This is a genomic window from Cohnella sp. CFH 77786, assembly GCF_019400745.1.
Taxonomy (GTDB): domain Bacteria; phylum Bacillota; class Bacilli; order Paenibacillales; family Paenibacillaceae; genus Cohnella.
In genome coordinates, this window is the sequence record NZ_WJIB01000015.1 from 1 (window position 1) to 115343 (window position 115343).

Genomic DNA, 115343 nt, shown 5'->3' on the forward strand with positions numbered 1-115343 from the left:
GAGGAAGTTCTCGCCAGCATGGAGCAAGCGTCTTCCTCGGCTCGGGAGATTTCAGGCAAGGCGCAGAACGTCGCGTCCGCCACGGAACAGCAGCTCGCCCTTACGGAGAACATCGCCAAAGCCTCCGAACAGCTCGCGGAAATCGTAACGGAGTTGAACGAATCGATGAATTCTTTTAAAGTATAGCCGCGCTAACTCAGCTTACGTCCTTGCCCCGACAACAAGAACCGCACTCCTGCGAGGGAGTGCGGTTCTTGTTCATGCCGCGCGGCGCTATCCTTCCGAGACGGCTTTATTGACGGCTTCCAGCACGCGGCTGCTCTGGAACGGCTTCACGATAAAATCTTTCGCTCCGTTCTGGATGGCTTCCAGGATCATTTGTCTCTGACCGACGGCCGAACACATGATCACCTTCGCCGCGGCATCGAACCCGCGAATCCTTTTCAGTGCCTCCACTCCTTCCATGACCGGCATCGTAATGTCCATCGTGACCAAGTCCGGCCGGTACGTTTTGTATTTCTCGACGGCATCTTCTCCGTCGGATGCTTCGGTAACGACTTCATGTCCTCCCTGCGTCAGGATCTCCCTTAGCATTGCCCTCAGAAACGCTGCATCGTCCACGATCATGATTCTCGCCATTCCCCGAAGTCCTCCCGTCAACACGCCACGTTCGCTCGTCCGAATTCCCTTACATTACCATACCATTGTAAGGGCTTCGACTGAACAAATGCTGAACGGACGGCACGGCCTCGGACAAGACGCTGAAGCTTCAGACGGATGCCCTCATAGCCGACCATCGGTCATACCACTCGGCGATTCCGCGTTCCGGCTGCATCCCCAGCTCTTCCTCCAGCGTCCGCTTCAATTTGGCGTATTGATTTTTGACCTCCATGGTGTTCCCGATTTTGTCGTAGGATCTCATCAGGGCCAGATAACAGGCCTCCCACACGGGAAACCGTTCCTGGATGGACTGGTACAGGCGGATTGCGTCCCCCGTCAATCCGACCCGCTCAAGCCGGGCCGCTTGATCGGAAGCGAGCTGCAGCCATTTGATCCTCAGCCGCTCCCTCTCGTTCTCCGACCACAGATACCCTTCGGCCTGCAGGTAGTCGCCCCGGTAGCCGTCCAAGAGCAGCCGATACAGTTGGCCTTCGTCCCCGAAGGCGGACGCCCGGTCTATCTCCGCCTCCCACAACTCGATATCCAGACCGATTTCCGACAGCTCCACGCGGTAACGCCCGCCTGCATACACGATTTGGACGGGAAGCTCGGCTGCCTTCAAAGATTGCCGGATTTGATAGACGGTCGTGTGCAGATTGGCCATCGCCTTATCGATATCCAAATCCGACCAAAGCAGATCCTGGAGATGCTCCTTGGATACCGCCAGGTCTCTCGTATGAACCAAGTAAGCAAACAATTCCTTCGCTTTCGAAGTCCTCCACGGGATATCGGCGAATTTCCCCTTCCCGTCCGCGGTCCCCAAGTCGTGCATCAGGCAAAGTACCGGCATCGGCTCCGTCTTGACGGCTTGCGGCACGGGGCGGTGTTGGCGCAATCTCTCGAGCGTGATCTCGAGCCGCCCTGCCCGCACCGGTTTGACCAAGTAATCGGCGGCCGCGATATCGAATGCCTTGACGGCGTATTGGTCGTAGGCCGTCACGAATACGACCGCTAGCCCCGGATCGCGGGTTTGCAGCCGGGCAGCCAATTCCAGGCCGTTCATGCCCGGCATGTCGATGTCGACGAAAGCCGCGTCCACTCCCTGCCCGAGCTCCGGAACCAAGGCATCGAGCGGGTTCTGGCAGGCTGCGGCGATCTCCGCACCCAGACGTTTCAACATACGGACCATGCTCTCCAGCGCGAGCGGCTCGTCATCGACGACGATCACCTTCATGCGGTTTCCTCCTTGCCTTGCGTGATCGGGATCCGGAAGCTGACTTCCGTCCCTTCTCCTTCCGCGCTGTCGATCGACAAGCCGGAGCCGTAAACGCTGGTAAGCCTCCGGTTGACGTTCACCAAGCCGATGCCCGAGCGGTAGGTGCCGTCGAGAATGGCGGCTTTCTTGAGCGGCGGAATTCCCACCCCGTTGTCGCGAACGGAGATCCGGACGACCCCTGCCGTCTCCACCACCTCGATATGGATCCGTCCCCCTTCGAGCCTCCCCAGCACCCCGTGGCGAAGGGCGTTCTCTACGATCGGCTGGATCGTGAGCGGCGGAAGGGAGAAGGAAACCGATTCGGCCAAGGAGGTCGTGATGTGAATCCGGGAGCCGAACCGGGCTTTCTCGATGTTCAGGTACGATTGCACCAAACTCCACTCCTTATCGAACGGGATTTGGCGATCCAGGTTGAGCAGATCGAAGGATCCCTGCAAGTAGCTGCCGAAATCGGCGAGCAGATCGCGGGTGCGATCCGGATCGACTTCGCTCAGGCTCGCGATCGTGTTGAGCGTATTATAGAGAAAATGGGGTTTGATTTGGGCCTGGATGAGCGCCATCTCGATGTCGAGCCGCTCCCGGATCGATTGCTTCATGCGCAGCAGGATCCGCGTCCGCGCCAGAAATTCGGATGCCTTGAACGGCTTGGTCACGTAATCGTTGGCGCCGGCGTCGAAACCGACGAGCAGGAACGCCGGCTGGCTGCGCGCCGTCAGGAACAGGACCGGAAGATCGTAGAACGAATGGCGCTCGCGGATTTTGCGGCACAGGTCGTAGCCCGACAGGTACGGCAGCATCGTCTCGAGGATGATCAAATCCCAACCGGCTTCCGTCTCGATGAGTCTCAGCGCCTCGTTCCCGTCCGTAAGCGCCGTGACATCGAGCTTCTCCTGCGCGAGGAGGTCGAACATGACGCGCAGGCAGACGGGATCGTCATCTACCACAAGCACGCGCCCAGCTTCCGGAACGGAGTGGCGCCAGATCTCTTCCTTCTCCGGGAACTCTCGGCCTGCAGCCGTTTCCGGCAGCGGCGTCCACGGGCCGGCAGCCGCCTTCTCTTCTTGGCCGGCAGGCAGCCGGAACGCCATGCGGAGCTCCGAATCCGCCTCCGTTACGCTTAATTGGCTGCCGTGCAGCCTCAGCAGCTTGCGGCTGATGTCCAGGCTGAAATCGGCCGCCTCGGCCTGCGCCCGTTCATGCGCACACCTGTCTCCGTTTCCTTGGGCAAAGACGCTGAGCTCCGCGAAGCCAGGCTGCTCGGCTTTCTCCGCCGTGACGACGACCGCCCCGCGGGCCCCCCATTTGACCGCGTAATGGAACAAATGGAACAGAACCTGCATGAGCCGGTGCTCGTCCGCCATGACCGGGGGAAAAGCCGGGTCCACCCGGTTGTCGAACCGGACCGCGCGGCCGTCGTTCAAATACCGCATGACGTCCGACACCCCGCCGACCAGCATGCGGATGTCGACCTGCCGGGGCTCCAGCGCCAGAACCCCTTCGTTCAGCTTGGACAAGTCCAGCATGTCGCCCACCAAATGCAATAATCGCCGGCCGGTGGCGAGCAGGAGGGATAGGCGTTCCGTATGCCGTTCCCCGAGGTTATCATCGTTCAGCATCGTTTGCGCGATGTTGATCATTCCGTGCAACGGAAGGCGAAGCTCGTGGGAGGCCGTGGCGAGAAAGTCGTTTTTCAGCCGGTCGGCGACGATCAGCCGTTTGGATAACGACTCCACCTCCCGTACTTCGCTGAAAAACCGTTTGGCAATAACGAACGCCATGTTGACCACGAAGACGATTTTCTCGACCGGAGGGAATCCGCGCATGGAGACGAACCCCAGATAATAAAGCCCTTGAAAGAGGCCTACGTATACGATGCAGCAAACCGCGATCAGCGAGTAAAGCGAATCCGTGGTTCTCGCGAGGAACTCTTTGACCAGAATGTAGACGATCACGCCGACGAGAAGCATGTCGAACCCATAGAGGTACAACTCGAATTCGGAGAAGAAGGAAACCTCGGTGAACGAATCGATCGCGAGGAAAACGACCGAACCGGCAGCGGCTGTCTTCATCATCCAAGGCCGGGCGTGCTGGGGATACATCCACCGGATGAACCCGAGCAGACAAGTGAACAGAACGGACGAGGGGAGCAGCTGCAGCTTGGTTTGCGTCTGGTATCCCAAATCCGGAAACATCCAAAATAGCAGCCTTTCGTTATGAGTCAGCCAGAACAGGAGAGACATCCAGAAAAACAGACTGAAATACAGGAGCTCGCGTCGCTTTCTTTGGAAGAAATAGAGCATGAGGAAAAACAGTCCGCTGATGAGGAACAAGCCCATCAAGACGGCATTCTGACCGACCTGAAGCAGGTTTCTTCGCTCCACGGCCTCATGCGTTCCGAAAACGATCTGTTGGAAAAGGCCTCCCTTGCGGGCATACTCGAAGTTGGCCGCCTGCAGCACCAATTCGACTCGGTCGCCTTTCGCCGTAAACGCGGCCGAGTAAGGCATGACCTCCGGAGTTGTCTCCGCGCGCGAGGTACCGGGGCGGCCGCTGCCGCCGACTCTCTGCCCGTTCGCGAACAAAGCGTTTGCCGTGCGGATAATCGAGGTTTGGACGGCGTAATTCCGTTCGTCCCCTTTTCCGTTTTCCGGCAGCCGGATTTCAAGCCGGTAGGTCCCGTAGCCGAACGGGGAGCCGAAGATGCCGTCCCAAGACCCGGGAACCCGGATCATTCGCTTCTCCCGTTCCGGAAACGTTTCCCCCGGCCGGATCAGCTTGCCCGGATAGAACGCCCATTCGCCTGTGAGCGAGATGACTCCATTCGACTCGGGATCCCAGCCTCTCAAATCCAGAATTCCGTCCACGGCTTTCGGATCGGATGCATGCGCCGTCATTCCCCAAGCGACCCGCAGCGCGATCAGCCCGAGGAACGCCGCGGCTACCGCTATCAGCTTCCACTTCATTTCCGTCCATCGCATGGCCGTATCCGCTCTCCGTCTCCGACATCTTTCCCAGAATGGCTCCCGCGATCGCAGGGCCATTCCTTTATTTTACCTTTTCCATTCGACATTTTTCGAGGTAACCCTTTTATTGCCGAAACAAAAAAAGGACTTTGCCGAGGTTCCCCCTGGCAAAGTCCTTGGAGCGGGAGGCGCGGATCGCGCCGCCTGCGGGTCTTACATCATGTCCATGCCGCCCATGCCGCCCGGCATGCCGCCCGGAGCCGCTTTTTCCTTCTCCGGCTTGTCGGCGATGACCGCTTCGGTCGTCAGGAACATGGCCGCAACGGAAGCCGCGTTCTGCAGCGCATAGCGGGTTACTTTCACCGGATCGATGATGCCGGCCTCGAACATGTTCACCCATTCGCCGGTAGCGGCGTTGTAACCCGTGCCGATCGATTCCTTCTTCAGGCGCTCAACGATGACGGAGCCTTCTTGTCCGGCGTTGGCCGCGATCGTGCGGATCGGCTCTTCCAACGCGCGAAGCACGATGTTGACGCCCGTTTTCTCGTCGCCTTCCGCTTGAACGGCCGAAACGGCGCCGTATACGTTCACGAGGGCGGTACCGCCGCCGGAAACGATGCCTTCTTCAACGGCAGCGCGGGTTGCGTTCAGAGCGTCTTCGATGCGCAGCTTGCGCTCTTTGAGCTCGGTCTCGGTAGCGGCGCCGACCTTGATGACGGCTACGCCGCCGGCCAGCTTGGCGAGGCGCTCTTGCAGCTTCTCGCGGTCGAAGTCGGAAGTCGTTTCCTCGATTTGCGCTTTGATTTGCGTAACGCGAGCATCGATGTCGGCTTTGTTGCCTGCGCCGTCGACGATGATCGTGTTTTCTTTGTTGACGCGGATTTGGCGGGCGGAACCGAGCTGCTGCACCGTGGTGGCTTTCAGTTCCAGACCGAGCTCTTCCGTGATGACCGTGCCGCCCGTAAGAGCCGCGATATCTTGCAGCATCGCTTTGCGGCGGTCTCCGAAGCCCGGCGCTTTAACGCCTACGCAAGTGAACGTGCCGCGCAGACGGTTGACGAGAAGGGTAGCCAGAGCTTCGCCTTCGATGTCTTCCGCGATGATGAGGAGCTGTTTGCCCGTTTGGACGACTTTCTCGAGCACCGGCAGAATCTCTTGGATGTTGGAGATTTTCTTGTCGGTGATCAGGATGTACGGGTTGTCGAGCACGGCTTCCATTTTGTCGGTGTCCGTGATCATGTAAGGCGAGAGGTAACCGCGGTCGAACTGCATGCCTTCCACGACTTCCAGCTCGGTTTGGAATCCCTTGGATTCTTCGACGGTGATGACGCCGTCCTTGCCGACTTTCTCCATCGCGTCGGCGATCAGTTGGCCGACTTCGTCGTCCGCAGCGGAGATCGCGGCGACTTGCGCGATGTTGTTGCGGCCTTCGACTTGCTTGGAGATCGTTTTCAGCTGCTCGACGGCCGCCTTAACGGCTTTGTCGATGCCTTTGCGCACGACCATCGGGTTGGCGCCGGCGGTTACGTTTTTGAGGCCTTCGCGGATCATCGCTTGGGCGAGAACGGTAGCCGTCGTCGTACCGTCGCCGGCTACGTCGTTCGTTTTGGTCGCGACTTCTTTGACCAGCTGCGCGCCCATGTTTTCGAAAGCGTCCTCGAGCTCGATTTCTTTCGCGATCGTAACGCCGTCGTTCGTGATCAGCGGAGAGCCGAATTTCTTCTCCAGCACGACGTTGCGGCCTTTCGGTCCAAGCGTCACCTTAACGGCATTCGCCAGGGCGTCGACCCCGCGGAGCATCGCGCGGCGCGCGTCTTCGCTAAACTTGATTTCTTTCGCCATCGTAAGTAACCTCCTTGATTTCAAGAACTGATAGCCGCCGCTGCGGCAAAGTGTTCCTTATGTGCTCGGCCGAATCGATCAGCCGACGATTGCGTGGATGTCGCTTTCTTTCATAATCAAGTACTCTTTGCCTTCGTACTTGATTTCCGTTCCCGCATACTTGGAGAACAGAACGCGGTCGCCTTCTTTGACTTCAAGCGCGATGCGCTGTCCGTCTTTGTTCACCGTTCCGCTTCCTACCGCCACGACTTTGCCTTCTTGCGGCTTCTCTTTTGCCGTGTCCGGCAGAACGATGCCGCTAGCCGTCTTCTCTTCCTTGGCGATCGCTTCGACCAGTACGCGGTCTCCCAAAGGTCTGATCATGAAAATAGCCTCCTTCTGAATCAAGTAAAGGGATTGTTTTTGGATTGTTAGCACTCGATCGATTCAAGTGCTAATAACCATTTCTTATGATACTGATTTTGTTTCCGGTTTTCAAGCCCCCGAAGGCAAAAAAAAGAAAAGGACCCGCATCTGCTGCGGGTCCTGCTCCGAGCGGCATATGTAGAAGGTTTGCCCAATCGGGAGGCATCCATTCACGTCTTGAAGTTTCCGACCAGGCCTTTGAGACGGGTGGCCATGCTGTACAGATTATCGGCGGTTTTCGCCATCTCTTCGGTCGAAGACAACTGCTGCTCCGTCATGGCCGACACTTGCTCCGTGAAGGAAGCCGTTTCCTCGGTAATGCGGGCGATATCCTGAATCGATTGGACGACGGAGGCGCTGCCCGCTGTCATCTGCTCGACGGAAGCGGCAACCTCGAGGAAGCTCCCGCTCAAGCGCGACACGCTGCCGACGATTTCCCGGAACGTCTCTTCCGCGTTCTTCATGCCCGCGACGGTCGTGAACACTTGGCCGGCGCTTTGCTCGAACATCGTCGCTGCCTTCTCGATATCGCCGGACATCGCTTCCAGCGTATCCCCGATCTGAACGGCGGATTGCTGCGTCTGGTCGGCGAGCTTCCGGATTTCCCCGGCGACGACGGCGAAGCCCCGTCCGTGTTCGCCGGCGCGGGCGGCCTCGATCGCCGCGTTGAGAGCGAGCAGGTTCGTCTGGTTGGATACCTCCGAGATGTATCCGATGACTTCGCGCACTTGCTCGGACTTGTGGCTCAAACCGCGTACCGTCTCTTGCAACGACCGGAACGCGATTTCGACCTGCGCGATTTCCTCCGAATTGGCCCGGAGCAGTTCGGAGCCTTCTTCCGCGCGGACGCGCGTCGTCTGCGCGGCGTCGGAGACGCCGGTCGTCGTGGCGGCGATCTGATTCAAGCCGTCCTGCGTTTCCTGCATCACGGCGGTGATTTCCTGGGATTGCGCCACCTGCGTCTCGGAGCCGGAAGCCACTTTTTCGACCGCTTTGGCGACTTCGCTGCTCACCCGCGCGTTCTCGTCGGCACCTTGCTTCAATTGTATGGAAGCCGCGGCAAGCTCCGCCGTACTCTCGCGCAGCTCTTTCATCATTTTCTGCAAGCCGTCCAGCAGGCTGTTGGCCGCATTCGCCAATTCGCCGACCTCGTCGGACGAACGGACGTGGATCCTGCGCGTCAAGTCGCCGCCGGAAGAAGCGATATTCTTCAAAGCCGAGGTCACATGGCCTACCGAGTCCGTGATGTTGCGGCCGATGGATAGGAAAATGAAAGCGGACATGCCGATCAAGATGGCGAAAATGACGGCTGTTTCGATGAAAACGGTCGTTTCGTCCTTCAGATGCGGAAACAGCAGGATCATCGCCAAGATCAATAAAACGACGTTGACTCCGAATCCGATCAAAAATTTCTGACGCAGTGACAGATTGCGCATCTTTCGTCTCCTCCCGGAATAAGGACCCTATGTAAGCCTTTTCGAAACCAAGTGTACCATAATTTCTCCCGCCCGAATATCGAAAAATGACGGATGCTGGACGGAGGCCGCGAATATCGGCGCATATCAAGTCCCCCAAAAGTGACGCAAAGCTCTGAAGCTTATTCCGACAGTTCCGGGGTCCCCGAGTCAGGAATCGGAATGTGCTTCAAAAGCTGCCTTCACTTTTTGGGGCAACATCAGGCCTCCGGTGACCCAATCGGCCAGCTTTGCCGCTGTCAATCGTCCTCCAGGTCCAATGCCGCTTCCCTTGCCATTCGGGCGGCGATCCTCTTGCGGTAGGCCGCCATGGACAGCATGACGCTGAATTCGTACAGCACGATCAGCGGAACGGCGACGAGCATGTCCGAGATGACGTCGGGAGGCGTGATCGTCACCCCGATGACGCACATGACGAACCACGCCAGACGCCGCATTTTCCGCAGGATTTGCGGATTGAGAATGCCGATCCGCGTGAGGAACATGATGACGAGCGGCAGCTCGAACAGGAGCGAGATCGGAATCAGCAGATTGAACAGGAACGAGAAATATTGGGACAGCCCGTACGTCTGCTTCAGGCCCATATTCACCGTCACTCTTTCGGTAAAATAATAGGCCATCGGAAACACGACGAAGTAGGCAAACGATAAGCCGATCAGGAACATCGCGAGCGCGCCGGGGATGTATCGGAGCGTCGCCCGCTGCTCCCTTTTTCCAAGGGCGGGCTTGACGAAGGCCCATAATTGGTAGAAGGCGAAAGGAATCGCGACGACCAAGGAGATCAAAAACGCGAACTTCATGTAGAGGCTGATCGCGTCCCACGGGGAAAACGCGTTAAGCTCCAGGTTGTCTGCGGGAGCGGCGGCAACCAGGTAGTCGAACAGCGGCTCCGCGCCGAACAAACCGCCGACCATGCCGGCTGCGAACACGATAAGCGAGTACACGACTCGCCTGCGCAGCTCGCCGATATGCTCCCATACCGACATGCCGTCGTCTTCGGGGACGGAATCGGGTCGTTGCACCATGGGGACCTCCTGAAAATGTTCATTTTACGTGAGGCATTGGCGGATCTCATCTGGAGTAGCGAGAGGGGCGGAACCGGCCTCCCGGCGTAAACCACCGCAACGTCGCTCAGCGCGCACGTTAAGCCGGTCTCGCAGGCTTAAACTCCGCCATCCGTCGCTCAGCGCGCATGTTAAGCCGGTCTCGCCGCCTTAAACTCCGCTATCCGTCGCTTATCGCGCACGTTAAGCCGGTCTCGCAGGCTTAAACCACCGCAACCGTCGCTCAGCGCGCACGTTAAGCCGGTCTCGCAGGCTTAAACCACCGCAACCGTCGCTCAGCGCGCACGCTAAGCCGGTCTCGCAGGCTTAAACCACCGCAACCGTCGCTCAGCGCGCACGTTAAGCCGGTCTCGCAGGCTTAAACCACCGCAACCGTCGCTCATCGCGCACGTTCAGCCGGTCTCGCAGGCTTAAACTACCGCAACCATCGCTCAGCGCGCACGTTAAGCCGGTCTCGCAGGCTTAAACTCCGCCATCCGTCGCTCAGCGCGCACGTTAAGCCGGTCTCGCAGGCTTAAACCACCGCAACCGTCGCTCATCGCGCACGTTAAGCCGGTCTCGCTTGCGTCAACCCCGCCTGCGGATGCAGGGTAGGTAGACGGGGTCATTAACGAAGATGGGATAGGACGAGCAGCGGAATACCGTCCGTTCTCGCCTGCCTCCTCCAACGAGCGTTCAACCAAGTTGAACAGTAAACCGTCCATTTCGAACAGATTAACGTTTTTGGAGATCATTCAGATAAACGATTTCATATCCAATCTGAATCACGAAGAAAACGCCTGGCGGTGTCTTGACCGGCATCCGCCATGTAAAGGGTACCGAATTAAGTTCTGCAAAGTCATGAATTCCTAGAAATGTCTTAACGATAGGGTACCGTTGTTGGGATACCATCCGGTTATCGCAGTTTCTCGAAATCGCATGCCGGATTCGCCCGGCCGGTCAACTTTAGAGGGAAAACCTCCCTCTAATTCCGATCATTTCGCGGATTCGGGATATTTAGAGGGAAAACCTCCCACTAATATCGTTGAAAAACTTCAACTGAGGGGATATAGCCGGAATTAGAGGGAGGTTTTCCTTCTAATTCATGCGCGTGTGGCCATTAGGCAGAAATAGAGGGCAGTTTTCCCTTTAATCCCCTTGAATGCGCGACAGCCGACCCATCTGAGGAGGCACCACCCAGGTCGAGGCGTGTGGCCATTAGGCAGAAATAGAGGGCAGTTTTCCCTTTAATCCCCTTGAATGCGCGACAGCCGACCCATCTGAGGAGGCACCACCCAGATCGAGACCTGCCGAAATCAGATGCCGGGACTGAGTGGGGATGCAAAAATAATTTCACGCCGATCTTGTCCATCTTCTCATCCAAAGGACAGATAGTAGTCAGAAATAAAGACTCCGGAAGTACTACAGTGTTCATAACACGGAAGACACAACCTATAAATCACGAAATCCGCTCCGCAAGATGAAAAGAACATCAACGGGAGCGCGAGTCCCGTAAACGGCTACCTTCTTGCTTCCCCAATACCACTCGTTGGAAACTTATAATACCTATCATGCGAACAAAGGCGGCTGCGCATGCAGCCGCCCTTGCGCATTTCCGGATTACTCCGGAAGACGCCGTTCCGTGGCCGGTTGTTGTTCCTTCTCCTGCGGAGAAACGTCCACCCGGCGGGCGCTCCGGTCCTCATTGTCGTCCATCAGGTCGTTCGCACCCTTCTTGAATTCCCGCAGCGTTCGGCCGAAAGCCCTGCCCAGCTCTGGCAGCTTGTTCGGACCGAACAGCAGCAAGGCAATCAGGACCAGCAAAATAATCCCCGATACGCCAATACCGCCCATGCTACTCACTCCCATTCCGATGGATAGAAATCCGTAACGATTCACCGCTCAGCGGTGCAATCCGCCATATCCCATGCCTACGATGTCGTCGCGCGTGATCGTGTCTCCAGCCAGCACGCGGGGCAGCAGCACGTCGAACGAAGTGTAAGGATCGTGCATCACGCAGCCCGGCAGGCCGAAGATCGGCACGCCTTCCAAGTAGCCGAACAGCAGCATGGACCCCGGAAGCATCGGCGTCCCGTAGCTGACGATGTCCGTGCCGGCCGCGGCGATCGCGCCGGGCGTCCGGTCGTCTGGGTCGACGGACATGCCGCCTGACACCAATATCATATCATACCCTTGGTCCAGGAAATAGCGAATTTCCTTGACAATTGTTTGTCGGTCGTCCGGCGCGAACCGCTGCTCCGACAGCTCCGAGCCGAGCGCCTCCAGCTTGCTTGCCACGGCAGGCCCGAACTTGTCGGCGATCCGTCCGGAGAACACCTCGCTGCCGGTCGTTAGCAGTCCCGCGCGCAGCCGCCGGAGCGGCCTTACGGCAAGCGGTGACCGTCCGCGGTTCTCCGCCCGGTAACGCTCCGCGATCCGCTCCACCTCGCGGACCTTCGCTTCCGGGACGATCAGCGGAATGGCACGTGTCGCCGCCAAAGCTTCGCCAGGCCGGACGACGCGATGGTTCGTCACGGTCGCCAGCGCGATTTCGCCGACAGCGTTGACCGCGTCGACCACTTCCCGCGCGATCACGGCCAGTCCGGCGATTTCCGACTTGACAGCAACTTTTCCCTCATGGGGCTCTCCGCAGACCGCGTGTTCCCCGGCGAGCGCCGCGGCCATCCGGAGCGCCGCGTCGTCCTCGTGCAGGTCGCCTTCCCCCAGCTCGATGGCGTACAGATGTTCCTTGCCGATATCCTTCAACTTAGGGATATCCTCCTCGGCGACGCGGTGCCCCTTGCGAAACAAACGTCCCTTGAACGTGCCCGGCAGGATCTGCGTCAAGTCGTGGGCAAGCACCATGCCGACCGCGTCCTCCACCTTCACTTCGCGCAGAACCGAGGAACCGATAACGGTCGTACCGGTCGGCAGGCCGGATTCCGGTTTCGTCATACCCTCGTCTCCTTCTTCGGGCCGGATACCTGCGCGAGCGCCTCCGGCAGCAAATCCATGACCGGCATGAGATGGTCGTTCACGCCCTTCGGCTCGCCCGGCAAATTGACGATCAAAGTCCGGCCCCGGATAGCGCACAATCCCCGGAAAAGCACGTTGGTCCGCGACTTGGCGACCGCCGCCGCGCGCATCGCTTCCGCCAGTCCCGGCACGACCCGGTCCGCCACCATCAGCGTCGCTTCCGGAGTGACATCCCGGAAACCGAGCCCGATGCCTCCCGTCGTCAGGATCAGATCGGCCTGGTAATAGTCCGCCATCTCGATGAGCGCGGCCCGGATTTCATCCTGCTCGTCGGGAACGACGCGGTAATCGATAATATCGCCGCCAAGCTCCTCCTCCACCAGCTCCCGGATGACTTGCGCGCTCGTATCCTCGCGTTCTCCCCTGGCCCCTTTGTCGCTGGCCGACAACAGCGCGACTTTCCAACGCATCTTCAATCCCTCCGCTCCCATGAGTTCACGTCCAAGCAGCATGCCGACTCCCAACGCTGCCTCTGTCCCCGTTCTCCCTGCAATTCCTGCAATTCCTGCAATTCCCCTGCAGTCCTGCAGTCCTGCATCCCTGCAATTCCTGCAATTCCTGCAATTCCTGCAATTCCCCTGCAGTCCTGCAGTCCTGCATCCCTGCAATTCCTGCATTCCCTGCATACCCTATAGCCCCTGCAATCCCTGCATTCCCTATAGCCCCTGCAATCCCTGCATTCCGTGTCTACCTTTGGTCCGGCCTATCTGCCGAATCCGATCACCCGGCGCTGTAATCCCCGTTTTTGCCGCCGGTTTTCGCAAGGAGCCTCACCTGGCCGATGATCATGTCCTTCTGAATCGCCTTGCACATGTCGTAAACGGTGAGCGCCGCGGCGGTCACCGCCGTGAGCGCCTCCATCTCCACGCCGGTGCGGCCCGTCGTTTTCACCTCGGCCGTGATCGTCAGCTCGTCCGCGCCGTTGTCCTCGAACCGCACGTTCACCCCGGTGAGCGGCAGCGGGTGGCACATCGGAATCCAATCGGACGTTTTCTTCGCCGCCTGAATGCCCGCCACCTGGGCGACGGCGAGCACGTCCCCCTTCGCCACGGTCCCTTCGCGGATGCGCTGCAGCGTCTCCGGCGCCATCTTCACCTTCGCCTCGGCCGCGGCCGTTCTGGCCGTGACCGGTTTGTCGCTGACGTCCACCATGACCGCCCGGCCTTGTTCATTAAAATGCGTGAGTCGATCCGGCGTTCTTTCCATTATCGTCCCTCCCTCTTGAGCCAAATGATGCCTTCGTCGGTCGCCACCGCGTCCAGGGCCAAATCGTGGGGCTCCATGGGCAGCGGTTCCGTCACCAACTGCGGGGACAAGGCGAAACCGATCCACAAAATGCGCGCGTTTCCCCGCTCCGATTCGGCGGCAAACAACCGATCGTAGTATCCGCCGCCGTAACCGAGCCTGCCCCCGTCGCGATGGAACGCCAGCCCCGGCACCAGAACCGCGTCCGGCGCACGATCCGCGGGCAGCGCCGCGGTCCGGGAAGGATCCGGCTCCGGAACGCTCCACTTGCCGGTCCGCCAATCGTCCGGTTCGCGCACGATGCGCCATTCCAACGCGCTGTCCCGGATCAGGGGGGCCGCCACGGTGTCCCCGGCTTCCCAGCATGTCCGGACAAGCGCATACGGGTCGGCTTCCGACCGGAAGGCAGCATACGCGCCGACCGTCAAGGTGCGGCCGAGCCGGCTCCGCAGCGGCGCCAGCACTTCCCGTTCCACGTTGGCGCACAGCCGTTCCGACATGCGGACCCGGTCATCTGACGGCAACGCGTCCCTGACGGCCGCCATCGCGCGGCGCCGTTCCGTTTTCGACCTGTTGCTCCACTCCGTACCCACCGCGTACCTCCGCTTTCGAAGTCAGGCCCCGTTTTGAAAACCCGTGAAAATATAGTTCAAGTGTATCATTACACCAGCGTTTCCGCCAAGATTCCGATCTCCGGAACCTGACGCCTCCCGCGATCTCCCTTTGGACGGTCGCCGGGATTTACGGTAAACTGGGTGTTGCGGTCTTCTTCTATGATCTTTCGATCTGCTCAGAGATTTTCCTTGATTCGGAGGGAGTTTCCTTGCTTCTTCAAGCATCCGGCATTCATAAATATTACGGAACGACCCCCGTGCTTACGGGGGTATCCATCCAAGTAGGCGAGCGGGACCGCATCGGACTCGTCGGGGCGAACGGCGCGGGCAAATCCACGTTTCTGCGCATTCTCGCGGGCGAGCTCCAGGCGGACACCGGATCGGTCTCCAAAGCCAAAGACCTGCGCATCGGTTATTTGGCGCAGAACGGCGGACTGCAGGGTCACCGCACGATCATGGAAGAGATGACATCGGCATTCGGCCCCCTGCTGGAGCAAGAGAAAGCGCTCCAAGCGATGGAAACCCGCATTGCCGATCCCGCGGAGCAGGAAGACGCGGTCCGCTACGCTTCCCTTCTCGCCCAGTATTCCGATCTGGCCGAACGGTTCCGCGAGGCCGGAGGCTACGAAATGAACAACCGGATCCGCAGCGTGCTGCACGGCATGGGCTTCGGCGATTTCGATCCGGCGACTGAGGTCTCCTCCCTCAGCGGCGGACAGCGAACGCGCCTGGCGCTCGCCCGCCTTCTGCTCGTGCAGCCTGACCTGCTCCTCTTAGACGAGCCGACGAACCACCTGGACATCGATACGCTGGGCTGGCTGGAGCAGTATTTGCGGACGTATTCCGGCGCGATGGTCATCGTCTCCCACGACCGTTATTTCCTTGACGCCACCGTGACCGCGATCGTGGAAATCGAGCGGCACACGGCCACCCGGTACACCGGCAACTACACTAGGTTCATGGACCTGAAAGCCGCGGATTTCGCGCAGAAGGTCAAGCTCTTCGAACAGCAGCGCAAAGAAATCGCTCGAATGGAGGAGTTCGTGCAGCGGAACATTGCCCGCGCTTCGACGACCCGCCGCGCCCAGAGCCGGCGGAACGCGCTGGAGCGAATCGAGCGGCTGGAGAAGCCCGGCGCCTTGAGGGGCGCCAGCTTCTCCTTCACCACGGAACGGCGCAGCGGCAAGGATGTGCTTCAGGTGTACGACGCTTCCGCGGCCCCTTCGCCGAATATGCCGCCTTTGTTTCGGGAAGTCTCGCTCGAGGTCAAAAGAGGGGAGCGCCTGGCTCTTCTCGGGCCGAACGGCGTCGGCAAAACGACGCTTCTCCGCGCTCTGGTCGGCAGCCTCGAGCTTCGGTCCGGCTCGATCCGCTGGGGAGCGGGCGTCTCCCTCGGTTACTATGACCAGGAGCAGCGCGAATTGAACCCGGGCAACACGGTGCTGGAAGAGGTGTGGAGCTCTTATCCGCATAAAGCGGAAGCGGAAATCCGCACCGTGCTCGGCAATTTCTTGTTCAGCGGCGACGACGTCAAGAAAACGGTCGGATCCCTGAGCGGCGGCGAAAAAGCGCGAGTCGCGCTCTCCAAGCTGATGCTGAAGCAAGCCAACGTGCTCGTGCTCGACGAACCCACGAACCATCTGGACCTCATGAGCCGCGAAGTGCTGGAGGCCGCGCTGGAGGAATACGACGGGACGCTGCTGTTCGTCTCCCATGACCGTTATTTCCTGAACCGGATCGCGGATCGCATCGTGGAGCTCCATCCGGGCGGTACCGTGAACTATTTGGGCAACTATGACGACTTGCTGCAGAAAAAAAGAGAGCTTGCGGAGTGGGACGCGGGATCCGGCTCGATTGGCGGCCCGTCTGCCCGTCCATCCAGCGGCGCTCCCGACGCTTCAACCGGTTCCTCCGCCCCGGTGACGGATTACGCCGCGGAGAAGCAGGCCAAACGCGAAGAGCGGGCGCGCACCCGCAAGCGGGAGCAGGCCGAGGAGGAGATCGCCCGGCTGGAAGCGGAAATCGCGGCGCTGGAAGAACAAATGGCCTCGCCCGAGGTGAGCACCGATTACGTGCTCCTCCGGGAGAAGCAGACGCAAGCGGACGCGCTCCGCCCGAAGCTGGAAGAGGCTTATGCCGCCTGGGAAGCCCTTATGGACCAAGCATAAACGGCGATAACCGGCTTAGCCGTCCTTCCGCGAAAGGTGAAACGTTATCCACTCCGATATCCACAGCTTGCCCCGAACGGAAATTGTCCCGGCTCGACCGCCTCGGACGAAAAAACCGTAAAGGGGCAAGCTTTTTTACACCCCGTGAACATTTCCCTTCACTTTTCCACCATTTCGTCCCCATTATCCACAAAATCCACAGCCGGCCTGTGAAAAACTCATTCGATTTTCACGAAACAACTTCCCCTACGCTCCCAACGGATTCACAGAGTTCTCCACACTATGCACATGGGGTGTGGATAAGTTTGTCCACATGATGCTCCGGACTTCCCAACATTTCCGAATCGCCCTATCGCGCGAATGCAGGACAGACGGAAAACGCCTGACCCGCGAGGGTCAGGCGTTTGTGCATGGCGTCGTCTTCGGTAAGTCGTTTCGCATTAATTGATGAAGTTCAAATGCTGGAGCATTCGTCTCAGTATAGATGCAGCTTGCGCGCGGGTCGCGTATTGTTTCGGCGCAAACGTCGTATCCGTCATGCCCTGGATCAGGTTGTTCGAAACGGCCTGCGCTGCGGCGCCTTCAGCCCAGCCCGAGATGTCGGAGCGGTCGGAGAAACCGTTCAGCGCATCCCCGTCCGCTTGCGCTTCTTCGCCGGCCAACTTCAGCGCCTTCGCGATCATGACGGCCATCTGCTCGCGGGTGATGCTTGCATTCGGCCGGAAGGTCCCATCCTCGTACCCGCTGATCAAGCCTGCCTTCTGCGCCGCTCCCGCCGCGCCGGCAAACCAGTCCGTCTCCTTTACATCCGTATATGGACGTTCCGGCAGCGTTCCCGGCAGCCCGAGCGAACGGACGAGCAGCGCCGTGAACTCGGCACGGGTAATCGTTCTATCCGGCGCGTACGATCCATCCGTCATTCCTTCCACGATCCGCTTGTTCGCCAGCAGCTCCACATCGTCTTTCGCCCAATGTCCCTTCAAGTCATCGAACGTTTGGTCGGATTCAATTACGGTATACGCGCTGTTGTGCGGCGAACGGATCACGGCTTGCGCGGTCCTGCCGCCGTTCGGGAAGACGGACGGCACGAAGTGCAGGCGATGCTCCGAATCGACCCATACGGCCGTCGCCTTGCCGGGATCCGCGGGAGTTGTCAGGCTTACGCTGCGGTCCACGTACCATTCATCAAAATCCGTCATTTCTTTGCCATTGATCGAAAGGGCGAATTCGATCGGGCGGTCCAGCAGCGGTTTCGCCCCCTCCTTGCCTGTTTCGGCATCCACCGCGTCGCCCAGCGCATCGGACACGGTCCCGATTCTGACGCTGATGACCGCCGCCTTCGGGGCTTTCCGGATGACTTTGACCGGAAGGTTGTAGGTAGCTCCGTTAACCCTGATCTCCAATTCGGCTTCGGGCTGCTTGTCCATCGCCTCCAACAGCGCGCTTGCCGGCATGTTCACGTTGACCACGGGGTTGACGCTTTCGATGTCCAGCGGTACGCTCGGCGATGTCGACGCAGCAAAGGCTTCCACGAACGGTTCGGCATCGATCGTCACGTGAGTGGTTTTCCGACCGTCGGGCGCGGTTTCTTCCGTCACTTTGCCGACGATCTCGAGGCCGCCCAGCCTGATCTTAGTCCCTCCGGCCGGCGTTTCGCCGACCGTGCCGCCCGTGCGCGGGGATTCGCTGCCGGTTCGCGGCGATTCGCCCGTCGAAGGTTGACTCGCCTCGGCTTCTCTCGTCAACGTCACCGTGTACTTTTTCTGCGTGCCTTCCAGTGCGGTTACGACGACTTCGATCTTGTTGACGCCTACCTTCAGCGGAATCCCCGGAGACTCCGTTCCGCTCGTCAGAGCGAGCGGTCCCGCCGTCCGCGATCCGGCGCTGTCGAAGGCGCTTGCCGTAACGGCCGAACGGTCGTCGATCGCGCTGGCGGTCACCTTGACGGCCGTTACTCCGTTCGCCACGTTCGCCTTATAGTCAAACACGGAAGCGCTGAAATCCGGGCTAAGCTTGCCGCTCGACAAGGTGAACCCGCTCAAATCGCTGCTTACCCGCACAGCCGACACCGTGTACGTCTTCTCCGTCCCGTCCTTTGCCGTTATGGACACCCGGATCGTCGAATCGCCTTTCTCGCTGAGAAGCAGCGCTGAAGACGCCGATCCGCTCGTCAACGATTCGGGTCCGTCGATCAGCGTTCCTTCATTGTCGTATACACTCGCCGTCACGCTTGCGCTGCCGGCCGACAGTGTCGGCGTGATCCGGATGCCGCCGGTGCCGTCCGCTACGTATGCCGTGTAGCTCGATACGTTCGAAGCAAACGCCGGACTGAGCTTGCCGCTCGACAAGGCGAATCCGCTCAAGCTCGCGTCGTTGTCCGCCCCCCGCAGGAACGGATAACCTCCGTTGATGTCCGGGTCGATCCCCCATCGCAAATCGAAATCCCATTCCGGGTAAGCAGAGCGGTCTCTCATCGCGGATGACGACAAGGGAATCCCTTTGCCGATATCCTGAAGCCCCGTTTCGTCCGTGTCATAGTAACTGTCTTCGATCGTCCCCCCATTTTGGACTCCTGCGAAGCCGCCGGTTTTCGTTGCATCCTGTCCTTCCACTTTTGCCGCAGCGTAGCTGTTCCGGATTTTCCCGAAAAAGTTGTTGCCCGCCAACCCGCCGACCGTAGAATTGCCCTTCACCCTTCCGGTCGCATAGGCGAAGCTGACCGTTCCATTCTCGTTGGAACCGACCAAGCCGCCCGCTGCCGCAGTGGTTGCCGTCACGGTCGACATGGCGTAACTTCCGCTGATTTTCCCGAAATCGTTCCGGCCCGCGAGACCGCCGACAACCAGGCCGCCGGATACGTTTCCCGAAGCATAGCTGTCGCTGACGGTGCCTTTGTTGGAGCCGACCAGGCCGCCAACGTAATTGCCTCCGGTCACGCTGCCCGATACATAGCTGCGGCTGATCGCTCCGCTGTTATAACCTGCCAGGCCGCCTGTATAGTCGGCGCCCGCTACCGTCACGTTTTTCAGCCCCAAATTCGTAATCGAGGCGGTTTCTCCTGCGTATCCGAACAATCCCCGGTAATTGGCGTAGCTTCCGACGTTCAGCCCCGTGATCGTATGGCCGCCGCCGTCCAGGCTGCCGCGGAAAGGATCTGCGGCCGTTCCGATCGGCGTCCAATTGCCATAGCCGCTAAGGTCGATATCCGCCGTCAGCTTGTAGTGGACGCCCGAATCCATACGATATCGAATCGCGTCCAACCCGGCAGCCGTTGCGATCAAATACGGATCGTTCGCAGTGCCCGTTCCTGCATCCATCTGATTGAAATCGCCCGGCTCCAAGGTAATCAGAGAAAATTTCACGATCGCATTGCCGCCGTCCGCCTCGTAAACTCCGATGTATTTCATGTTGACGGCATCCGCGGCGCTGATGTCGGCACCGGAGTCGTAAGCAAGCGCGGACTCGGGAACGAGATCGCCCGGCTGCGGAGTCGCGATCTTGTCCGGCGATACCAGGATGGACAGACGGTTGCCTTCGCCGACCGAAGCGATGACGGAAGTCGTCCCCTTCCGGCTGCCGGGAACCACCACGGCATGCAAGTCCTCCATCAGGGGAAACGCCAGCAAATACGGGTAACCGTCGTTCACCGACGGATCCATGCCCCAGACGATTTCAAAATCCCAATTCGAGTAAGTGGCCCGATCTTTCATCTCCGCTGGGGATTTGGCGCCGCTGCTCGCGCTTGATTGCCCCGTGGATTCGTAGTCGTAGTAACTATTCACGACGGTGCCTTCATTCCGCCCGGCCAGGCCGCCCGTATTCCCGCTGCCGGACACGTTTCCGACGGCGTAGCTGTTGCTGATGCTTCCGTTCTTCAAGTAACCGACCAAGCCGCCCTCATTCACGTCGCCGTTGCCTTTCACGTCAGCAGCGGCATAGCTGTTGAGGATTGAGCTGAACTCGGCGAGACCGGCCAGACCGCCTGCGTTCCCCGTCCCGTTTACGCTTCCTGCGGCGAAGCTGCCGGCGATCGTTCCTCCCAAGTGGTAGCCTTCCAAGCCGCCTACCCGATAAACGCCCGTCACCTGCCCCATGACGCTGCTGTCGATGATATTACCGTTATTGTTGTAGCCCGCCAATCCTCCTACATCGTTGCGGCCCGTCACTTGGATGTTTTGCAGCCTCACGTTGCGGATGACGGAATTGTAGCTGAGATAGCCGAATAGTCCGATATAATCGGTTTCCGGGCGGTCTATGGACAAGTTCGAGATCGTATACCCGCTGCCGTCGAAGTTCCCCGCAAATCGCTTCGTTTCGTTTCCGATCGGGAGCCAGTTTTCATAGCCGCTTAAATCGATATCCGCCGTCAATTGGTAATAGATGTCCGTGCCCAAATGGTTTCGGACCGCGTCAAGCTGGGAAGCGTTCGATATCAAATACGGCGAGATCGATGTCCCTTTGCCTCCCGCAAACTCGTTGATATTGGCTCCGGTCAGCGTAATGAGCGCAAACCGGACGACTTGATCCGAAGCGTTCGCTTCATATACGCCAACGTATTTGTTGGCAGAGACGTCCACTCCGACGATATCGGCACCGGACGAGTACGGGTTTGCCGTCTCGGGAACGGAGCTGCCGGTTGAAGGCGCCTTAATTGGGCTGGCGGATACCCGCACGGCCAGATGGTTCCCTTCGTCGACCGAGGCGGTCACAGCCGTCGATCCTGCCTGGCTTCCCGGGGCTGCCGAAACGATCAATTCCGGAGCCAACGGCGTAAAGGGCAAATACGGATATCCGTCGTTGACCTCCGGGTCGATCTCCCATACCGTTCCGAACTCCCACCCCGAAAACGTAGCCGCATTCTTCATGTCCGAAGTCGAAGCCGGGAGACCGGCCCCTGTATCCGGTTGTCCGGATATCCCCGCGTCAAAGTAACTGTTGCTGACGATTGCGCCGTCGATATTCCAGCCAACCAAACCGCCGGTAGTTCCGGCCGAGGTTACGCTTGCCGCCGCGTAGCTGTTGTAGATCGCTCCGTTGTTTCCGCCGTCATTTAAGCCCACCAAGCCGCCTACGCTGCTGGCACTCGAAATGCTGCCTACCGCGTAACTGTTGCGGACGGTGCCGTAATTTCCTCCGACCAAACCGCCGGTATAGAACTTGGCGCCGGAAACGGTCGCAGCGGCATAGCTTTTGCTTACGGTTCCCCCATTCGCCCCTACCATGCCGCCCACATTGCTGAAGCCCGACACGCTTCCTTTGACATAACAATTGCTGATTGTTCCTTGATAAATGTAACCCGCTAAGCCGCCCGTATAATAGTTACCTTGGACGCTCACTTCTTCCAGGCCCAAATTGGTCACGGAACCGCCGTAAAGCATTCCGAACAACCCGATGAAATCCGAAGACGGCTTTGCCAGGGTCAACTTGGAGACGACATGATTGTTGCCGTCGAGATTCCCCTGAAAAGGCGCGGTCAAATCCGCTCCGATCGGATTCCAATCCGGATAGCCGCTGAGGTCGATATCCGACGTCAGCTTGAAATAGAGGCCCGCGGCGACATAATTCCTTACAGCATCCAATTGGGCCGCGGTTGCGATCAAATAGGGATCGCCGGCCGTGCCCGATCCCCCTGCAAACGGGCTGTCCGCATACGCTTTGTTTAGCCGAAACCCGGCCGCTGTTTGAAAAATCAGCAGGAGAATCAGCACCCATGCGACGGATCTCGATTTGTTCATGTTGGTCCCTCCATCAACGGATGAATTGCTATTGTCGAATCTTGCAACCTCATTCTAGGGGAATCCCCGTACAGGAGACACCTGACTAAAGTGGGGGATTGCCATTTTTTCTTCGTCCGGGTGAGCGGATGTACGGATGGCGCCTGGGGTGTGGGTGTGGTTGGTCGGTGAGGTGGGTGGTGCATGAGACTTGAGGATCAAGGTGGCACGGGACGTGGGGTGGTGCAGGGGGCGAACATGAGCGGATTTTCTATTTACTGCTTGCAACTAAGAGCCAAAATACGGTTTTTTTCCAAATTCCCGTTAATTCGGCAACCTAAAGACCAAAATACAATTAGCTGCCGAGATTACGGCGAAAGATCGTGTTTTTTAACAAGAGTAATTGTATTTTGGTTCTTACCCCTCTCATTTCGCCATTTTTTTTAATTTTAGTTGTATTTCAGCTCTTAACATCTCCGTGCTAAAAATGAAGCCATTGGTCGAATGGTGCGCGGGTAGAGTTAAGGTGTTTAAGGTGGTGAATTCATTTAAAGTGGTTGACAGAGGGGCAGCGGCGAGAGTTACGTCGGTCTGGCCCGCTTAATGTGGTTGGAGGGTCGAAGGTGACGAGAGTTACGTCGGTCTGTCCCGCTTAATGTGATTGGAGGGTCGAAGGTGGCGAGAGTTACGTCGGTCTGGCCCGCTTAATGTGGTTGGAGGGTCGAAGGTGGCGAGAGTTACGTCGGTCTGGCCCGCTTAATGTGGTTGGAGGGTCGAAGGTGGCGAGAGTTACGTCGGTCTGGCCCGCTTAATGTGGTTGGAGGGTCGAAGGTGACGAGAGTTACGTCGGTCTGGCCCGCTTAACGTGGTTGGAGGGTCGAAGGTGACGAGAGTTACGTCGGTCTGGCCCGCTTAACGTGGTTGGAGGGTTGAAGGTGACGAGAGTTACGTCGGTCTGGCCCACTTATAGTGGTTGGCGATCGAGTACGTATGAGAGTGCGGGTGCGGAGGCGGTTTTAATTGCGGAGAGCGGCAAAAAAATAGCGTTCGGATGGGAACCCAACCGAACGCTAATCTCGAGGCGGACGACTTCGACGGCTCCGCCAGCCGCATCCTCGGCTGATTTCGTCGGCTCTGTCTTCTGCTGCGATTTCGACAACTCAACCCCACAGCGATCTATCCCTGCGGATTCTACGTCTTAGCATGCCTCTACCCTGGCAATCCCGCGCCTCAGACCGCCGCTTCCTTGGCCGGGTTCGCCCGCCCGCTCAACACGACGCTGTTGCACGCGGACACGTACGCCCGGGCGGCCGCCAGGATGATGTCCTGGTGGATCGCCGTCCCTTGGTACCGCTGGCCTCCGTACTGGACGGTCACGACAGCTTCCCCGAAGGCGCCTTCCCCCGTGGACAAGGAGTGCAGCTCCAGGTCCTCGAACTCGGCTTCCACCGGCACGGCCTGCCGGATGCAGTGGATGACCGCTTCCAGCGGTCCTTCGCCGGAGGCGGCGAAGGTCCCTTCGGTACCGTCCTCGGCTCTCCGCACGGTCACCGAAGCGATGCGGGAGCGCTGGGAGCCGGCCAGCACCTGCAGGTCGACCAGCGCATACGGCTCCGCCGCGGAATCCGTCGATTCGCCGACCAGCTGGAGCAGCACGTCGTCGGTGATGATTTTCTGCTCGTCGGCCTTCGCCTTGAATCGAGCGTACAGATCTTCCAGCTCGCCGTCCTCCAGCCGAAAGCCGTATTCGGCGATTCGGTGCTTGATCGCGTGGCGGCCGGAATGCTTCCCGAGGACGATCATGCTGCGCGGAATGCCCATCGCTTCGGGATCCATGATTTCGTAGGTATTGCGGTTCTTGAGCAGGCCGTCCTGGTGGATGCCGGACTCGTGCTGGAACGCGTTGCGTCCGACGATCGGCTTGTTGTAGGCGATCGGAAAATGCATGGTGCGGCTCACGAGGCGGGACGTTTCGTAAATCTCGCCCGGGTTAATGCCCGTCTCGACCCCGATGGAATCGCCCCTCGTTTGAATGGCCATCACCAGCTCCTCCAGCGAGCAGTTGCCCGCGCGCTCTCCGATTCCGTTCACGCACACTTCGACCTGCGTGACGCCGTGCCGGATGGCGGCCAAGCTGTTCGCGACGGCCAGCCCCAGATCGTTATGGCAGTGCGTGCTGTATGCCACCGTGTCCCCGCCCCGCACGTTCTGGCGGATCCGCGTGAACATCGGGCCGAACTCCTCCGGCAGCGCATAGCCCATCGTGTCCGGCACGTTGATAATCGAGGCGCCCTCGTCGATCGCCGATTCGATGACGCGGAACAGGAATTCCTCGCTCGCACGGGAGGCATCCATCGGCGAAAACTCGATTTCGTCGACGAACTGCTTGCCGTACGCCACCATTTCCCGCAATACGCGGATGACTTCGTCCTGCGTCTTGCGCAGCTGAAAGTCGAGATGGATCTGGGACGACGAGATGAACAGGTGCAAGCGGCGCCGGGCGGCGTCCCGCGTGGCGGCGACGGCAGCGTCGATGTCCGCTTTCACGCAGCGGGCGAAGCCGGAGATCTCCACTCCCTGCAGTTCGCGGGAGATTTGCTGGATCGCCTGGAATTCGCCCGGGCTGGAAATCGCGAAGCCGGGCTCGATGACGTCGACGCCCAGGCGGGCGAGCTGGCGGGCAATGACGATTTTCTGCTCGGGTTTGATCGAAGCTCCCGGCGCCTGTTCTCCGTCGCGGAGCGTCGTATCGAAAATGCGGATGCGGCGTTTGGAGCCGTTGCTTTCGTTATTCGTGTTCATGGTCATGGGAAAATCCCCCTTCGAATGGTGGAATGGCTCCGGAGACGGCAAAAAGCCCGCCGTCTCCATCAAACGCTAGAGACGACGGGCTTGCAGGCCGCCGCGGTACCACTCTGCTTGGAGGTTTCGTCTTCCGGTTGACGAAACGATTCTCCCTCTCTTGCCCGGTTCACGCCGTCCGGACGGCGTAAACCCGGCGTCGCCCTTTATCGGGGGCCAGCCGTAACGGGATACTCCGGCCGTCCGGACCGCCGCTCGCGCGACGCCTTCCTGCCATTCTCCCGTTCCGCTCCCGGACGAGTTCGGATGCCCTTTCGGCTGCGTCGCACCGACCCGCAGCTCTCTGTCTGGAACCCCGCAAAGTGACGATAAGCGCTGTGCTTATTCCGATCACTTTGCGGGGGCCCCATTTTCCTAGGCTCTTCCTACTGCTTCCGTTCATCGCGTTGGATATGGAAAGCGCGGCGGGCCGGACAAACAATAAAGCCCGCGCGTCTCTTATGCAAGAGACGGCGGGCGTGTCGGCCAACCGCGGTACCACTCTCATTGACGCAAAATGCGTCCACCTCGAAACCCGGTCACGGGGGTGATCCGTTCCGGCGTACGCGGGCGCTGAAGCCTTCTCCGCCGAACCGCTCACAGGCGAGCTTCGGGACCCCATCCGCTGCGTCGCACCGACCCGCAGCTCTCTGACTGGAACCACGCAAAGTGACGTTAAGCGCTGTAGCTTCTTCCGAATCCTTTGCGTGGACCCCATATTCCGGGTATTTCCCTACTGTTCCTGATCATCGCGTTTGCTTCCGTATGTTCCCGGCTTGCGGGATTGGTCTTTATTATATTCACCGAGGAATGTTCTGTCAATTCTTTAAATTCCGTAAATGTCCGAATATTTTTCTTCGAAGTACCGCACGAGGTACTCGGGATTCAGCGGTTCCCCCGTCACCCGCTCGATCAATTCGGCCGGCATGTACACGCTGCCGTGGCGGTGAATGTTTTCCCGAAGCCACTCGCGGATCGGAGCGAATTCCCCCCGGCGGACGATGTCCTCGAAGTCCGGGAACTGCTTCAAGATCGTCCGGCGGATCTGGGCGGAGTACAGATTCCCGAGCGAATACGTCGGGAAGTACCCGAACGCCCCGTACGACCAATGCACGTCCTGGAGCACGCCCTCCGTGTCCGTAGGCGGTTCGACGCCGAGGTATTCGCGCATCTTCGCGTTCCAAATCGCCGGCAAATCCTTCACTTCAACCGTTCCCTCGACGAGCCCTTTTTCGATTTCGTACCGGATCATGACATGAAGGTTATACGTGACTTCGTCCGCTTCTACCCGGATGTAGGAAGGCTTCACGATATTGACGGAACGGTAGAAATCGCGCGCGGAAACGCCGTCGAATTTTCCCGGGAAATAACGTTTATAGTCGTCGAAATACCGTTCCCAGAACGGCAGGCTGCGCCCGACCATGTTCTCGAGGAAACGGGACTGCGATTCATGGATGCCGAGCGATACCCCGCCGCTGATGACGGACCCCTCAAACTCCGGATTGATTCCCTGCTCGTAAATCGCGTGGCCCGTCTCGTGGATGGTGGCGAAAAGGGAACTGCGCGGATCATTCGCGAAATAGCGCGTCGTGATCCTCACGTCGCCCACGTTGATCGTGCAGGCGAACGGGTGGGCGGTCACGTCGAGCCTTCCCGCGTCGAGATCGTAGCCGAGCCGGGGAAGGAGGTACAGGTTGAACTTCTCTTGCTGCGCGATGTCGAAATCGCCTTCGAAAACGTCGCGCGGCTGATCGGAGGAGCCGCGGATCCGGTCGAGCAGCCGGACGGTCTGTTCACGCAACGTTCCGAAAATGCGGTCCAACTGTTGGACGGTTAAGCCGGGCTCGTATTGGTCCAGATGGGCGTCGTACGGATGTTTCTCGTAGCCGTACAGCTCCGCGTATTGGCGGACGTACTCCACCGTGCGCTCCAGCGTCGGGCGGAACTTCGCGAAGTCGTTCTGCCGGCGCGCTTCTTCCCAGACGGTACGGGCATTGGCGGTATGGATCGTGAATTCCTTGTGCAGCGATTCGGGAATTTTCTTCTTCTGGTCGAATTCCCTTTTGCGCTCTCGCACGGCGGCCCGCGTCGGTTCGTCCAGCTGAGCCCCGGCTTCGGCTCCGGTAAGAACGTCCAGCAGCGCGCCCATACGGTCGGACGTGGCCAGGCGAAACAGCTCGGTGGACAGCGTGCCGCGCGCCTTGGCGAAGTAGACTTTGCCTTTGTGGGGCGCCTTCGTTTGCTGGTCCCAGCTCGCGAGGCTCAGCATGGAGGAGTAATGGGACATCGTTTCGTCCAACTCCTTGAATTGCCGGACAGCCGTTTCCAATGCTTCGGTGGAGCGGATTGCGGACATGGTCATCATCCTTTGCCGTCTATTTGGTTAGAGCCTTGACGCCTCGGTTTCCTTCACCGACCAGGCTTCCAACGACATCTGGGGGTCGGCTTTCATGTCCAGCGGCGTGAATTCGCCGCGCCGCCATTTGAGATCGGCGGCCGCCGCGATCATCGCGGCGTTGTCGGTGCACAGCTTCAGCGGCGGAATGAGCAGGGGCAGCCCCGCCTCCTCGCACAGCCGGGTCAGCTTGTCGCGCAGGCCGCGGTTCGCGGCCACGCCGCCGCACAGCAGCATCTGGCGCACGCCGAACTCGCGTGCCGCCTTCATGGCTTTGCCGGTAACGACGTCAACGACCGACTCCTGGAACCCCCGTGCCAACGCCGGGATGTTCAGCGCCTCGCCCTTCATGCCCGCTCGGTTGATTTCGGCCAGCACCGCCGACTTCAGCCCGCTGAAGCTGAAGTCGTAGGAATCCGGCTCCAGCCAGGCGCGCGGAAGCTCGATGGCCTCCGCGGCTTCCTGCGCAAGCCGGTCCACGTGGGGACCGCCGGGATAGGGAAACTTCAGCGCCCTCGCCACCTTGTCATACGCCTCGCCTACCGCGTCGTCCCGGGTTCGGCCGACGATGCGGAAGCTGCCTTCGCGCTCGAGCAGCACAAGCTCGGTGTGCCCGCCGGACACGACAAGCGCCATGGAAGGATATACCATTTCTCCTATGAGACGGTTGGCGTAAATATGACCGGCGATGTGATGGGTGCCGATCAGCGGCACGTCCAGCGCCATCGCAAGACCCTTGGCCGCGACGACCCCGACGAGCAGGGCGCCGACGAGTCCGGGCCCTTGGGTAACCGCCACCGCGTCGATCTGATGCAGGGCGACCCCAGAGGCTCGAATCGCTTCCTCCAGGATGACGGTGATGCTCTCCACGTGTTTGCGGGAGGCGATCTCCGGCACGACGCCGCCGAACTGGCGATGCGTGTCGATCTGGCTGGACACGAGGTTCGACAGCACCTCCCGTCCGTTCCGCACGACCGCCGCCGAAGTTTCGTCGCAGCTCGTTTCGATCGCCAGCAAATGATAAGGGCGTCCCGCGACGCCCGTCTCCGTCCGATTTTCCGCGGCCGTCATGCTTGCCCCTCCCCCCCGGACGTTTCCGATGCGCCCGCCGTTTCCGAATCCGCGGCGCCTGGGTCCGGGTCCAATTCGGCCCACATAATGAGCGCATCCTCCCGATTGTCCGAATAATAGCCCGGGCGCAGACCCGATGGATAAAAACCCGCCTTCCGGTACAGCGACTGCGCCGTATCGTTCGAGACGCGCACCTCCAGCGTGATTCGCTTGGCCCCGAGCCAGGAGGCCGTCCGCATCATTTCCCGAAGCAGCCGTTCTCCCAGTCCTTGCCCGCGGAATGGCTGGCGGATGGCGATGTTCGTGATGTGAGCTTCGTCGACGATCAACCACATGCCCCCGTAGCCGATGACGGTCCCGTCCCGTTCAAGCACCATGTAGCGGGCAAAATGGTTCTGCGTCAGCTCCGTCCGGAACGCTTCTTCCGACCACGGCGCCGTAAACGATTCGCGCTCGATTTGCACGATCGTCCCGATATCGTCAAGCGTCATGCTCCGGAAAACAAGCTCGCGCTCTTGCCTCGCTTCCTTTCGGGTTTCCCGATCCTCCATGTCAATCCCTCCGCGCCGCGGCCAGCAGCTTGGCCTCCGCTTCCGCCATCTGCGTGTAGTTGGGGACGAAGGCGTGGACCTCGTCCCTCTCCCCTCGCCGGAACCGGGAGACGGCGAGCTTCCCGACCGCTCCGGCTTCCATGGCGCAAGGGATCGACTGCACCTCGGCACCGCCCGCGGGTCCGGCCAGATAGAGCGCTTCATGCGGCGCGGTTTCCCCTACGAACCGGATCGCGGACACGTTGCCGTCCTTGGCCGCTTCTTGCCGCAACGCTTCCGCCCAATCGCCGGCCATCCGGATGCCGTCCGCGTCGAGGCGGGTCCAACCCCCTTCTTCGTCCGCGGCGAATCGCGCGGTGTACACTTGGCCGCGACGGGCATCCATGACCGGAACGATCCAGACGATGCCGGCGGAACGAGCCGCACTCGCTTCCGTTCCTTCACCTGCAGGCTCGGGCGATTCCCATGCTCCGAGAGCCAGCGCTTCCAGGCTGGAGATGCCAAGCAGCGGTTTGTTCCAGGCCCAGGCAAGCGTCTTCCCGACGGACACGGCGATTCGCACCCCCGTATAGGAACCCGGTCCCCGGCCGGCCGCGATCGCATCCAGATCCTTCGGCGTCAAGCCGCACTCTGCCAGCAGGCGTTTGATCTCGGGCACGATCAGCACGGAATGGTTCCGCTCCGCGTTCGACTGCACGGAACCGAGCACGGTTCCATCCCGCACGACCGCAGCCGCAAGCGTAGCGGTGGACGTATCGAAAGCCAGCGCCGTGACCGGCCCGGACGGCTGCTGCGTCGTTCCGTTCGTCATGGCGTCTCCTCCTCCGCGGCAAGCCCCATATCCCGGCACCAGCGCTCGTATTTGTCCCCGACCGGACGGCAGAGCAGCCTTCGGGATGTGGGTCCGGTATGTTCTATGTAGAGATGCAGGCGCTCCGGAGGCAGAATCGGTTCGATCAGCGAGGCCCATTCCACCAGCGATACGCCTTCCCCCAGAAAATATTCGTCCAGCCCGAGCTCGTCCGCTTCCGCAAGCGAGAGCCGGTACACGTCCATATGGTAGAAAGGCAGTCTTCCGCCTTCGTATTCCTTGATGATCGTAAAGGTAGGGCTGTTCACGATGCCGGGCACGCCGAGCGCGGCCGCGAACGCCTGGGCGAAACGCGTTTTGCCCGCGCCGAGATCGCCGTCCAGCGCCAGCAGCGTGCCTGCGTCCGCCCGGGCGGCCAATTGGGCCGCGAACGCCGCCGTATCGGCTTCGCTCTGCGCTTCCAGCACGTAGCTCAAGTTCCGGCCGTTGTTCGATTGTTCCATGATCGGCGTTATCCCTTCGCGAAATGATTGTAGCCCCGCTTGGCGATCGGCCGCAGCTTGGCGTCCGCTTCGCGCAGGAAGACGCCGGGCTCTCCTGCCTCCGTCTCCCCGATGACGAAGAAGGGCAGGCCTTCCGAGCGAAACCTCTCCCTGACGGCCGCCTCGTGTTCCCGCTTCGCCGTACCCAGCAGCACGTAATCCTCTCCGCCGTACAGCATCCAATTCAGGGGATTCATGCCGCAATCCGAGGCGTACGCGGCCAGTTCCCCCGACAGAGGAAGACGGGATTCTTCCAGAATGAGCCTGACGCGGGAGGCTTCCGCGATCTCCCACGCTTCGCTCGCGAGGCCGTCGCTCACGTCGTTCAGCGAAGTGGCCCAGCCGTTCCCGGACAGCAGGCGGCCGGCCATAACGGAGGGCTCGGGCCTTCGGTGCGCCTTGACGAGACGCTCCGGCGGCCGAGGGATCGCGCGCTTGCCGCCTCGCGGCAGCATGCCGTGCAGCCCGCCCGCCGACAAGCCGAGGGGGCCCGTCGCGAAGACGATTTCACCCGAGCCGGCGCCGCTCCGCCGAATCGCCCGCCCGGCTTCCACGCTTCCGGTGATCGTGACCGCCACGATCAGATGCTTCGGGGAAGAGGTCGTGTCCCCGCCGACCACCGCGACTCCGTATCGTTCGGCGCAGGCATAGAACCCGTCGTATAAGGACGACGTCCGTTCCGGTCCCCAAGCCGGGGGGACGCTGACGGAAATGAGCGCATGAAGCGGCGTTCCGCCCATGGCCGCGATATCGCTGACGTTGGCGGCGAGCGCCTTGTACCCGACGTCCGAATCTTCCATCGTCTCCGGGAGGAAGTGGGTCTCTTCCACCATCGTGTCCATCGCCAGCAGGAACTCGTGCCCGGGCGGCGGAGAGACGATCGCCGCGTCGTCTCCGATGCCCGCGATGACGCCCGCGGAAGCCAGCCTTTCCGGGGACTGTCGGCCCGCGGTCCAGCCGCGGATCAGCGCAAATTCGTCCGGTGAAGGCACGGCAGGTTCCCCTTTGCGGATCAGTTTGTCCTTATTATATCGGGGTGCGTCCGAACATGCAAAACCCGCCCGGCATGCCGCCGGACGGGCATTTGTGGACCGCGGTCCCTTATTGGATCTCGCGGGAAGCGATGCCGCCGCTGATCGATTGAAGAATCGGAGCCAGCGGAGCCGGTTGCTCGCCGAACTGGGACTGGCCGATGGAGCTGGTAGCCCCGAACGAAGCCCCGGCCGAGCCGAATTGCGTTCCGAACTGCGGCGCGAAGCCTCCGAACTGGGTTCCCATTGCGCCGAAAGAGGACTGGCCGATGGAGGACGGCGTGTAGGATTGGCCGATTTGTCCGGACTGCAAGGCGTTCTGCTGCGGCGACAACAAGGATCCGGCTTGCTGCATTTGGCGGCACAGATCCACTACGTGGTTCATTTGCTGAACGGCGCGGTCATGTTCGCGAAGCGTGTTTTGGATCGATTGAACCGCTTGGCGTTCACGCTGCATGATCCGATCCAGCTCGTTCATGTTTTGTTGCTCGTTATGCAGCATTTGCTGGTACACCTGCGTCGACTGATTCGTCGAGTTGATCAGTTGGCGCGCGATTTGCTCGCATTGAGCCGCAATACCCGAGAGGTTTTGTTGGTACAAGGCTTCTCTTCCCTTCGTTTGTTTTGGGCAACCTCGGATATTGTGGCTCGCGGGACGGAACATTATGCGCGGCGATAATGACGAAGCAGGTCGGTGACGAGAATCCCGTCGATCCGCATCCCTTCCAGCCGGCAGCCGCGGATGTCCACGCCGTCCAAATCGCAATTTTCGAACTTGGCGGTGCTCAGATCGCTACGTTTTGTCCGTCAGTCTCGTTTCCTGGACGCGCTTGCGGATGGGAAAATGAAGCTCGAACACCGAGTTTTCGTTGTCCACTCCCTGGTACCGCGCGTCATGGCGCTCGAATTCGTAATCGTCGATCGCTTCGTACTCCGACTGCGTCTGCCGCCAGTAACCGTGAAAATAATCCCACACCTGCCCGAAACCGCTCGCCTTCCCCCGATAGGTGACCACGAAGCGGTCATCGCCCGGTATTGTTCGGGCCGTCATCCCTTCCGGCAAAGGCGCCGCCGAATGCGGGTCCACCTCCACGCCGGCCAAATAGCGGAAATCCTGTCCCGGCCCGAACGGAGGCTCGTACTGGTACAAACCGATGGTGGCGTACGGCGGCAGGCGGTCGGCGATTTCGCCGATGCGGGGCATGAATTGCTCCTGCCATAATCGGGGTATGACGATTTCCGGTTTCTGCCCGCGCTGGTTCACGAACGACTCGAGGCCGACGATTTTGAGGGGCACGCCTTTACGGATTACCGTGCCGATAATACCGGGATAACGGCTGCGAATCTCATCGGGAACGCCTTCCTTGATCGGCGCGTAAATATCGAATTCAAAGTAATCGATTGTATCCGCGGGGATGTCGAATGGATTGACGGGATGCAAGCGATTGATCTCGTACCCCAATGAGCCTTCGCTTACGTCTCTCTCGTATGGACCGTTGCGAAACCATTCGCCCAAAAAATGATACGTTTCGTTCATGCGAGCGCGATCGCCCTTAACGGTCACTTTGGCGAATTTCTTCGCGGGGATCGCGATTCGCTCCAGGCCGGGAGGCAGGTTGTCGAACGTGCTGACCTCGATGCCGACCCACAGCGTCGTAACCTCCGTCGCCCACTGCCATTCGGGGATGAAGACAAGCCCGTGCTCCCGGTCCGCGACGTTCGGATGGCCGTCCAGCAGCCCCGAAATCTCCTTCCAGGCCTGACGTACACGTGCACCGTCCCTCGGGATCCGCAGCGCCGCCGCTTTCATTTCCGGTCTTGCGACGATATCGACGTTCACTGCGCTCCGCCCCCGTTCGGGTGGTGGTCCTGGCAAATCATGATGACGTTGCCGTCCTCGTCCCGGATGTTGAAGAAGGACACCTGGGGCAGCCGCTGGATGCCGTACACGATTTCGAAACCGAGCGATTGAGCTTCCTCCGCCGCCCTGTCGATGTCATAGGTTCCGAGCTTGAACAGCACGGGTCCTCGCTCGGGAACCGGCGCATTCTCCATCCCGTTCGAATCCAGCATCAGATGGGCTCCGCCGTCGAGGCGGAACAAATGAAGATGCCCGAAACGGTCTTGCTGCCGGACTTCGATTCCGAGCAGCTTGGCGTAACGGTCGACCGCCCGGTCTAAATTCCGAACCCAGAGGAAAACGGAATCGATATGCGGTTGGATGCTGCAATGGGCTCTTCCGCCGTCAATGCCGCCGAATGCCAAATGATAGCCGTCCGGATCGGCGACGATAAATTCTTTCCAAGGACCTCCGTCGGCATAAACGACCGGCTCCCGGGCGATGACGGCCCCTTTGGCCGTGAATTCCCGGTACAGGCTGTCGAGCGCCGCCCAATTCTCGACGTAGGCGTAGACGTCGACGCCGAGATCCGACCCCGGCTCCGGCGCGTTGGGCCGAACGGCGGAAGGGTCCGGCGCCTGGTGAAGCTTGAGCGCGAGTCCGCTCAGTCCGTCGCGCTCCGCCCACCAATCGGTCACGTCGAAGCCTAGCACTTCCCGGTAATACCGCTGTGAACGCGCCAAATCCGATACCATGAACACCGCGAGCGAACTTCCGATTTGTTTGGGCATGAATGCGAAATCTCCTTATCGTTTATCAACGTTTCATATGAGCGATGACTATGCGGTTGCCGTCCGGATCGAGCAGCGCGAATTCGGACAGGTCGGGAAACCCGTCCGGTTCCCCCGCGAGTTCGAAGCCGTGCCGTTTCACGTAATCAAGCGCCGCTGCCAAATCTTCCGTCTCGAAATAGAAGACTTTCGAGAAGGCTTTCCCGTTCAGATGCCGGTTCTGATCCAGCAGCAACGCCGCTCCCCGTGTTACCGGTACGGAATAGATCGGGTGCGCGGCATTCTCTTCGTCCGCGGGCAAGCCGAGCAAATCCGTATACCAGCGCGCCGCGGCCCGCATGTCTTTCACGTCGACGAACGCGCCGCCGATCCGGGGCAGGATCGGGCTTCCCGCCGGCAGGTCGTCGTCCGGATCGGGAGCGGCGACCCAGCATGCCATCTGGACGTTGCCTTCCGGATCGCGGAATTCGCAGAACGCCATGTCCCCGTATCGTTCCGGCTCCAACAGAGGTTCGGCTTTCTCCCGCAGATACCGGTAAGCTTCGTCGATGTCTCGGGCCGGAAACATGACACGGGGCTTCATGTCCTCGCGCCATGCCGGGTTCTGGCGGTTCCCGGAGTTGTCGTCGAGAATGAGGTGCGCGCCCGGAAAGGCGAACCAGTAAACCGGGCTGCCGTTCAGCCGGTCTTCGCGGACGGGAACCCCCAGCAGCCGGCTGTACCATTCCGCCGATTTGCGCAGATCCGACACGTGCACGAACACGCTGCCGACCCGATTCTCCAGGGGTACGGGCTTGGCCGGTTCGATCGGAAACCAGATGTCCATCACCGATTCCGGATCGTGGTTCCCCTTGTACCGTTCGTCGTAATATTCGAACTCGACGCCGCTTCGGGACTTATAGCCGGATTGCGGCAGCCATTCCTCCCGGAAATGCCGGAACGCTTGGCCGATCTCGTCGATCACTCCTTGGCGGGTGACCACGCAGTACAAGCCGCCGGGGAACTTGGCCGCGGTCATCCCTTCCGGGACGCGTTCCGCGCGGGATACGCCGACCGCCGCCATGTAATCGAACGGGCCGCCCGGCTCGCAGTCCGGACCGAACAGGCAGAGGCCGTACGCCCCGCCGGCGACGTGTTCGATCTCTCCGGCTCTGTCGCTGAATCTGGGCCACAGCCGGGCGATTTCGTTTTGCGACGGAGGGACGTCAGCGGACGGATCGAAGTGGATTCGCTCCCCGACGACTTGAAAATCGTTTTTCCAGACGACGCGCGTTTGGATGATGCCTGTCGCGTTAACCAACGTAGACCCTCTCCTTTTCCGAAATGCGGATGATCATCCCTTCCGGCGTGCGGACATGGAACCGGCATACTCCGTCGAGCTCCCCGCAATCGCCCGTTGCCACTCCCCGGGCAGACAAACTGCGGTAAGCGTCATGAATATGCGGCGTTTGCAGCGAGTAGTAAGCACGTCTGCCGGCTTCACGGACCGCCTCTCCGAACACCTCGTCCTTCATCCGATCATCGTGACGATCGTTTCGCCCGCTCCGACCTTCAAGTCGGCTCCGTCCCCCCAATGATGATGCAGCGTAAATCCGAGCACGTCCTCGTACCACCGGATCGACGCCTCCAGGTTCGCCACCGGGACGAAAACGGCCAGCACGCGGTGGAACATCGGGGGAAGAGGGCCGGGATAAGCCGTATGGTAGAGGGACGATTCCTTCTCATGGCATATGCCCAGCACGTTGCCGTCCGGGTCGGACATTTCGCACACGTTCATCCAAGGGACTTCCATGACGTCGGTGGTGCGGACGTTCCGGCCGCGCAGCCATGCCAGGTGGAGGTCCTCCCAATGCGTGTAGAAGTTGAAGCAGGGGACGTGACCGTCCCGGTGCAAATGCGCGAGCGGCTGGAACGCCTCCGTCCCCGCGGTTTCCACAAGCGTAACCAGCGTTTCTCCCCGGTGCACTTGCAGGTCGATCTCCTTCGCTCCGCGGCGCGCGATCCGGAACTCGAATTCCCGCTCGTACCATTCGGACGCCTTGCGGACATCCGGCACCGGGACGATGACCCTGTCGATCCGTTCGAACATGGCCGGTCTCCTTTCGATCTTGTCTTCGCATCCATAACGTCCGAACGCCGCCAAACCATACACGCGCCAAAATTAAATTTCTCCGGTGACGATCAGCATATTGCCGTCGGGATCGCGGAACGTGAAGGACAGCCGGCCCGCGCAGGCACGGATGGCCTCGATGCTTGAACCGCTTTCAAACAGGCGGAGATAGGCGCCGTAAATCAATCGGGGATCGTGGCGGCGGAACACTTCCGTCACCGCTTCGAGAAGCTTGGCGGTGAGCGCGGGATCGCCTTGCGGCTTCTCCGGCTTCACGGATGCCGGAGCCTTCGGGGCCGCGGATTCCCGCCCGGCGAGCTGCCGCAGCCGGCTGCGCGCCCGGGAAAGGGCCACTTGCACGGAGCCCTCGGCCATGTCGATGCAGGATGCCGTCTGTCTGGCCGTAAGCTGGAATACGTCGCACAGCAGCAAAATGACGAAGGACTTGGGCAGGAGGCGGTGCATGAGCAGCTCCAGCATCTCGCGGGTCGCGTAAGGATCCGGTATACGGGACCCGGGATCGGCACGCTCGGGCAGCTTCTCCGGAGAGACGGGGACGCTGTGGCGGTTTTTGCGGACGCGGTCGATCCACAGATTCCGTGCCGCCCGGAACACATAGGGACGGTTCGGCGTCACCTCCGGCGCGCTGCGGCAGCGGTCTATCACTTTGATGATCGTGTCCTGGACCAAATCCTCGGCCTCCCAGTCGCTGCCGGACAGGGACCGGCAATAGCGAAGGAGCTCCGGCCTCAGATCGGACAGCCGCTCGGCAAGCTCCAAGGCGTACGGCTTATCTTCGGGGGGAAGGTTCATAGGTTGGTTTGCGCTCCGATGGAGAGAATGGCCTAGCTTCTATGAGTCTCAGAGTCACTCGTTGCGACGAAGCCTTGTTGAAGTCCAATGCGAATATATATTCGCCTTTTGGGTGGAAAATCCTTCTTCTGGCGAGTGGAATTTTAAGTGCGAGGGAAGGGAAATTTTGTCGCAAGTGAAGATTTTAGGGGGAAAGAAGGGGATTTTGTCGAAGTGTCGGGAGATTGATTTTCTTGTTTGCGCTTGACATGCCCATATCCCCTTCGCTCAGGGATGCGGGCCACGCGGATGGTTGGTGGAAGGAGGGGTGCCTTGGCAGGTTGACCGCAGCGGGCTTTCGTATTCACGCATCCCGCAATCGGAATAGCTTGGCTCCGTGCGGAGGCACGTACGCCTCAAGATGCTCCCCGCTCATTCCAAGATCTATCCGCTGCCATAAATCCCGCACCGATTTCGGTTCATGAATCCCTATATCCCGCAAACAACCCCATCCCGCGTACATATGAAACAAAGAATGAAAATATTCCTGGGCTCCGGGCTTGGCGGGATCTACACCATACATGTCGGTGTTCCATGGGCAAATGGAGTTGATATGGGGCTTTCCCTCTGACTTCCGCCTCCGTGACGGAAGCGCCATAGCAATCCCAGCTGTTCCACCCCATCGGCGGGGTCTTGGCGACCTGCTGCTTTGCGATAGCCATCGAGAATATCCCCCTCATATTTGACTGATGTCAAATCGGCAGGGCCATGATCGATCCGTTTACCAATTATAAACTTATGAAATCCTGATTTGGCATATGACGAATGGCACGCCAACCGCTTCACACTTCGAACTCCCGGACATAGACGGCGCAGCCGATGATCCGCACCTCCATGGAATCCCCTTCCGTCCGCCGGACTTGCACCTGGACCCGGCCGTCGCGGCCTATCTCCAGCCCCTGCTCCACGATCAAATCGGCGGACTCCCGGCCGGGCTGCAAATACGTCAATGCATAGGCTCCCATGACGCCGGAAGCCGTGCCGGTCACGGGGTCCTCGATCGTGCCGGAGTAGGGGGAGGAGAAATGCCGGGCGTGCATATGCGCCTGCGGATCGACGGTCGCCAGTCCGAACGGGTGAACGGAGGCACGAGGACGCTCGGCCAAGATGTCGGGGAACCGCCGATTGTCGGGCTTCATCCGCGAGAAACAGGCCAAATCCGCGACCGGCACGAGCAGCGTCCAGATTCCCGTACTGCCGTACATGATCGGAAGTTCGGGATGGAGATCCCGCTCTTCCAGCCCGATCGAACGAGCCAGCATCCCGCGATCCCCGCCGAAAGGCTCGAAACGGGGGCGGTCCTGCATCATCCGGATCGACCAATCCCCTTCAGGCTCCCGCATTAATTCCATCGGCAGGTTCCCCGCCCGCGTTTCCACCGTAATCCGGTCCCTCCCTTCGAACCACCCGTTCGTCTTGAGGTGATATAACGTCGCTACCGTTGCGTGGCCGCACAGATCCATTTCATGGCCGGGCGTAAAATACCGCAGCCGAACGTCGGCCGTCTCGCTCGTCTGGATGAAGGTCGTCTCGTTGAACCCGACCGCCGCGGCGATCCGCTGCATCTCGTTTTCCGGCATCCCGTCCGCATCCCGCACGATGCCGGCCGGATTTCCTTTGCCGGGAATCCGGGAGAACGCCTCGTAATGGAGCACAGTCGCTTTCGTTTCGTCCATTGTAATTGCCGCCCCTTTTTTCGCCTATTCCAGCTCGTCTTCTTCGTCAAACAAATTCCGAAAATAACGCTCTCTATGATTGAGAAAATCCCTCGTCAAACGATAATGCTCCGTGTCCTCGTATTCGGCCCGGCGGATGGAATCACCGTCGAACTGCAGGATATCCGCCCCCGGGTACGCCATCAGGATCGGGGAGTGGGTCGCGATGATGAATTGGGCGATCCCGCTCCGCTCCATGTCCCGCAGCACCGCCAGAAACGTCAACTGGTTCTGGGGCGACAGCGCGGACTCGGGCTCGTCCAGCAAATACAAGCCCTGCCTGCCGAACCGGCCGCCGATAAAAGACAGGAACGCTTGTCCATGCGACCTTTCGTGCAGCGACTTGCCGCCGTACGGGGCATAGGCGCCCCGACCGATATAGGGATCCTTCGCCATTTCGTCGATGTAATCCGCGAACGCGTCGAACGTCTCCGCCCGGAAGAACAGGCCCCCGTTCACCTTCGGCATCCAGGACAGCCTGAGGTATTCCGCGAGCGTGACATCGTCCTTCTCTTTGCGGAGAACGAGGTCTTTCCCGCCGACGATGCTGAAGCCGCAGCTTTCTCCGATCGCCTCTAGCAAAGTCGATTTGCCCGATCCGTTGTCCCCGACGAAGAAGGTGACGTCCGTTCGCAAATCCAAGGCTTCGAGCCCCCGGATCGCGGGAATGTCGAAGGGATACCGGTTGCGATCCTGCGGCGGCAGCCTCGTCCAATCGACGGATATGCGTTTGAGAAACGGCATCCGGCGCACTCCTTTCGCGTCAGTTCGGAACGATCGGCTTTCTCATGAACCGTTCGGCGTCCTTCACGAAACCGTATTTCTCGTACAATCCGTGCGCGTCCGCCGTGGCCAGCATGCCGGTAATTCCCTTGAGCTCCTCTGAGCCGATGATCGCTTCGACCATCGCTTTGCCGATGCCGGAGCCCCGGTGATTTTCGTCCACGAATACGTCGCAGAGATAGTACGCCGTAGCGCCATCCGTAATCACGCGCGCGAATGCGACTTGTCGCCCCTCCGCGTCATACACGCCGTAGCAGCGGGAATTCTCGATCGCCTTCTTCGTCCGCTCCGCTTCTCTGGCTTTCGCCCAGTAGCTGCGCTGAAGGAAGCCGAGTACCGTTTCGAGATCCAGCCGGCTTTTGTCATCCGAAATCAAATAGGTTCCGAACGGAATATGCACCACGCAACGCCTCCCACTCCATGGTTTCTCTATCATATCCCATCGGAGCTGCTCGGGAAATGGGATTCGCCGCTCAAGTCCCGCCAACCGCCGCACCGCACCGCTTCGCCGGTCTTCTCGCTTAAACTGCCGCCGATCGCGACCACCAAACACCTTTTCTCCGCTCCCGACGACACCCCTCAACACCTTTTTCTTCGCCCCCGCCGCCGCCGCTAAACACCTTTTTCTCCGCCCCGCCGCCACGACCTCCGCAAGCCTTTTCTTGTGTGGCCGATATGTTCGAAAAAATCGTGTAACTCGTGCGGATACGGGACTGCGGCGGGGGGAGTTGTTCGATAATATCGTGTAACTCGGGCGGATCCGGCACTGCGGGGTACGTAAGCAGGTGATTAGTGGCTGTGCGCAACAATTTTCACGGTTTCCCTCTCACACTACCCGATTAGTTTCCCTGCGCCACTATTTCCTCGGTTTCCCCCGCACACCCGCCGATTCGTGTTCCTGCGACACTATTTCCCCGATTTCCCTCGCACACCCGCCGATTAGCGTCCCTGCGCCACTATTTCCTCGGTTTCCCTCGTATACCCGCCGATTAGTGTCCGTGCGACACTATTTCCTCGGATTCCCTCGTATACCCGCCGATTCGTGTTCCTGCGCCGCTATTTCACCGTTTCCCCCGCACACCCGCCGATTCATGCCCATTGGCGCACAATGCTCTCTCCGAACAAAAAAAAGCCGTCCCTTGCAGGCCGGACCTGCTTCATGGGACAGCTTCACGCTTGGTATGACTTGGCGTTCCCGACGTATCCGTCAGCTCTTCAGCACATCATGGTCCACGTAGCGTTCGCCGTTGATTTCGCTGATGACGTTAATCGCGACTTTGGCGCCGTCTCCGGCCGTAATGATCGTGTGCATGCTGACGCCCGCGACGGTTCCGGCGGCCCAGACGCCCTCGAGGTTCGTTTGGCCGTCCGGCGTGCAGTCGATGACCGTCTTGATCCGCGGTTCCGTGCCAGGCTTCGTCCGGATGCCGCTGGCTTCCGCCAGGTCGGTGAACATGCCCGTCGCGATGATCACGTGCTTGGCTTCGTATGTGCCGCCTTCCGTCTCGACCGTAACGATCCCGTCCGAAACGCTCAGCTTCGTCACTTTGGCCGATACGATTTCCGCGCCGAATTTCTCCGCCTGCTTCTTGCCCGCCGCCACCAGGTCCGGACCGGTGATCTCCGGCGCTCCGTAGTGGTTTTCGATCCATGCCCGCTTCGTCACGCTCTGGTCGCTGTCCAGCACGATCGTTTTCTTGCCCGCCTTGGCCGTGAACAAAGCAGCGCTGGCCCCTGCCGGTCCCGCTCCGATGACCGCGATCTCATACATCTTCCCCACTCCTTCGCCATGAATGAATGATCAAATCTGCTTCAATTTTAGCACAGTTTCCAAACACTTACAAAAAGAATGGGCGGCCGCTTCCCGCGTACCGCCCCAACCTGATCTTAATGAGCTTCCTGAAGCCGCTCGACCGCCACTGTCTGCGTATTAACGGGATTCTGCCCGATCTGCACCGTGGCGACTCCGTTCTCCTTGTCCACCTTCTCGATCCAGACCGATTCTCCGCTGTCGAGATGGACCGGAATCGTATCCTTCGATTGGAAAATTTCCATCGCGCGTTCCGCGTTCATGGGTTGTCCGCCTCCATCGCATCCGTGGTCGTTTCGGTGATCAAACCGTTCTGGGACGTCACCTGGCCGCCGCCTAATCCTTCGTTGATCATGCGGTCCACGTCCATGTCGTATTCGTCCCTGCCTTCGAAAATCGCGTCTTCCAACGTCTCGTCTGCCACTTGCGCTCACCTCTTCCTCAATATTCCCGCCCCGGTTGATTCTCATACGGTTGGGCATTCTAGGAACGACCCGTCGCCCGAACGACGAACAGAAGGAGCGATTCGCATGCATACGGTCTGGAAAGGCGCCATCAGCTTCGGCCTGGTGCACGTCCCCGTGAAAATGTTTACCGCGACCGAGGACAAAGACGTTCATTTGCGCTACATCCACAAGCCTTGCGGAACCCCGATCTCCTATACCCGGTCCTGCCCGCACTGCCAGAAGGAAACGGAGTGGGAAGAGATTTCGAGAGGCTACGAATACGAAAAGGGGCGGTTCGTGCTGTTCGAGGGCGAGGAGCTGGACGCGATCAAACCGGAGAACACCCGCACGATCCAGATTCTCGACTTCGTCGATTTGACGGAGATAGACCCGCTTTATTTTCAGAAAGCCTACTACTTGTCTCCCGACCAGGCGGGAGCGGGAGCCTACAGCCTTCTTCTCGAAGCGATGCGCCAGTCCGGCAAAATCGGCATCGCCAAAATCGCCATCCGCAGCAAAAGCAGCTTGGCCGCCATCCGCGCGGTCGAGAACTGCATCTGCATGGAGACGATGCATTATCCCGACGAAATCCGCAGCCTGCAGCTCGTTCCCAATCTGCCTGCCCAGACGAACGTAAATGATCGCGAGCTGACGATGGCCAAAATGCTGATCGAGCAGCTGTCGACTCCGTTCGAGCCGGAGAAATACACGGACGACTACCGCGTCGCTCTGCTTGAGGCGATCCAGCGCAAAGTGACGGGCCAAGGCGCAGACGTCGTTACCGCTCCGGCCGCGGAGCGCACGAACGTGATCGACCTCATGGCGGCTCTGCAGGCCAGCCTCGAAGCGGTCAAGGCGGCGCCGCCCGATCCGGCCGCGGCCGCCGGCGGAACCCGCACGGCGAAGAAACCCCGCGCCCCGCGCACCCGCAAAACCGAAACGGCTCCTTGACGGGAGCCGTTTCGATTTGCTTAGGAAAACAAGTCGGAAGCCAGAAGCAAATCCATGCCGGCGGCTCCGAAAATCAGGCCTCCGAGCCGGATCATCTGGGAATAGGAGGCGGGAGGATCGCCGGAGACCCCGCTCCCGTGCAACATCCGCCAAATGAACCGGGGATGGAGGGCAACGAACCAAGCGGTGCCCGTAGCGACCACGACCAGCATCATCAGCATGAAGGAAACGAGGGGGGCGACAGGCGCCATGTCCATCAGGGTCCCACCTTCGGTTGAGCTTCTCTCCTTTCTTATGTAAATGGAGGTTCAAACGTGCAAGCGGATCTTGGCGGTCCCGGGAAAATCTGCAGCCTATGCGGCGCTTCCCCGCCGAGCGGGCAGAGCCCATTGCGTTCGTAGATCCCAGGGGCGTCTTCGGTTGCGAGCAGAAATCTCCTCGGGCCCTGCAGATCGGGATAGAGGTGAACGCTTTCCTCGACGGATGGCCGGGCCGGGAATGGGCAAAATGGGAAAAAGCCCACCTGGCGAGGAGGCCGGCCCAATGCCCGCGGCGGCGAAAACGATCCTGAAGCTCGGAGATTACGAGCTGAACGTCACGCATCCCGACAAGCTGATTTGGCCCGACATGAACATCACCAAGCTGGAGTATATCCAGCAGCTCGCGAAGCTGGGGCCATACTTGCTCCCCCATTCGCAAAACCGTTATTTGACGACGATCCGTTATCCCGAAGGAATCGCGGGCACGTCATTTTACCAGAAAAACGCCCCCAAGCCGACGCCCGACTTCGTCCGGACGGCGATGGACGGAACGATCAACTACGTCGTGCTGGATTCGATGCAGACGCTGGTGTGGCTCGGAAGCTTGTACAGCCTGGAGCTGCACGTCTCCTGCGAAATCATCGGGGACCCGCTCCCCGACCGGTGGATTCTCGACATCGATCCGACGCTCGAAGAGGAGCCGCGGATCATGGAAGCGGCGTCGTTAGTCGGAGATCTGCTTCATTCGCTCGGACTCGACGCCGTTCCGAAAACGTCCGGCGCCACCGGCGTGCAGGTCGTCATGCCGATCGAACGCGGCCCGACCTATGACGAACTCCGGGCGTTCGGGAAGTTCGTCTCGGAGTACCTGACCGCCCGGAATCCGAAGCTGTTCACGGTGGAACGGTTCAAGAAAGATCGGGGAACGCTCATCTACCTCGACTATCTGCAGTTCCACCCCGGCCGGACGCTGGCCGCCCCTTATACGCCGCGCGCCCGCCCCGGCGCACCCGTGTCGACCCCGCTCACCTGGGAGGAAGTCGCCCGCAATCCTTCCGCGACCGATTTCAACCTGCTCAATATCGAAGAAAGGCTCCGCGCCCGCGGCGATCTGATTGCCCGCATGAAGCCGCAGCCTTTAAAACGTGTAATCGCCGGCATGAAATGAGAAGCTGGCGAATCCGTCCGTTTCCCGTTACAACAACGGCGACAGCATCCGCGCCAGCGCCTGCTTCGCCTTGACGCTGCGGGGACGTTTGCGGAAAGCGGACAGCTCGATTTCCCGGCTGTCGCGCAAGTCCTGCAAGAAATCCTGCTCCAGCTCCCCGATCCGCTGCGCATCGAACAGCAGCGCATTCGTCTCGAAATTGCTGAAGAAGCTCCGCAGGTCCATATTGGCGGTCCCGACCGAAGCCATCAGCCGGTCCACGATGACGACCTTCGCGTGGATGAAACCGCGGCTGTATTGCCAGAACCGCACGCCGTAGCTCATCATCTCGTCGACATAGGACATCGTCGCGGCGTGCACGAGATACGTATCCGGCACGAGCGGCACGATCAACCGAACGTCGACGCCGCTCATCGCCGCGATTTTGAGCGCCATGGCGATGCCGGCATCCGGAATGAAATACGGCGTCGTGATCCAGATCCGCTCCTTCGCCACCGACAGAGCGGCGAACAGCGTCTCGTGGATGGCGTCGTCTCTCCGGTTCGGGCCTCCGGCCACGATCTGGACCGCTTCCCTTCCGGTGCACTGGTGAACGGGGAAATACTCCGGATCCTTGGGGTTCCTACGGGTCGCCGTCTCCCAATCTTTGAGAAACACTTCCTGCAAACCGTAAACCGCGTCGCCTTCCAGCTGCAAATGCGTATCCCGCCAAAACCCGAGCCGCGGATGTTTGCCCAAGTACTCGTCCCCGATGTTGATGCCCCCGACGAACCCTTTCGTTCCGTCGACCACGAGAATTTTGCGGTGGTTCCGGTAATTCATCCTCTTCTTCATGAAAGCCGGCCGAAGCGGAAAGAAGCTGGCGTATTCCACCCCCGCTTCCTGGAGAGGAACGAAATACGCTTTGCCCAGTTTAATGCTGCCGATTCCGTCGTACAACAGCCGCACTTGAACGCCTGCCTCGGCTTTGCGAATCAGCTCGTCGCGGAACTTCCGTCCGGTCTCGTCGTCCCGAATGATGTAGGAGGAGAAATGGATATGGTGCCGCGCGCCCCGAATCGCTTCGAGCATCGCTTCATAGGCTTTCTCCGCGTTCGTCAGCACCTTCGTTTGGTTGCAGCCCGTGATCGGAGCCGCCCCCGCCTTGCGCAGAAGCTTGAACAGCCTCTCCTGATGGGCGAACTCGGGACTCGGCATCTGATCCGGCTGGGAGATCAGATGGCTCTTGGCGATGATCTCGGCGCGGCGCTGCTCGTCGATGCCTCCGCGCCGGCGCACGCGCCTGCGCCTCTGGTATTCGCGGGCCAGGAAATAATAGAGGACGAATCCGACGATCGGGAACAGGAACAGAATGAACAGCCAAGCCATCGCATTGGCCGGCCTCTTGTATTCCAGCACCAGAATGGTCGCCGCCTGGAAGACGAAGATGACCAGTACCGCGAACAGCCATTGCATGCGCGAACCTCATTTCGGCGAAAACTTGTCAGAGGATTATTATACCATCTTTGCCCGCCAAGCGAGGCCCGTATCCGTATAAGGCTGCCGTGGGCGATTCGAAAATAAGAAACGCCCCGCAGAGACCGATCTCCGCGAGGCGATGCAGCTACGCAAGAAACTTCCTGTAATTCTCCCCGAACAGCTTCTCGTCCCGGATGAAGCGGGAGAACAGACTGGTCGTATTCGGACTCGATTCCGCCGCTTCTCCCCGTTTCAGCCGATTGAGCAATTTCCTCAGCTTATCCGTCAAATCGCTTCGGTTCTCCGCCTCGAACGTATCGCCGAGTCCGTACGTTTCGATCGTATACCCGATTTCTCCGTGGTTTGGGCCGAGCACGAATTTATGATGGGCCGCCCCTTCCGTAAGAGGGCCGCTGATACCCGAGAACATGCCGCGGTAGGGCAAAATGACGGCATCGCATAACTCCAGGTATTGGGTTTTGAGGGATTCCGGAATGTACCGGATGTCTTTATGAAGCCGATCGGCGATCCCGTACTCCATCGCCCAGCGGTCCAAATCCGCTTCCGTGAAATGATCCTCCGAACCGGCTACGATAACCGTGAAGTCCAAGTCTCGCAAGTACGACAAGGATTCCATCAGGATATCGATCCCTTTGTCGTACCGCATCCCCCCGAAGCACAACAGATAGGGCCGCTTCCGTCCGGACAAGGCATGGAGGATATCCTGCTCCTGAGCGTCTACTCCGCCGGATTCCCTTTTGAAATAGGGAATATGGATATTCGCCACCTTGCTTTCGTCGCAGCCGTCCCGAAGAATGCGGGCATGGGTGAAATTGCCGTGTACGGCGACTTTGTCGATCACCCGGAGCTTTAATAGCAGGAACATGAGCCACCGTTTCAGTCGTTTCGTCGGATACCAATGCAGTGTACCCGTCACCCGGATTCCGGCCGCCAGAGGCATCGCCAATAACAAGGAAACGATCGCGCTATCGAGATGGAACAGGTGCACCTTGTCATATCCGTATCTGCGCGCGTATAGGAACATGCCGAGCAGGCACATCGTCCTTCGCAACAGGCTAAGCCGACCGGTGGAGTCTCGAAGAGGCGGAAGGTTTCGAACTTTGATGCCGCAACCCTTCAACTCGGAGACCAGTTCCTCCCCCGCGTTCAGCGTATAATAGCCGACTTGATCGTACTGGTTCTGTTTACTCAGATGCTGCATGACCGTCAAATTATACAGGCGATGATGCCCGTCGCTTGAGAGATCGTATCCCAACAATCGGCTCATGCCGTTCGCCTCCTCAAAACCGTGCCGTCCGGATTTCCGTCATGCCTTGCCTTCGGCCGCGCGGGATCCTGCTCTTCTCCCGATCGGGAGCTTGGTTGAAAGCTTAGCCCAAACGAAGTTTACCTCTTCGACCTTCCACCACTTCACGATCAGAAAATAGAGGAGCAACGCAGTCCCGCAGAAAACCGCCATCAGGACAATTTCTCCGAACTTATTCAGCACAAGGCTCTGCATGCTGATCCGGAAGGCTCCGTACGCGATGGAAGAAGAAAGCGCGGCGGAAAAGGCGATTTTGAAAATGAACGACGCGGAAACTCCGAGGGCATGATCTCTATACTTCCTCTTATAGGCGGAGACCAAATAAAAGAAGGCTGCGGAAAGCGAAGCCACGGTGGCCACCGCAAGACCCAAATAACCGATTCGCGGTACCAGAAGCAAACTGAACGCGATGAAGCCGCCCGTATAACCCAAGGAATAGATGATGGACGATTTCAAATATCCCCGGCTGAAGAAGAGCTTGTTGAAAAAATCCCGAAGCGGCATAATGACGATGGCAGCGGATAATACGAGAAACGCGGACGCCGTCATCCGGGTGGCATCGGCATCGAACGCCCCTCTTTCGAAGAGAGCCCGAATGATGCTGGTCGAAAACAGCATGCAAATGAAGAATACCGGAGTCATCATGAGCAACAGGCTTTTGATGCCGGTCGACACGATCGTATCGTATTCGCGCTGTTTCTTCTCCGCCAGCATTTGGACGGCGGAAGGGTAAGTCGCGCTCACGAGTGCCGTTCCGAACAAGGTGACCGGAAGCATGATAATCCGGTTGGCGTAGTTAATGGCAGATGCGCTTCCGACATCCAGATATGCCGCGAAGTACCGGGAAGCGAATACCATAGATTGGTCGATCAGAACCATGGTCATAATCGGCATCGATAAAGCGAACAATTTTCGCAGGTATTCGTCCTTCACGCCCATATATCGCTTGTAACGGATTCCCTTCGCGCGCAATACGGGAATTTGCACGGCGACCTGAACCACGTTCCCGATCACGAACCCCAACGCGACGGAATAAATGCCTAATGATTGATGGAAAAGGATCATGAATAGAATGACGACGATATTGTTAATGACGGTCATGAAGGCCGGTGTCGTAAAATGGTTCACGCTATTGAGAACCGTGGATTGCGCGTAGGATAATCCGAAAAACAGCATGCCCGGCAGCAGGATCCACAGCAGTTGCTCGATCTTCTGGTGCGACGCCGGATTGTCGGCGAAAAAGGCGGACAGCCAATCGCTGAGACCGTAGCATACCCCAATCACGACCAACATGATGACCAAGAACCAATTGATCGTATTGCTGAACATCAAGGAGGCTTCTTCCGGGCTCTTGTTCACCCTTTCTTTGATAAACAAAGGGACAAAACCCGTTAAAAAAATGGAACTGACGAAAGCCAGAATAATGGAAGGGACCGTATAAGCAAACAAGTAGGCGTCCGTATCGAGATCGGCTCCGTACTGAGCGGCGATGAGCACTTCCCTGAACAATCCAAGGAAAGCGCTGAGCAGATTCCCAGAAAACAAAATGATCGCGCCGGATACGATGGCTTTTGAGTTCATGAAACATCCCCTAGCAGATTGATACAATCAGTAGCAATCATTTTCTTTTCACTTTACGATACATTATGTATCAATGTCAAGCGCACGGGGGCCTTTGTCGCCGAGCGCCTCTTAACGAGCGGCGTACTTCGCCAACATTTCCTCGTAGAGCGCGGTGGTCCGCTCCACGTAACGCTCTTTCGTGAAATCCCGCAAAAACACTTCCCGCGCTCGTTCGCCAATGGCACGGTAATCCTGGGCCAACATGCCGACCACCGCTTCCCTGAGCGCCTCCGCATTCCCAGGAGGGACGAGAACTCCGCTGCCTTCGCGAACCATTTCCGGCACCCCCCCGACATCGGTGGCGACGACCGGGAGTCCGGCGCTCATCCCTTCCAGAATGACAGTCGGAAAGATATCGTATATAGAAGGCAGAACAAGCAGATCGCTTTGCCGCAGGAGCTCAGGCACGTCTCTCCGCAAGCCGAGCATGAACACCGTATCCTGAAGCCCCGATTTTTCCACCTGAACACGCAGCTTCTCCTTATACGGCTTCTCATACTCAAACGCGACGTCCCCGACGATGACGACTTTGATATGGGGATGCGAGGTCTTCCATCGTGCGGCCGCTTCGATCAGATACTCCAAACCTTTCATCGGCGACAACCGGGCCACGGCGATCGCGATGCGGGCTTCCACAGGCAAACCAATTTGGCGCTTCAAATCAAAGGCAGTCTCCGTCATAGCGCTCGGGGGACGGGCATCGATGCCGTTATAGATTTTGACCAGCTTGGAGGATTCCCGGTTAAACCAGCGGAACATGATTTTGCTTCGCTCGCAAAGCACGATGACCTTATCGTTGAGCACGTGATCTAGCCATCCTACCGCACGGTAGGCGAAGAGCGGCTTGCGGGCGAGCTCGTGCACGGTCTGGATCGTCGGAATGCCCAGCCATTTGCCCACCGCGTTGGCTCCGATGACTTCCATTTTGTGCGAGTGGATGAGGTCGATCCTGTGCTCCTTCACGATACGGCGGATCGCCCGGAGGGAACGAAACAGAAGCGCCAGATTACGGAAGTAGTAGCCCGCATCCGTCGGTTTGCCGAATACGGCGAGCGGACCGAACAGCACCCTTGCGCCAACCGCCTCGTACTTTTCCACGTAGGGAGACGGTGCGGACAGCAGGACGAAGGAACGGTATTTGTCCCGATCCAATCCCTGGATCAGTTGAAGCAGCACCGAGTCGACCCCGCCGACCTGGCTAGCGTACGGTTGAATGAACAAGATGTTCTTCATGGGTGCCTCCTTATACGGTTTGGAACGCGATCTGATGGCGTTTGGCCAGTTCGACGAAACGGTGCGCGATCATTTTGACGTCGTCCTGCATCTTCAGGCTCTCGAAAATGTAAATGTCCATGCTGTTGTCCGATTTGCACAAATCGTACAAATTCAGAATCGCGGTGCTGCCGAAAGAGAACAGGTTGATTTTCCGAAGATTGTTTTTCAGGATCACGAGATATAGCAGTTCACTGGGCAGTTTCTTCGGCAGCGTCAGGATCTGTCCCGGAACGGCCTCGATGGACTTCTTCTCCCCGGGGTGCTGCTTGATGAACATCGGGATGTCCCGCCGGCCGATCGCCTCGTCGACTTTGCCTTTCATTTCCCATATATACGGCTCACGGTTCGGAACTTCGTCGAGAAAAGGATCGGTCAGCACGACGGAAATCGTATCCAGGCCGGCGACCTGGCGGTCGATCTCGCGGAGCTCCGGGTAAATCCGGTAGCATTCCTCCACGATCCGGGGAATCCCGAGAAATTGGTTGAAATCGAGCGGAAGCCCCCGCGTTTTCTTGCGGATCGGGTTGCGGGCATCGGAGGTGATGAGTCCCGGCCGCTGCAGCCAGACGGAGTCGATCCACTTCAAGCTGCCGAAATAGCCCCCGGGAAGCCCGAACCAGGGAGCGACCCGCTTCAGCAGGCGCATATGCCAGCTGGAGTGGGTGCTGTTGTTGATATAGTTGCCGAAGCCTTCCTCGTAGAGGTAAGCGCGTTTGTTTTCGCTGCCGAACTTGCGCATGATCGCGTATTCGACGGCGACGAAATCATGGGCGACGAACACCTCGGAGTAAGGCGAGATATCGGAAAGAACGGGCGGCAGCCTTTTCCGCCAATTGTGGTAGAAGAAATATTTTCGAAGCGGATGGAGCGACAGCTTGTATTCGTCCAGCATGCCGTCGTCGATGTACATGACCTTCTTCCATACGCCGGTCCCCTTCACCTTGCGGGCAAATTCGGCAGCTTCGAAGAAGTGGTTCAGAATGACGATGTCGCATTGGTCATACTGCATTCCTTCCTTGATCAGCCGGGCAATCAGGTATTGATACGGTTTCGTGCATACGAACAGGATTTTGTGACCCGCCCTCTTTTTCACCGGTCTCTAGCTCCTCTACGATAACTTAGGAGTTTCCTCGATTCCCGGGACTCCTTCCCCCTGTCATCGGAACCTGTACCTTCTTACGAAGGAGAGCAACGCATCGGGAAGAAGCAGCCGGGCCCACTTCTTGAACATGAGCTTAAGGCCGAATGCCGGCTTGAAATGCTTCCATTCCGTCAAGGACAAGTAGCGGTAATATTCCTTCTTGTAAGGATGGGCATTGTCGTAATGCCAAGGCTTGGAGTTGCCGGTAAAATGCACGATGGACGGGTTTTTTACCGCTTGTTTGAACATTCCGATCTTGTCGGGAGGAGCGTCTATTCGGCCGAACATGTTGCGCTGCACGTTCCATTTCGGATGTAAATGCAGCCATCTTCCGTGCAGTACCGCGTTTAAGCCGTCCTGATCATGGTAATGCATGCGGTGGGGGTTCTCCCGGACGAACCGGAACACCCGGTTCGACACGTCCTCGTCCCGCCACTTGGGCAGATTGATGAGCAGAACTCCCGAATTGAAATAGGCCGACCCTTCCGGGATACACAGATCAGCCAACCGAAACGCGCCGCCCAGGTCTTCTACCGCGCCAATGGGATGGTCGCCGATCGGCACCAGCAGCATTTGGGAAATGTCGTCCCGGACGATCAGATCGCAATCGAGGTAGATGACTTTCTCCACCGGTTCGTCCCGCAGCATCTCCGGAATGACCAGGCGGTAATAGCTTGCTTGGGTAATATGCCTGCCCTCCGCGATGAACAAATCGTTAAAGTGCTCCCTCTCGACCTTCAGAAACTTGATTTCCCCGCCGTGCCGCTGAACCGAACGCGTCAGCAGCAGCCGGTTCTCCGGCGTGATATCCCCATCTGCGACGTAGAAACGGCATTTCCATCCGGGGGCCAGGTTGACGAGGAGGGATACGAACGCGACAGCCAGATGCTGGGCATAGAGGTTGTCCGCGGCGCCAATGATACAGATCGTTTGCAATTCGCTCATCTCGGTCCGTCCTTTGCTCGCTTGTCGGATTTCAGCAGCTTGCGGTATACCAGATTCCGGACACTCCGTATGAATCCGCTCCCTCTTTTACGGGAAATGCCCACGGTGCGGGCGAGGTATTCCCGATGCACGCCGGGCCTCCCGTCCCAGAAAAGCGAGCGGGGACGAATCGCGTCCCTGTACAAATTCCGAATGCCCGTATTGGATTCGTTGGGCAAGTGCCAGACGGTCAGGAACAGATCGTCTTTCCTTGCGTTCCCGTCCGATCTCGTCCGAATCCGGCGGATGAAAGGATTCGCCGTTCGAGGATGGCTGCCGAGTTTGTGATAGACGAAACTGAGCATGTGGGATTCGTCTGCCAGTCTCGGACGGTTCGCACGGAACCGTTCCAAGGACGCGGACCAAACGCGGTCCAGCTCCGGAACGACTCTGCGGATCTCCCGTAAGGTAGCGGCGATACACTCGCTCCCGCAATACTCCGGCGGCAACGGCACCGGCTCTCCCAGCATCTCTTCGTAGATGACTCTCATCTGAAGGCGGCTTAATCCGTTCACCTGCACATCCGGATCGTCCGCATCTTCCACCGCCATCGTGAGCAATCCGTACCGCTCCAGCTGGGAATCGATGATGGAAGCGGGACGGATCCAGACGCAATCGGGACGCAAAACGACGTATTTGGCGGTTTCGTCGGTTTCCGTCTCGCAGATCCGCTTGATGACGTCGAACAGGTATACCGGATTTTTCCGCATGCCGTGAAAGCCGAACGGTGTCCGATAGGTCAGGGGAACCCGTTCGATCCGCACCTTCAGCTTGTCTCTGAGGAAGCCTTCGAGGTCGAATCCCCGGATGGACGGAACCTGGGCCGCGCTCGTGAAAAGGATGTGGCCGGCCATCGGATTCTGGCGTCGGCTCGTGGCAAAGAAGACGGCGGCGCATTGCCAATCCGTCTCCCGGAAGATCTCCTCCTCATGAATCCAGGTGCAGATATTCACGGGCGGGAACCCCTCCTTCTCCCTGCCAAGCCTCCAGGATCCGCAAGTGCCGTTCCACCATCCGTTCCATGGAATACCGGGAGGAGATCTCCTTGCTTCCGCAGGAGAACCGTTCCCGCAGCCCGCGATCCATGACGAGGCGCTTTAACCGGGCGGCCAGGTTCTCCGTATCGTCTACCCCGATGACGAAACCGTTCTCCCCCTCCCGCACGAGATCGGAAGCCGCGCCCGCCCGGTACGTCGTGACGATCGGCAAGCCGAACGCCGCCGCTTCGTTGAAGACAAGCCCCCATACGTCATAGCGGGTAGGCAGCACGAAGACGTCAGCCAGCTTCCAGTAGGACAGCAGCTCTTCCTTCTGCATGAAGCTCTTCAAGGTGACGCCCCGAATCCCCTCCTCCCGGATGATCCGCTCGTAGAGCGCTTTGTCCGGTCCCCCGCCGATCAGAAGCAGGCTCACCTCCGCGTCCGGAAGCTCCCGCTGCAGCTTGGCGAACGCCTTCAGCAGCACGTCGAAGCCTTTGCGGGGAACGAACTGGCCGACGCCGAGCAGAACGATGTCCTTCAGGTTGTCCCTTCGCTTCAGAATTGCCTTCTCTTCCGGGGATAAAGGCTCCAAATCCCGTTCGCTCAGGATCGTCGAAGACAACGGATACTCGTAGATTCGGTCGGCGGCAGCGCCATAATGGAGAAGGTAGCGCGTGCAACTGCTCCCCGAGGAGAGCCACGCGCGGGCGCTGGAGATCAGATACGTCTTCAGCTTCCGCTGCAGCCAACGGTCATTGCCCGGGAAGCCTCCATCCGAATTCAGGATGAACGGCTTACGGCGCAGCTTCAGCCAATGGATCGCGAGAATTTCCGTGGGCGAACTGTAGCATCCCATGATATAGACGTCGAACGGCTCCGCGTTCAGTTCCCGGATCACCGACCAGTTGAGATGCTTATCCAGTCCGAACGTCCTGCCCTTCAGGAACTTGTAGCGGAAATGGCGGCCCAGCCCTTCGATCTCCCATTCCCGGTTGGCCTCGTTCCTCGCTTCGAACCAGACCGTCAGCTCGCAATGCTTACCCAGTTCATTGAAGAAGTCGATCCGGTATGGAGACGGAATATTGGTCAGGAACAGCACTTTCATCCCATTCTCTCCCTTCCGTTGGCAGTCCGGATCACTCTTCCCAGCGAGCTGCCCATTCGAATCGCCAACATCGTCAGCAGAATCCCGAGGCATGCGCCCGCCGTATCGAGCAGGACGTCCTCGAAGAGCGGCCTTCTTCCGTCGACGAACGATTGGCGGTATTCGTCGGCTGCCGCGAACGCGAAGCACAGCAGGATTCCCGCAGGCGGAAGCCATTTGCGCTTGCGAAAGACGGCTCGCAGCAGAAGCATCAGCATGGAACCGAGAATCGCGTACTCCGTCACGTGGGCCGCTTTGCGAATGAAAAATTCGGCAAACGTGAGGCTCCCCATTTCGCGGATGTTGACCCGGAGCCCGGCATAAGAAAAGTCCACCCATCCGAAATCGCGTTCCAGCTTCTCGGCTGTCACGATGCGCCTCAGCCAAGGTTGGATGTTCTGCTGTTTGAACGGCTGGGAGGAGAACAGGAAGATCACGGCCGCCCAAGCAAGCATAATGGCCCCGATTACGATTTTCGCCATGCTACAGCAGATCCCAGCTGACGGGCGTTCCCGCCTTCAGAGGGCGGGAGGCGGTCCGCCCCAGGAACATGCCCAGGTATTTGGGAGACAGACCGTATCCCGGCCGGATAATCCGGATGTTGTCTTCGCTGAGCGTTTCCCCCGGCTGGACGTCTCGGCTGATATAGAGGGATCGCCTGAACTTCAAGGACTGCCGGTCCTTCTCGGTCAATCCGTATGAGATGCCTCCCAGCGCCTGCCATGCCCGTTCCGATTCCGACACGAGCTGCTTCATCTCGGCGGGCTCCAGCGAGAACGCCGCGTCCACGCCGCCGTCTGCTCGGGACAACGTGAAGTGCTTCTCGATCACCGTGGCGCCTAGCGCGACGCTGGCGATCGGGACGCCGATGCCTATCGTATGATCGGAAAGACCGACCTCGCAGCCGAACAGATGGCGCAGGTGGGGAATCGTGTTGAGATGGCTGTCGGCGGGCGATGCGGGGTAATGGCTCGTGCATTTGAGCAGAATCAGATCGCGGCATCCCGTTTCCCGAGCGGCGCCCACCGCTTCCTCCAGTTCCGCGATCGTAGCCAAGCCGGTCGAGATGATGAGGGGCTTGCCCGTCGAGGCCGCGCGCCGGATCAGCGGCAAATCGTTGTTCTCGAAAGAAGCGATTTTGTAGAACGGTACGTCAAGCTCTTCGAGGAAATCGACGGCGTCCGGGTGGAACGGGGTGCTGAACGGAATGAGGCCTCTTTCCCGGCAGCGGTCGAAGATCGGCTTATGCCATTCCCATGGCGTATAAGCCTGCTCGTACAGCCGGTAGAGGGATTGCCCTTTCCAGAGGCTGTTCGGATCCCCGATGAAGAAATCGCCGTCTTCCAGGTCGAGCGTCATCAGGTCCGCCCGGTACGTCTGCAGCTTCAACGCGTGAGCGCCCGAATCGGCAGCCGCGTCGACGATCCGCAGGGCGGTGTCAAGCGATTGGTTGTGGTTCCCGGACATCTCCGCGATGATGAACGGGGCGTGGCCCGTTCCGATCTTGCGGTGTCCCAGCTGAATGTCGCGCAATCATGTCACCTTCTTTTTCTCGACTTTCACCACGAAGGTGTCGCCGTCCAATTCGAAATAACAAGGGTACCTCTCGTTATCCGCCACGCGCAGCAGCCGGAACTGCTCCCGGATCGACAGGTCGGGATTCAGCCGGCTGTCGGTGGGCGTGCGCCGCGGGTAAAACGTCGGTTCGCCTTGCTGCGGCACCGCCTCGTCCAGAATGCCCGGGTAGCGCTGCAAGAACTCCTCGCACAGCTCGAACGTCACGCGGCCAAGCTCCCGGCGCATTTCGCCGATGAGCTCGGTGCCCCGGAACGAGAGAGTCTTCTTCAAATAGATCGGGCCGCTGTCCACCCGCTCCGCCGCCTCGAAAAGGCAGACGGGGATGTCGCTTTTCCCTTCGAGAATTTGCCACGTCAGGGGCGACCAGCCTTTGCCCTGGGGCAGGTTGCTGGCATGCACGACCAGGTTGCGGGTATGAAGGGCGAGAACGGCAGGGGAAACGATTTGCTCGCAGCCCAAGTAGAAGGCAATGTCGCCGCTCGGCATGTCCCGGATATCATGGATCCAGACAATGTCTTCCGAGAGCGGCTTCAGCTTGGGCAGCCACGCCGGAAGAAACTCGTTGATCCAGTTCCTGCGGTCGGATACGACCGTGATATTCCCGAACTTCTTCATGGTTCCAGCTCCTTTGCGATTCTATCGGCCCCTAGCCCGTCGGTCAGTTCCATCGCCCTGGCGGACATCCACAGCACCCGCTGCGAATGCTGGCGCATCGTGAGGACCGCCTCCCGGATGAGCGCCGGATCGACCTCCTCCGATCGGCCCAGCCAGCGGACGGCGCCGGCTTGGGCCGCCCGTTCGGTCAGCGTCTCCTGATTGGCGGCGGTCGTGACGATCAGCGCGGGCAAGCCAAGGCAGCAGCGCTCCCACGTCGACGATCCGCCCGCGCCGATTGCCGCGTCTGCCTTCAACATCAGCGGAGCAACCCTCTCCGCGTGGCGGTGGAAGCGGACGTTCGGCAAGGACGCGCACAGATCGGCGATTTTCCCGGCGTCCCGATTGGCTCCTCCGGCCAGCACCGTGATTTCCAACCCGGCTTCCGCCAAGGGAGCCAGCGCCGTGAGCGTTTTGCTTGTCTCCCCGGTCCGGTCGACTCCGCCGAACGAAATGAGCACCCTCCGGATGCTGCCGTCGCGGCGGACGAGGGGGCGGCTCTCCGCGAATTCTTCCCGGAGCAGCGCATAGCGGGGACCGATCAGGAGCCGGGTCCCGGGCTCTACGAGATCGCGGTAGCGGAAGCCCGTTTCCGCGTCCAGGTTCTGATCCAGAAGCACGTCGCACAGATGCGGACGATCAGCCAGATCGTCGATGACCATCAGCTTCTTGACGTACGGTCGAACTTTCTCTTCATAACGGCGGTCCAGCGCGTAATGGTCGACGACGAGCCAGTCCGCGGGCTCCGGCCGTCCCCGCCGCTTGGTCAGCGCCTCGATGGTCTGCTCCGCGTCAAACGTCCAATGCGCGCCCAGCCAATGCGCATGGGCAGGAAGCGCTTCTTCCATTGTTTCCGTACGCGCCTCCGCCTCCGGACTTGAGGCTCGGGGAAACGCATCCACCTCGTATCCTCGCCCGCGAATATACGGGATCATGCTCCCGTCATGCTCCCGGCACAGAAAAACGACGTCGGCGCCATGCCGGGCGCGGAGCCGGTCCGCCAGGGTCAGGCAGCGCATGACATGGCCCGAACCGATGTCCCGGGAGGCGTCGGCGCGGATGTACACTTTCATTTTGCGACTCTCTCTCTCACGCACTCCCCGACGACCTTGCGGAACGCGTGGATGACGTCCTCGATGTCTTCGTCCGTCATGGCGGGGAACAGAGGGAGCGTCATGACCCGCTCGTAGAACAGTTCGGCGTTCGGGCACAGCCCCGGCTCGTATCCAAGGCGCCGGTAGTAAGGATGAAGGTAAACCGGTATGTAGTGCAGGTTGACCCCGATATTCTCGGCGTGCATCCGCTCGAAAATCTCGTCGCGTCCGAGCCGCAGCCGGTCCAGCCGGAGCTGGACGACGTACAGATGCCAGCTGGATTCTCCTTCCCCATCCTGGTAGGGAAGGATGACCTCCTCCATGTCGCGGAACGCTTCGTTGTAGCGCCCCGCAATCTCCCGGCGGCGCTCGACGAACCGGTCCAGCTTGCCCAGCTGGCTGACGGCGAGCGCCGCCTGGAAATCGGTCAACCGGTAGTTGTAGCCAAGCTCCTGCATTTCGTAGTACCAGGCGCCGGGTCTCACCCGTTCCAGCTGATCGAGATCGCGGACGATGCCGTGGCTGCGGAAACGGATCAGCTTGCGCCAGTGGTCTTCGTTGTCCGTCGTGATGATTCCGCCTTCCCCGGACGTGACGTGCTTCACGGGATGGAGGCTGAACATCGTCATGTCGCTGATGGAGCCGACCTTCTCGCCGCGGTAACTCGCCCCCAGCGCATGCGCCGCGTCCTCGATGAGGACAAGCCCCCGTTCGGAAGCGATCCGCCGCAGTGCGGCTAGATTCGCCGGCTGGCCGGTGAAATCGACGGCAATGATCGCTTTCGTCCGGTCGGTCACGAGCTTCTCGACTTCGGCCGGATCCAGGTTGTACGTCCGATCGTCGATGTCCGCGAACACGGGCGTACCGTTCTGGTACAGCACGCAGTTCGCGCTGGCCGCGAACGTCATCGGCGAGGTGATGACCTCGTCGCCCTCTCCGATCCCGGCCGCGCAGCAGGCGGCATGAAGCGCCGCCGTACCATTGGCGAAAGCCACCGCGTAGCGCGCTCCGACGATTCTGGCCATCTTGCTTTCCAGCTCTGGAACGAGCGGGCCGGTCGTCAGATAGTCGCCCTTCAGGATCTTCGTAACGGCTTCGATATCCCGATCGTCGATCCATTGGCGTGCGTATGGGAGGTAGGAAGCCCTCATGCGTATTCACCCAGGTATTGGCGGATTTCCTCGTCGGTCAGCCAGCGGTCGTTCGTGTGGCTGCAATAGCTGAAACGTTCGTCCAGCGGCCTGCCGCCGTAGCCTTCCGGGTCGTCATCCATCCATCCGTGGTACTCGGGTTTGATGACGTAGTAGTCGTCGAACTCGACCGTTTTCCTGGCGTCGTCTTCCGTAATCATCGCCTCGTGCAGCTTCTCCCCCGGCCGGATCCCGACGATTTCCATTTCGCAATCGGGCGCGATGACGTGGGCCAAATCGACGATTTTGACGCTCGGGATTTTCGGGACGAAGATTTCCCCGCCCTTCATGCGTCCGAGGTTATCGAGAACGAACTGCACGCCCTGGTCGAGCGTGATCCAGAAACGGGTCATCCGCTCGTCCGTGATCGGCACTTTGCCGGTTTTCCGGACTTTGTGGAAGAAAGGAATCACGCTGCCTCGGCTGCCGGCCACGTTGCCGTAGCGAACGACGGAGAACCGGGTCGGCTTGTCCCCGACGTAAGCGTTGGCTGCGACGAACAGCTTGTCGGATGCGAGCTTCGTCGCGCCGTACAGGTTAATCGGATTCGCGGCCTTGTCCGTGCTGAGCGCGATCACCCGTTTCACGCCCCGGTTGATCGCCGCGTCGATTACGTTCTGAGCGCCAAGGATGTTGGTCCGGACGGCTTCGATCGGGTTATACTCGCAGGCGGTCACATGCTTCAGCGCCGCTGCGTGGACCACGATGTCGACCCCGTCGAACGCCCGGTTCAGCCGTTCCGCGTCCCTCACGTCACCGATGAAGAACCGCATTCTCTCATCCGTGAACTCTTGACTCATCTCGTATTGCTTGAGCTCGTCCCGGCTGAATACGATGATTTTCCGAACGTCCATCTCCAGCACTTTCTTCACGAATTTCCTGCCGAACGAACCGGTCCCCCCGGTCACCAATACCACTTTTCCATGGACATCCATCCGAATCTTCCTTCCCCGACTATGGTCCTATCAGATACGTTTTGTAGTGACGTTTGATAATAATGATACATTTAGTAGCATTTTACGTCAACCCATTTTACTACAAAATGTATCACCGCAGCATGGTCCCATTTGTTTTTCGTGTCATATAGGTTTATAGACCCATTTTCAGGACCGCACGCAAACTTGCCCTTCCAACAAAAACAAGAGGCCGATACATGATCGACCTCTTCTTCTCTATGTCCGACTCCGCGATTTATGTTCTATGAACATCGTTTCCGTTCAATGCTCCGGCCTGAAGCGGATCAACTTGTCCTTCAACATGACGAATTGGGGCTTCAATCGGAGCCGGAACAGAATGACGATCCACATCGGAAGCACGGCGAACTGGAAGGAAAGCTTCAGCAGCACGGACAAGCCCCCCCTGTTCAATTGAATCATGACGAAAGGGATAACGGCGGCGAAGATGATTTGTCCGACCATTCCGTTTCGGGCCAGCGTATTCTGGAGTTTGCCTTGCAGCGCTTTGGCCGTAAAACCCAAAAGGAACGCGAACAGGATGACCGAAACCGCTCCTCCGTTTACATACAGTTCCGTAAGCAGATGCGCCGTACCGACCGGCTTCAAATTTTCGATGGACTCGTATTGGACTACGAAGCGCTCGAAAAACTGGAAATCTTCTTTATTGGGCAAAATTAGTGAAGGGATTTGCTCGAACAACGGGTCGATAAGCGTCTTGCCGTATAAGAAAGATACGGTATGTTCTTTGAACAAGTCCAAACATTTGAGAAAACTGATATAGTTGAACGTCGTCTCGTAGAAGTAAAACTCCAGAGGGGCTTTGAAAAGAGACAATACGTTGACCGAAGAGTCTCCGCCTCCCCGGACCATCCCGATGAAACCGAACAACAGCAAGAACATTCCGCCCAACAGCAGCTCCCTCCCCTTTACGGTTCTCTGGGGGTTCGTGAATTTGTGCAATAACCACAATTCCAGAATAAACGTAAGGGTTAACTGCCGGATCCCGAGCGGGAACAGGGGCAAGTGGATCATCCCGGAGAGCGCCAAATACCGCTTGTCAAACCGGGTCATCCTGAGCAGAATTAAGATGCCGATATCGACCGCGTAAACCGCCGTAAACAGAAATACGTAACCGGAGTTATCCAGGTCGTAACCAATGGAGACCGCACTCAAGTAATCGATTTTGTACATCCCCAGAAGGTAGAGACCGAGCGAACCTAGGAGCCAGAAATGGATGAAGTGCTTCGAGTAGAAATAATCGTAGCCGATTCCTTCGGGATCCGGAGCCGGCGCGGCTTCGCGTTTCGGCTTTTTCGGGGAATCCGGAAGGAAGAGATAGTAGGCGAAATAGAACGAGGCAAGGAACAAGGCGCAGTAAAACACGGACTCGCAAACCGTGACGGCGTCATAAACTTCATTGTAGTACATTTTCGTCCCTAGAAACGCTTCAAGTCCTCCATCGGTTAACGAATACAAGGGGATCCCGGCGGAATAAGCGACAAAAGACCAGCCGACGATTTTGTCCCATGTCAGCCCTTTCGAAGTGACGAACAAATTGGAAAACCCAATCAATAGATAGCAGACATAAACGGTCGTCAAATCGATCTTCAGGTAAAACTTCTGTTGGATGCAGAGCGCCGTTAAGAGGATCAATGCGAACATGGCGATGAGATAAAATCCTTTGGCACGGTTTCCCATTCGCTCAGGACCTTTTTCGTTTCAAATTGTTCAGCACGACTCCCAGCACTCTTGCTTTGGCATGGCCGAAATATTGCATCGCTTTTTGCGCGGAGGCATGCTTCGTTTTTCCTTCATTCAGGACGAGGATCACCCCGTCGCAAAACGAAGCGACGATCAACCCGTCCGCAACGGCAAGCACCGGAGGCGTGTCGAAAAGAATGACGTCAAAATGCTGTTTGAACTCATCCAGCATGCTCCTCATTTTCCGGGAGCTTAGAACGTCAGCGGGATTGGCCGGAAGCGTGCCGGTCGTCATGACGTTCAAACCGGGCGTGCTCGTCTCTTGTACATAAGACAACGAAGGCCGCTCACCAATCAGAGCATCGCTTAACCCGGAGCGGTTCGGAATCATGAACATTTGATGCAGGGAAGGTTTCCGTAAATCCCCGTCGATTAGCAGCGTCTTCTTGCCTTCTTGCGCGAAGGAAACGGCCAAGTTCGCGGCCGTCGTCGTCCTTCCGTCCCCGGAGTGGGTCGAAGAAACGGCCAGCGTTCGGATGGGCTGATCGATCGCCGCGAATTGCACGTTGGTTCGGAGCGTCCGATAGGTTTCGGATACGGGAGAAGAAGGGTTAAACTGGGCGACCAGCTTCGGTTTAATGGTTTGCCGTGACATAGGTTTGTTCACCTGCTTTATGCGAAGGTTGGGACGGTTTGCTCGCGGCCGACTCCTTGAGCCGGAGATCGGCGGCCCGGATAAAACGGACCCGGGCAAAGACGGGGAGACCTAGAATCCGTTCCACATCCGCTTCAGACTTGTATGTATCGTCCAAATAATCGAGCAGAAACGCCAAACCTGCGGACAATACGGCCGATACCACGACGGCGATGACGATGTTGACGATCGGACTCGGAGACAGGTCATCGGGAACGTCGTTCGGATCGGCCTCGTTCAGCAAGGTCACGTTATTCACCTTCATAATGGCCGGAATTTCGTTCTTGAACGTCATGGCGATGGCGTTCGCGATTCGGACCGCGTTGCGGTAGTCGCTGTCCGTCGCGCGAATCGTCATCACCTGGGAATTCGGGACGGATTCAATCTGCACCTTGCCGGACAGATCTTTTCCGGCCAAGCCAAGGTCGGGAATCGAGGCGGCCGCTTTGTTCAGAATCGCCTTGGAAACGATGATCTCTTTATAGGAATCCATGAGCGCGATGTTCGTACTGATGGTACTCATGTCCAAAGTTGCTCCGTCCTTGCCTTCGTTCCCGTTAATCAGCAAATCCGCCTGCGCTTGGTACGACGGAGTCATCCCGTACACGCTGAAAACGCCCGCCAGAACGGATCCGATCGCCATTATCCCTAACATCATCCACATCCGTCTGCGTAAAACTTGGAAAGCACTGTACATTTCCATCCGTTGAACCTCCGTTGACATGATCCGGAATGTATCAATCCTTACGTCCACTATATGTTACAATCTGTATCATGTCAACATGTATTTACAGTCCCATACCGTGAACGGGCGTAATCGTCACGCTTGCGGATTCTACATCCGCGCGCGGGCAGTTGAAGACGATCGTCACCTTCGTATTCGTATAAGACTGAGGCTGATCGGAGCTCCCTGTAAGGCCCGTTCCCCAGTGAACGGATGTGACGTTGCAGTTATCCCTGAAATCATGCCCGCCGCCGAAGCTGTCCTTGACCGAAAATCCGAGCCGTTTGACGACGCCTGAACCCGCATTGCCGCCCACGCAGGTGACGAGCGCCATCGAAAGACACTTGAATCCCGTGCTCGGTTCGCTCCCCGGCGCAGAGGTGATCACCCACATCGCGAAGCCAAGCTGCCGGTGCTCTTGCTCGTTCTGCCCGGTCAGCTGCTGAATGTCGACCGTCACTTTGGCTTTCCCCGTTCCGGCCGCCTCGGGCTGCAGCGGCCGCCCGCTGAAGCCGAACGTTCTGCGGAACCGGCGGTCCCCGGTATCATAAAAGCGGTCCAATCGGGGATCGATGCGGTCGTAAGCCGGATTATGGATGACGGAATCGTCGAAATCGATGCTGATGTAGGGCGTATAGGGAATCGAGCCGGGATTGAACGAGCGATCGCACGACACGATGCCGTTCACCAAATCTTTAAAACCGAAGCAGTTGCGGATGCTGATCCGATTCGGCAAGTCGAACAGGACGATGTTCGAATCCCGCGCCGTTCCCGCGGAGGCGACCAGGGAGTTCTGGATGACGATCAGGTTGCCTTCATTGCGCGCCAATTCCAGGTCGGCGCCCGCGTAATTGAAGACGATCGGATAACCGCCGCCGCCCTCCCCTCCGAAGCGGGCGCCGTCGATGAAGAGGCCGTGCTGGCCGACCGTTTTTTCGTAATTGTCGATCCACCGGGGGTCCGCTCCCGCCTGCGGAGCGAGCGGCACGAACACCCCGCCTTTGATATTCAGATGTCCCTCATTGTAAATCGCCGCGCCGTTCCAACCGCTGTGGGTAATCCAGCAATTTTCCAAAGTCGCCATGTCGCAAAAGTTTCTCAAGAACACATCGGTTCTCCAACCCTTGCAATTATTGACGGATAGAACCGTGCTGCGGCTTGCGTCGAAAGAAACCGTATCCACGCCTGTCCTGCACGAATGGAAATCGAGATTTTCCAATACGATCATGGATACATCGATGTCTCCGGTACTCAGTTCCAAGGCGGTCGAGTAGCCGACGAACGTCAAGTTTCTAGCCTCGAATTGTCCCGCCTCTCCCGCCGCGGTAAAACACTTATACGACTTGTTCGGGTTAGAGGCAATGAGCAAGGCGCGCCCCTCGCCTTCGAGAACGATGCCCTTGTAGAGCGGAATCGGCGAGCTTGTCCGATAGAAGGCCGACTTGAAAAACACTGTCGTCTTGGATTCGTAGTAAAGGCTCTTTCCGACGCTATTGCTTCCCACTTTCATGTTTCGGGCATATTCGATCGCGCGGCGGATCCGTCCGGTATCGTCCGTTTCCCCGGTCAATCTCGGAAAGTCCTCTACGCTGACGCCTCCGGGCGTTTTTGCCATGGCCGGTTTGTTCAGCATGCCTCCGGACAATAGACCGACTCCTGCGGCGATGAGCCCGAACAGAAACTTCTTTCTTCCGATTTTCGGCCCTGTTTGGTGATCCATGGTACCCTCCTGACAAATGTTTACTTGAATGATACATTTAGTATCATTCTTAGTCAATGTTGTCACCCTCCGTGTGTTCTCCTGTTTTCCTAATAGACAAAAAAGGAAAGACGATCCGTGAGCGAATCGCCTTTCCTTGCGGCCTTGTTGACCTCGTTCACGTACCGCCTTCTATAACCCTAAGCCATGAACGGGCGTAATCGTCACGCTCGCGGATTGAACATCCGTACGCGGGCAGTTGAAGACAATGGTCACCTTCGTATTCGCAGAAGCCTTCGGCTGGTCGACGCTTCCCGTGTTGCCCGTTCCCCAATGAACGGATGTCACGTTGCAGTTATCCGCGAACGAGTTTCCCCCCGTAAAGGTGTCTTTGACCGAAAAGGCGAGCCGCTTCACGACGCCTGCGCCCGCATTGCCGCCGACGCAAGTGACTAGCGCCATTGAGAGGCACTTGAAACCCGTATCCGGTGAACTGCCCGGAGCCGAGGTGACCACCCACATCGCGAAGCCAAGCTGCCGATGCTCCTCCGCGTTCTGTCCGGTTAATTGCTGGATGTCGACCGTCACTTTCGCTTTCCCCGTTCCGGCTGCCACAGGCTGCATCTGTCGCCCGCTAAAGCCGAACGTTCTGCGGAACCGGCGATCCCCGGTCTCGTAAAAACGGTCCAATCGGGGATCTATTCGCCTGTAAGCCGGATTATGAAAGACTGAATCGTCGAAATCGATGCTGATGTAAGGCGAGTAGGGAATCGTATCGGGATTAAACGAGGGGTCGCAGGACACAATGCCGTTCAGCAAGTCTTTAAAACCGAAACAGTTGCGGATGCTGATCCGGTTCGGCAGGTTAAACAGGACGATAGTGGAGTCCCGCGCCGTTCCCACGGATACGAGAAGCGAGTTCTGAATCGTGATCAGGTTGCCCTCGTTTCGCGCCAGATTCAGGTCCGCGCCCGCGTAGTTAAAGACGATCGGATATCCGCCGCCGCCCTCTCCGCCGAAGCGCGCGCCGTCGATGAAGAGGCCATGCTGCCCGGCCGTATTCTCATAATTGTCGATCCATCGGGGGTCCGCTCCCGTCTGCGGCGTGAGCGGTACGAACACTCCGCCCTTGATGTTCAAATGTCCTTCATTGTAAATCGCCGCGCCATTCCATCCGCTGTGGGTGATCCAGCAATCCTCCACCGTCGCCATATCGCAAAAATTCTTCAAAAATACGTCGGTTCTCCAACTCCTGCAATTGGAAATCGATAATACCGTGCTGCGGCTGGCGGTAAACGAGACCGTATCCACCCCTGTCTTGCACATATGGAAATCGAGGTTTTCTAGATCGATCATGGAGACGTCTACGTTTCCGGTACTCAGCTCCAAGGCGGTCGAGTAACCGATAAACGTCAGGTTCCTGGCCTCGAACTGCCCTGCCTCTCCCGCGGCCGTAAAACACTTGAACGACTGGTTCGGATTGACGGCAAGCAGCAGCGCACGCCCTTCGCCTTCGAGAGCGACTCCTTTATAGAGCGGAATCGGCGCGCTTGTACGATAGAAGGCCGACTTAAAAATCACTTTCGTTTTGGATTCGTAGTAGAGACTGTTGCCGACGCTGTTGCTTCCTACTTTCAAATCCCTGGCGTATTCGATCGCGCGCCGGATGCGTCCGGTATCGTCCGCTTCGCCCTCCAATCTCGGGAAATCCTCGACGATGACGCCTACGGCTTCCTTTAAGGCCTCGAACGATCCCGGGACTGCCGAAATGGTTGCTTTTTCTTCTTTAGATCGCGACACCGCAGATCCCCTCCCCTCTAACCGAACACCCGGGTTCCGATTGGATTACGTTTTGCGCTTCGATTTTTAGAGCATTGCCGCCTGCAGCTTGTATCGGAATCGGATTGTCGGTGTCTTCCGTAATGTCGCCGCTAATGGTGACTTTCATAACGATGACACCTCCGTAAATATTTCTTATTACAAAATATTCAGAGATTCTGGAATTGCTCCCCCTAGTTGTCCCGCTAGGTGAAACCACCTGAGCACAAACAAGCCGGGGCCGCGAATCCCGCGGCTCCGGCTGTTGAACGGCGATCGTCAATTCGATTGTTCCATACTGATGTCCGGGAAATCTTACCGCACCCTAAACAACGGCTCCAGCGGCTTGCAGCGCAGGCGCTTCTCCAAATCCCCGCGGATCAGCGCGGTTTCCAGCTCCTGCAGCACTTCGTCATAGGCGAGCAAGAGCCTGGCCGCGTCCTCTTCCGTATGAGAATAGCTCATGTTATGGGAGCCGAGGATGAGAATCCCCCTGGCCAGCATCTCCTGCAAGAAGAAGGTTTTGATCTCCCATGAGCTGTACCGCCCGCTGTCCCGGATGCCCAGGAACGACCAGGCCGGGTTGCCCGAGACGGTCAGCACGGATTCGAGTCCGTAGAGTCCGATCATCGACCGGATGCCGTCCATGATCCGGCGTCCCAGGCGTTGGATCGTGCTGACGACGGGGTAGGTCTCAAGCTTGCGCAGCGTAGCGAGCGCGGCGGCCAGGGAGAGCGTCTCCCCTCCGAACGTGAACGAGAAGAAGATGTCTTCCATGACCATCATGATTTCGCGTTTCCCGACGATCGCCGAAATCGGGTAACCGTTCCCCATGCCCTTGCCGAACGTGGCCAAATCCGGCGTCACGCCGAACAGCCGCTGCGCCCCTCCGATGTCGTACCGAAAACCGGTGACCGTCTCGTCGAAAATGAGAACCGTCCCATGCTTGCGGCACAGGGCCTGGATGCCGTGGAGGAACTCCGGCGTAGGCTCGGTCGTATTCATCGGCTCCAGGATGACCGCGGCGAACTCTGCCGGGTAATCCCGGAAGAGTTGCTCGAGCGTATCGAGCCGGTTGAAGACGAACGGGTGGGTCAACTCGCGTACGGCCTGGGGAACCCCGAGATGGCGTGCCGTCGATCCGATGTACCAATCCTGCCAGCCGTGGTACCCGCACACCGCCACGCGCTCCCGCGACGTGTAAGCCCGGGCCAGCCGGACCGCGCCGGCCGTGGCGTCGGAGCCGTTCTTGCCGAACCGGACCATCTCCGCGCACGGGATCAGCTCCGTCAGCTTCTCCGCCACCTGCATTTCGAGCCGGTGCGGCAGGCTGAAGGAGACGCCGCTCTCCATCTGCCGTTTGACCGCCTCGTCGACGTCGGGATCGCGGTATCCGAGCAGAACGGCGCCCAGGCCGTTCACGAAATCGATGTACTCGTTTCCGTCCGCGTCCCACACCCGGCTGCCGAGCCCTTTTTCGATGAAATAGGGAGAGACGCCGTACGGATATTGGGTTTTGCTTTTGCTGAACGTTTGGCTGCCGAGCGGAATCGTGTGCAAGGCCCGTTCCAGCAGTCTTTCCGATTGGAGGTAACGCGCAGTCATCGGATTCACCTGATTTCTTGGGATAGGATGGGGAAGAACTTACAGCTTCCATTGAGACGGATTCAGCAGGCCGGGGTCATGGGCGGCGAAGGGCGCGAAGTCGGTTGCGCGTCCCCCGCCCCCGCCGTCCAAAGCGCGTACAAGCTGGAGAAGCTGGGCGCGGTCGTTGACCCCGCAGACGATCGTATCCACTTCCGACAACCCGTTCACGTAAGTTAAAGCCGCTTCCACCGGGTCGATTCCCCGGCGGCGGAGAAACAGCCGGTACCCTTCCAGGTGCGGGGCGTACGGGCGGAAATAGGCGGGCACTTCTTCCTCGTTCATCAGCAGCAGGCCTTGCAGGAACACCGACCTGGCGTGCACTTCCACGCCTCGCGCCTTGCATGCCGCGAGAGCGCCGCTGCGGACCAGCCGCTGGTCGAAAATATTGACGGGAGCCTGCAGCAGCTGTATCGGATAGCGCTCCGTCAGCCCCGCGACATCGTCCTCGGCATAGACGGACACGCCGACCTTCTCCACTCGTCCCCTGCGCCGGCACTCGAGCAGCCATTCCATGACCTCGCCGCTCCGCGGCGACAGCAGGTCACCCGCCCGATGCAGCAGCAAACCGTATACGGAAGGCTGGCGGAGCCGGGAGAGAGACCGTTCCAGCATGCGGTCGGCCGACGCCGGATCGAACGTTCCGTCTTCTCGCAAGAGCGACGGCACCTTCGTCACGATGTCGAAGCCGTGCGACCGAGGGAGCTGACTGCCGAGCACCTCCTCGCTCTCCCCGTAGATGACGGCCGTGTCGAGCACCCGGATCCCGCGCTCCGCAGCCGCTTCGAGAATGGCCCGGACTTCGCCCGGAGCCGTCTGCCCTTGCCGGTTGGATACGCCGTACGGCATGCCGAATTGCACGGTGCCGAGTCCCAGCTTCGTTCGATTCATGGGGGCCTCTCCTTCAATAGAAGATACGAGCTCGTGGAAACGCTTATCGAACCTTGCGGTCCGCCTGCAGCGACCGCAGCGCTCCTTCGTTGCGGACGATGCCTTCGTTCACCGCCGTCAAATCCGAATTCCGTTCGAGGAGACCGAGCCATCCGCGGAACGCGACTTGCTTGGGCTCCATGCCCTCTTCGGCCGCCAGGCGGACGAGCGAGGACAGGAACGCCCAGTCCTTCTCTTCGTCCAGCGTCCATCGGTGATGCGAATAATCAAGGTCGCTCCGGACATGGTCCTGCGGAAACAGCTCCGGATGATTCCGCATGAACGGCGTGACATGCTCCCGCTCGGACGACCATTCGGCTTGCCGCCAAGCCTGGTACAGCGCCTCGAGCGTAAACACCTCGACATCAAGCCCGTCCGGATAAGTCGGAGGCTGGATGTTGGAGACATACCGGAGCTCCGGCTGCCCGTCCAAGAACTTCCGGACCGTCTCGTCCACCAGCTCCGGATCGATCAGCGGGCAATCCCCGGTCACGCGGACGACGGCGTCGGTACGGACGGCCCTTGCGGCCCGGTAATAACGATCCAGCACGTCGTGTTCGCTGCCGCGGAAGACATGGATGCCCAGCCGGTTCAACTTATCCGCCAGCACGTCGTCGGATGGGGAATCCCCGGTCGCGACCACGATCTCGTCCAGCAGCTTGCAGCGGGACAGCCGCTCGCAGATCCACGCAATGACCGGCGTCCCGCCGAGTTCCCGCAGCACTTTGCCCGGCAACCGGGTAGAGCCCATGCGCGCCTGCACGATGGCGGCGATTCTCATTTCGTCTGCCTCCCGTAACCCGAAAAGTGGATTGACTCGCGTCAGAGATTAGTATAAAGTAAATGCAGGAATGATACAATATGTAACACATTTGATGAAAAAAGTATACTAAATGGAGCGTGACGGCGTTGGACGCGGCACAGCGCAAGGAACGAATGAAAACGCTGATCGACCGGTATTACCGGCTGAACCGGGTGTCCGTCTCGGACGAAACGAGCCGGTTCGTACGGGAACTCGCGGAGGGGCTGCAGGCAGACGTTTTGTCCCTTCCCTCAGGCACCCGCTGCCTGACGTGGACGATTCCGCGCAAATGGGCGGTTCGCGAAGCTTATATCGAAACGATGGGCGGCGAACGCATTGCCGACTATACCCGGCATCCGATGTATTTGCATTCCTATTCCGCCCCGTTCTCCGGCATCGTCTCGCGCGAAGAGCTCATGGAGCACATCACGACCCATCCGTCTTGGGAGGACCGCCTCATTTACCAGAACCGATGGCAATACCGCCGGGAGCACACCCAATGGGCGTTCAGCGTGCCGGCAACGGTCGTGAAGGAAATGAAGGACGAGGCCTACCGCGTCCATATCGATGTGACCTTCGAAGACGGGACGCTCGACGTGATCGATTGGATTCTGCCTGGGGAAACCGAAGAAACGGTGTTCTTCGCCGCCCACACCTGCCATCCGGGCCAGGTGAACGACGGCATCGCCTGCCTGGCCGTGCTGGTCGAGCTGTTCCGTTACCTCCAGACGCTCCCACGGCGCAAATATACTTACCGGCTCATTCTCGGACCGGAGTATTTCGCCGCCGCCGCCGTGCTGGCGCATGGCAAGAACGTGCGAAGCCTCCGTTACGGCTACTACCTCGACATGGCGGCGAATCTGCTGCCCATGAGCTTCTCCCGCTCCTTCGCGGGCAACACCTATGCCGACCGCGTCGCGCGCAGCGTGCTGCAGGGCTATGAAGCCGGAAGGCTCGACACGCCTTACCGCAGTCTGTACGGCAACGACGAAATGTTCTACGACGGCCCCGGTTTCGAGATCCCGACCGTCTGCCTCAGCCGGCATCCTTATCCCTACTACCACACGGATTGGGATGATCTGGAGCACTGCGATTTCGAAGGCCTGGAAGAAACGTACCGGATCCTCGTCGACATCGTCTCCACGTACGAGTCGGACTGCGTGCCGGTCCGCCTGTACGAAGGACCGCTGTATTTGAGCGGCTACGACCTGTACATCGATCCGCTTCAGGATCCCAAGGGCTACGGCGCCCTTCAGGCGATCCAAATCTACATGAACGGCGAGAGAAGCCTGCTGGACATCGCCGAGAAGGCGGACGTTTCCTTCGCGTTCGTTCACCGATTCTTCGCCGATCTGCGCAAGCACGGATTGGCCATCGAGCGGGAATCCCGCGTTCTGGAGGAGATCGAATCGTGAGAAGTTATCAGAGCCATCTGCAGCAGACTTCGGCGGCGAATGCCGCTGCCGTCGCGCGCAAGCCGACCTTCCGTTCGTCGGCGATTTTCCCGGTCTTCCATCTCAAAGGCGTCCGTACGAGGATCGCCTTCCTCGGCTATTGGATGATCAAACGGAGCATCCCGGAAATCCATTCCGTCGTGACGCTGCGCTCGATTCACGGCACGGTGCTGTGCCGGACGTCCGAGCGGATCACCGAAGCGAAGGCTTACCGCGTGGAAGCGGAAGACCTGCTCGCCGAGGCGGGCATGAACACGGAAGCCGAATTCACCGGCAGCCTGGAGATCGAATTCTATTCCTCCCGCGATCTCGTGTACCCGTACCCGGCGGTCGTCGTCCAATATTACGGACCCGAATTCGGCACCGTCGTGCATACGGCGCAGCGGGTGTTCAACGATGCCGAAGACCGCAACGCGAATTTGGAATCGGTCGTTCCGGAAGCCGGATTCAACGTATACGCGGACGAGGACCGCGAGCCGTTCTTCGCGTTCGTGAACGGCTGCGACCCCGTCCGCGGCGGCCGGATCGCGATGAAATTCTACAACAGCAAACGCGAGACGCTCGAGTGCCTCATTCCGTTGTCGCAGCTGCTGCCGTACGAGACGACGGTCGTCCATCCGGACCGGCACGTCGACCTGCAGAGCTTCCTGGACGGCAAGCCGGGGACGGCCCAAATCCAGTTCGACGTTTCCTGGGTGTTCCCGCGGATCATCGCCGGCAACGTCCAGCGGTCGCGGCAAGGGATCAGCGTGACCCACACCTATTACGACACCTCCGGCAGCTCGGGAGAAGAAGACTATTGGAAGGACACACCCGAGGGCTGGGTGCCGGCGAGCCTCTACGTGCCGCTGTCCGTCTCCGGCGACCGGTACACGAATATCAATTTCTATCCGATCTACTCTCCTTCCGAACTGGAAATCGACGTCGAGCTTTACGAAGAGGACGGAACGCTGATCGGCACCCTTCGGAACGTGCATCGGATCGCGCCGGTCTACCGGGGACTTCACACGCTGGAGCTCAAGCCCCTGGCCGCCCGCCTGGGCGCGGACCCGAACCGGACGGCCGGGGCCAACCTGGTCGCCCGCACCGTCCGCGGCAGCCGGCTCCCTGCCCGCCTGAAGATCGGCCTGGACTACGGCATGGGCGGACATGCGCTTCCCTGCAACATTTGCAAAACGATGGACGTAGCCAATCCCGCCCTGGAAAACAAGAAAAGCTCGTTCCATTGGGCGCCCGTTCTGGCCGACCAGGCGGACGCCGTCGTTTGGCTCGTGAACAGCGCCCCGATACATCCCTACGTCCGGAAGGCCGAAGTCACGCTGACGTTCTACCGGGAGCAGGACACGGCTGCGCTGACCCGCACTGTCGAACTGCAGCCGAACGGCATCCACGCCCTCCGGCTGAGCGAGTTGGCGGAGCTGCGCGAGTTTTTCGGAGGACGGATGGGCTGGTACACGTGCGTGTCCTCCAATCCCCATGTGAAAAGCTATTACTTGAGCGAAAGCCCGTCGGGGATCGTCGGCGGGGACCACGATTTCTAACGGGAGGACCCGCCATGTGGATGGAATTGTTTGACCGGCTGTTTCCGATCTGCCGGAGCATTACGGGCAATGGCGTGCGCGAGACGCTTCGGATATTGAACGAGTACGCGCCGATCCGGCAGCGGGAATTCCCGACCGGGACCGTATGCTTCGACTGGGAGGTTCCGAAGGAATGGAACGTCCGGGACGCTTACGTGAAGGACGGCCAAGGCCGGACGATGATCGATTTCAAAGCGAACAACCTCCACCTGATGGGCTATAGCAAGCCTTTCCGGGGATACGTGTCCCGGGAGGAGCTTCTGGCGCATTTGTACACGAAGCCCGATCTGCCGGACGCCATCCCGTACGTCATGTCCTACTACCGGGAGGACTGGGGGTTCTGCGTGGAGCATCGGCGGCTTCCCGAATTTACCGACGACTGGTACGAGGTGGTGATCGACGCCGACCTGGAAGACGGGTACATGACGATCGGCGAAGGGGTGATCCCCGGGGCGACGGACCGCGAGATTCTGCTGTCGACGTATGTCTGCCATCCGTCCATGGCGATCAACGAGTTATCCGGACCGCTCGTGCAGACAATGGTGTACCGCGCGCTCAAGGACCGCAAGGATTTGAAATACACCTACCGGTTCCTCTACGTGCCGGAAACGATCGGTTCCTTACTCTATCTGAGCCGGCATGGAGAAGAATTGAAGGAGAAGGTGGAGGCCGGCTACGTCGTCACCTGCGTCGGCCACGGCGAAAGCTTCACGTACAAGAAGAGCAAACGGGGAGATACGCTCGCGGACAAAGCCGCGCTCCATGTCCTGAAGCAATCGGGCAAGCCTTACAAGATCGTGGAATGGAACCCGTTCGGCAGCGACGAGCGTCAATACTGCAGCGAGGGCTTCCGGCTTCCGGTCGGCAGCCTCATGCGCACGATGTACGGGGAATACCCGGAGTATCACACCTCGCTGGACAACCGTTCGCTCATTTCCGAACAGGTGCTGCAAGAAACGGCCGACATGTACCTGGCGATCATCGAAACGCTGGAAGCGAACGAAACGTACGTCTGCACGCACGTCCACGGCGAGCCGAAGCTGGACAAGCGCGGACTCTATCCGTACACCGGGGGCACCCGCACCCCCGAGCAGAAGCTGCGGATTCTCCAGACCACCCACCTCATCGCCTTCAGCGACGGCCGCCGCGACCTGATGGACATCGCGGAAACGTTGAACCTGACGGGCAAGGACCTGCGGGAAACCGCCCTGCTGCTTGAGCAGCACGGTTTGCTTCGCAACGTGCGCTCGCCCGAGCTGCAGCTGGCGGGCGAACCGGTGTAACAGTAACCCGTAGACTGGTCAGCCTTGAACGGATCAAAAATGGCGTGAAGAAGGGATTATGGCCGCCGGGCCTGTGGAATAGCCCCGATATTCGGGGCTTTTTTCCGTTCCGGACGGGCGAAGGGCTGCGATTTGAAATGAATCGTTGAGGAGTGGGCAAAAGCGGGCCTGTGGTGCGCTATTTCGGCGGATCGTTGGGGAGTCGGGCGAAATAGAGGATGTTGTGCGCGATTTCGGCGAATCGTTGGGGATGTCGGGCGAAATTGCCGAGCAGAACAACAGAAGCTTATGCCAACACGGCGGCCTTCGCCAATTCTTCGCGCACCATCTGCTTGAGCAGCTTCCGCTGCGTAACCGCCTCGCCCGGCGGCACGTCCTCGAGGATGACGGTGTTCGCGCCGATTTTCGCACCCGCGCCGACGACGACCGGGCCCAGGATTTTGGCGCAGCCCCGATGAAGACGCCGGCTTCGATGCGGGGGTTGCCGTCCTTCTTGCGCCCGGAGAAGTTCCGGCCGATCGTGACGCCGTGGAAGATCCTCGCGCCGGACTTGATTTCCGCAGGACCGATCACGGTAGCGAATCCGTGGATAATTTCGATACCTCCTTCGATTCGGGCGTGATAATCGATTTCGATGGCATAGAGGATATGGATCATGCGGGGCAGCAGCATCGGCAGCAACGGAATCCGCAGCTTCCATAGGGCATGGCTTACCCGATAAACCACAAGCGCATGAAAGCCGCGATTCCCGAAGACGGTCACCCACTTATTGCGTCTGGCGGCCTTCCATCCGTGGCGATTTCGCGTATTATGCTTCTCTTCTTGCTACTGACCGTCTAGCGGATGGCCTGCTTCAAGTAATAAGCGAACTTGAACAGCTTGCCGTTGATTTTCGAAATCTGGAAATACGGCTTCTGCGTCGCGCCGAACGAACGGTACATGATCTCGTGCGGCTCGTGCATGCCCCCGTGGAAATCGAAACGCTTGCCGAACTTCGCCATCTCCCGTATCGCGTGCCAAACGAGCAAGGAATGGGCACCGCTCTCCTTCGCCCGGGGCGTCTCTCCTCCGAGCAGGTAGTAGGCATAACGGTCGTCCCATACGAGGTACATGGCGCAATGGGCTTCTCCGTCCGCGTCTTCCGCGAACAGGATTTTCCGCCGGTTCCGGCGTTTGCAGCGCTCGTCCAAGGCCTTCAGCACTTCGAACGAATACGGCATCGGAAACCGCGGCGGGTCGAACAGCCGGCTGTTCATCTCCTGGAACCGCGCCAAATCGTCGCTCCAGGCGATCTTCACCTGCTGCTCCGCCCGGCGAATCTCGTCGCGAACACTGTCCGTGAAGCCCGCGTATACCCGTTCCAAATCCGACAGGTCCTCCAGCACGTACGTGAACCGGGTCGTTTGCCGGAACCCTCTCCAGTAGAAGATGCTCCAGTTCGTATTGTCCCAGTGCAGCTGTTGGCTGAAATAGTCGACCTGCGGCAGCCCGTCGATCAGGGCCGAATAAATCTCGCGTTCGTAGGCGAGCTTCGCCCCAGCCCCCATCCCTTCCGGATAGCGGATCCAGACGCCCATCGTCAGCGTCAGCTGCGGCATGGAGACGATCTCGAACATCGACTTCTTCGTGACGCGGTACGGCATGGATGCCACGATGCAGCCGTCTTGCTCCACGAGGACGGCATCCCAATGGTCAGCCCCGCCGCAAGTCACGTCGAGCCACCAATCCTGATCGAACAGCGGCAAGCCGGGCTCCTTGCGGCACAGCTCCCTGTATTTCATTTTGGCTTCCGTGTTCGTTATCGTTCGTAGGGTTGAAACGGCGTTCATCTTATACCATCATCCCTTGGGCGAAATTCGAGCAGAGGACCATCGTCGCGACGACCGCGGCCAGCTGGCCGATGGCCTGTTTCAGATAATACGCGAACTTGAACAGCTTGCCGTTGATTTTGGAGATTTGAAAATAAGGCTTCTGCGTCGCGCCGAACGAGCGAAAGAACGTTTCCACGGGCTCATGCATGCCGCCGTAGAGGTCGAGGTTCTCCGTGACGGAGGACAGTCGTTTGACCGCCTCCCACAGCAGAAGAGAGGAAGCGCCGCTCTTTCGGAGCTCCGGATCCCCGCCGCCCAGCAGATAGTACGCGCATTTCTCGTCCCATGCGAGATACACGGCGCCGTGAATCCGGCCTTCCCGGTCCTTGGCGAACCAGATTTTCCGGCATCCCCGCTCCCTGCACGCCAGGTCGACGCGGCGGATGAAGTCCAACGAATGCGGCATTTTCTCACCCTGCCGCTTAAAGGTCATTTCGTTGATCCGATGGAACGTCTCGATGTCGTCGCTCTCCACGACCTCCAGCTGCTTCTCCGCCTTGCGGATCTCGTTGCGCGTCTTCTCTTTCATGTTGGCGTAAAGACGATCCAAGTCCTTCAAGTTTTCGAGCAGGTACGTATACCGCGTCGTCTGCCGGAATCCCCGCCAGTAAAACGTGCTCCAGTTTGTGATGCTCCAGTGGAAATGCTGGTAGTAATAGTCCACCTTCGGCAGCTTTTCGATCAGCTCCAGGTAGATCTCTTTCTCGTAGGACAGCCGGGTGGCGTATTTCTGGCCGGGAGGATACCGGATCCAGATGCCCATCGTCAACGTCAGATAAGGCATATCGATGACGTCGAACAACATCTTCTTCGTCCGGTGATAAGGGAGACTGGCGATGATTTCGCCGCCGCGCTCCACGAGCAGGACGTCCCAGCCGTCCTCGCCGACCGTGGCGTCAAGCCACCAATCCCGGTTGATCAAGGGGATCTCCGGGTTGCTGAGGCACAGCTCCCGGTATTTGCTTTTCGCGTCCGTCATGCAGATCCCCCCGCTTCGTTATCCCGTCATGCCGCAATGGCGTTCGATCTCTTCCCAGTCGTGATAGAGCCGGATGACGTCTTCCGCGCTGACCCGGCTGCCCATCTGGACTTCGATCCATTCCATGTCGGTTTCGGCCAGCACGCTGTGCGGCGCGCCCGCGGGAATGTGCTGCGTGTCTCCGGCGTGAACGGTGGAGATCACGTTATTCATGACGAACGTCCCCGTTCCGCAAGCCACGGTCCAATATTCGTCCCGGTTCAGGTGAAAATGGTAGCTCGTGCATTGCCCCGCGTTCACCCGCACCGCCCGCGTCAAGACTTCCCGCCCGTCTTCGAGCTTCTTGAAATCCATGACGCGCGTCGTTCCCCAACGCTTCTCTTCGTACATGGGCCGCTGCTCGATATCCTTCAGCATGTCTTTGAGCTTCGGACTGCGGGCCTTGTCGGCGACGAGAATGCCGTCCGGACTCGCCGCCACCACGACGTCGGACAACCCGATGACGGTCACGAGCATATCCAGCTCGTTCACGACGTGCGTGTTGACGGAATCCGGACTGACGATCCCGCGTCCGATCATGCCGACGTTCATTTCCTCGGTCAGCGTGTTCCAGGTGCCGAGATCCTTCCAATAGCCGTCGTAACGGGTGACGACGACCGATTGGACCTTCTCTACCACCTCGTAGTCGAAGCTGATGGAAGGCAAACGGTCGTACTGTTTGACCATTTCCTCATAGTGAATCGGCAGTCCTTTGTCGATGAGCAGCCGAATGATCGTATCCAGCTTAAACGCGAAGACGCCGCAGTTCCACAGGGCCCCCTCCGCGATCAACCCTTCCGCCGCCGCTTCCGACGGTTTCTCGACGAAGCGCCGCACGGCCCGGAAGCCGGCCGTCGCGGCAGAAGCCTCCCGCTCTTCCGCCTTCGGCACGATATAGCCGTACTTGGCGGAAGGATAAGTCGGCTGAACCCCGATAAGCGCGAGTTCGGCGTCCGACTCGCGGACGACGTCTTCCAGCTCCCGCACTTTGGCGAAGAAATCCTGCTCCACGTACGGATCGACCGGCAATACCGCCACCACTTCGTCCAGTCCGACGCCCTCGATCGAATACAAATACGCCGCGGTGAGCGCGATCGCCGGGAACGTGTCCCGCCGGGTCGGCTCCACGATCGTCACGACCGAGTCCGGAAGCTGGCTCTGGATGATCTCCTTCTGCTTCGCCCCGACCGCCACCAGCGTCTCCGAGCCGAGCTGCGCCCGCTCTAGCTGGCGCCATACCCGCTGCACCATGGACTCCATGATGCCTTCCTCGTTCCGCAGCACTTTCAGGAACTGCTTGGATCTCGTATCGTTCGACAGAGGCCACAGGCGTTTGCCCGAACCTCCGGACAGAAGCACGATTTTCATGAAACCACCGCTTTCCGTTGTTCATGTTTGGACACGGGCTCTTCCGCCGTCTTCTCCTCTTCGGGCGTGAACCTCCACTTGAGGAATTTGGCCGGCGTACCCGCATGGACTTGCTCCGCCGGGATGTCGCGCAGCACCGTGCTGCGCGCCGCCGCGACGGCCATCGTGCCGATCGTTACGCCCGGATACACGAAGACGTCGCTTGCCACCCACGCCCCGTCTTCGATCCGGATCGGCTTGACGACGAGAGAGAAGGCGGGATCCTCCATATCGTGGCTGCCCGTGCACAAATAGCTGCGCTGGGAGACGACGCAGTGCGCGCCGATCTCGATCCGGTCCAAGCTGTACAGCTCGGCCCGGTCGCCGATCCACGAATGGTCGCCGATCGAGACCTTCCACGGATACGTGATGGATGCGCTCGGTCGAACCTTCACGCCGGTGCCGAGCTTTGCCCCGAACAGGCGCAGCAGAAACCGGCGGAAACCGTACATCGGCTGCGGAGACCAGCGAAACAAGGTAGCATGGACGAACCACCACGTCAGCACCGTCGCCCCGCCTCTTCCGCGCGAGTAGCCGTCTTGCTTATACAGATTTAACCGAATGCGGTTTGTCGTTGGGTTCATAGGCCATCTTGACTCCCAGCTCCAACACGGATTGATGAAAGGTTTGCATGACGGATTCGTAGCCGAGCCGATTTTCCGCATAGCGTCTGGCGGAATTTCCCGCCGACCTGCGGAAGCTTCGCCGCTGCGCGAGGTCCCGAAGCGCGGCCGCGAGGGCGGCCGGATCTTCCGGCGGAATGAGCAGTCCCGCCCCGGATTCCTCCATGACGGAATGGACGGCCGTCTCCCGTTCTGCCGTCGCGATGACGGGTTTCCCGCTGGCCAGCATGCCGGTCAGCTTGGACGGCATGACGAGATCCGACGATTTCCGCTTCTGGATGAGCAGGTGGATATCCGCCATGTTCAGCAGCTCGTTCAAGCGGTCGATCGGCTGCAGAGGCAGGAACCGGACGTTCGCCAGCTTGCGGCGCTCCGCCTGTTCCATCAATTTCGGCTTCGCCACCCCGTCCCCGCAAAGCACGAACCGGATGCCCGGACGATCCGCCAATATTTCCGCCGCTTCAAGCACGATTTCAAGCCCCTGCTTCTCGCCCATATTGCCGGAATAGAGCGCCACGACGTCTCCCGGAGCGAAGCCCAGCTCGGCCCGCAGCGCGTTCGGCTCATCGTTGCCGAGAGGTCTCACGGAGCGAAGATCGGCCCAATTCGGGAAATAACGGATGCGCTCTTGCGGCACGCCTTTACTGCGAAGTCTGCGAAGCATCGGATGGCTGATCGACGAGACGATGCGGAAAGACCGCATCAGCCGGCTTTCGATTCCGGTCACCGTCTTCTTCAGCCACGGACGATTCGGGAGAATCCCCAGCTCGAAAGCCGCGTCGACCTCGAAATCCTGCACGTGAAGCCATGGTTTGACCCCGAACAGCTTGCTCAGCAGCAGGACCGTCGGAGAGAGAACCAGCGGAGGCTCCACCACGAAGCAGATATCCGGCCGCCAGAACATCTGAGCCAGAAGAACGGGCAAGCTGGACACCGCGAAGGAGAACAGATGAAGGAGACGCTTGAGGCCGGACGCCCGTTTCGGAACCCAGACGGGGCAGCGCCAAATCCGGGCGCCATGCCATTCTTCGCGGGAATACCAGGCCGCAGAATAGCCTTCGGGCACTTTCCATTGCGGGTAATACGGCGGCGCGGTCACGACCCGCACCTCGTAGCCGTGCTCCGTCAGCCACCGGACCATCTCTCCGTTGTATTTGCCGATCCCCGTTAACTCGGGTGCGAAATTGATGCTGTACAGCAGCACTTTGCCCTTGCCCGAACCGGTCTTCAAGGGAGAACCCCTCCGCTTTCTTCCATGGCAGTCAAATCGGGATCGCCAGCCGCGGCTTCGGCAGGACGGGTGCCCGCTGCATCTCCCATTTCACTTTCTGCAGATCGGAATCCACCATCATCCCGATCATTTGCTCGAAGCTCACTTCGGGTTTCCAGCCCAGCTTGGCTTTCGCCTTCGCGCAATCCCCGAGCAGCAGGTCCACCTCGGCGGGACGGAAAAACTTCGGATCGATGACGACGTGGTCCTCGTAGTCCAGCCCGACATGGCTGAAAGCGACTCTGAGAAGCTCGCGGACCGTCCGGGTTTCCCCGGTGGCAATGACGAAATCGTCCGGCTCCTCCTGCTGCAGCATGAGCCACATCGCCTTCACGTAATCCCCGGCGAATCCCCAGTCGCGCTGCGCGTCCAGGTTGCCCATATGCAGATTCTTCTGCAGCCCGAGCTTGATCCGGGCCACGCCGTCTGTCACTTTGCGGGTGACGAACTCGATTCCCCGGCGCGGAGACTCGTGGTTGAACAGAATGCCGGAGCAGGCGTACATGCCGAAGCTTTCCCGGTAGTTGACCGTGATCCAGTGGCCGAATACTTTAGCCGCCCCGTAAGGGCTTCGCGGATAGAACGGCGTCGTCTCCCGCTGCGGCGTCTCCATCACCTTGCCGAACATTTCGCTGCTCGATGCCTGATAGAACCGGGCCGATGGGCAGGCCATCCGCACGGCCTCCAGCATGTTCGTGACGCCAATCGCCGTGATTTGTCCCGTCAACAGCGGCTGGGGCCACGACGTCTCAACGAACGACTGCGCTCCCAGGTTGTAGACCTCGTCCGGCTGCGCATGCTGGACGGCCGCGATCAGGGACGCCAGGTCGGTCAAGTCTCCGGACAGCCATTCGATCTCGCTGCGGATCTCTTGCACGTTCTCGAAATTCGGAGTGCTGGTCCTTCGTCTGAGCCCGTAAACCTTGTAGCCTTTGTCCAACAACAGTTCAGCCAAATAAGAGCCGTCCTGTCCCGTCGTTCCCGTGATCAATGCCCTTTTCGCCATTTTCACTGTCATGTCACCCCTGCCTCCCTTGAAGCCCGATCAGCTCGGGAACTCCTGCCGACTGCTGCAAGTACCATTCGTACGTATCCTTAAGACCTTGTTCCAACGGGATGCGCGCCTTCCAGCCGAGCGCTTCCAGCTTCGAGACGTCGACCAGCTTGCGGGGCGTCCCGTCCGGCCGCTGCGGATCGTAGCGGATCTCTCCGCCGTAGCCGACGATTTCCTTGATGCGTTCGGCGAGCTCGGCGATCGAGATATCCCGGCCCCAGCCGATGTTGACGATTTCGTCGTCCTCGTAGGAATCCATCAGGAAGAGGCAAGCGTCGGCCAAATCGTCGGCGTGGAGGAATTCGCGTCTCGGCGTTCCCGTGCCCCACAAGGTCACATAGGGCAAGCTGAGCAGCTTGGCTTCATGGAATTTGCGGATCAAGGCGGGCAGAACATGCGAAGTATCGGGGTCGTAATTGTCGTTCGGTCCGTACAGATTCGTCGGCATGACCGGGATGAACCGGGTTCCGTACTGCCGATTATAGGCTTGGCACATCTTGATGCCGGCGATTTTGGCGATCGCGTACGGCTCGTTGGTCGGCTCCAGGGTCCCGGTGAGCAGGTATTCCTCCCGGAGCGGCTGCGGAGCCATCTTCGGGTAGATGCACGTGCTGCCGAGGAACAGCAACTTGCGGACTCCGGCCCGATGGGCCGCGTCGATCACGTTCGTCTGGATGAGGAGATTGTCGCGGATGAATTCGGCGGGATAATCGTTGTTGGCGACGATCCCGCCGACCTTGGCGGCCGCAAGGAAGACGTAGTCGATCTCCTCCCGCTCGAACAACTCCCGGACCGCCTGCGCATCCCGCAAATCCAGCTCCTGCGAGGTTCGCCTCACAATCCGTCCGAAGCCTTGACTCTCCAGCGCTCGGACAAGGGCCGAACCGACCAGTCCGCGATGCCCTGCCACGTATATTGAAGCGTTTTTGTCCATCAATCTCTAACCACCTGTCCGAGTTGTAGGCGATTCAGAACGCGTTGCGGGACCCGAACAGCAGGCGTACCGTTCGGGCGATTATGACCAAGTCGAACCAGAAGCTTCTCTTGCGGATATACTGCAAATCCAATTCCACCATTTCCTCGAATCCGACGCTGCTGCGTCCGCTGACTTGCCATAAACCGGTACAACCGGGAACGACGGTCAACCGCTGGAAATCGTACTCCCGGTACGCCGCAACCTCCCTCGGAAGCGGAGGACGGGGTCCGACGATGCTCATGTCGCCTTTCAGGACGTTCCAGAACTGCGGCAGCTCGTCGATGCTCGTGCGTCGGATGAATTTGCCGACTTTGGTCACCCGGGGATCGTCCTTCATCTTGAACATGGCCCCGCTCACTTCGCTCAAGCCGGCCAGCCGATGGAACTGCTGCTCGGCATCGACGACCATCGAGCGGAATTTGTGCATTTTGAACGTTCTTCCGTATTTGCCGATCCGGGTTTGGCTGAAGAACACCGGCCCCCTCGGATCCTCCAGCTTGATCGCGATCGCCGTGATCAGGAAAAAGGGAGACAAGAGCGCAAGCCCGATCAATGCGGCGACGACGTCGAACAGCCGCTTGGGCCAATCGATCCGCTCCTCCGCCGCTTCCAACCGGTAACGCTTGACGGCTAATTCCGTTTCTTGCATGCTCATCGCTGGATCACCTTACCCGACGACCTTGTGTTGTTGATGCAGCGCGAGCAGCTTTTCCATTTGATAGAGAAGCGGCGTGCGCAATTCATGATGGTCGAGCGCGAATTCGAGCGTCGTCAGAATGAAACCGAGCTTCTCGCCCACGTCGTAGCGGATGCCTTCGAACTGGTAAGCGTAAACGTCCTCGATGTGGTTCAGTTGCTGGATCGCGTCGGTCAACTGGATTTCGCCGCCGGCGCCGGTCTCCATCTTCTCCAGGAAGTCGAAGATGGCGGGCGTCAGGATGTACCGGCCCATGATCGCCATATTGGAAGGCGCCTGAAAGCGGTCCGGCTTCTCGACGAAATTGGCGACCCGGCACAGCCTGCCCTTCTGGTCGAACGGATCGACGATCCCGTACCGGCTCACGTCTTTGTCTTCGACGTGCTGGACGCCCACGACGGAGCTTTGCGTGAGCTCGAACTGCTGCATCAATTGGCCGATGCAGGGCGTTTCGGCTCTCACGATATCGTCTCCGAGCAGCACGGCGAACGGTTCGTCGCCGATGAATTTGCGGGCGCACCAGACGGCGTGCCCGAGCCCTTTGGGCTCCTTCTGCCGGATATAGTGGATGTCCACCATGCGCGAGGGATGCTGCACTTGCCGCAGCAGCTCGAGCTTGCCTTTCCCGAGCAAGTTCTGCTCCAGCTCGAAAGCGGAATCGAAGTGGTCCTCGATCGCCCGCTTCCCCTTGCCCGTCACGATCAGAATGTCTTCGATGCCGGCTGCCACCGCTTCCTCGACGATGTACTGTATCGTCGGTTTGTCCACCAGGGGCAGCATCTCCTTCGGCATGGCCTTCGTGGCCGGCAGGAACCTCGTGCCCAGTCCCGCCGCCGGGATAATGGCCTTGCGAACCTTCCTCATTCCCATCACCTATCCTTCAGAGTTTTCGGAACCTTTTTATTTGCAAAGCGGCTTTCGCCGCTTGTTCCGCCTTCCGTTCCCGACTCCCCGGTGTCATGCGCCCGATCCCCCGCTCGTATGTATGCTACATTCCGTATCAATCATACTTCATACATTAAGATACAAATTGTATCGTGTCAAGACATTTTTGATACGTTTTGTCTTTGTCGAACGCATGTCGAAAATCGCGATTTTGGCAAAAAAATAGCGCCTCATCGGCGCTTTCATTTGGGCATGCGGCTTTGGGATGCCGCTGAACGCGGAGCTGGTAAACGGCAAAACGGCCAACCGGTTAATCCGGTTGACCGTTTCTTTCGCGAGTATGCCGATCGGTGTCAAGAGGACCTTGGGAACGGCTTATGTCAAGGCAATCTTCCGCCAGGCTGCGCCGTCATATACGTATTGCTCTTTCGTATCCGTTCGAAAATAGAACTGTCCCGCCCTGTACACGGTCGAGTTCGGAACGCCGGAGCCGGCAAACAGATCCATCCGCTCGCAATCCTGGTTGTTCGACAGAAAGCTTTCCGTGGCGATCGCCTTGCCCGGATCGGCATTGTAAACGAAACAGCGATTGCCGCCAACCTTGATCCGGCGGCTTCCCGTAATCTCGATTGCCCGTTCTACGCGAGCCCTGGCCCGGTCGGTGCGATCGTCGACGGAAACGTTATCCGCGATGACGCAGTCGCTGCACTGGTAGAAATTGGCGTTGTCGATCGCCTGCACGTCCGGCGAAGGCGTTCCCGTCCCGGGTGAGTCGATGTCGAAAAAGTTATTGTTTAGCCATTGGTTGCCGGCAAAAACGCCATAAGCAATCCGAGCGGCGAATAAGCCGTATTTGACATTCGATTCCACCGTATTCCCGAAGAACAGAATCTTGTCCGTATCGGAAAGCTGAACGCCCGACCCCCGGTTTAGGAAAATTCGGTTTCCTCTGATCTCGACGCCGGATGTGCCGCCTGTAACCGCAAGCCCGATCGTTTGAGATTCTTTCACCGTATTTCCGTCCACGCGTACGCCGATCGCCCCGGAGGCGATTTCCACGCCGAAGCGATTGCCTGTAATCGGCCGCGGCGTAACGTATGTGCCTGCCTGGACAATCTGGTTGTGATGAATGATCGTGTCGTAAGATTGGTATGTGCTGTAATTCGTGTCTTCCTCCACCAGAATACCGGTAACGGCAGTAGCCTGTATGAGATTGTCCGAAATCGTGACACTGCGCCCGCCAATGTGGGCGATTCCCCTCGACCAGCTGCGGACGACATGGTTGCCCGTGATCAGGATTCTTTCGCACAGGTCCTGGTCGCTCTGATAGCTCACGACCGCGATCCCGTCATCCCCGGTATCCGTTAAAGTATTCCTCGCGATTATGCAGTCCTTGCTTCTTCCGGTCACATGGATCCCGTCGGCAAGCGTATTCCGGACGCTGCACCTTTCGATGGAACTGCCCGTGCAGCCGGATACGAGGATTCCCGCCCCGTACGTGTTCTCGACGAACAGCTCGTCCGCCGTGCAACGTTCCACCCTGAACAAGAACAGGCCGTTCAACAGAGGATTGCGTTTGGTATAGTCTCCCGCTGCCGTCGATTTGATTTTGAAACTCCTCCATACCGAACCGGCGGCGTTATTGATTTTCAGCACGCTGCGGGTCCGGTCGTCCGAGAACAGGACGGAACTTTCCCCGTCACCGACCAGGCTGAAGGAGCCGGTCACCTCGATCCCCGAAATCTTGTAGGTGCCGTGAGGCACGTATACCGTTGCACCGCCCATCCGAATCGCTTCTCCGATGGCGTTTCTCACCGCCGCCGTATCATCCGTGGACCCGTCCCCGACCGCTCCGAAATCCGTCTTGACATTGAGGTATGAATTCGGGTTTGGCGCCATACGATCCCTCTCTTTCGAATCTCCATAGGATATCGTATGTGAACAGGCCGGGATTGTGAGAAAACGGGGCTTCTGTCGATAGGCAGGGGCATTGTCGAAGTCAACGTACCGGGATTACGGCTTGCATTCGACCGCGGTCCCGAGACGCGTGCCTTGAGACTGATTGTTCTCGAAGACGGTGCTTCGGCACGAACCGGTCAACTCGAAAGCACGTTCCACCTGATTATCCGCCCTCGTCTCAACGGACACATTGCCCGTGACCCGGGAGGATTCGCTGTCCTTCAGCAGAAAATTATCGATGTGGGAGATTTTCCTCGTGTTGTTGTCGGCGATGCGGTTGCCCGATATCCGCAGCCGGTCGCTGTTTTCGGCGACGAAACCGTACATTCCGTTCTTCTCCAACAGGTTGCCCGCAATGACGACGTCATTGGCCGTGACCGTCATTCCCGAATCCTCATTGTTCGAGGATACGTTGTTCCGGATGATGGTACGATTGGCGGCCACGCTGATCCCCCGGCTCTTGGAGCCGTTGACCGTATTATCCGTAATCGTGACGTAGGCGGCTCCTTTGGAGACCTCGATGCCGAATTGGTTTCCTCCCTTGAGTCCATAGGTACCCGCTCCGGTGACGGTATTCCCTTCAATAAGCGTATTGACGGGCGAATAGGTTTGGTAGTTGTTGTCCCGGTCGACGAGAATGCCGCTGGAGGCGGTACCCTGGATCCGGTTGTCCCGGATTTCCACTTGATATCCCCCAACGTGGGCGATTCCTCGCGAACGCGAATTCCGCACCGTGTTTCCCGCGATGACGATTTGCTTCGTAAGCACCTTCTGGCTTTGGTAGCTGACGACCGCGATGGAGTCGTCTCCTGTATTCGACAATTCGTTTCCGGTTACAAGAATATAACGAGCCCCGCCCGTCAGATGGATTCCGTCGGCCAGCGTATTCTGAATCCGGTTGTCCCGGATCGTACCCGTGGCGACGTTGCCCCGCACCATGATGCCTTTGCCGTTTCCGAATATCCGTTCGATCAGAAAATGGGAGGCTCCATTCGTGACATAGATGCCGAAATCCTGGTCATGGCGCGTCACATTGGAGAGGCCGAGGGTAAGTTTCAGGTTCTTTACGGTATTGTCCCACGAGCCCTCGATGACAATGATCCTTTTGGGATGCTTGACCATCCGGAGCTCCGCGCCCCAACTTTGTCCTTCGAGCGTTACGCGGTCATGGCTCACCACGATGCTGTCGCTTACTTTATAGACGCCGTTCGGAAAAAAAACAACCCCTCCGCCGCTCTTGCCGACTTTATTGACGGCTGCCTGGATAGCCGCCGTATCGTCCGATTTTCCATCACCTTTGGCGCCGTATGATTTGACCGAAACCCGCAGGGACGGAGTTTCCCGTTCCGGCCCCCAGGCCGGGAGCGCCCGGGCTTCCCTGCCGGGATCGGGTCCCGCTTTCAACTCGGTGATCCGCGGCGGAATAGGTTCGGTTTCGGAAGAGTTATGAGGCAGTGAGGCGAAGAGCAGCGCGGCAAGCACGACGAGACCGAATTTCAGGGCTGTTCGGGCATTTACGTTGATAAGTCCGATTTTTATGGTCATTTTGCTCAACCTTCCTAGCATGTTCGATAATTTTCGACCGTTTTTTTGAGCCAGATGTACAGAGCGTGGGGAAGCAGGTCAAGAAAGACGTCCCTCGCGCTCCGTTTTTGCTTATGCGAGTATGGATCGATGCTTTGCAGCCACTCCAGGAACGGACGGTCCTCGGAACGGATCCGATCCCGGTTGGACAAGCTCCGCCGTCTGATTTCATCCCAGTACTCTACCCAAATCCGATTTTGGGCCAACCAAGAAGGCAAATTCTGCCGTGTGAATTCGATTAACCGCTCCGCTTCCGGAAAACCGCACAGACGGGGATCGATTCCCTCCGCCTGCAGCCCGGCCGCCGTGCGCGCGCATTTCTCGCACCGGCAGCAATTCCCGTATTCGTTGTTCGCCCAGCAGACCCGGATTTGGAGGCCGGTTCCGCTCTCCCGAATATAGTCGGCGATAACCGTCATTTTGTCCTGACGGCTCAGCTCCTCACCTTCCGATCTAACCGAGGTGTCCGCGAAGCGAATTTGGTTGTCGACGGTCGCATGGGATCCGTATGGGACGGTCTGCGCAAGTTTCGGGGGCAAGGAAGATGCCAGAAACAAATGGCGGAAACCGAGCAAATAGCCGAGCGGCGCGCTTAAACCGATCATGCCGATGCCGTGCTGGATGCCCGGCCACCAGCCTCTCGTGATCCGGCCGAACTCGTCGGCCATTCTGGCTTCATGGATGAAGGTTCTCAGATTGCTCTTCAAGAAGAGATTCTCCATGCCGAAAGCCTCTCCGAAGACCGAGTGGTTTTCCTTCACCTGCTCCCATACATGCGGCTGCCCGATCCCGATATCCGCTCCCCACACCGTGATCAGATAAGGACGCTCCGCCGTTTTCCGCAAACAGGCGGCCAATGAATCCACTCCTCCGCTGAAAAACAGCGCGTTTCTGCCTAGATGCTGCTGCGGAGAACGATTATGGACCAGGCGTCCGACATTCAGCCGGCCCTTGAAGTGGAGTTTCGGGTACAAGACGCTGAACGCATCCCGAACCTTTTGCAGACTATGATAAAAAGCGCGGTCCAGTTCCTCCACGTACACATCGGCGCCCGTCACCCAGGCGACGGGACACAAATTCGAAAGAAGCGGAATGAACAGCACGCTGGCCGGCACTTCTCCTACGTTCCGGTCGTATTGCACTTGAAAGGGCTCGCCGGAAAAATAAGACCCGACCCTGTTTCCGTAATCGATCTCATAAGCAACGCAGCGTCCGTCGTCCGACACGCGGACACCCTTCACATGGATCCGTTTTCCTTCCGCCGCCATTCTTGTTCCCTCCTTCGGTTCTTTACCCCGAAGATTCCCGATGGGACGCCTTCATCCGAAGACGGTTCCGAAGGCTCAGCACAAGCTCGCGCTTGAATGCGATAATCAATGCGGCGTATAGAATGAATCCCCAGGTCAATTGCCAAGCAACGGTAAACCATTCGGAGCCGGCGCCTCTCACGAGCCATCCCAGCGCGAATACCCCGGCCGCCATGACCGCGCTGTACAGAACGCCGGGCATAAAGCTGCGGGCATATTCCCCTGCGCACTTCGCCAGTACCTTGCGGACCGACTGGTAATAGTTCACGATCACGATCATGGCTTGTGCGGCCAAATACCCGAATGCAACGCCTGCGGCCCCGTGCAGCCATGCTCCGGCGAGCAAGCAGGGAGCAACGATGACCATGCACAAGACGGAATAATGGAACCTCGTATTGGCCCTGCCGACGGCCAGCAACAGGCTCTCTGTCGGGATTAGAGAGGAACGGAGCAGGAACATGACCGCAAGAATTTGTACGAGAGGGACACTGGCCGTCCATTGTTCTCCGAACGCGAATGGCACCAGATAGGGAGCCGTTACCGCAAGTCCCAGATAGATGGGACCCGTCACGTAGCTGATCATTCCCGTAATCTGAAAGTACCCCTGACGCAGCAGATCCGTTCTGTCCTGGATCTTCGCGAGCAGGGGGAACGAGACTTGCGAAACGAGCGGCCACAACTTCTGCATGGGCATGATTCCCAGTTGATAAGCAAAAGTATAGTAACCGAGCCCTTCCGCACCGATCATTCTTCCGAGAATCAAGTAATCGATGTTGGAAGTGAGCATCTGGATGAGGTTCGATCCTGTCTGATAGGCGCCGAAGCTTACATAACCTTTCAAATCCCGAATCGAAAAATGCCTTCCGGGCTTCCATTGCCGCCAACCCGCTGCCGCCAAGGATAAGGACTTGAACAAGGCGTTGGACAGATAAGCGCCGACAAGCGCATACACACCGTATCCGGCATAAGCGCCGGCCAGCGCGGCCGTAAATCCGATTGCAACGGCAGCAATATCCACTTTGGCCAAGTACTCGAACCGCAGTTCCTTCTGGAACAGCACTTGGAATTGCTGGCCGACGGCCGGAATGACGCATAGCAGAGCCATCCATCGCATCGGTTCGAGAAGCCGAGGCTCTTGGTAATAAGCACAGACGAGCGGAGCGATCAGCCATACGATGGCACCGATGGCGGCTCCGACCGCCAAATTGAGAACGTACAGGCTGGATAGCTCGCTCTTGGTTACGTTCTGACGGTGGACGATGGCGCTTGATACCCCGAAATCGCTCATCGAAACGGCGATTCCCACGACGACCATAATCATGCTGATGAGACCGTAGTCTTCGGGGGAGAGCAGGCGAGACACCGTCACCACCTGAGCCAGTTGGACGACGGTGGTGACAACGGTTGCCAAGCTCGACCATTTCACCGCGGTGACTCCTTTGACTCTTAAGGACATGAGCGTTCCCTCATTCGGATTCGATTCGCGCTTACATCGTTTTCTTCTTCAGGTACAGAAACAACGGATGGGGGATAAGATCGAGAAGCATTTTTTTGGCGCTCCGCTTTCGGTAATACGAGGACAGGTTTCGGCTCCGCAACCAAGCGAAGAAGGCCCGATCTTCCTCCCGAATCCGCGCGTCGTTCTCCATGCCCCGGGCCCTCACCTCGTTCCAGTATTCAACCCGGAGCTCGCTGGACGAAAGCCATTTCGGAAGCTGCTGCCGGATATGCTCGACGGTTTCCGGCGTAACCGGGAACCCGGCGCGCCTTGGATCGATCCCTTCGGCAAGAAGCGCGGCGATGGTCCGCGAGCACTTCTCGCAGCGTCCGCAGTTGCCGTATTCCTTGTTGGACCAGCATACCCGGACCGTGAGATCCGAATCCCGGCTGCGGATGTAATCCGCAATGAGACCCACTTTATCTTGGCGGGTCAGTTCTTCCCCTTCCAGTTGAACCTTCGTGCCCGTCCACCGGATCTGGTTGTTGATGAGCGTGTTGGAACCGTCGGGCACCGCTCTCGCGAGTTTTGGCGGCAATGCGGAGGGGACGTACAGATTCCCGATTCCCAGCATGTAAGCGAGCGGAGCGCATAAGCCGACCATGCCGATTCCATGCTGCACCCCGGGCCACCAGCCGTGCGTAAACCGCCCGTAGGTGAAAGCGATCAGCTCCTCGTTCAGGAACGTGCGCATGCTGGACTTGAGGAACAGACTCTCGATGCGATTAGACCGCCCGAATGCCTCGTTATGACGCTTCACCTCACGCCAGATGTGAGGTTGATGGAGGCCGATGTCTCCTCCCCAGATCGTAACGAAATACGGGTTTTCTTCCTTCCTTCGCAAGAAGGTTCCGAGCGAATCGACCCCCCCGCTGAAAAAAGCGGCAGACCGTACAGGATCGGCGGCAGGAGCATCATCCGTTACTTCCCGCACGTGAAGATCACCCGTAAATTTCAGCCTGGGGTACAACAGGGCGAACGATTCCTTCACCTTCCGCAGGCTTTCGTAGAATCTCCGATCCAATTGTCCGACATGGACATCGGCTCCCGCCACCCAAGCGACCGGCAGCAGATTGGAGAGCAAGGGGATCATGAGGATCCCGGCGGGCACCTCCGATACGTCGCGGTCGTATTGCACGAAGAAAGGTTCACCCGAGAAAAACTGGCTTACCTTCGATCCATAGCGTACCGAATACCGAACGGTTCCGTCCCTCTCGGCCGTCACGTCCAGAACGTCGATTTGATTGTCCGTTTTGCCCATTTCCGACCCCTCCTTTTACGCGTTAAACGCGGTCGCCTTGCTCCCGCCGCTTTTGCCCAATGCAAAAAACAAATAACGGTTTACGAAAAAGATCAAGGGAACCGCCATCGCGACCACGCCGCTTGTGTAGAGCAGCGCCCATAACGGCGTCCGGGTGTCCTGCAGCGGAATGTCGAGAAGGAAGACGACGACGGCTTTCGCGAAAGACAGCAAGATCAGGTGAACCGCCATGATCAGCAGCGTATTCTCCCCGAGGAAGCGCAGCGGCCTCAGGGAAGCGAGAGTCCGGGATACGAGGAGCCAACCGGCCAGTCCGGCGAAAGCAGCGATATAAAAATAGAAATAGTTTCCGTACTGATGGAGATTCATATCGACCCTCCCGTTGGCTCCGCCGGCAATATAACCGATGATGAGGAACGCTGCGGCAAGCGGGAGGCAGTACCGGGGCGCTTGCCATCTGCGGAAACGGAGGGCGTTCGATTTCGCTAGATAGCCGCATCCGTAGAACAGCATCGCGGTCAACGCGACGTCGAAGCCCCAGGGAAACCGGAACGGCAGGTACAAGCTGTCCAGATAGCCGATAACCGACAGCGCGACAAGAGCCAAGAACAGAACGCCCTGCCGTCGTACCCGTTTCGATAGAAGGTAAAAGCCGATTTCCACGAGAAAGAGGCAAGTGAGGAACCAGAGCGGGGTATCGAAGACCAGCCAGTGATCGACGCCGTTGGAATAAAGGATGCCCGCGAGCGGCTTCAGCAACGGAATATCAAGCTCGGCGTCGTTTCCGAACTTCCTCCCGATGACCGCCCAGTAAGCGTAGGTCGCGAAGGCGAAGACGAAGTAGGGAATCAGCAGGGATTTCGCCTTTTTGCGGACGTAGCTTCCGAATCCGTATTTGCCGGCGGTGAACAAGTATCCGGACAGGAAGAAGAAGAGCGGCATATGGAACGAGAAAATATAGTTGGTAACCGTGGACGAAGTAGAACCCGTATGCCCGGCGACGACCAGGATGATCCCGATTCCTTTGGCGGCGTCAAGCCAATCGATGCGCTTCACGGATTTCCCCCCCCTCCCATCGCGGTTGAGGCGATTTGCTCTCCTGATAGGATTGATACAAATAACGGAGGAAGACATAGAGAAGCGGATAAAACATCCGGTTGTCGAACAAATAATGGACCCGGTACACTTCCAGCAAAGAGAAGACGACGGACGGAAAAATCATCATCCAGCCGACCTGGTGCTGCCTGATTCCTTTATAGGCCATCCCGATGAACCACCCGTACAGCACCGCGTATACAACGTACAGATAGCCGGAATCGGCGAACAGCTCCCCGAAATAGCCCATATTCGTATAATCGGGTGCGGAGTAGGGGCTGCTTTTCACGTTGAGATAGGCCTGTTTCGCCGCATCCAGATGAAGGAACGCACGCAAAGTCGATTCCGGTATGAAATTGTACAACAGGTTAATCCACCCATTGAACATCAACGTCGGAAATCCGACCGATCGCTCCGCCAAATCCGGCATCGCCATGGAATGGTTGATGCTGGAGCTGATATAGTCGAGAAACCTTCCCAGCCCGTACGAGTACACGCCTTCCTTCGCAAAACCGGTTTGGGAATAGAATTGGTAACTTCGGAGCCCTTCCGCGGCGGAGAAGAACAGGACGACCGCGGCTAAGCTTGCGATCAGCTTAGGCAAAGTGACCCGAACGCTCCCGAACAGAATGGCGATGACGGCAATGGGAAGCACCACTTCCAGCAACGCGATCCGTTCCGAGAAAAACAGGCCCCTGAGGACCCCGGGGAACAGAATGAGCGCCCACATCCAAAAGCTTCCTTTCCTCTTCAGCCCGAAGACGTGGATGGCATACAGGGAGGAGGCGAGGAGACCGAGCTGCGTTAACGTGGTGACGCCGGATATGCCGGTGACGTTGACGACCTGCTGTTTAAACGCCAAGAAATCCTGCCGGACCACCAGCATTTGGATCAATGGACCGATCCCTTCCTTCAAGACGATCCGGACGATCCACAGCAATTGGGCCGCCCCCGCGATGACGGCAAGGATAAAAGCTTCCCTGCGGAGGGCGTCCCCCCCGGCGTACTTCTGCCTGAACCGCTCGAGCGGCGATCCGGCCGGCTTCGATAAGCTCGTCTTCTCGGTGAGGAAGCAGCAGGCGAGAATGATCAAATAGAAGAACAAATAATTCGCGAAGCCGTTAACGGACCAATACTTCTGGTAGGAGAACATCGGTGGGTAGAGAAACCAGATGAGCGTGCTAGAAGTAACGACCAGCAACAACAGCAGCCTCGGGTGCAGGATCGCCATGTTCATGTGAACCATCTCCGCCGTTCATGGTAAAATGCAAGATCTGTTCGTCAATGTGCCTCCGCAAGCGATCCCGGAACGCATCCGCCGAGAACAGCCCGGCTTGCGCGCTGCAGTTCCGGTGCGCAATCCGGTGCTCGTTCCGCTCGAAATCCAGCACGGCCTGAACGAGAGAGGGGACGGTCTGCTCCCGGAAGAACACCCCGGTCGGATTCGCCTGCTCCAGCCCCCGCACGGTTTCCAAAGCACCGCCTTTGCCGTAGGCGATAACGGGGGTGCCGCAAGACTGGGCTTCCACCGGAGCGATCCCGAAGTCTTCCTCCGCCGCGAAGATGAATGCCCGTGCCTCCTGCATGTACTTCCGAAGCGCATCGCCGGGCTGATAACCGAGCAGCTTGACGTTGGATTTGGCTTTCGCTTTCACCTTGGCGTACTCGGGCCCGTCTCCGATGACGATTAATTTCTTGTCGGGCATTTCTCCGAAAGCTTCCACGATCATGTCGATTTTCTTGTAAGGAACCATCCGGGATGCCGTCAGGTAGTAATCTTCCTTGCTCTCGCATAGTCCGAATCTGTCGACGTATACGGGCGGATAGATCACGGTCGATTCGCGCCGGTATACTTTGCGGATCCGCCGGGAGATATATTCGGAGTTGGCGACGAAGGAATCGACGCCATGGGCCGTCCTCGCATCCCATAGCCGCATCCGATGCAGCATCCATTTGGCGACGGTGCCCTTCAATCCCCGGTCGAGTCCGCTTTCCCTCAGATATTGATGCTGCAAATCCCAGGCGTAGCGGATCGGCGAATGGACGTAGGAGATATGCAGCTGGTCCGGACCGGTGATCACCCCTTTGGCGACCGCGTAGGAGCTGGAAATGACGAGATCGTAACCGGAAAGATCGAATTGTTCGACGGCCAGCGGCATGAGCCCTAGATAATGGCGAAACTTCTTCCTCGCGAAAGGCAGCCCCTGGATAAACGAAGTATGGACTCGCTTGCCCCGGATGAAGCTTCTCTGGTCGTCGGGCAGAAAATCCACGAGACTGTACAGATCCGCCTCCGGATACAGCTCGAGCAGCTGCTCCAACACTTTCTCCGCGCCGGCGTAGACGACCAGCCAATCATGGATGATGGCCACCTTCATGCTCGAACCGCCTCCTTCACCACTTCCAAGGTTTGTCTGGCGCAGGAGCCCCAGCTGAACCGGGCGGCCTGCCGCAAACCCGATCGGCTCAGCCGTTCGCGGGTCCGGTCGTCGTTCATGACGGTGTCGATCTGCCTGGCGATATCCTCGGGACTCCTCGGATCGCAGTACAGGGTCGCATCGCCGCAAACCTCGGGCAGCGACGCGGCAGCGGATACGACGACCGGCGCGCCGCAAGTCATCGCCTCCAGCGGCGGCAAGCCGAATCCCTCGTACAGGGAGGGAAATACGAAGCAGGAGGCCCCTTCGTATAAAGCTTTGAGCTCGCCGTCCGTCACGTAGCCGATCAACTTGATCCTGTCGGAATGCGGCAGCTCGGCGCGGCCGAACACTTTGGCGTTCGCTCCGCCCGCAATGACGATTTCATAATCGACGTCGTTCAGATACTCGATCGAACGAACGATATTCGCAAAGTTTTTGCTCGGATTATGGCTGCTGACCGCGAGGAGGTACCTTTTGGGCTCGATCCCGTGTTTGGCATATACGCCGTAATCCGGCTGCAATTCCCGCATATGCTCGTTTCCGAGCGCCACAACCCGGATTTTGTCCTCGGGAATGCGGCAATGGGAGATGAGCTGGGACTTCGAGAAATCGGAAACCGTAACGATTTTGCGAGCCATAACGCCGAGTCCTCGCTGAATGATTTTGTAGGCATAGCGGAAGGAAACCGAAAAGGAGGACGGAAACTCGAAAACGGCCGCATCATGGATCGTCGCGATTTGCTTGCGTTTGAGCAAGGGTCCGGTATTGCACAAATTGATCAGCCAACCGTCCTTTGCGTACCAAGGAAGGATCACCTGCTCCCATAAGTGTCCGGTTAGCCGCCCGGCCTGCCTCGTCCGGATTCGCTTCAGCCCCAGGTCGTGAATGGCGCCGGGAGGTACCAGCAGCGTGAACCGGTCGTTGCCGGCATCCATCTCGCCCGCTTCCAGAAGCGCGTCCCAATGCTTGACGAGCTCGATGGCGTAACGCTGCACGCCGGTTATTGCTTGGGTAAGAAAACGGCCGTTAATGTAGAGATTCATAACATCCCCCGCAGCCGGCCCTTGAACGAATTCCAGTAGTACATGGATTTCGGGAACTGGAAGGCGGTCCAGAACAGCATCATGCCGAGAAACGGCTTGAGCAGGGCGCCGATCTTGAAACGGGCCGTGTATTGGTGTTTGGTCACGACTTTGCCGAACCCGCAGCCGTACCGGTATGCGCGGCGAATGATTTGGGGGGTGAATTGCTTCAGCGGATTCGGATGCCTGACGGTCAGATCGGGATAGTAATAGACCGAAAATTGGTTCAGCGCTCTGAGAAGATAATCCGTTTCTTCCCCGGAGTGGTAGATCGTACCCGCGCCGACGCCGATTTCTTCGTCGAAGCCGCCGATCGCGTCCGCCGCCTCCTTCTTCAGGAAGATCGTGAAAGAAACCGCGCGTCTCCAAACGTTGATTTTGTCGACGTAGCCTTCGACCGTATCGAATTTGCCGACGGCATCGTTACCGCACGCGTCGATCGACCGCCCGGTAATGATCAGCGCCTTCGGATTGCGATCGAACAGGAGAACCGCTCTGCCCAGCAAGTCCGGTTCATACCAGCAATCGTCGTCGGGAAACGAGACGATGTCGCCCGTGACGTGCTGCAAGCCGACGTTCCTGGCCCTGGACAACCCTCTGGGCGACCTCAATCGAAGGATATCGAATTTCGCCCGGCAGCGTTCGATTATCGGTACCAAGCGGTCGTCCTCGTTCTGATCGACGATGATGAGCTCGAAGTTCCGGTAGGTTTGCAGATCGAGCTTCTCCAAAAAATTCTCCACCTCAGCCAGGCGGTCCACCGTTGCCAAGATCAGAGACACTTTCACGGGACAACCTCCTCCAATCATCCGCAAGAACGAAACGTATCGCCTTCCAGTAGGAAGCCGCTTTATGGCGCCATGGTTTGCGTATCCATGCCCTCCCGCACAAGCCGAGGGAAGTCCACAGATGGGCGGCACGCCTCCATCTTCCCGCCTGCTGCAGCTTTAACAGATAGTAGTGGTTAACCACTTCCGTATAGGCGACCTGCTCTTCCTTGTCTCTGGAGGCGTGAGACTGATGATGCCTGACCTTGAGGTTAGGATCGATCCATAGTCTGCCGCTCCGAAGGGCCCAAGCGGACAGGTACAGATCCTCTCCCAAGCTGTAGCCGGACAGCCACGCTACCGGTTCGAGTCCGAGCAGCGCGCTCTTGCGGAAAGACATGTTGCATCCGAATAAATATTCCGTCGGGAACGGCTCTTTCATGGAAGCCCATTTGGTCATCGAGCCGCCATACCCGCTGGCCGACAATTTCCCGGGCTTTCCCGAATCGTACAGGAAAATCCTCGTGAACCAATCCCATTTCCAGTTGCCGCGGATGGAAGGATCGATGCCGCCGATTCCGGCAATGTCCGGAAACCGGCCATACCAAGCGGCAAGACGGGCCAGGTAGCCTTCCTCCAGCTCCGCATCGTCGTCCAGGAACAGGATGACGTCATGGACCGCCCTTTCCGCGGCGGCAATCCTGGATAGCAGCAGACCGGGATGCCGTTTGCGGTAATAGGCAAAAGCAATGCCGCAAGAATCGAGCAGCTGCCGAAGGGTGCACCGGACGGATGACGGCATTTCTCCGTCGTCCACGATGAGGACCTCGCATGGGAAATCCGGGGATTCCTTGGCAATCGAGGTTATGCAGCGTACCAGATCTTCATGACGATTCCGCGTACAAACCGCCACGGTCATTCCCCGCGGAAGATTCACTGGGCATCCCCTCCTGCTGGATCCGATGCGTCCACTGCCGGTAATAACTCGAGTTTTTGCCGTAGTTGTTGTCGATAAGCCGGTTGGGAAGATCCATCAAGCAAGCGAGAATGTGCCCGTGCAAGCGGGAAGTCACGACGCTGCCGAAGCTGCCGTACAGGCGTACGGCTTTGGCGACGAAGCGGTCGGCCATTCGGTACCAAACCGGCCGGAGCGGCAGGAGGTTCATCAAATAACGATCCAGCACGAAGCCTTTGACCATGAGCCTGAGAAGCAGAAAGTCCCATCCGGACAGCAGCTGCGGCCAATCCGTCCGGGTGTCGCAATCGCATTCACCGGCTTCATGATGCCCTGCTTCTCCGTCCGTCCGGAACAGCCCGAGCACCTTGGCGCTCCGATTCGGCGGAGCCTGGATCGGGTACAGCCGGTGGGCCATGTCCGGACATAAATAGACGTTCGCCAAATTGCCCCGGACGGTCTCGTACGACGTGAGGTCCCTCACGAACAAGTGGAAGTCCGGATGGTTCGCGAACCGCCCAAGCGAACGTTCCCGTTCTCCGGCATCGGAAAAGAACACCGTTTGCGGAAGCACCACGATCCGATGAGTCGGGTAGGTTGCGACCAATGTTTCCCGAAGCTTCTGATTGTCCGTGTATAAGTCCCCGAAATTGCCGCCGCCGTGGCATACGATAATCCAATCGCTCGGAATTCGCATGCGGCTTCGGAACTGAAGAAAGGATAGACGTTTGCGCACCCGGATCCGATGGTCGTGGAAAAATTTCTCCGTGCCTTTCATGATCAGAAGATCGCCGATATTTTCGTGAACGGGATAATCCATGTACACGATTTGGGATCCTGGAGGAATCACTTCCAGAATCGAATCCAACATTCGTTTCAAATGCTCCATCGGGTGCGGGCCGGGCAGTTCCATGAAGCCCTCCCCTTATACGCCGTGCGGGAACTTGTATTGGCGGTAGGCTTTCGTCTGCTCCCGCTTCGTCTGGTTCAGCACGCACCCGATGATTTTCACGTCCAGCCGCTGCAGCAGCGTTTTGGTTTCCAGCGCTTTGGCCTTCCGGGATATCCGGGAGTGCAGGACCCACAGCACGCCGTCGCTTTTCATCGCGAGCGTGGCGGCGTCCGCCAGCGCGAGCAGAGCGGGGGAATCGATCACGACCAGATCGTAGTCGGCTCTCGCTTGTGCCAGCAAGCTCTCCATCGCGGTAGAATCCAGGAGATCTCCCGCGTAGGCGGGAGCCGGTCCGGAAGTCAATACGGACAGCAGCGGGATGCCGGCGTCCTTGACGCAATCGCCCAGGGAAGCGGTATGGAGCAGCACGTTGGACAGGCCCGTTTGGTTCGAAACGGAGAAGATCTGATCCAGTCCCGGCTGGCGCAGATTTCCGTCGATCAGCAGCACCTTCTTGCCAGCCTGGGCGTAAGCGATCGCCAGATTGACCGCAACGGTCGTCTTGCCTTCCGACGGCTCCGCCGAGATGACGGTAACGATTTTCCGATCCGTTCCTCCTGTCTGGGAACCTACCATGTTGCGAAGCGTCCTGAACGTGTCCGAGATCGGAGAGTACGGATCCAAATGCGTGACGAGGCTTCGTTTAGCCGTTAATGTGGACATGCTGATCCTCCCCTACGCGTTTAAAGGACGGCGCGGCCGCCGCTTGCTTCACGTGTTTGATATCGCTCTTGCGGATTTCCGGAATGCCCGCCATCACGGGGATACCCAGCCATTGTTCCACTTGTTTCGGCTCTCGAAGGCTTGTATCGAAGTATTCGAGCAAGTAAGCCAGGAAAACGGAAACGATGAACGACGCCACAAACGCAACAAGCAGCACGAAAGCGAGGCCGGTCTGCTGACCCGCGGACTTCGTATCGGGATTGGACGGAATCACGATCATGTCGCTGTCCACATTCAAGATGGCGGGAGCTTCGACCCGGAATACGGCAGCAACGGCATTGACGATTTGCGAAGCTCTTTCGTAAGAAGGATCTTCAATAGATATGCTCATGATTTGGCTTCCCGTGGCCGTGCTGACTTTCAAGGAGTTCACCAGTTCTCCCGTCGTGACGTTCAAATCCGGATGGGCCTTCACCACGCTTTGAAGAATAGCGGGCGTCTTGATCAGCTCTTTGAACGTATTGATAAGCATTCCGTTAACCGCCACGTCGCCGGGATTCAATTGAAGCTTTCCGTTCTCCAGTCGGGCCTGGTTGACGATGATTTTGCTCGTCGCCTGATAAATGGGCTGGTTATTTGCGGATACGGCATACCCCGATGCGGCACACGCTGCCGCGACCAGGAGCACGATCATGATCCACCTTTTTCGGATGACGGACAAGTAATCGGATAATGTCATAGGAACCCCCCGAAATATGATAATGATACAATTCGTATCATTATCACTCTACGATACAAATCGTCACATGTCAAGGCAAATTCGACACGCCTACAGCGGAACGGATGCTTCGGCAAACCGGTTCAGATGCGGCCTTCCGACCGAATAGTAACGGAACTCCGTGAGGTCGAACAATTCCTTCCCGAAGACGTTCCGGCCGTCGAACAATACGGGCTCTTTCATTTTCTGGCCCAGCAGCTTGAGATCGACGCCGGCAAACTCCGGCCACTCCGTTAGCAAGCAGAGGGCGTCGGCCCCTTCCGCCGCCGAAAGCGCGTCTTCGCACCAGACGACGCGGGGATGGTCGAACAATTTGCGGAAGTTGGGGGTCGCGATCGGGTCGTAGGCCCGAACGTTCGCTTCCAGCCGGACCAACTCCGCCAGGATATCGAGCGCAGGCGCTTCGCGGACGTCGTCGGTGTTCGGTTTGAACGCCAATCCCCAGACGGCGATCGTCCGTCCGGACAAGTGCCCTACGAAGTCCTGCAGCTTATGGATGACATTGGTCCGCTGGTCCTGGTTCACGTCGACGACGGACTTCAGCAGCTTAAAGTCGTAATCCACGTTCCCCGCGATTTGGATCAGCGCGCGCGTATCCTTGGGAAAGCAGGATCCGCCGTAGCCGATGCCGGCGTTCAGGAAGGCGGGGCCGATCCGGCGGTCCTGCCCCATGCCAAGCGACACCTGGGTCACGTCGGCGCCGACTTTCTCGCAGATGTTGGCGATCTCGTTAATGAAGGAAATTTTCGTCGCGAGAAACGCGTTGGACGCGTATTTGATCATTTCCGCGCTGCGGACGTCGGTGAGCAGGATATTCGGCGTCAGTTCGGAATGCAGCTTGGCAATGACGGCCGCGGCAGCCGGATTATCGGCTCCGATGACGATCCGGTCGGGATGGAACGTATCGGAGACGGCCGACCCTTCCCGCAGGAACTCGGGAACGGAAACCACGTCGAACGGATGCCCGGTGTGCATGGCGATTGTCGCCTTGATTTTCTCATTCGTGCCGACCGGGACCGTGCTCTTCGTCATGACGATTTTGTAGCCGTTGATCGCTTCGCCGATTTCGATGGAAGCATCCCGGATATAGCTTAAATCGGCCTCCCCGTTCGGGAGGGAAGGCGTTCCGACGGCGAGGACGACAACCTCCGCCTCCCTGACGGCTTCGGCCAGATCCGTCGTGAATCGGAGCCTGCCGGCCCCAGCGTTTTCTGCGATCATGTCCCCCAGTCCCGGCTCATGGATCGGTACTTCCCCTCGGCGGAGACGGGCGATTTTATCCTCATCCCGGTCTACGCAAGCCACTTCGTTCCCCAAACCGGAAAAACAAACACCGGTTACCAGCCCGACGTAACCGGCTCCAACGACTGCCATTTTCATTTCTCTACCACTCCTTTAGTTTTCTTCGCATCGGCTCCTTGACGGAGCCGTCTGCTGAATTCCACGATCTGTTCGGCTTTCGATTTCCAGGACTGCTTGCTCGCCGCCCGCCGGATCGCCTCCCGGCTAATCTCCTTGCGGGAACAACGGTCCAGCACCCGCCCGACCTTTTCCACAAGCTCTTCGTGATCGTTGTAAAAGGCCAGGAAGTCCTCTCCCCGCCTGATCAACTCCGGCGTTTCCCTCACCACGATCGGAAGGCCTGCCGCCGCGTATTCATACAGCTTCATGGGACTTCGTCCCTGGTTCGCCTTATGGTCTGACAGCGGCAGAAGCGCCAGGTCGGCGTGATGCAAATAGGAAGGCAACTCGGCATATGGCCTCTGCCCCAGGAAGAACGCGTTGCCCAGTGAGGAGAAAGGTTCGGAAACGGCCGGCGGACAGGGACCGATCACGATCACGCTGATATCCGGGCGCCGTTCCGCCAAATACCGGAGCGCCTCCAGATCCAGGCGTTCGTCGACCGCGCCGACGTAGATCGCCCGCGGCCGCGGGATGGACTTCAGCTCCTCCGGTTCGGATCCGCCCCTCGAGAAATGTTCGAACTCCACTCCGTTCTCCATGACGATGGCGGGAACGTCCATCTTGTACTTCTGGACGTTCCGGAGCACCGGCTCGGAGGTGGCGACCATCCCGTGGGCCTTGTTCACGATTTCCCGCTCCGCGAGCGCCACTGTCTGGTCCCCGGACATCTCCGCGTAATGGTCCGTCGGCCGGTAGATGACGACTTTCGCGCGGATATATTTCTCGATCCCTACGAAATAAGGCTGGTCTATCAGCAGAAGGTCCACGTCGGAAAACCGGTGGCGCTTTAGAAGTCTCGAAACGTTCGGAAACCGGATCGATTCCACGAACCAATTCGATCCCGTCTTCTTGTACACCCGTCCGGCAATGGTCCAAGGAACGAGGGACAGCGTGACGCCGTGGATGAATTCGCCCTCCATTTTCCTCATGTTCCACCATTGCTTGAAACGGTCGAAAATCGGCTTCTCTTTCATTTTCAGAAGATGCGCGGGGGTGATCGAGGTACTCAAGTGGAGCACGCGGTGTCCCATACCCGACAGCTCCCGTGCCAGGTGATGGGATCCGACTACGAACGGACCGCCAATATACGTATGGCTGACGAACATGATATTCATTTCCTTCACCCTATCCTGTCCCGCAGATACGATTTGTATTTTTTATTTCTACAATAGGTTACAATACGTATCGTGTCAAGCGCGGGAATGGAGTCCAAGAAACAATTGACATGATACACTTTGTAACTTAAAGTAAGGAATGAATCCGCAATAAAGATACATATTGGATCGGAAAAGGAGTGCAGGATGGAAACCACTGTGGCGATCTGCACGCATAATCGAGCTGCAGATACGGTTGAAGCGATCAACAGCGTATTGAAGCAGAATTATCCGCGCGACCGTTACGAGGTCGTCGTCGTCGACAACCGCTCATCGGATGATATCGCTTCGTTGGTACGCAGCATGATGAAAGAGGAGACGAACCTGCGTTACGTGTTCGAAGAACGGCTTGGGCTCTCCTACGCCAGAAACCGGGCCATCGATGAAGCCCGAGGCGAAAACATCGTTTTTCTGGACGACGATGCGCTCGCCGGCGACGGATGGCTGCGGCATATGCGCGATTGCTTGTCCATCGAAGGCGTCGCGTGCGCGGGCGGAAAAATCATTCCCCAATGGGAGTCCGGAGCGCCGGGGTGGCTGCCCGACGAATACAAGTCCGTTTATACGATTCTCGATTACTCGGATACCCTCGCCGAGATGAAGGGAACGGCCATTCCGTACGGAGCCAACATGGGATTCAAAACGGAAGTGATCCGGTTCTATGGCGGATTCAGAACCGATTTGGGAAGGAGCGGCAAAAACCTTCTGTCCGGCGAGGAATCCGAGCTCATCCACAAAATCAAAACGAGCCACGCCGTGTATTACACGCCGAAAGCCGTCGTCTTCCACAAAATATCCGCCAAACGGACCAAGCTGAATTGGTTCATGAACCGGATGTATTGGCAAGGAGTAAGCGACGCCATCCGATTCGAGCTCTCCGGTCCCCGGGCGTTCTCGAAAGCCGTTCTCCGCATCGGTCTCTACGTTCTCCGCTTGCCGCTTTCCCTCTCCCGCAAACGCGCGGTCCTGCAGCTGGCGAAAATCGCCCTGCAGCTCGGCATTCTTAGGGAACTCGTCAAAGGTACCCGCCATTCGTTAGAGGCGGCTTCCAATCGATTCGTTAAATAAAGAAAAAATAAGGATAGGAGTGTGGATGTTATGATTACGACTTTGGAGCAAACGCGAGCTTTCGTACTGAACGGGGGGAATACGATTTCGGGGCAGATTCGGCTGTCCGGAGCGAAGAATGCCGCTCTTCCGATGATCGCGGCCGCTTGCTTGGGAGAAGAGCCGACGGTGCTGGACAACGTACCGGTCGAGTTGCGCGACGTGAAAATTCTCATTCAAATCCTGAGCGAAGCCGGAGCCCATATCCAGGTGGACGGCACTTCGGTCAGCTGTTCCAGAGGCACGTTCCCGAGCGGAAACGTGAACCGCATCGCCAGCGAAATCCGGTACTCGCTGCTTCTGCTCGGCCTGGCTTCGGCTCTGCGATCGGAGCTGCTTCTGCCGATGCCCGGCGGGTGCAAAATCGGAGACCGCAAATACGACCTGCACCTGATGGGCTTGCGCAAATTGGGCTCGGTGGTGGAAGACACGGAAGAAGGCATATTCGTCCAATCAAACGGCAACAAAGGCACCGCCATCGAATTTTATTTGCCTACCACTTCCGGTACCGAAAACATCATGATCGCAGCCGCCGCGGCGGAGGGAGAAACGACGATCCTGAACGCGAATACCCGCCCGGAAATCATGGAGCTGGCCAAGCTGATGAATCGGATGGGAGCGGATATCGAATGCTCGAACCGGGTCGTCCGGATCCGGGGCGTCAACCGAATCCGGGGCGGCGTCCGCTATTCGGTCATGCCGGGCTGGGATGAAGCCGTCACCTACATCGTGGCGTCGGCCATGACGGGCGGCGAAATTTGCATCCCCGATTTTTCCCTGGATTTCATTAAAGAAGACGTCAGGCAACTGCGGGAAATCGGCGTGGAAGTATTCGAATGGGGCGGGGCCGTCTATGCTTCAGGCAAGAAAGAGAAAAAGGGATTCGATCTGTTTACGGCACCTTACCCCGGCATCAATTCGGATATGCAGCCGATCTTCGCGGCATTGGCGTTCTCGGCGAACGGCAGAAGCACGATCACGGACTTGAGGTTTACGGAACGCTTCAAATACGTGGACGAACTGAAAAAGTTCGGCGGAAACATCCTGTCGTTCGGCAACACGGCGATTATCGAAGGCGGGAAACCGTTGACGGGCGCGAACGTGACGGCAACCGATCTTCGCGGAGGCGCGGCCTGCTTGCTGGCCGGACTCATCGCGGAAGGAACGACGGTTATCGGAAATATCTCGCAGATCGAGCGCGGCTACGAGAACATCGTCGGCAAGCTGAGGCAGCTGGGCGCGGATCTCGACGTCCGTTAGACGTCCGGCGGGCACTAGGGAGGCTCGGCATGCGGAACTATCGATACAGGGAAGTGCTCCGGCTCGTCAGGGACGATTTTAACGCCTGCGTCAAGACGAAATCGCGTTTATGGCGGACGGTGGCGTTTCTGACTTCGATCAACTTTCAGGTTTTGTTTCTTTACCGGCACTGCCATTACTGGAATACGAGAACGTCCCGGATTCACCAGCTTCTATTGAAATTCGTCAGTTACTACGCCCGAACCCGCTTTCAATGCCACATCTCGGAAAGCTCGCAAATCGGTACCAACCTGCGTCTTCCCCATCCGACCGGCATCGTGATCGGCGAAGGCGTGGAAATCGGCGACAACGTCACCATTTTCCAGCAGGTCACCATCGGAAGCCACGGCAAACGGGGATTGGAGCGGAGTTACCCGATCATCGAAGACGATGCGGTCATTTACGCGGGCGCCAAATTGATCGGAAACATTAGAATAGGTCGGAATGCGGTGATCGGAGCCAACGCCGTCGTGAATCTGGACGTTCCGGCGGGCTGCGTGGCGGTTGGCATACCGGCGAAAGTGATTCAAAAAAGAGAGCAGGTGCTGCAGCATGGCTGACATTCTGATTACGGGCTCATCCGGATTTATCGGTTTCCATTTGGCCCAGCGGCTGTTGAACGACGGCTTGGAAGTCGTCGGCATCGACAGCATGAACGATTATTACGACCCCGCGTTGAAGCAGGCTCGCTTGAATATGTTACGACAATACAGGAAGTTCTCCTTCCGCCAATTCGCGCTCGAGGACGGAGACAGCCTGAACGGCCTGTTCGCCGAGTACGACTTTCCGGTTGTCGTCCATTTGGCCGCGCAAGCGGGCGTCCGGTACAGCCTCACCAATCCCAGAGCGTACATTGACGCGAATATCGTCGGCTTTCTCAACGTGCTTGAGGCCTGCCGACACCACGAGACCGGGCATTTGATTTACGCTTCCTCCAGCTCCGTATACGGCGCGAACGCAGCCATGCCTTTTTCCGTTCGGCATAACGTCGACCACCCCGTAAGCTTATACGCCGCGACCAAGAAAGCAAACGAATTGATGGCCCATACGTACAGCCATCTGTACGGACTGCCGACGACCGGCCTGCGCTTCTTCACGGTATACGGGCCTTGGGGCAGACCGGATATGGCTTACTTCAAGTTCACCCAGTCCATCCTCCGCCGGGAAACGATCAACGTGTTCAACTACGGGAAAATGAAAAGGGATTTCACGTACGTCGACGATATCGTGGAAGGCATTCGCCGGCTTCTGGACCGCACGCCGCGGCCGAATCCCCAGTGGGATAAAATCGCGGCCGATCCGGGCACCAGCTACGCCCCTTACAAAATTTACAATATCGGAAACAACCGGCCCGTTGCCTTGGGAGACTTCATCGCCTGCTTGGAGCGGAAGCTCGGGATCGAAGCGGTCAAAGCGTATTTGCCGATGCAGCCGGGCGACGTTCCGGAAACGTATGCCGACGTCGACGACCTGATGGCGGATGTCGGATTCAAGCCGGCCACCTCGATAGAGGAAGGCATCGGCAAGTTCGTCGATTGGTACTTGGATTACGATAAGAAAGGCATGTATACCGACGAAGAAAAAGGAATCGGCGTATGACCAAAAGAAGGAGCACGCTGTTTCATATCCTGACGACGTTCGCGACGCGGATCGTCGTACTGGGCGCGGGATTTATTCTCTCCGTCTTGACGGCGAGGCTGCTGGGCCCGGAGAGCAAAGGGCTGCTCGCCGCCATCTCCGTGCTGCCGCAAATCGTCCTGACGATCGCGGATCTGGGCATCCGGCAAGCCTCCGCGCAGTTCATCGGGAAGCGGCTGTATCCGCAGGAGGATATCGCTTCCTCCTTGATGCTCCTATGGTTGTTCACGTCGATCTTCAGCATGCTGACGGTCGCCGGCCTCTTCCTCTTCCAATTCGGCAGCGGAGCGAACTGGCTCCTGCTGGGAATGGCCTTGGCGACGATTCCGCTCAATCTGGGCGCGCAGTATTTACGAGGACTCATGCAAGGTAAGGAACGGATTTCCAGCATGAATACGGTCGAAATCGTGAAGGTGTTCCTGAACATCGCGCTCATTCTGCTCGCGATCGTTCTGTTCCCCGACGATGTGCTGGGCGTGTTGCTTGCTTCCGCGTTCGTCGGGATTTACACGGTTTACTATTCGGTCAAGATCGTAAAGAAAGACATGCCGTTGAAATTCAAGTACGTGCCTCAGCTCCCGAAGCGGTTGATCTCCAAAGGTTTCGCTTTCGCGGCCGCCTTGTTCATCCTTCAGTTGAATTATCGGATCGGAGTCGTCATGGTCGGCCATTACTCCACGGAATACGACGTCGGGATCTATTCGCTCGGCACGAACTTCGCGGAGCTGATCTGGCAAATTCCGGCCGCCATCGCGATGGTCATGTTCGCGAGAAGCGCGAACAGCAGGACGGACGCCGAAGCCGTGGAACGCACGGCCAAGCTGCTCCGGGTCGTATTTCCGCTGCTGCTCGTCTTGGGGGCGGCACTCTGGATCGGCGCTCCGCTTATCGTTTCGATCTTGTACGGAAACGCCTATCTGCCCTCCGTATCCGTCATCCGTTATTTGCTGCCGGGAATCGTCTTCTTCGTCATCGCCAAGCTGATCCATAACGACGTCGCCGCGAGAGGCAATCCTCTGTTTGGGCTCATGCTTGCCCTCGGACCGCTGATCCTGACCATCGTGCTGAACGTCTTCCTCATCCCGGCGTTCGGGACGAACGGCGCCGCCGTTTCCTCGTCCGTTTCTTATACGGTGGCGAGCGTCTTGTTCCTGGTCGCGTATTCGAGGAAAGAGAAAATTCCCATTCGGAAAATCATTCTTATCGAACGTTCCGACTGGAACGAAGTCGTACTGCGGGTTCGCGGCGCGCGTCGAAGACTGCAGCCCGTAGCCGCGAGAGAGCGGGGGTAGAACATGCTCGTTTCGATCATCACCGCCTATTACAACCGGGAAGATTACGTCATTGAATCCATTCAGAGCTTGCTGAACCAAACCTACCGGGAGATCGAAATCCTCGCGATCGACGACGGGTCCACCGATCGGACGCTTGCCATGCTGCAATCGATCGAGGATCGCCGGTTGCGGGTCATTACCCATCCCAATATGGGGCTTGTCCGCTCGTTCATCCATGCGATCGGGCAAGCGTCGGGAGACCTCATCGCCATTCACGGATCAGGGGATTACTCCTATCCGGAGAGAATCGAGAAGCAGATCGAATTGCTGCGGAACCGTCCGGAAGTCGGCGTAGTCGGCTGCCAAGTGGAGAACGTGAACACGATCACGAACGAGAGGTCGATCTACGACAAGCTGGAAGAGGATAAGGACGTTACGGAACAGCTGCTGAGCAAAAACAACGTCTTTACCCACGGGGAGGTCATGTTTCGGAGATCCGTCTACTTGCAGGCGGGCGGGTATCGCGAGCTGTTCACGTATACCCAGGATTACGATCTGTGGCTGCGCATGAGTCTGGTCACCAAGTTCGCCAACGTCCGCGAGGTGCTGTACCGGCGTTATACGCTGCCCGGAGGCGTCGGCGCGTCCCTGGAGAAAGTCATGCTGCAGCAGTATCTGGCGGAGATGGCCCGGCAATGCCTGGAGATGAGATTGCGAAGCGGCGGCGATATCATCGATCGTTACGGTACGCTAAGCCCGTTCTTGCGCGATCGGACGAAACGATTGTCGAACAAGCTGTACGAGCTGGCCAAAAAAGCACTGCTGCGGGAGAACGATCCCGTCAGGGCGAAGTTTCTGAACCGGCTGAGCCTGCAGGAAAAATGGACGTTCAAAAATCTCGGTTTCCAGCTGCTTCTGACCCTGGCTCCGAAGGGGAAGACGGATGGAAAAGCGGCGTTACCTTTCATCCAAGCGCTGAGAACGATGAAGAACAAATTAAGAGGCATATTTAAGCCCGCGGCCTGACGCCGCGGGCATTATCCTGCTTCCGACTCGACCCGGCCGACTTGCCGTCCGCGATTCCCGTACACGCCCGACGTCATTTCGGATATCCGGCTCCATTCAAGCTCAGCCAATTTGTAATCGAACGGCTCAACGTCCTCGTACCGCTCCCTTTTCTCTTTCATTTCCCGCATCGCCTTCATCAGTCCGTCCGGATCGGACGGGTCGTACAAGATCGACGTCTCGGGCGTAAGATAGTCCCGGAGCAGCCCGAGATCCGGTGCCACGACGGGCCTGTAGAAGGAGAGAGCCAATATCGCGGAACCGGACGTCGTGATATTCCGGTACGGAAGGACGACGGAATCCGCGGCTTGGAGGAAATCCGCGAGTTCCTCATCCTTGACGAAATCAAGCGATAGGTAAACACGATCACCTGCGTCCTGCAGGATGGAAACGTCGAAATCGGCGGTCGGCTTGCCGGCGATTAGCAGGCGGGTTTCCGCATCCCCCATCCGCTTAAAGCTCCGAAGCAGCAGATCCAACCCTTTATAAGGCGAAATTTGGCCGATGAAGGCAAACAAATAGGCGTCTTCGGGAATGCCGAACCGCTCCCGGATGTTAAGCCGGCGGCTCGGATAAGCCTCCTTGAAATGGCCGTGGGGAATGCAGATGATCTTGCCGGCGTCGGCATGGAAATTCGCCACCAATTCATCCCGGACGGAATCTCCCATGACGATCAGCTTCGAGCATACGCGGCATAACAAGATCCTCATCCTGCGGTGAAACCGGGTCGGGCCGTCCTTGTGCGGCCAGACGTTATGGACCGTCCACACGATAGCGGCCCCTCTAAGCTTGAGATAAAGCAAAAGGAAAAGAAACACGGCGGTTTTGACGGCCGTTTGGACGAAGTTACGACCTGTATAATGGAAACTCGGCCAATGGATATGGAGGATATCTCCCCTGCGGATCTCGTATATTTTTTTCTTGTCGAACGGCTTGACCGTCAAGCCGGATTGTTCGAGTGAGCGGACGAGCAACTCCATGTATTTGTTCCCCGGCAGCTTGATCGGAAGCATGAATACGGTCATCGTTATCACCTGATTCCGCTGGATGGTTGAATTATGCATTTACAGTACGATACATTTCGTATCATGTCAAGGAGTAGAAAAACCGCCCCCGCGGGAGCGGTCTTCCGTCAATCCGATTGCACACAAACTTACGACAAAACACGGTTCAAGCCGCCACGTCCCGCTTGCGGAACACCGTCCAGGACACGATGTTGAAGACGATCACGTACGCGGCCAGCACGGCGATCGAGAACCCGAGCGTCGTCTCCTGGTTCGGAATGGGTCCGGCGCCTCCCTCGAGATAGTTCACGAGATTCAGGTGCAGGAAGCCGACGTATTTGACCCACGGTTTGTCCGTCATGCCGAACAGCACGTCGAACAGCCGCGTGACGCTCGCCATGAGCAGGAAGATCGACAATCCGATCGCGAGTCCGTTGCTCCGGAAAGCCGAGGAGAGCATGAAGGCGAACGCGGCGACGAAAACGAGACCGATCAGGTGCAGTCCGTAATATTCCAACGCCTTCGGGAGATCGATCGTTCCGAACATTGGGATGTTCACGGCCATGGACACGGCGAACGCGACGATCGCCATCAGCAACGCGAATAGGAAGATCGAAATATACTTGGACAGAAGGATCGAGGATCGGCTCCAGGGCCGGATCAACAGCAGCTTGATCGTACCCCAAGAAAATTCGCCGGCAACCGATTCGGCGGCTTTGACGACGGTGAAGATATTGATGAGAAGAAACAGTATCTCTCCTTCGATGAACGTTACCGACCAGCTGTCCAAGGTACCTTCTTTCCCGTCCGCGAGGTACAGGAGCAAGGAGGTCGCGAGCGGCACGAAAACGGTAAACGCGAACATGACCCAGGTGCGGAGGCGGCGGTATATTTTCATGTTCTCGTTCCGAATCAAGTTCCAGAAGCTAGACATGGCTTTCACTCCCCGTCACTTCGAGGAATTGGTCTTCGAGCGATTTGGTTTTCACGCGGATTCCGTATACCTGGATGCCGGCTTCCACCAGCCTGCGGTTGATGGCGGCCACCGTTCGGCGATCGGCTTCCACGGTGAACCCGCCGCCCGCCATCCGGCCCGGGCCCAGTCCGTCCAGAATGCCAAGCGCGGCATCGGGGCGGTCGACTTCGAACAGCACTTCTTCGGTCGTCTCCGCGGATGATCGGGCGTCTTCCGGACGCAGGGAACGGATGTCGATGATCTGCCCCTTCTGGAGAATCGCGACCCGGTCGCACATCAGCTCCATTTCCGACAGCAGGTGGCTGGAGACGAACACCGCGGTGCCTTCTTCCCGGGCCAGGCGGCGCAAGTAGTCGCGGAGCTCCCGGATGCCGGCCGGATCGAGTCCGTTCGTCGGTTCGTCGAGCACAAGCAGCTTCGGGCGGTGCATCACGGCCTGGGCGACGCCCAGACGCTGGCGCATGCCGAGGGAGTATTTCTTCACTTTGTCGTGAATGCGGCCGTTCAGGCCGACGATCTCCACGACTTCCGCGATCCGGTCTTTGGAGACGCCGGACATCCGCGCGTAATGCAGCAGGTTCTGATAACCGGTCAGGAACTTGTACATTTCCGGATTCTCGACGATGGCTCCGATCTGGGAAACCGCCCGGGAGAACTCCGATTTCACGCTGCGGCCGCCAAGCAGGATATCGCCCCCGCTCATCGACATCAACCCGACCATCATGCGGATCGTCGTCGTTTTGCCCGAGCCGTTGGGACCGAGAAACCCGAATACTTCGCCCGGATAAACCTCCAGGGAGATTCGGTCGATAATCGTGCGGCCGCCGATCCGTTTGGTCACGTCCCGCAGCTGCACGACGGGTGCCGAAGACATGTGCTTCCCTCCATCAACTCGCGATATTGCGTTCGTCTTCTATTATAGCAATATCGCATGCCGCCGCCTTGATTTTAGGGAAACTTTAGAGGAATGCCGAAGCGGCGGGAGGGTGCTCGGCTTCGGGGACCGGGCTGTCGTCCCGGCATGTCCGATCCCGATCGAACGCGCATGCGCGGCAGAATCCCAAGTGGTGCTCGTTGCGGAAATACCCGGTCCGGAACACCGTCAATGCCCGATCGATTCCGGCCAGCTGGCCGCATTTGACGCAATAGAATTGTTCCATTTCGCTTCCCCGCCCTTTCACGTTTTCATTACCCCCAAGATTGTTTCCGGTAAGCCTCATGGATACGGTACAACAGCGGTGCTTTGGCTTTCAGCCTCTGGTTCAGAACCTTCGTCAGAACGGCTCGTTTGACCGGATCCGGGTCCAGATCCACCGCGTACGTCCACCAGTGGCGTTCCCCCGACGCTTGCGCGATGCGTCCCGACGCCTCGATCGGCACGCCCTCGAGCATGAATTTGAGCGTGACGGACCACTCCCCGTCCGGCGGCATCCATAATGTCGTCCGAAAACGAAGCCAGTCCGGCGCCAATTCCAGCAGCAGCACTTTCCTCGATTTCGTCCTGACCTGGCGGTTGCCGATTCCGGAAACCCACATTTCGGCATCGACGGCGTCATCCGCATGCATGCGGATCGATTTTCGCGTCCAAGCGATTTCTTTATCCGGCATCTTCGTCAACTCCGGCTCTGCGAAAATGAACCTTAACGATACTAAATGTATCTTTCCCTCTCTTCCACAATAGTTACAAAACGTAACATTGTCAAGATTTATTTTGCAATCTTTGTCGCAAAATGCAGGCTGGGTTTCTATCGTAAAATTGCATATATAATAAGTCATTTGTCGTCTAGGAAACGGATACATTGCGTATACTAATATTGATCCCCCTTATGCGACGATTTGTCGCAACCGATGCAATCTACGCGTTTCCATATTATGATGGACTCAAAAGGGATACAGATAGGAGAGAATATAATGAACATCGGCAGCCGCATCGCTTCCCTTCGGGATCAGCGCGGTTGGACGCAAGAAGAGCTGGCGTCATCCCTTGGGATCTCGCGCGCCGCGTTATCCCACTACGAGAAAAACCGGAGAGAACCGGACACGGAAACCCTGTCTAAGGTAGCAGACCTATTCGGCGTGTCGATCGACTACTTGGTCGGCCGCACCGAGCTTCCGAACGGTACCGTCGATCCCGACGTCCGCCGATTCCTCGATGAGGTTGAGCTTTCCGACGCCGAGCTGCTCGAACGCTTCTCCCTCACGATCGACGGGCGCAAGCTCACGCCGGAAGAAGCGCGCCGTTTTATCGCCTTCGTTCGGGCCGAACGGGCGATGAATTGATTTCGGGATTTCGGTGCGAATGGGTTGAAAATGAACAAAACCTCGCGAAACGCGTCCTGCGGACTGCTCGTTTCTGCGAGGTTTTTTTTCATTCCGAGAGTTATCATGGGCTTACTTTCTCTTCAGCGGGTTCTCTCCATTCTTGCGGCCAGCGATCCTTATCCAAACCCATTTGTTCGAGAATTTTGCGTATGTCGATTTCCATTGGTTGCCCTGCTTCGGATCTCCCCAACCGCAAATCCCTCTCCATCCCTACACCCAAATCCTCTCTCTGGAAATTGGTTCCTAAAACATATATTTATTATAAAAGCAGGGGAGCGCAGAGGGTGTCGAGCTTTGGAGACGATCCGCACTTTTTTTCTCGGAAGTTTTGTCGAATGGGGAGGACTTTGGAAGTAGGACGGGGAAAAAACGAACGAACCCTGCAAATATGCAGGGTTCGTTCCAATTTTCATAGAAAAGATTCGGTCAGTTGCCGCCTACGCGGGACAGGTCCCTCATGTTGGCTTCGAAAGCCGCCAGCAGGGCTTGCTCGCCGCTCAAGCCTTGGGCTTGAACCTTGGCGATCTGCTCCATCATCCGCTTGTAATCCTTCGGGATGACCTTCACGATTTTGGGCAGGAAGCCGTTCCAATCGCCCAATACCGTGCGGGCCAACTCGCTGTTCGTGTATTCGGCATGCCTTGCGATCATGCCGCGCACTTCGGCGATCTCGGCCTCCTCTTCCAGCCTCTCCAAACTGACCATCTCGAAGTTGCAGCGGTTCACGAACTTGCCGTCCCAATCGATGACGTAAGCGATGCCGCCCGACATGCCGGCCGCGAAGTTCCGTCCCGTGCCGCCCAGTACGACGACGCGTCCGCCGGTCATGTATTCGCAGCCGTGGTCGCCTACGCCTTCAACGACGACGTTCGCTCCGCTGTTGCGCACCGCGAAGCGTTCGCCCGCCACGCCGCGGATGTAGGCTTCGCCGCCCGTCGCGCCGTAGAACGCCGTATTGCCGATTATGATGTTGTTTTCGGCTTTGAACGTCGACTTCGGCGAAGGATAGATGGCGAGTTTGCCGCCGGACAGCCCTTTGCCGACGTAGTCGTTGGCATCGCCTTCGAGCGTGAGGGTGATGCCCTTGGGCACGAACGCCCCGAAGCTCTGACCCGCGGTGCCGGTGAAGTGGAACTTGATCGTGTCGGCCGGCAAGCCTTCCCGGCCGTAGCGCTTCGTCACCTCGTGGCCGAGAATCGTGCCCACGACGCGGTTCGTGTTCTTGATCGGGAAGGAGCCTTCCACCCGTTCCCCGCGTTCCAGCGCCGCCCTAGCCGCAGGAACAAGCGCTTGGATGTCCAGGGATTCTTCCAGTCCGTGGTTCTGCTTCTTCGCATTGTGGCGGGCGGAGCCTTCCGGCAGCTCCGGCATATGAAGCAGCCCCGTCAGGTCGATGCCTTGCGTCTTATAATGGCGGATCGCTTTCTTCGTGTCGAGCCGGTCCACCCGTCCGACCATCTCGGTGACGGTGCGGAAGCCTAGCTGCGCCATGATTTCGCGAAGCTCCTGCGCCACGAAGCGCATGAAGTTCACCGTGTATTGCGGGTCGCCCATGTACTTGGCGCGCAGTTCCGGGTTCTGCGTGGCGACGCCGACCGGGCAGGTGTCCAGATGGCAGACGCGCATCATGATGCAGCCGACCGTTACGAGCGGCGCGGTCGAGAAGCCGTACTCCTCGGCTCCGAGCAAGGCGGCAATCGCCAGATCGCGTCCCGTCATCATTTTGCCGTCGGTCTCGACGACGACGCGGTCGCGCAGGTTGTTCAGGATCAGCGT

104 protein-coding genes and 1 pseudogene (1 of these 105 running past the window's edge) are annotated in these 115343 nt (G+C 58.6%); 15 read left to right on the plus strand and 90 right to left on the minus strand.

The genetic code is table 11. The features are described 5' to 3' along the window. A pseudogene (locus GE107_RS19975) lies at nucleotides 1-186 on the plus strand (methyl-accepting chemotaxis protein); the annotation flags it as partial. 87 nt (nucleotides 187-273) lie between these two features. Here GE107_RS19975 and GE107_RS19980 read toward each other — a convergent pair. The 12 genes from GE107_RS19980 to GE107_RS20035 form a co-directional block, all read right to left on the minus strand. Beyond that, entirely contained in the window at nucleotides 274-639 is a 366-nt protein-coding gene (locus GE107_RS19980; RefSeq protein WP_219641833.1) for a response regulator, read from the minus strand. Nucleotides 640-769: 130 nt separating this feature from the next. Beyond that, nucleotides 770-1894: a response regulator gene (locus tag GE107_RS19985; protein ID WP_219641836.1), complete on the minus strand. Its 1125-nt coding sequence runs from the start codon at nucleotides 1892-1894 to the stop codon at nucleotides 770-772. Further along, on the minus strand, nucleotides 1891-4914 hold the full coding sequence (locus GE107_RS19990) for a hybrid sensor histidine kinase/response regulator (protein ID WP_219641845.1): 3024 nt from the start codon (nucleotides 4912-4914) through the stop codon (nucleotides 1891-1893). The genes GE107_RS19985 and GE107_RS19990 overlap by 4 nt, the downstream gene beginning before the upstream one ends. A gap of 198 nt (nucleotides 4915-5112) precedes the next feature. After that, nucleotides 5113-6741 (minus strand): chaperonin GroEL, encoded by a 1629-nt coding sequence (gene groL, locus GE107_RS19995; RefSeq protein ID WP_219641847.1) that lies wholly within the window; start codon nucleotides 6739-6741, stop codon nucleotides 5113-5115. A gap of 78 nt (nucleotides 6742-6819) precedes the next feature. Next, nucleotides 6820-7104 carry a co-chaperone GroES gene (gene groES, locus GE107_RS20000; RefSeq protein WP_219641850.1) on the minus strand — a complete coding sequence of 95 codons (285 nt, stop codon included), beginning with the start codon at nucleotides 7102-7104 and terminating at the stop codon, nucleotides 6820-6822. 212 nt (nucleotides 7105-7316) lie between these two features. Then, nucleotides 7317-8582: a methyl-accepting chemotaxis protein gene (locus GE107_RS20005; protein WP_219641853.1), complete on the minus strand. Its 1266-nt coding sequence runs from the start codon at nucleotides 8580-8582 to the stop codon at nucleotides 7317-7319. A 278-nt stretch (nucleotides 8583-8860) separates the two neighbouring features. Continuing rightward, nucleotides 8861-9646, minus strand: a complete 786-nt coding sequence (gene tatC / locus GE107_RS20010) for a twin-arginine translocase subunit TatC (RefSeq protein ID WP_219641856.1) — start codon at nucleotides 9644-9646, stop codon at nucleotides 8861-8863. 1638 nt (nucleotides 9647-11284) lie between these two features. Next, nucleotides 11285-11518, minus strand: a complete 234-nt coding sequence (locus GE107_RS20015; RefSeq protein ID WP_219641859.1) for a twin-arginine translocase TatA/TatE family subunit — start codon at nucleotides 11516-11518, stop codon at nucleotides 11285-11287. Between the two features lie 48 nt (nucleotides 11519-11566). Beyond that, nucleotides 11567-12619, minus strand: coding sequence for a molybdopterin-binding protein (locus GE107_RS20020; RefSeq protein WP_219641865.1), 1053 nt, complete (start codon nucleotides 12617-12619; stop codon nucleotides 11567-11569). Further along, nucleotides 12616-13110: a MogA/MoaB family molybdenum cofactor biosynthesis protein gene (locus tag GE107_RS20025; RefSeq protein WP_219641868.1), complete on the minus strand. Its 495-nt coding sequence runs from the start codon at nucleotides 13108-13110 to the stop codon at nucleotides 12616-12618. The genes GE107_RS20020 and GE107_RS20025 overlap by 4 nt, the downstream gene beginning before the upstream one ends. Before the next feature lie 310 nt (nucleotides 13111-13420). Continuing rightward, on the minus strand, nucleotides 13421-13906 hold the full coding sequence (gene moaC / locus GE107_RS20030) for a cyclic pyranopterin monophosphate synthase MoaC (protein WP_219641871.1): 486 nt from the start codon (nucleotides 13904-13906) through the stop codon (nucleotides 13421-13423). Beyond that, nucleotides 13906-14538, minus strand: coding sequence for a 5-formyltetrahydrofolate cyclo-ligase (locus GE107_RS20035; protein WP_219641875.1), 633 nt, complete (start codon nucleotides 14536-14538; stop codon nucleotides 13906-13908). The genes moaC and GE107_RS20035 overlap by 1 nt, the downstream gene beginning before the upstream one ends. 230 nt (nucleotides 14539-14768) lie before the next feature. Between GE107_RS20035 and GE107_RS20040 the strand changes: the two genes are divergently transcribed. After that, nucleotides 14769-16727: an ABC-F family ATP-binding cassette domain-containing protein gene (locus GE107_RS20040; protein ID WP_219641879.1), complete on the plus strand. Its 1959-nt coding sequence runs from the start codon at nucleotides 14769-14771 to the stop codon at nucleotides 16725-16727. A gap of 440 nt (nucleotides 16728-17167) precedes the next feature. Here GE107_RS20040 and GE107_RS20045 read toward each other — a convergent pair whose 3' ends face one another. From GE107_RS20045 to GE107_RS20155, 23 genes are all read right to left on the minus strand, one after another. Beyond that, nucleotides 17168-22462 carry a GLUG motif-containing protein gene (locus GE107_RS20045; protein WP_219641882.1) on the minus strand — a complete coding sequence of 1765 codons (5295 nt, stop codon included), beginning with the start codon at nucleotides 22460-22462 and terminating at the stop codon, nucleotides 17168-17170. 1209 nt (nucleotides 22463-23671) lie between these two features. Beyond that, nucleotides 23672-25249 carry a 2-isopropylmalate synthase gene (locus GE107_RS20050; protein WP_255570693.1) on the minus strand — a complete coding sequence of 526 codons (1578 nt, stop codon included), beginning with the start codon at nucleotides 25247-25249 and terminating at the stop codon, nucleotides 23672-23674. 859 nt (nucleotides 25250-26108) lie between these two features. Continuing rightward, nucleotides 26109-27638, minus strand: coding sequence for a carboxypeptidase M32 (locus tag GE107_RS20055; RefSeq protein WP_219641883.1), 1530 nt, complete (start codon nucleotides 27636-27638; stop codon nucleotides 26109-26111). A gap of 27 nt (nucleotides 27639-27665) precedes the next feature. Continuing rightward, nucleotides 27666-28748, minus strand: coding sequence for a tRNA (adenosine(37)-N6)-threonylcarbamoyltransferase complex transferase subunit TsaD (tsaD, locus tag GE107_RS20060; RefSeq protein WP_219641886.1), 1083 nt, complete (start codon nucleotides 28746-28748; stop codon nucleotides 27666-27668). Then, the gene (gene rimI / locus GE107_RS20065; protein ID WP_219641890.1) at nucleotides 28745-29299 is read right to left on the minus strand and encodes a ribosomal protein S18-alanine N-acetyltransferase; all 555 of its coding nucleotides are present in this window, start codon (nucleotides 29297-29299) and stop codon (nucleotides 28745-28747) included. Before rimI ends, tsaD begins: the two co-directional genes overlap by 4 nt. Before the next feature lies 1 nt (nucleotide 29300). Further along, the gene (gene tsaB / locus GE107_RS20070; RefSeq protein ID WP_219641893.1) at nucleotides 29301-30110 is read right to left on the minus strand and encodes a tRNA (adenosine(37)-N6)-threonylcarbamoyltransferase complex dimerization subunit type 1 TsaB; all 810 of its coding nucleotides are present in this window, start codon (nucleotides 30108-30110) and stop codon (nucleotides 29301-29303) included. Then, entirely contained in the window at nucleotides 30107-30613 is a 507-nt protein-coding gene (tsaE, locus tag GE107_RS20075; protein ID WP_219641896.1) for a tRNA (adenosine(37)-N6)-threonylcarbamoyltransferase complex ATPase subunit type 1 TsaE, read from the minus strand. The genes tsaB and tsaE overlap by 4 nt, the downstream gene beginning before the upstream one ends. A gap of 8 nt (nucleotides 30614-30621) precedes the next feature. Then, the gene (thiL, locus tag GE107_RS20080) at nucleotides 30622-31644 is read right to left on the minus strand and encodes a thiamine-phosphate kinase (RefSeq protein ID WP_219641899.1); all 1023 of its coding nucleotides are present in this window, start codon (nucleotides 31642-31644) and stop codon (nucleotides 30622-30624) included. A gap of 109 nt (nucleotides 31645-31753) precedes the next feature. Continuing rightward, nucleotides 31754-32284, minus strand: coding sequence for a hypothetical protein (locus tag GE107_RS20085; protein WP_219641903.1), 531 nt, complete (start codon nucleotides 32282-32284; stop codon nucleotides 31754-31756). A gap of 62 nt (nucleotides 32285-32346) precedes the next feature. Continuing rightward, on the minus strand, nucleotides 32347-32472 hold the full coding sequence (locus GE107_RS27280; RefSeq protein WP_370636477.1) for a hypothetical protein: 126 nt from the start codon (nucleotides 32470-32472) through the stop codon (nucleotides 32347-32349). Nucleotides 32473-32476: 4 nt separating this feature from the next. After that, nucleotides 32477-33523: a GyrI-like domain-containing protein gene (locus GE107_RS20095; RefSeq protein ID WP_219641913.1), complete on the minus strand. Its 1047-nt coding sequence runs from the start codon at nucleotides 33521-33523 to the stop codon at nucleotides 32477-32479. Further along, nucleotides 33520-34314 carry a VOC family protein gene (locus GE107_RS20100; protein ID WP_219641916.1) on the minus strand — a complete coding sequence of 265 codons (795 nt, stop codon included), beginning with the start codon at nucleotides 34312-34314 and terminating at the stop codon, nucleotides 33520-33522. The genes GE107_RS20095 and GE107_RS20100 overlap by 4 nt, the downstream gene beginning before the upstream one ends. A 25-nt stretch (nucleotides 34315-34339) precedes the next feature. Then, entirely contained in the window at nucleotides 34340-35614 is a 1275-nt protein-coding gene (locus GE107_RS20105) for a GyrI-like domain-containing protein (RefSeq protein WP_219641919.1), read from the minus strand. Next, nucleotides 35607-35828 carry a hypothetical protein gene (locus GE107_RS20110; protein WP_219641922.1) on the minus strand — a complete coding sequence of 74 codons (222 nt, stop codon included), beginning with the start codon at nucleotides 35826-35828 and terminating at the stop codon, nucleotides 35607-35609. Before GE107_RS20110 ends, GE107_RS20105 begins: the two co-directional genes overlap by 8 nt. Beyond that, nucleotides 35825-36403 (minus strand): VOC family protein, encoded by a 579-nt coding sequence (locus GE107_RS20115; RefSeq protein WP_219641924.1) that lies wholly within the window; start codon nucleotides 36401-36403, stop codon nucleotides 35825-35827. Before GE107_RS20115 ends, GE107_RS20110 begins: the two co-directional genes overlap by 4 nt. A gap of 72 nt (nucleotides 36404-36475) precedes the next feature. Then, a complete protein-coding gene (locus tag GE107_RS20120) occupies nucleotides 36476-37237 on the minus strand; it encodes an RNA polymerase sigma factor (RefSeq protein WP_219641925.1) in 762 nt (253 codons plus the stop codon). 343 nt (nucleotides 37238-37580) lie between these two features. After that, the gene (locus GE107_RS27285; RefSeq protein ID WP_370636478.1) at nucleotides 37581-37739 is read right to left on the minus strand and encodes a hypothetical protein; all 159 of its coding nucleotides are present in this window, start codon (nucleotides 37737-37739) and stop codon (nucleotides 37581-37583) included. 319 nt (nucleotides 37740-38058) lie between these two features. Further along, nucleotides 38059-38952, minus strand: coding sequence for a PhzF family phenazine biosynthesis isomerase (locus tag GE107_RS20130; RefSeq protein WP_219641929.1), 894 nt, complete (start codon nucleotides 38950-38952; stop codon nucleotides 38059-38061). Nucleotides 38953-38976: 24 nt separating this feature from the next. Continuing rightward, nucleotides 38977-39735 carry an AAA family ATPase gene (locus GE107_RS20135; RefSeq protein ID WP_219641932.1) on the minus strand — a complete coding sequence of 253 codons (759 nt, stop codon included), beginning with the start codon at nucleotides 39733-39735 and terminating at the stop codon, nucleotides 38977-38979. Between the two features lie 19 nt (nucleotides 39736-39754). After that, nucleotides 39755-40177: a GNAT family N-acetyltransferase gene (locus GE107_RS20140; protein ID WP_370636471.1), complete on the minus strand. Its 423-nt coding sequence runs from the start codon at nucleotides 40175-40177 to the stop codon at nucleotides 39755-39757. 804 nt (nucleotides 40178-40981) lie between these two features. Beyond that, nucleotides 40982-41545 carry an FAD-dependent oxidoreductase gene (locus tag GE107_RS20145; protein ID WP_219641935.1) on the minus strand — a complete coding sequence of 188 codons (564 nt, stop codon included), beginning with the start codon at nucleotides 41543-41545 and terminating at the stop codon, nucleotides 40982-40984. 116 nt (nucleotides 41546-41661) lie between these two features. Further along, on the minus strand, nucleotides 41662-41847 hold the full coding sequence (locus GE107_RS20150; protein ID WP_219641940.1) for an H-type small acid-soluble spore protein: 186 nt from the start codon (nucleotides 41845-41847) through the stop codon (nucleotides 41662-41664). Continuing rightward, nucleotides 41844-42008 carry a hypothetical protein gene (locus GE107_RS20155; protein ID WP_219641943.1) on the minus strand — a complete coding sequence of 55 codons (165 nt, stop codon included), beginning with the start codon at nucleotides 42006-42008 and terminating at the stop codon, nucleotides 41844-41846. The genes GE107_RS20150 and GE107_RS20155 overlap by 4 nt, the downstream gene beginning before the upstream one ends. Before the next feature lie 106 nt (nucleotides 42009-42114). On the opposite strand from GE107_RS20155, the gene ku reads away from it, so the two are divergent. After that, entirely contained in the window at nucleotides 42115-42981 is an 867-nt protein-coding gene (gene ku, locus GE107_RS20160) for a non-homologous end joining protein Ku (RefSeq protein ID WP_219641947.1), read from the plus strand. Nucleotides 42982-43001: 20 nt separating this feature from the next. On the opposite strand, the gene GE107_RS20165 is transcribed toward ku, so the two are convergent. Then, on the minus strand, nucleotides 43002-43238 hold the full coding sequence (locus tag GE107_RS20165; protein WP_219641950.1) for a hypothetical protein: 237 nt from the start codon (nucleotides 43236-43238) through the stop codon (nucleotides 43002-43004). Between the two features lie 286 nt (nucleotides 43239-43524). Between GE107_RS20165 and ligD the strand changes: the two genes are divergently transcribed. Continuing rightward, the gene (gene ligD / locus GE107_RS20170; protein ID WP_219641953.1) at nucleotides 43525-44409 is read left to right on the plus strand and encodes a non-homologous end-joining DNA ligase; all 885 of its coding nucleotides are present in this window, start codon (nucleotides 43525-43527) and stop codon (nucleotides 44407-44409) included. Nucleotides 44410-44436: 27 nt separating this feature from the next. On the opposite strand, the gene cls is transcribed toward ligD, so the two are convergent. The 23 genes from cls to GE107_RS20285 form a co-directional block, all read right to left on the minus strand. Then, entirely contained in the window at nucleotides 44437-45864 is a 1428-nt protein-coding gene (gene cls, locus GE107_RS20175) for a cardiolipin synthase (protein ID WP_219641956.1), read from the minus strand. A 148-nt stretch (nucleotides 45865-46012) separates the two neighbouring features. After that, nucleotides 46013-47155 (minus strand): glycosyltransferase, encoded by a 1143-nt coding sequence (locus GE107_RS20180; RefSeq protein ID WP_219641959.1) that lies wholly within the window; start codon nucleotides 47153-47155, stop codon nucleotides 46013-46015. Between the two features lie 39 nt (nucleotides 47156-47194). Next, nucleotides 47195-48775: a murein biosynthesis integral membrane protein MurJ gene (murJ, locus tag GE107_RS20185; protein ID WP_219641962.1), complete on the minus strand. Its 1581-nt coding sequence runs from the start codon at nucleotides 48773-48775 to the stop codon at nucleotides 47195-47197. 111 nt (nucleotides 48776-48886) lie between these two features. After that, nucleotides 48887-50050, minus strand: a complete 1164-nt coding sequence (locus tag GE107_RS20190; RefSeq protein ID WP_219641964.1) for a glycosyltransferase family 4 protein — start codon at nucleotides 50048-50050, stop codon at nucleotides 48887-48889. Nucleotides 50051-50060: 10 nt separating this feature from the next. Then, a complete protein-coding gene (locus GE107_RS20195) occupies nucleotides 50061-51185 on the minus strand; it encodes a hypothetical protein (RefSeq protein WP_219641967.1) in 1125 nt (374 codons plus the stop codon). 63 nt (nucleotides 51186-51248) lie between these two features. After that, entirely contained in the window at nucleotides 51249-52178 is a 930-nt protein-coding gene (locus GE107_RS20200) for a glycosyltransferase family 8 protein (RefSeq protein WP_219641968.1), read from the minus strand. Next, nucleotides 52175-53170, minus strand: coding sequence for a hypothetical protein (locus GE107_RS20205; protein WP_219641969.1), 996 nt, complete (start codon nucleotides 53168-53170; stop codon nucleotides 52175-52177). The genes GE107_RS20200 and GE107_RS20205 overlap by 4 nt, the downstream gene beginning before the upstream one ends. Next, nucleotides 53145-54302 carry a glycosyltransferase family 4 protein gene (locus GE107_RS20210; protein ID WP_219641972.1) on the minus strand — a complete coding sequence of 386 codons (1158 nt, stop codon included), beginning with the start codon at nucleotides 54300-54302 and terminating at the stop codon, nucleotides 53145-53147. The genes GE107_RS20205 and GE107_RS20210 overlap by 26 nt, the downstream gene beginning before the upstream one ends. After that, complete coding sequence (locus GE107_RS20215) at nucleotides 54299-54823, minus strand: VanZ family protein (protein ID WP_219641975.1); 525 nt, start codon at nucleotides 54821-54823, stop codon at nucleotides 54299-54301. The genes GE107_RS20210 and GE107_RS20215 overlap by 4 nt, the downstream gene beginning before the upstream one ends. A gap of 1 nt (nucleotide 54824) precedes the next feature. After that, on the minus strand, nucleotides 54825-55874 hold the full coding sequence (gene pseI, locus GE107_RS20220) for a pseudaminic acid synthase (protein WP_219641978.1): 1050 nt from the start codon (nucleotides 55872-55874) through the stop codon (nucleotides 54825-54827). Next, complete coding sequence (locus GE107_RS20225) at nucleotides 55875-56534, minus strand: formyltransferase family protein (RefSeq protein ID WP_219641981.1); 660 nt, start codon at nucleotides 56532-56534, stop codon at nucleotides 55875-55877. Next, on the minus strand, nucleotides 56531-57646 hold the full coding sequence (gene pseG, locus GE107_RS20230; protein WP_219641984.1) for a UDP-2,4-diacetamido-2,4,6-trideoxy-beta-L-altropyranose hydrolase: 1116 nt from the start codon (nucleotides 57644-57646) through the stop codon (nucleotides 56531-56533). The genes GE107_RS20225 and pseG overlap by 4 nt, the downstream gene beginning before the upstream one ends. Further along, a complete protein-coding gene (gene pseC / locus GE107_RS20235; protein WP_219641987.1) occupies nucleotides 57643-58818 on the minus strand; it encodes a UDP-4-amino-4,6-dideoxy-N-acetyl-beta-L-altrosamine transaminase in 1176 nt (391 codons plus the stop codon). Before pseC ends, pseG begins: the two co-directional genes overlap by 4 nt. Then, nucleotides 58815-59792 carry a UDP-N-acetylglucosamine 4,6-dehydratase (inverting) gene (gene pseB / locus GE107_RS20240; RefSeq protein WP_219641992.1) on the minus strand — a complete coding sequence of 326 codons (978 nt, stop codon included), beginning with the start codon at nucleotides 59790-59792 and terminating at the stop codon, nucleotides 58815-58817. Before pseB ends, pseC begins: the two co-directional genes overlap by 4 nt. A gap of 282 nt (nucleotides 59793-60074) precedes the next feature. Further along, nucleotides 60075-61475 (minus strand): hypothetical protein, encoded by a 1401-nt coding sequence (locus GE107_RS20245; protein ID WP_219641996.1) that lies wholly within the window; start codon nucleotides 61473-61475, stop codon nucleotides 60075-60077. Between the two features lie 40 nt (nucleotides 61476-61515). After that, entirely contained in the window at nucleotides 61516-62169 is a 654-nt protein-coding gene (locus GE107_RS20250) for a CpsD/CapB family tyrosine-protein kinase (RefSeq protein WP_219641998.1), read from the minus strand. Then, nucleotides 62150-62911 (minus strand): YveK family protein, encoded by a 762-nt coding sequence (locus GE107_RS20255; protein WP_219642001.1) that lies wholly within the window; start codon nucleotides 62909-62911, stop codon nucleotides 62150-62152. Before GE107_RS20255 ends, GE107_RS20250 begins: the two co-directional genes overlap by 20 nt. A gap of 85 nt (nucleotides 62912-62996) precedes the next feature. Further along, a complete protein-coding gene (locus GE107_RS20260) occupies nucleotides 62997-64652 on the minus strand; it encodes a pectate lyase family protein (protein WP_219642004.1) in 1656 nt (551 codons plus the stop codon). 171 nt (nucleotides 64653-64823) lie between these two features. Beyond that, nucleotides 64824-66431, minus strand: coding sequence for a hypothetical protein (locus GE107_RS20265; RefSeq protein ID WP_219642006.1), 1608 nt, complete (start codon nucleotides 66429-66431; stop codon nucleotides 64824-64826). Beyond that, nucleotides 66418-66579: a hypothetical protein gene (locus GE107_RS20270; RefSeq protein ID WP_219642009.1), complete on the minus strand. Its 162-nt coding sequence runs from the start codon at nucleotides 66577-66579 to the stop codon at nucleotides 66418-66420. Before GE107_RS20270 ends, GE107_RS20265 begins: the two co-directional genes overlap by 14 nt. Before the next feature lie 185 nt (nucleotides 66580-66764). Beyond that, nucleotides 66765-68054 (minus strand): aminotransferase class III-fold pyridoxal phosphate-dependent enzyme, encoded by a 1290-nt coding sequence (locus GE107_RS20275; protein ID WP_219642014.1) that lies wholly within the window; start codon nucleotides 68052-68054, stop codon nucleotides 66765-66767. 39 nt (nucleotides 68055-68093) lie between these two features. Continuing rightward, nucleotides 68094-68984 (minus strand): aldo/keto reductase, encoded by an 891-nt coding sequence (locus GE107_RS20280; RefSeq protein WP_219642018.1) that lies wholly within the window; start codon nucleotides 68982-68984, stop codon nucleotides 68094-68096. A gap of 43 nt (nucleotides 68985-69027) precedes the next feature. Continuing rightward, complete coding sequence (locus tag GE107_RS20285) at nucleotides 69028-69804, minus strand: cytidylyltransferase domain-containing protein (protein WP_219642021.1); 777 nt, start codon at nucleotides 69802-69804, stop codon at nucleotides 69028-69030. Nucleotides 69805-69932: 128 nt separating this feature from the next. Here GE107_RS20285 and GE107_RS20290 point away from each other — a divergent pair, with 128 nt between their 5' ends. The 4 genes from GE107_RS20290 to GE107_RS26925 all read left to right on the plus strand — a co-directional run bounded on the left by GE107_RS20290 (nucleotide 69933) and on the right by GE107_RS26925 (nucleotide 74764). Next, entirely contained in the window at nucleotides 69933-71240 is a 1308-nt protein-coding gene (locus tag GE107_RS20290) for a DUF4910 domain-containing protein (RefSeq protein ID WP_219642023.1), read from the plus strand. After that, the gene (locus GE107_RS20295) at nucleotides 71237-72820 is read left to right on the plus strand and encodes a hypothetical protein (RefSeq protein WP_219642025.1); all 1584 of its coding nucleotides are present in this window, start codon (nucleotides 71237-71239) and stop codon (nucleotides 72818-72820) included. The genes GE107_RS20290 and GE107_RS20295 overlap by 4 nt, the downstream gene beginning before the upstream one ends. Before the next feature lie 14 nt (nucleotides 72821-72834). Next, nucleotides 72835-74142 (plus strand): DUF4910 domain-containing protein, encoded by a 1308-nt coding sequence (locus tag GE107_RS20300; RefSeq protein WP_219642029.1) that lies wholly within the window; start codon nucleotides 72835-72837, stop codon nucleotides 74140-74142. Between the two features lie 223 nt (nucleotides 74143-74365). Next, nucleotides 74366-74764, plus strand: a complete 399-nt coding sequence (locus GE107_RS26925) for a hypothetical protein (protein ID WP_219642033.1) — start codon at nucleotides 74366-74368, stop codon at nucleotides 74762-74764. 214 nt (nucleotides 74765-74978) lie between these two features. Here GE107_RS26925 and GE107_RS20310 read toward each other — a convergent pair whose 3' ends face one another. The 25 genes from GE107_RS20310 to GE107_RS20430 all read right to left on the minus strand — a co-directional run bounded on the left by GE107_RS20310 (nucleotide 74979) and on the right by GE107_RS20430 (nucleotide 102843). Beyond that, nucleotides 74979-75971, minus strand: a complete 993-nt coding sequence (locus GE107_RS20310; RefSeq protein WP_219642035.1) for a GNAT family N-acetyltransferase — start codon at nucleotides 75969-75971, stop codon at nucleotides 74979-74981. A gap of 1 nt (nucleotide 75972) precedes the next feature. After that, complete coding sequence (locus GE107_RS20315; protein WP_219642039.1) at nucleotides 75973-76992, minus strand: GNAT family N-acetyltransferase; 1020 nt, start codon at nucleotides 76990-76992, stop codon at nucleotides 75973-75975. An 18-nt stretch (nucleotides 76993-77010) separates the two neighbouring features. After that, nucleotides 77011-78399, minus strand: coding sequence for a sugar phosphate nucleotidyltransferase (locus GE107_RS20320; protein WP_219642043.1), 1389 nt, complete (start codon nucleotides 78397-78399; stop codon nucleotides 77011-77013). Further along, nucleotides 78396-79022, minus strand: coding sequence for a putative colanic acid biosynthesis acetyltransferase (locus GE107_RS20325; RefSeq protein ID WP_219642046.1), 627 nt, complete (start codon nucleotides 79020-79022; stop codon nucleotides 78396-78398). The genes GE107_RS20320 and GE107_RS20325 overlap by 4 nt, the downstream gene beginning before the upstream one ends. Beyond that, nucleotides 78982-80292, minus strand: a complete 1311-nt coding sequence (locus GE107_RS20330; RefSeq protein WP_219642049.1) for a glycosyltransferase WbuB — start codon at nucleotides 80290-80292, stop codon at nucleotides 78982-78984. The genes GE107_RS20325 and GE107_RS20330 overlap by 41 nt, the downstream gene beginning before the upstream one ends. A 31-nt stretch (nucleotides 80293-80323) precedes the next feature. Further along, nucleotides 80324-81337: a GDP-mannose 4,6-dehydratase gene (gene gmd, locus GE107_RS20335; protein WP_219642218.1), complete on the minus strand. Its 1014-nt coding sequence runs from the start codon at nucleotides 81335-81337 to the stop codon at nucleotides 80324-80326. Nucleotides 81338-81350: 13 nt separating this feature from the next. Continuing rightward, nucleotides 81351-82319, minus strand: a complete 969-nt coding sequence (gene fcl / locus GE107_RS20340; RefSeq protein ID WP_219642052.1) for a GDP-L-fucose synthase — start codon at nucleotides 82317-82319, stop codon at nucleotides 81351-81353. Nucleotides 82320-82353: 34 nt separating this feature from the next. Further along, nucleotides 82354-83016: a sugar transferase gene (locus tag GE107_RS20345; RefSeq protein ID WP_370636474.1), complete on the minus strand. Its 663-nt coding sequence runs from the start codon at nucleotides 83014-83016 to the stop codon at nucleotides 82354-82356. Nucleotides 83017-83028: 12 nt separating this feature from the next. Beyond that, nucleotides 83029-83922 (minus strand): UTP--glucose-1-phosphate uridylyltransferase GalU, encoded by an 894-nt coding sequence (galU, locus tag GE107_RS20350; RefSeq protein ID WP_219642055.1) that lies wholly within the window; start codon nucleotides 83920-83922, stop codon nucleotides 83029-83031. Nucleotides 83923-84318: 396 nt separating this feature from the next. Then, nucleotides 84319-85842: a right-handed parallel beta-helix repeat-containing protein gene (locus GE107_RS20355; RefSeq protein WP_219642058.1), complete on the minus strand. Its 1524-nt coding sequence runs from the start codon at nucleotides 85840-85842 to the stop codon at nucleotides 84319-84321. Between the two features lie 114 nt (nucleotides 85843-85956). Continuing rightward, nucleotides 85957-87447, minus strand: a complete 1491-nt coding sequence (locus tag GE107_RS20360; protein ID WP_219642063.1) for a right-handed parallel beta-helix repeat-containing protein — start codon at nucleotides 87445-87447, stop codon at nucleotides 85957-85959. A 14-nt stretch (nucleotides 87448-87461) separates the two neighbouring features. Continuing rightward, nucleotides 87462-88754, minus strand: coding sequence for a hypothetical protein (locus tag GE107_RS20365; RefSeq protein WP_219642075.1), 1293 nt, complete (start codon nucleotides 88752-88754; stop codon nucleotides 87462-87464). Between the two features lie 22 nt (nucleotides 88755-88776). Then, the gene (locus GE107_RS20370) at nucleotides 88777-90249 is read right to left on the minus strand and encodes an MOP flippase family protein (RefSeq protein WP_219642079.1); all 1473 of its coding nucleotides are present in this window, start codon (nucleotides 90247-90249) and stop codon (nucleotides 88777-88779) included. Nucleotides 90250-90280: 31 nt separating this feature from the next. Beyond that, nucleotides 90281-91552, minus strand: coding sequence for a hypothetical protein (locus GE107_RS20375; protein WP_219642082.1), 1272 nt, complete (start codon nucleotides 91550-91552; stop codon nucleotides 90281-90283). A gap of 15 nt (nucleotides 91553-91567) precedes the next feature. Then, nucleotides 91568-92608 (minus strand): acyltransferase family protein, encoded by a 1041-nt coding sequence (locus GE107_RS20380; protein ID WP_219642083.1) that lies wholly within the window; start codon nucleotides 92606-92608, stop codon nucleotides 91568-91570. Beyond that, nucleotides 92586-93884 (minus strand): hypothetical protein, encoded by a 1299-nt coding sequence (locus GE107_RS20385; protein ID WP_219642086.1) that lies wholly within the window; start codon nucleotides 93882-93884, stop codon nucleotides 92586-92588. The genes GE107_RS20380 and GE107_RS20385 overlap by 23 nt, the downstream gene beginning before the upstream one ends. Next, entirely contained in the window at nucleotides 93829-95025 is a 1197-nt protein-coding gene (locus tag GE107_RS20390; protein WP_219642089.1) for a glycosyltransferase family 4 protein, read from the minus strand. Before GE107_RS20390 ends, GE107_RS20385 begins: the two co-directional genes overlap by 56 nt. Beyond that, nucleotides 95022-96110 (minus strand): glycosyltransferase family 4 protein, encoded by a 1089-nt coding sequence (locus GE107_RS20395; protein WP_219642099.1) that lies wholly within the window; start codon nucleotides 96108-96110, stop codon nucleotides 95022-95024. The genes GE107_RS20390 and GE107_RS20395 overlap by 4 nt, the downstream gene beginning before the upstream one ends. Then, entirely contained in the window at nucleotides 96107-96937 is an 831-nt protein-coding gene (locus GE107_RS20400; protein WP_219642109.1) for a glycosyltransferase family 2 protein, read from the minus strand. The genes GE107_RS20395 and GE107_RS20400 overlap by 4 nt, the downstream gene beginning before the upstream one ends. Then, a complete protein-coding gene (locus tag GE107_RS20405) occupies nucleotides 96894-97853 on the minus strand; it encodes a glycosyltransferase family 2 protein (RefSeq protein ID WP_219642112.1) in 960 nt (319 codons plus the stop codon). The genes GE107_RS20400 and GE107_RS20405 overlap by 44 nt, the downstream gene beginning before the upstream one ends. Beyond that, the gene (locus tag GE107_RS20410; protein ID WP_219642115.1) at nucleotides 97801-98784 is read right to left on the minus strand and encodes a polysaccharide pyruvyl transferase family protein; all 984 of its coding nucleotides are present in this window, start codon (nucleotides 98782-98784) and stop codon (nucleotides 97801-97803) included. Before GE107_RS20410 ends, GE107_RS20405 begins: the two co-directional genes overlap by 53 nt. Nucleotides 98785-98796: 12 nt before the next feature. Continuing rightward, nucleotides 98797-99486, minus strand: coding sequence for a CpsD/CapB family tyrosine-protein kinase (locus GE107_RS20415; RefSeq protein ID WP_219642117.1), 690 nt, complete (start codon nucleotides 99484-99486; stop codon nucleotides 98797-98799). Beyond that, the gene (locus tag GE107_RS20420; protein WP_219642119.1) at nucleotides 99467-100225 is read right to left on the minus strand and encodes a YveK family protein; all 759 of its coding nucleotides are present in this window, start codon (nucleotides 100223-100225) and stop codon (nucleotides 99467-99469) included. Before GE107_RS20420 ends, GE107_RS20415 begins: the two co-directional genes overlap by 20 nt. A gap of 90 nt (nucleotides 100226-100315) precedes the next feature. Continuing rightward, nucleotides 100316-101644, minus strand: coding sequence for a UDP-glucose dehydrogenase family protein (locus GE107_RS20425; protein WP_219642122.1), 1329 nt, complete (start codon nucleotides 101642-101644; stop codon nucleotides 100316-100318). After that, nucleotides 101641-102843, minus strand: coding sequence for a glycosyltransferase (locus GE107_RS20430; RefSeq protein ID WP_219642124.1), 1203 nt, complete (start codon nucleotides 102841-102843; stop codon nucleotides 101641-101643). Before GE107_RS20430 ends, GE107_RS20425 begins: the two co-directional genes overlap by 4 nt. Nucleotides 102844-103029: 186 nt before the next feature. On the opposite strand from GE107_RS20430, the gene GE107_RS20435 reads away from it, so the two are divergent. Genes GE107_RS20435 through GE107_RS20460 form a run of 6 tightly spaced genes read left to right on the plus strand, consistent with a single transcriptional unit; the run spans nucleotide 103030 to nucleotide 109226 of the window. Beyond that, on the plus strand, nucleotides 103030-103950 hold the full coding sequence (locus GE107_RS20435) for a glycosyltransferase family 2 protein (RefSeq protein ID WP_219642126.1): 921 nt from the start codon (nucleotides 103030-103032) through the stop codon (nucleotides 103948-103950). Between the two features lie 30 nt (nucleotides 103951-103980). Further along, the gene (locus GE107_RS20440) at nucleotides 103981-105249 is read left to right on the plus strand and encodes a UDP-N-acetylglucosamine 1-carboxyvinyltransferase (RefSeq protein ID WP_219642129.1); all 1269 of its coding nucleotides are present in this window, start codon (nucleotides 103981-103983) and stop codon (nucleotides 105247-105249) included. A 29-nt stretch (nucleotides 105250-105278) separates the two neighbouring features. Further along, a complete protein-coding gene (locus GE107_RS20445) occupies nucleotides 105279-105848 on the plus strand; it encodes a serine O-acetyltransferase (protein WP_219642131.1) in 570 nt (189 codons plus the stop codon). Continuing rightward, nucleotides 105841-106887, plus strand: a complete 1047-nt coding sequence (locus GE107_RS20450; RefSeq protein WP_219642135.1) for an NAD-dependent epimerase — start codon at nucleotides 105841-105843, stop codon at nucleotides 106885-106887. The genes GE107_RS20445 and GE107_RS20450 overlap by 8 nt, the downstream gene beginning before the upstream one ends. Continuing rightward, on the plus strand, nucleotides 106884-108218 hold the full coding sequence (locus GE107_RS20455; protein WP_219642138.1) for a flippase: 1335 nt from the start codon (nucleotides 106884-106886) through the stop codon (nucleotides 108216-108218). The genes GE107_RS20450 and GE107_RS20455 overlap by 4 nt, the downstream gene beginning before the upstream one ends. Nucleotides 108219-108221: 3 nt before the next feature. Then, complete coding sequence (locus tag GE107_RS20460) at nucleotides 108222-109226, plus strand: glycosyltransferase (RefSeq protein WP_219642149.1); 1005 nt, start codon at nucleotides 108222-108224, stop codon at nucleotides 109224-109226. Nucleotides 109227-109237: 11 nt separating this feature from the next. Here GE107_RS20460 and GE107_RS20465 read toward each other — a convergent pair whose 3' ends face one another. The 5 genes from GE107_RS20465 to GE107_RS20485 all read right to left on the minus strand — a co-directional run bounded on the left by GE107_RS20465 (nucleotide 109238) and on the right by GE107_RS20485 (nucleotide 112853). After that, nucleotides 109238-110290: a glycosyltransferase family 4 protein gene (locus GE107_RS20465; RefSeq protein ID WP_219642151.1), complete on the minus strand. Its 1053-nt coding sequence runs from the start codon at nucleotides 110288-110290 to the stop codon at nucleotides 109238-109240. A gap of 145 nt (nucleotides 110291-110435) precedes the next feature. Continuing rightward, nucleotides 110436-111203 carry an ABC transporter permease gene (locus GE107_RS20470; protein WP_219642153.1) on the minus strand — a complete coding sequence of 256 codons (768 nt, stop codon included), beginning with the start codon at nucleotides 111201-111203 and terminating at the stop codon, nucleotides 110436-110438. Beyond that, nucleotides 111196-112119, minus strand: coding sequence for an ABC transporter ATP-binding protein (locus GE107_RS20475; protein WP_219642155.1), 924 nt, complete (start codon nucleotides 112117-112119; stop codon nucleotides 111196-111198). Before GE107_RS20475 ends, GE107_RS20470 begins: the two co-directional genes overlap by 8 nt. Before the next feature lie 85 nt (nucleotides 112120-112204). Next, entirely contained in the window at nucleotides 112205-112405 is a 201-nt protein-coding gene (locus GE107_RS20480) for a hypothetical protein (RefSeq protein ID WP_219642157.1), read from the minus strand. A 28-nt stretch (nucleotides 112406-112433) separates the two neighbouring features. Continuing rightward, nucleotides 112434-112853 (minus strand): hypothetical protein, encoded by a 420-nt coding sequence (locus tag GE107_RS20485; protein ID WP_219642160.1) that lies wholly within the window; start codon nucleotides 112851-112853, stop codon nucleotides 112434-112436. A 303-nt stretch (nucleotides 112854-113156) separates the two neighbouring features. Between GE107_RS20485 and GE107_RS20490 the strand changes: the two genes are divergently transcribed. Next, entirely contained in the window at nucleotides 113157-113525 is a 369-nt protein-coding gene (locus tag GE107_RS20490; protein WP_219642162.1) for a helix-turn-helix domain-containing protein, read from the plus strand. A 468-nt stretch (nucleotides 113526-113993) separates the two neighbouring features. On the opposite strand, the gene gltB is transcribed toward GE107_RS20490, so the two are convergent. Next, nucleotides 113994-115343, minus strand: partial view of a glutamate synthase large subunit gene (gene gltB, locus GE107_RS20495; protein WP_219642174.1) — the 3' end only. Its footprint extends 3255 nt past the window's final position; the window shows 1350 of its 4605 coding nt (coding positions 3256-4605); the start codon falls outside the window, past its right edge; the stop codon is at nucleotides 113994-113996.

Excerpts from the sequence above, each read along its gene's own strand:
- GE107_RS20100 (WP_219641916.1), bottom strand. The coding sequence starts at position 34,314 with ATGCCCAAACAAATCGGAAGTTCGCTCGCGGTGTTCATGGTATCGGAT.
- GE107_RS19985 (WP_219641836.1), bottom strand. The coding sequence starts at position 1,894 with ATGAAGGTGATCGTCGTCGATGACGAGCCGCTCGCGCTGGAGAGCATG.
- GE107_RS27285 (WP_370636478.1), bottom strand. The coding sequence starts at position 37,739 with ATGTACGCGGGATGGGGTTGTTTGCGGGATATAGGGATTCATGAACCG.
- GE107_RS20455 (WP_219642138.1), top strand. The coding sequence starts at position 106,884 with ATGACCAAAAGAAGGAGCACGCTGTTTCATATCCTGACGACGTTCGCG.
- GE107_RS20145 (WP_219641935.1), bottom strand. The coding sequence starts at position 41,545 with ATGTATGAGATCGCGGTCATCGGAGCGGGACCGGCAGGGGCCAGCGCT.
- GE107_RS20360 (WP_219642063.1), bottom strand. The coding sequence starts at position 87,447 with ATGACCATAAAAATCGGACTTATCAACGTAAATGCCCGAACAGCCCTG.
- GE107_RS20245 (WP_219641996.1), bottom strand. The coding sequence starts at position 61,475 with ATGTTCGCATTGATCCTCTTAACGGCGCTCTGCATCCAACAGAAGTTT.
- tsaE (WP_219641896.1), bottom strand. The coding sequence starts at position 30,613 with ATGGAACAATCGAACAACGGCCGGAACTTGAGCTACGTGCTGGAAGCG.
- pseB (WP_219641992.1), bottom strand. The coding sequence starts at position 59,792 with ATGGATGTCCATGGAAAAGTGGTATTGGTGACCGGGGGGACCGGTTCG.
- pseC (WP_219641987.1), bottom strand. The coding sequence starts at position 58,818 with ATGAGGGCTTCCTACCTCCCATACGCACGCCAATGGATCGACGATCGG.
- GE107_RS20260 (WP_219642004.1), bottom strand. The coding sequence starts at position 64,652 with ATGGATCACCAAACAGGGCCGAAAATCGGAAGAAAGAAGTTTCTGTTC.
- GE107_RS20315 (WP_219642039.1), bottom strand. The coding sequence starts at position 76,992 with ATGACGGACGCGAAAAGCAAATACCGGGAGCTGTGCCTCAGCAACCCG.
- tsaD (WP_219641886.1), bottom strand. The coding sequence starts at position 28,748 with ATGACGGCCGCGGAAAATCGGACGGAGACGGGCGTCGCGGGACGCCCT.
- GE107_RS20225 (WP_219641981.1), bottom strand. The coding sequence starts at position 56,534 with ATGAAGAAGTTCGGGAATATCACGGTCGTATCCGACCGCAGGAACTGG.
- pseG (WP_219641984.1), bottom strand. The coding sequence starts at position 57,646 with ATGAAAGTGTACATCCGCGCCGACGCCTCCCGGGACATCGGTTCGGGC.
- ku (WP_219641947.1), top strand. The coding sequence starts at position 42,115 with ATGCATACGGTCTGGAAAGGCGCCATCAGCTTCGGCCTGGTGCACGTC.
- GE107_RS20025 (WP_219641868.1), bottom strand. The coding sequence starts at position 13,110 with ATGCGTTGGAAAGTCGCGCTGTTGTCGGCCAGCGACAAAGGGGCCAGG.
- GE107_RS20355 (WP_219642058.1), bottom strand. The coding sequence starts at position 85,842 with ATGGCGCCAAACCCGAATTCATACCTCAATGTCAAGACGGATTTCGGA.
- GE107_RS20120 (WP_219641925.1), bottom strand. The coding sequence starts at position 37,237 with ATGAACCTTCCCCCCGAAGATAAGCCGTACGCCTTGGAGCTTGCCGAG.
- GE107_RS20300 (WP_219642029.1), top strand. The coding sequence starts at position 72,835 with ATGTGGATGGAATTGTTTGACCGGCTGTTTCCGATCTGCCGGAGCATT.
- GE107_RS20420 (WP_219642119.1), bottom strand. The coding sequence starts at position 100,225 with ATGACATTATCCGATTACTTGTCCGTCATCCGAAAAAGGTGGATCATG.
- GE107_RS20055 (WP_219641883.1), bottom strand. The coding sequence starts at position 27,638 with ATGTCCGCAATCCGCTCCACCGAAGCATTGGAAACGGCTGTCCGGCAA.
- GE107_RS20415 (WP_219642117.1), bottom strand. The coding sequence starts at position 99,486 with ATGTCCACATTAACGGCTAAACGAAGCCTCGTCACGCATTTGGATCCG.
- GE107_RS20280 (WP_219642018.1), bottom strand. The coding sequence starts at position 68,984 with ATGAATCGAACGAAGCTGGGACTCGGCACCGTGCAATTCGGCATGCCG.
- ligD (WP_219641953.1), top strand. The coding sequence starts at position 43,525 with ATGCCCGCGGCGGCGAAAACGATCCTGAAGCTCGGAGATTACGAGCTG.
- GE107_RS20480 (WP_219642157.1), bottom strand. The coding sequence starts at position 112,405 with ATGGAACAATTCTATTGCGTCAAATGCGGCCAGCTGGCCGGAATCGAT.
- GE107_RS20435 (WP_219642126.1), top strand. The coding sequence starts at position 103,030 with ATGGAAACCACTGTGGCGATCTGCACGCATAATCGAGCTGCAGATACG.
- GE107_RS20425 (WP_219642122.1), bottom strand. The coding sequence starts at position 101,644 with ATGAAAATGGCAGTCGTTGGAGCCGGTTACGTCGGGCTGGTAACCGGT.
- GE107_RS20365 (WP_219642075.1), bottom strand. The coding sequence starts at position 88,754 with ATGGCGGCGGAAGGAAAACGGATCCATGTGAAGGGTGTCCGCGTGTCG.
- GE107_RS20190 (WP_219641964.1), bottom strand. The coding sequence starts at position 50,050 with ATGAAGAACATCTTGTTCATTCAACCGTACGCTAGCCAGGTCGGCGGG.
- GE107_RS20210 (WP_219641972.1), bottom strand. The coding sequence starts at position 54,302 with ATGAAAGTGCTGTTCCTGACCAATATTCCGTCTCCATACCGGATCGAC.
- GE107_RS20430 (WP_219642124.1), bottom strand. The coding sequence starts at position 102,843 with ATGAATATCATGTTCGTCAGCCATACGTATATTGGCGGTCCGTTCGTA.
- GE107_RS20395 (WP_219642099.1), bottom strand. The coding sequence starts at position 96,110 with ATGAATCTCTACATTAACGGCCGTTTTCTTACCCAAGCAATAACCGGC.
- GE107_RS20050 (WP_255570693.1), bottom strand. The coding sequence starts at position 25,249 with ATGACCATGAACACGAATAACGAAAGCAACGGCTCCAAACGCCGCATC.
- GE107_RS20470 (WP_219642153.1), bottom strand. The coding sequence starts at position 111,203 with ATGTCTAGCTTCTGGAACTTGATTCGGAACGAGAACATGAAAATATAC.
- GE107_RS20410 (WP_219642115.1), bottom strand. The coding sequence starts at position 98,784 with ATGGAACTGCCCGGCCCGCACCCGATGGAGCATTTGAAACGAATGTTG.
- rimI (WP_219641890.1), bottom strand. The coding sequence starts at position 29,299 with ATGGAGGATCGGGAAACCCGAAAGGAAGCGAGGCAAGAGCGCGAGCTT.
- GE107_RS20250 (WP_219641998.1), bottom strand. The coding sequence starts at position 62,169 with ATGTCACGGCAAACCATTAAACCGAAGCTGGTCGCCCAGTTTAACCCT.
- GE107_RS20370 (WP_219642079.1), bottom strand. The coding sequence starts at position 90,249 with ATGTCCTTAAGAGTCAAAGGAGTCACCGCGGTGAAATGGTCGAGCTTG.
- fcl (WP_219642052.1), bottom strand. The coding sequence starts at position 82,319 with ATGGACAAAAACGCTTCAATATACGTGGCAGGGCATCGCGGACTGGTC.
- GE107_RS20460 (WP_219642149.1), top strand. The coding sequence starts at position 108,222 with ATGCTCGTTTCGATCATCACCGCCTATTACAACCGGGAAGATTACGTC.
- GE107_RS20465 (WP_219642151.1), bottom strand. The coding sequence starts at position 110,290 with ATGACCGTATTCATGCTTCCGATCAAGCTGCCGGGGAACAAATACATG.
- GE107_RS20490 (WP_219642162.1), top strand. The coding sequence starts at position 113,157 with ATGAACATCGGCAGCCGCATCGCTTCCCTTCGGGATCAGCGCGGTTGG.
- GE107_RS20385 (WP_219642086.1), bottom strand. The coding sequence starts at position 93,884 with ATGAACATGGCGATCCTGCACCCGAGGCTGCTGTTGTTGCTGGTCGTT.
- GE107_RS20135 (WP_219641932.1), bottom strand. The coding sequence starts at position 39,735 with ATGCCGTTTCTCAAACGCATATCCGTCGATTGGACGAGGCTGCCGCCG.
- GE107_RS20255 (WP_219642001.1), bottom strand. The coding sequence starts at position 62,911 with ATGGAAATGTACAGTGCTTTCCAAGTTTTACGCAGACGGATGTGGATG.
- GE107_RS20215 (WP_219641975.1), bottom strand. The coding sequence starts at position 54,823 with ATGGCGAAAATCGTAATCGGGGCCATTATGCTTGCTTGGGCGGCCGTG.
- tatC (WP_219641856.1), bottom strand. The coding sequence starts at position 9,646 with ATGGTGCAACGACCCGATTCCGTCCCCGAAGACGACGGCATGTCGGTA.
- GE107_RS20345 (WP_370636474.1), bottom strand. The coding sequence starts at position 83,016 with ATGAGCATGCAAGAAACGGAATTAGCCGTCAAGCGTTACCGGTTGGAA.
- gmd (WP_219642218.1), bottom strand. The coding sequence starts at position 81,337 with ATGGCGAAAAGGGCATTGATCACGGGAACGACGGGACAGGACGGCTCT.
- groL (WP_219641847.1), bottom strand. The coding sequence starts at position 6,741 with ATGGCGAAAGAAATCAAGTTTAGCGAAGACGCGCGCCGCGCGATGCTC.
- GE107_RS20285 (WP_219642021.1), bottom strand. The coding sequence starts at position 69,804 with ATGAGAATCGCCGCCATCGTGCAGGCGCGCATGGGCTCTACCCGGTTG.
- GE107_RS20110 (WP_219641922.1), bottom strand. The coding sequence starts at position 35,828 with ATGAAGGACGAGGTGTTCGGAGAGGCGGTCCGTGAAGCCGGCAGACGT.
- GE107_RS20320 (WP_219642043.1), bottom strand. The coding sequence starts at position 78,399 with ATGAAAATCGTGCTTCTGTCCGGAGGTTCGGGCAAACGCCTGTGGCCT.
- GE107_RS20005 (WP_219641853.1), bottom strand. The coding sequence starts at position 8,582 with ATGCGCAATCTGTCACTGCGTCAGAAATTTTTGATCGGATTCGGAGTC.
- GE107_RS19990 (WP_219641845.1), bottom strand. The coding sequence starts at position 4,914 with ATGCGATGGACGGAAATGAAGTGGAAGCTGATAGCGGTAGCCGCGGCG.
- tsaB (WP_219641893.1), bottom strand. The coding sequence starts at position 30,110 with ATGACGAACGGAACGACGCAGCAGCCGTCCGGGCCGGTCACGGCGCTG.
- GE107_RS20130 (WP_219641929.1), bottom strand. The coding sequence starts at position 38,952 with ATGGACGAAACGAAAGCGACTGTGCTCCATTACGAGGCGTTCTCCCGG.
- GE107_RS20485 (WP_219642160.1), bottom strand. The coding sequence starts at position 112,853 with ATGCCGGATAAAGAAATCGCTTGGACGCGAAAATCGATCCGCATGCAT.
- groES (WP_219641850.1), bottom strand. The coding sequence starts at position 7,104 with ATGATCAGACCTTTGGGAGACCGCGTACTGGTCGAAGCGATCGCCAAG.
- GE107_RS20445 (WP_219642131.1), top strand. The coding sequence starts at position 105,279 with ATGCGGAACTATCGATACAGGGAAGTGCTCCGGCTCGTCAGGGACGAT.
- GE107_RS20045 (WP_219641882.1), bottom strand. The coding sequence starts at position 22,462 with ATGAACAAATCGAGATCCGTCGCATGGGTGCTGATTCTCCTGCTGATT.
- GE107_RS20475 (WP_219642155.1), bottom strand. The coding sequence starts at position 112,119 with ATGTCTTCGGCACCCGTCGTGCAGCTGCGGGACGTGACCAAACGGATC.
- GE107_RS20275 (WP_219642014.1), bottom strand. The coding sequence starts at position 68,054 with ATGACTGCGCGTTACCTCCAATCGGAAAGACTGCTGGAACGGGCCTTG.
- GE107_RS20200 (WP_219641968.1), bottom strand. The coding sequence starts at position 52,178 with ATGAGCGAATTGCAAACGATCTGTATCATTGGCGCCGCGGACAACCTC.
- cls (WP_219641956.1), bottom strand. The coding sequence starts at position 45,864 with ATGCAATGGCTGTTCGCGGTACTGGTCATCTTCGTCTTCCAGGCGGCG.
- GE107_RS20015 (WP_219641859.1), bottom strand. The coding sequence starts at position 11,518 with ATGGGCGGTATTGGCGTATCGGGGATTATTTTGCTGGTCCTGATTGCC.
- GE107_RS20325 (WP_219642046.1), bottom strand. The coding sequence starts at position 79,022 with ATGAACCCAACGACAAACCGCATTCGGTTAAATCTGTATAAGCAAGAC.
- GE107_RS20270 (WP_219642009.1), bottom strand. The coding sequence starts at position 66,579 with ATGAAAGTCACCATTAGCGGCGACATTACGGAAGACACCGACAATCCG.
- GE107_RS20450 (WP_219642135.1), top strand. The coding sequence starts at position 105,841 with ATGGCTGACATTCTGATTACGGGCTCATCCGGATTTATCGGTTTCCAT.
- GE107_RS20310 (WP_219642035.1), bottom strand. The coding sequence starts at position 75,971 with ATGAACGCCGTTTCAACCCTACGAACGATAACGAACACGGAAGCCAAA.
- GE107_RS19980 (WP_219641833.1), bottom strand. The coding sequence starts at position 639 with ATGGCGAGAATCATGATCGTGGACGATGCAGCGTTTCTGAGGGCAATG.
- GE107_RS20020 (WP_219641865.1), bottom strand. The coding sequence starts at position 12,619 with ATGACGAAACCGGAATCCGGCCTGCCGACCGGTACGACCGTTATCGGT.
- GE107_RS20390 (WP_219642089.1), bottom strand. The coding sequence starts at position 95,025 with ATGAAGGTGGCCATCATCCATGATTGGCTGGTCGTCTACGCCGGCGCG.
- murJ (WP_219641962.1), bottom strand. The coding sequence starts at position 48,775 with ATGAACTCAAAAGCCATCGTATCCGGCGCGATCATTTTGTTTTCTGGG.
- GE107_RS20180 (WP_219641959.1), bottom strand. The coding sequence starts at position 47,155 with ATGAGCCGATTGTTGGGATACGATCTCTCAAGCGACGGGCATCATCGC.
- GE107_RS20375 (WP_219642082.1), bottom strand. The coding sequence starts at position 91,552 with ATGGGCAAAACGGACAATCAAATCGACGTTCTGGACGTGACGGCCGAG.
- GE107_RS20150 (WP_219641940.1), bottom strand. The coding sequence starts at position 41,847 with ATGAACGCGGAACGCGCGATGGAAATTTTCCAATCGAAGGATACGATT.
- GE107_RS20115 (WP_219641924.1), bottom strand. The coding sequence starts at position 36,403 with ATGTTCGAACGGATCGACAGGGTCATCGTCCCGGTGCCGGATGTCCGC.
- moaC (WP_219641871.1), bottom strand. The coding sequence starts at position 13,906 with ATGGAAAGAACGCCGGATCGACTCACGCATTTTAATGAACAAGGCCGG.
- galU (WP_219642055.1), bottom strand. The coding sequence starts at position 83,922 with ATGAGGAAGGTTCGCAAGGCCATTATCCCGGCGGCGGGACTGGGCACG.
- GE107_RS20440 (WP_219642129.1), top strand. The coding sequence starts at position 103,981 with ATGATTACGACTTTGGAGCAAACGCGAGCTTTCGTACTGAACGGGGGG.
- GE107_RS20165 (WP_219641950.1), bottom strand. The coding sequence starts at position 43,238 with ATGGACATGGCGCCTGTCGCCCCCCTCGTTTCCTTCATGCTGATGATG.